Genomic DNA, 114,325 nt, shown 5'->3' with positions numbered 1-114,325 from the left:
CCAGCCGGGTCCAGAGCACGACTCCGTCGGGCAGCGGGTCGCCGGACGCGACGCCCAGCTTGAACAGGTCGGTGGGGAGCTTGCCGGTGGCCCAGGCGGGGGCCTCGGAGAGGCCCGCGACGGCCGCCGCGAGGCCGACACCGGCGGCGCCGGTCAGGCCGAGGAATCCGCGTCGATCGAGTTTCTGCATGGAGGTTCTCCTTCGGGCAGACAATCGAAGATCAACACTGATCCTTCGGAGTACGGGTGTGGCCGAGGTTGCCCCACCATGGACGACCGAAGGCCATCCCGAGGACACCACCCGACCCATCAAGTGGATCTTCGGATGGTTGCCTGCGCGCGTTCAGGCCGGCGTCTTCCACCGCTCACCGGGGCCGAGCAGCGTACCGACGTCAGCTACGACCACCCGCTTGGAGTGAAGATGGCCAACATCGGTGACCCGCCTCGCCTGGAGCGCCGTACGCTGCTGCAGGCCGCGCTCGCCGCGCCCGCGGTCGGCGCCGCCGCGACGCTGCTCAACGCCTCCACGGCCCAGGCCGCCCCCGAGGCGACGGGCAAGTCCGACCCGGACAACCCGCGGTTCACCATCGCCGTGCTGCCGGACACCCAGTACCTGTTCGACGAGGACAGTTCCGACCCGGAGCCGCTCAAGGCGACGTTCCGCTATCTCAACCAGGAGCGCAAGGACGCGAACATCGTGTTCATGACGCACCTCGGTGACGTGACCGAGCACGGCAGCGAGCACGAGATCACGTTGGCCGGCGAGACCTTCCGTACGCTCGACGGCAAGTTGCCGTACAGCGTCCTGGCCGGGAACCACGACATCCGCGGCGGTGACGACCAGCGGGGCGACAGCGTGTACCTGCGCGCCTTCGGGCCGCAGCGCTTCACCGGCATGCCGACGTTCGGCGGAGCCTCGCCGGACGGGTACAACAGCTACCACGTACTGCGGGCGGCCGGCCGGGACTGGCTGGTCCTGGCCCTGGACTGGCGGGTCTCGGACAAGGGCCTGCAGTGGGCGCAGTCGGTGATCGACGCGAACCACACGCTGCCGGTCATCCTCACCACGCACGACCTGGCCGCGGCCGACGACGCCGGCCAGGCGCAGTTGTCGGAGAACGGACGGCGCCTCTGGGACCGGCTGATCCGCGACAACGACCAGATCTTCCTCACCCTGAACGGCCACTACTGGCCGCCCGGCCGGACCACGCTGCGCAACGCCGCCGGCAACGACGTCCAGGTCCACATCACCAACTACCAGGACCGCTACTACGGTGGCGCGGCGATGATCCGCCTCTACCACTTCGACCTGGCTCGCAACGTCGTCGACGTGGAGACGATCTCGCCCTGGTTCCTCGCCCGCGACCCGGCGAAGCGCACCCCGCTGGAGGCCGAGACGATCGAGCTGACCGGGCCGGTCGACCGGTTCACCATGGAGATCGACTTCGCCGCGCGGTTCGACGGGTTCGCGCCGGTCACGCCGCCCGCGTCGCGGCCGCCGGTGACCGTACTGCCGCGCGCCACGGCGGCGTACTGGCGGTTCGACTCGTTCGGGCTGGTCCCCGGCGCTCCGGGGGCCCCGGTTCCCGCCGGCATCGTCGCCCGGGACCTCTCCGGCAACGGCAACGACCTGACCGTGCAGCGGCTGGGCGCCAGCGGCCCGGAGGCACTGACCTACTCGACCGAGCACCACGCCGGCCAGCCCGCCCACGCCAGCCTGCGCTTCGACGGCGGCAAGAGCCCGGATCGTGGCGCGATCCTGCGCGCCGGGCCCAACGCCCCGATCAACAGCATGAAGTTCACGAGTGGGTACACCATCGAGACCTTCATCAAGCTGCCCGACCCGTTCGAGGGCGACCACGCCTGGATGGGCATCCTGAGCTGGGAGGGCCGCAGCGGTGACGCCGGCAAGACCACCGGCTGGTCCCCCGACGAGTGCACGTGCAGCCTGAACATCTCCCCCGAGCGGTTCCTGCAGTACGTCGTCTACCCGGACAAGCAGGACGCCGACCCGACCTCGTGGAGCCACGCCCTGCCGGTCGGCCGCTGGACGCACATCGCGGTGGTGAACAACGGCCAGGCGACGACGATCTACGTGGACGGTTCGAAGATCGCCCGAAACCCCACCCAGCCGTCGACCGGGATCGCCACCCTCGGTCTGCCGTTCGCGATCGGCGCCACCTCGTCCAACCTCAAGTACGGCCAGGGCTTCTACGGCTGGATCGGCGACGTCCGGATCACCGCCAAGGCGCTGCGGCCCGGCGACTTCCTCACCCCGTTCGAGTGAGCCCGGCACCGCTCTCGCCGCGATGACGCGTACACCCGTTCCGGGCCGGGGCCACCTCGGCCCGGACGGGGTACGGCGACGGCGGCTGCTCAGGGGTGCAGGGTGGCGCCCTTGAGCGTCTTGTCGACGGCGTTACGCGGTCCGACGACCGCCAACCCGACGAGGTCCAGCGCGGCGCGCGGCACCGCCCGTACGGCCGCGCGGTTGTCGTCGTCGTTCCCGGTGCCGAACAGTTCGGCGGTGAACACCGACATCGCCAGCCCGCGTTCCAGCGCCCGGCCGTGTGCCGTGGTCAGCAGCGTGCCGGGGCCGGCGAAGACCAGCACCGGCTGGCCGAACATGGGCAGGTACTTGGTGCCGTCGGCGTCGACGTAGTGCTCGCCGATCGCCTCGGGCGCGGTCGCCGCGATGCCGCTGACCAGGAACGCGGTGACGTTGAGCCGTTGCCAGGTGGCGAGGTCGTCCCGGAGCAGTACGGCGATCTTGGTGGAAAAGGTGGTCATGTCCTCACCCTGCCGCCGACCGCCACCCCGGTCTTGTACGTTCTTGACGTGCGGCACGTGCCACGGCCCGAACGGGTCACCGCCTGGCACCCGGCGGTCGCCGGGATCACCGAGGTGTTCCACGCCCGCTTCCTCGGCCACGCCTACCCTGCGCACACCCACGACACCTGGACCCTGCTCATCGTCGACGACGGCGCGATCAACTACGCCCTCGACCGGCACGGCCACGACGCGGCTGAGCAGGTGGTCACGCTGCTGCCGCCGCACGTGGTCCACGACGGACGGGCGGCCACCCGGTACGGCTTCCGCAAGCGGGTGCTCTACCTCGACGAATCGGTGCTCGAAGCGCGCCTTGTCGACGCGTCCGTGGACACTCCCACCCTGCACGACCCCCTGCTGCGGCGCCGGATCGACCAACTGCACCGCGCCCTCACCACACCCGCCGACGCGTTCGAGGCGGAGAGCCGGCTGGCGTTCGTGGGTGAACGACTCCGCCGGCACCTGCGTCGGCAGCCGGCCGGGCCAGCACCGGCACCGGACCGCCGTCTCGCCACCGGCCTGCGCGAGCTGATCGACGCCCGTACGGCCGAGGGGTTGTCGCTGCGCCAGGCGGCGGACATCCTGCACGCCGACCCGAGCCACCTGGTGCGGTCGTTCACCGGCGCGTACGGGCTGCCGCCGCACCGGTATCTGACCGGGCGGCGGATCGACTCCGCTCGGCGCCGGCTGCTGGCCGGTGAGCCGCCGGCCGAGGTGGCCGTGGCGGTCGGCTTCCACGACCAGTCACACCTGAGTCGACACTTCCGCCGCTACCTCGGCGCCACACCCTCCCGCTACTCCGCGTCCGCCCCCACCGGGCTAGCAGCGTCGGGCTAGCAGCGTCGGTCCACGGATGGCTGGCAAGAATGCGACATGTCGCAACGCCGCCAGGCTGATCTTGGTGTCGATGTAACAGACCGGCCGGATGCTCTTGCAAAACATCCGATGACGACGAAGGAAATCCCTTGCCTCTCGTACCCATCCGCAGGCCGGGGCTGATCGCCCTCGGTACGGTCGCGGCCCTGGCGGTGGGCGTGACCCCGCCCGCCGCCGCCGCACCCGCCGGCCCGGTTCCGCCGCACGGCCCGGTCACCACACCCCCGCCGGGGGCCGGCAGCTCGCACAGCGTCACCCTGATCACCGGCGACAAGGTCACGGTCGGCACCGCCGCCGACGGCAGCGTGCTGCGGTCGGTCGAGGGTCCGAACGGGACCACCGCCAGCTTCCACCGGGCGGTCGTCGACGGGTCGCTCTACGTCTACCCGGACGCCGCGCTGCCGTACGTCACCGCGGGGCTGCTCGACCGGCAACTGTTCAACGTGACCGAGCTGATCGCCGACGGTTACGACGACGCGCACACCGACCGGTTGCCGCTGATCGTCCGCTACACCGACGCCGCCGCCCGGGCCCGTACCACGGCCAACGTGGCCGGCTCGACGGTCGTACGGCCGCTGACCAGCGTCCAGGGCGCGGCCGTGTCCCAGGAACGCGCGCAGGCACCGACGTTCTGGTCCTCGCTGACCGGGACAGCGACCGGTACCACGGCCGGTACCACGGCCCGGCGCGCGCCGGGCAGCCCGTCGTTCACCGGCGGCATCGCCAAGATCTGGCTCGACGGCCGGGTCACCGCCAGCCTGGCCGACTCGACCGCGCAGATCGGCGCGCAGAAGGTCTGGGCGGAGGGGAACACCGCCACCGGCGTCTCGGTCGCGGTGCTCGACACGGGTGTCGACGCCGAACACCCGGACCTGGCCGGGCAGATCGCGACCAGCACCAGCTTCGTGCCGTACGAGGAGGTGGCCGACTTCAACGGGCACGGTACGCACGTCGCGTCGACGATCGCCGGCAGCGGCGCCGCCTCCGACGGTCAGGAGAAGGGCGTCGCGCCCGGCGCGAAGCTGGTCGTCGGCAAGGTCCTCGACGGTGAGGGCCGGGGTCAGGACTCCTGGATCATCGCCGGCATGGAGTGGGCCGCCCGGCAGGAGAAGGCCAGGATCGTCAGCATGAGCCTGGGCGGGGGCGGAACCGACGGCACCGATCCGATGAGCATGGCGGTGAACGAGCTCAGCGCCGAGACCGGCGCCCTGTTCGTGGTCGCCGCCGGCAACAGCGGCCCGCAGAGCATCGGTTCCCCGGGTACGGCGGACGCCGCGCTGACCGTCGGTGCGGTCGACTCCGCCGACCAGCTCGCCGACTTCTCCAGCCAGGGGCCGCGCGCCGACGGCGGGCTGAAGCCGGAACTGACCGCGCCCGGTGTGGACATCCTCGCCGCCCGCTCCCACTACGTACGGGGCGGATCGGGTTACTACACCACGATGAGCGGCACCTCGATGGCCACACCGCACGTCGCCGGTGCCGCCGCGCTGCTCGTCGCCGCGCACCCGGACTGGACCGGACAGCAGATCAAGCAGGCGCTGGTCAGCAGCGTCAAGCCGACTCCGGCGTACACGCCGTACCAGGCGGGTGCGGGGCGGGTGGACGTTGCCTCGGCGGTGCACGCGACCGTCTTCGCCACCGCCAGCGCCTCCTCCGGCTTCCACCCGTGGCCGCCGAAGCCGGGTGACACCGACGTCAAGGAGGTGACGTACACCAACGTCGGGGACGAGGCGGTCACCCTGGACCTGGCCGTCGACTCCGCCGCTCCGGCCGGGCTGTTCACGCTCTCGGCCGGCCGGGTCACCGTGCCCGCGCACGGGACCGGGACGGTCACGCTGACCGCGAACCTGGACCTGCTCCCGATCGACCAGCAGATCAGCGGCATGGTCAACGCCACCGACAGCACCGGTACGGTCCGCGCGCACACGCTGATCGGCGCCGTACGCGAGGGTCAGCGGCAGAACCTGAAGATCGTCGCCAAGGACCGCTCGGGCAAGCCGCTCGCCGGTAAGGTCATCGTCACCGCGAAGAACCTCTTCACCGCACTGGACCTCGACGAGTCCGGTATCGGTGTGCTCCGGCTGCCGGTCGGCAACTACAGCGGCTGGCTCAGCGGCGACGTGCAGGGGGCCAACGGTCCGCACTCGCTCGGCATGGCCGTACTCCCGTTCAACGACGTCCAGCTCGACCGGGACCGGACCGTCACCCTGGACGGCTCCAAGCTCAGCCGGGTGATGGCGTACGTGCCGAAGGCCGCCACGCCGTCCGCCGTCCGGCTCGACATCCACCGCTCGTACGCCGACAGCCTGGTGGAGAGTTCGGTGCTGCCGAACGAGTCGTACGACAGCATCTGGGCGCTGCCGACCGGTAAGAAGGTGACCGACGGCGAGTTCGAGATCGGCGCCCGGTTCCGCCTTGAACAGCCGGCGCTGACCGTCGGCACGAAGTCGCGTACCTATGACGACCTGCTGGTCAAGCGGGCGGCGACGCCGCTGCCGGCCGGCACCACCGACCTGCCGGCGGTCTTCGCGGCCGACGGTACGGCGGACGACCTGGCCAAGCGTGACGTGCGCGGCAAGGCCGTGGTGGTACGCCGCAGCGACACCATCACCATCGCCGAGCAGGCCACCGGCGCGGCAACCGCCGGGGCGAAACTGCTCCTGGTCGTCAACGACGGCGTCGGCCGGCTCAACGCGTGGGACGAGAACCCGTGGAGCCCGGAGAGTCCCGCCCCGCTGACGGTGGCGACCCTCACCGCCGACGAGGGTACGGAGCTGATCGGCCAACTGCGCCGGGGCAGTGTGCCGCTGACCGTCACCTCGAACCCCACCACCGACTACCTGTACGACGTGGTGCACCACTGGACCGGATCCGCTCCGGCCAACCCGACCTGGCGTTCGACGCCGAAGGACCTGGCCCGGGTGGACGTGTCGTTCCGCAACTTCCGGCCGGGCAAGGCGATGGAGTTTCGTCCCGACATCTGGCGTGGTTGGGCGGTCGGCAACCAGCTCACCGCGCCCGCCCAGGGTGAGCGGACCGACTGGGTCACCGCCGACACGAGGTGGCTGGACGACGCCTACATCCTCGGCGAGACGGGGCAGCACCTGATCGACGTGGTCCGCTACCCGGTGGGTCCGATCAGCAAGGTGAGCTGGTTCGGTCCGATCCAGCGGCCCCGGATGGGTCCGATCGGCTACCTGCCGGTCCGGTACCTCGACGGTGTCTACATCCCGGTCCCCGGTTGGGGCGACTCCGGCTCCGGCCACGTCGGCGAGGCCGGCGGCAACTTCGACGTACGGAACTGGGCCGCGCTCTACCAGGGCGACCAGCAGCTCAAGTGGGGCAACGCCGAGTTCCTGCCGGTCACCGGGCTCGCCCCGGAGCGGCTGCCGTACCGGCTGGTGGTCGACAACGACCGGGGCGACTGGGCGAACCCGTACTCGACCCACACGTTGACCGAGTGGAACTTCAGCTCGGCGGCGACCGGGCCGGAGTTGGAGGCGGCACTGCCGCTGATCCAGCTCGACTACGCCGTCGACACCGACACCACCGGCCGGGCGGCCCGGCGCGCGGAGCTGACCGTGGCGCCGTCGCACCTGCCCGGCGTGGCGGCCGACATCCGGCAACTCACCCTGGACATCTCGTACGACGACGCGGCGACCTGGCAGCGGGCCAAGTTGACCCAGGGCCAGGGTGGCTGGACGACCAGGCTGAAGGCACCGGAGGCGGCGCAGTTCGTCACGCTCCGGACCGCCGCCGGGGACAGCGCCGGCAACACCGTCACGCAGACCCTCACCCGCGCCTTCGGCCTGCGCTGAGTGTCCGCCTGATCGACGTACGGCCGGCCTGCCGCGCCAGGCCCGCCTGACCCACGTACACCGATCCTCGGGGTGGGGCCGCGACCAGCGGTCCCACCCCGAGTTACGTATCCGGGCCGGTCAGCGGCGACGCAGGCGCTTGTCGGTCAGGGCCGGATTTGTGTAGTAGATGTCGTCCGGGTTCAGGTTGGTGCCCGGCGGCACGATCTCGTCGATCCGGTCCAGCACGTCCTGACCCAGCTCCACCTCGGCGCCGGCCAACAGGTCCTGCAACTGCTCGGGTCGGCGGGGACCGATGATGACCGAGGTGATCGCCGGGTGGGCGCGGACGAACGCCGTGGCGAGATGGGTCAGCGGCAGTCCCGCCTCGCCCGCGAGCGTGGTCAGTTGCTCGACCGCGTCCAGCTTCGCCTGGTTGCCCCTGGCCGCCAGGTCGAACTCCCCCGGCCCCAGGTTCTTGCGCCGGCCGCCGGTCGGGTCCGCCCGCCCGGACAGCCACCCGGAGCTGAGCGGCCCGAAGGTCAGCACCCCCATGCCGTACTGCTGGGCGGTCGGCAGCATCCCGGCCTCGATTCCCCGCAGCAGGATCGAGTACGGCGGCTGCTCCGTACGGAACCGCTGGTGGCCGCGTCGCTCCGCGACCCACTGCGCCTCGACGATCCGCTCCGCTGGGAAGAGCGAGGAGCCGATCGCCCGTACCTTGCCCGAGCGGACCAGGTCCGACAGCGCCGACAGGGTCTCGTCGACGTCCGTGTCCGGATCCGTACGGTGCATCTGGTAAAGATCGATGTAGTCGGTGTCGAGGCGGCGCAGGCTCTCCTCCACCGCCTTCATGATCCACCGCCGCGACCCGCCCCGGTGGTTCTCGTCCTCCCCCATCGGCAGGGAGAACTTCGTGGCCAGCACGATGTCGTCGCGCCGCCCCTTCAGGGCCTTGCCGACGATCTCCTCCGACTCGCCCTGGGAGTAGACGTCGGCCGTGTCGACGAAGTTGACACCGGCGTCGAGCGCGGTGTGGATCATCCGTACGGACTCGTCCTGCCCGGTGTCACCCAGCGCGCCGAACATCATCGTCCCGAGCGCCAACTCGCTCACCGACATGCCCGTACCGCCAAGAATCCTGCGCTTCATCCCGCCGTTCCTCTTCTCCCGTTGCCCTGACTCTCAGTGATCGCCTATCCAGCCAATCACGCCGGTACGGCTCCCGGCAGCAGGAGCGGGAGGCCCGGCTTCACCAGGGATCCGGCGTACCGGGGGTCCAGCAGGCCCCCTCAAGGGCGGTGCCGACGGCCGCCCGCCGACCTACGCTGGAGACCATGAGTGACCGCTCGGCCGCCAGCGGGGGCAACCCGGAACTCCGCGAGTTCCTGCGCTCCCGGCGGGCCCGGATCACCCCGGCGGAGGTCGGGCTGACCCCCCATCCGGGCAGCCGCCGGGTGCCGGGCCTGCGCCGTGAGGAGGTCGCCCAGCTCGCCGGGATGAGCGTGGACTACTACGTACGCCTGGAGCGTGGCCGCAACCTGAACGTCTCCGAGTCGGTGCTCGACGCCCTCGCCCGTGCCCTGCGCCTCGACGAGACCGAGCGGAGCCATCTGTTCACGCTGGCCCGACCGAGCCGCGCCCAGCGCCGGCCGATGCCGCCCCAGCGGGTACGGCCGGGGCTGCACCGGGTGCTGGAAACCCTCGGCGACACCCCCGCGATGATCACCGGGCACCGGATGGACGTGCTGGCCAGCAACCGCCTCGCCCGGGTCCTCTACACCGACTTCGACGCGCTGCCCCCGCGTGAGCGGAACATGGCCCGCTACCTCTTCCTCGACGAGAGCGCCCGCGACCTGTACGTCGACTGGGACGAAGCCGCCCGGAGCACCGTCGCCGCCCTGCACCTGTACGCCGGACGCCACCCGCACGACCCCCGGCTCGCCGAACTGGTCGGCGAACTCTCCGTACGCGACCAGGACTTCCGCCGCTGGTGGGCCGCCCATGACGTGCTGCGCCACAGCCACGGCAGCAAGCGCTACCGGCATCCCCTGGTCGGTGAGCTGACCCTGGCGTACGAGGCCCTCACCCCGAGCGGCGACGACGAGCAGATTCTCGGCGTCTACACCGCCGAGGCCGGCTCCTCTTCCGAGCAGGCCCTGCGCCTGCTGGCGAGTTGGACCAGCGAACCGGTAGCTCCGACCCACCCGGAACGGCTTAGCTGATCGACGGCCTCGATTAGCCGATCGAGCGTCTCGTCCGATGTCGACGCGAATCTCGTACGGAAATGCGATTGCCATGGTCATCGGTCGCGTTTACCTTAGAGAAGCAAGCCGAACACCTACTTAGAGAAGCAAACACCTGACCGAGGAGCGGCCGTGTTGCAGCACACCGACGCAGAAACCACGCGACTGATGTCGCGCGGCGGCGTCGTGCTGCTCGACGGAGAACGAGCCGATTACTGGCCCGCGGACGGATGTCGGCGATACCTGGGCAGGCGGCGGACGTAGCGCTATCACCAGCGCATACGCCGCCCCTCCCACCACCATCGGGAACGGGCGGCGTTCTCGTTGTACGGCCACATCTCCCTAGGGGTATAGCTCAGTTGGCCAGAGCGTCGGCCTCCAAAGCCGAATGTCGCGGGTTCGATTCCTGCTGCCCCTGCTCTCTCCCGACTCCGGTCGGCGGGGACGATAGTTGAGAACTCCACAGCGGATGGTTTTTCACATGCCCGGCCGGCAAATTTCCGCCGCTGGCCGGGCGGGGACACGCTGGCCCGAGTCCAGTTTCCCCATCCGGCTCCGGTAGCCCAACGGCAGGAGGCAGCGCCTTCAAACCGCGCACAGTGTGCGTTCGAATCGCACTCGGAGCACGCCCGGGTAGCCCAACGGTAGAGGCACTGGTCTTAGGTACCAGTCAGTGGGGGTTCGAATCCCTCGCCGGGTACGTAGTTCTCGGGCTCGTAGCTCAGTTGGTAGAGCGCCTGCCTTGCAAGCAGGAGGTGGCAGGTTCGAAACCTGTCGGGTCCACAATGCCCCTGTAGCTCAGCGGAAAGAGTGCCTGGCTACGAACCAGGAGGTCCGGCGTTCGAATCGCCGCAGGGGCGCGGTACACCTCCGCCGAACTCGCTCCGCCAGCTCGGTGGACAGAGCATCCCTTTCCTACACGTACGCCCGCCACCAAGCCCGTATAGCTCAGCGGGAGAGCATCGCTCTTACAAAGCGAGGGTCCCAGGTTCGAATCCTGGTACGGGCACTGTGACAGTAGCTCAGTGGTGAGAGCGCCGGACTGTGGCTCCGGAGGTCGCTGGGTTCGATTCCCGCCTGTCACCCCGAGCGGGCGCGCCGACGCTGGAGAGTCGGGGCCGGCTGTAGACCGGCTGCTTTGCTGAGGGGGTTCGAATCCCTCCGCCCGCACTACCCGGTCGTCCGTACCGGTGTGTTCTGTCCACGTCCACTTACCCGGCCGGCCGGTCGGGTACGAGCGTCCGTACCCGACCGGTCGACCGGAGTCAGGCCGACACGGGTGGCACGTTGGCCTCGTATTCGCCCTGCATGTTGCCGGCGGGGTAGAAGGTGGCCACGATGTACGTCTCCCACCACTCCCCGCCCTTGCCGGAGGCCCGGCCGAAGCCGACCTTGGTGGTCCCCCGCCAGACCAACTGGGTGAAGTGTCCGGTGGCTCCGGGGCCGCTCGACGAGGGGTCGCCGAAGTTGTAGTCGGTGATTTCCCCGTACCAGCCGGAGGTGGCGTCCTCGGCTCCGGCGGGGGTCTCGTCGGTCGACGCGTGCCAGGAGAGGTTCTCGCCGTACGCGTGGTCGAGGTCGGCGTGTCCCCGGCTCAGGCCCTCCTGCGTCGAGATGAGACTGGCCCGCGATTTGGCGTAGTCCACGAGGGTGTCGTCGAGTGTCACCGGCGGTACGCCGTGCTTGGCGCGGTACTGGTTGACGCTGGCTACCATGTTTTGCAGGAAGGCCTGGTCGGTCGTAACCGGGAATGCGTCGCGCATTTTTCCGAATCCCTTCGAAAACAATCGGCGGTCGCCGTTGCGGCCCAGTCACGTCGACATGCAGATGATCTGGGTCGCGTTGACGCGGATCACGACCAGCAACAGCCAGCCAGAGGCAATTACAGCAGCCATCGTTCCGACCCACTGTGAATGAATGGGGGATGAATGAGCTCCTTCCTGTATTCAATACTCCGTCACAACACCTTTGAGTGGGTTTAGTCGGCGCGGCTGGTCCCGCCGATGTCGGTGATCCGTCAAGGGTCGCCACACACGCGGGGTGGGCTTCGAAAGCCCACCCCGCGCCTTGTCTCAGGGACGTGTGCCGTCTCAGGGACGTGCGCCAGTTAGCTGGTCTGGCCCGGTGCATTAACGATTGCACCGGGCTGCCGGGTCAACATGACCTGGAGATCGCCCTTCTTCACCTGGACCGGTTCGTTGTGGATGGGGCCGGCGGGGGTGACCAGGCGGCCGACCGCCGTCGCCGTACGGCCGTCGACGTTGACCGGGAAGGTGTCCGCGGCCACGTCGTCGGCCAGGTCCCGCCCGAGCCGCCGGCTCGCGTACCCGTGGATCGTCGGGTGGTAACGGTCGAAGATCGCCTCGAACGCAGCCGGATCCCCGTGTATCCGGCTGATGATCTCGGCATCGGTGACCTGCGCGGCGGTGGCGCTTTTTGTGTCACCACACCCATACGTTCTCCAATCGCGTCACGTACCCCGGTAACGACGCGGGGGCTCGTCTCCACTCCGCCGATGGGCACGGGAGTGTTCGCGCAATCCCTGGTCGTACCTCCGTACCCCCCGCGGGACACGACGGTCAGGTACGGGTGCCCATTCGTGTCTTGCGGGCGTCGCCGTCGATGCGACAAGGTTCGATTCCGCCCTCGCACGCGAGGACGGACGTGACGGTCCTGCGACGGTTGGACGGGCATGATGTACGAGACATCGATGCACCGCGGCGACGCGGCACGCCGAGGGTGGTACGGCAGCGCGTACGGCGACCGGCCGGCCTGGAGCGACCCGTGGCTCGCGCGTGCCACGCCGAAACCGCCACCCGTCCCGGCCCAGCCGGCCAAGGGTGGCTTCTGGAGCGTACTGGGTCAGATCGGCAAAGGCCTCGTGGAACTCGGCAGTGCCTGGGTCAGCATGAACAACCCGAGCGCACCGAGTCCGGTGGTGGCGGGTTCGCGGGTCGTCGGGTGGAACAACCGCAACGTCCTGTGTTGCTGGGACGCGCTGACCGGCGGCCTGCGCTGGCAGGCGGGTGATGACACCGGTGGGCCGCAGGTGCTGGCGACCCCGTCGGTCGCGGACGGCCACGTTGTCGTCGCCGACCTCGCGAAGCTTTCCGGCTTGGACCTGGAGACGGGCGCTTCCCGGTGGTCACGCACCCTGCCCGGCACCGGCTCGACTCCGCTGTTGCAGGGCGGTGCCGCGTACGTCGTGGACGACACGGGAGGCTTCGGCGCGTACCGGATCCAGGACGGGCAGCACCTGTGGAGCGCCCAACTCGCGAACTTCGACGGTCAGCGGACCAGTACGGCGGCGGCCCCGTCGTCCGACGGCAGCACGGTGTTCGTGGCCGGCGAGTTCGGCCTGTCGGCGATCGACCCGATCGCCCGTCGACTGCTGTGGACTCAGGGCGACGACGACCTCTCCTTCACCACACCGGCCGTGTTCGGCGGCTGTGTCTACGTGGTCAGCAACGGCGGTGTGGTGGAGCTGAGCGGGTTTCGGACGAGCGACTACCAGACCGGATTCGTCTCCGCCGTACGGGCCGACAACGGTCGGGAGTTGTGGAGCCGGGAGCTTTCCGCCGAGGCCACCGTGTCGTCCGTCGCGGTCTCGTCGGGCCTGGTCGTCCTCGGCGACGACCGTGGTGTGGTGCACGCGTTCGACACCACGAACGGCCGTCCCCGTTGGACGTACACCACCGGTGGTGCGGTCTGGTCGGCCCCGTCGGTCGCCGGCAACACCGTCTTCGTCGGCTCCAAGGACGGGCACCTGTACGCGCTGGACATCGGCACCGGGCGCCTGCGCTGGCGGTACGGAGCGGCGGACGCGATCGTGGCGGCACCCGCCATCGGTCACGGCTTCGTGTTCGTCTACGACGTCACCGGTTCGCTCTACGCGGTCGACGCGGCCACCGGTCGTGGACCGGCGCTCTCGAATGGTTGACCCGGCCGGGCGGCGAGGCGACCCCGCCGCCCGCGTACGCGTGTGCGCCGAGGAAGGGGCGCAGGTGTTGGAGTCCGTCGGCGACTTCGCGGCGGTCCGTACGCTTCGTTTCCTGCTGGCGACATCGGCCACCGACCCGCTCGAGCTGGCCCGGACCACCCGGCGGCTGCTCGACGCCCGGCTCGACGACCCGAGCCTCGGTGCGGTGCACGCGACCGTCGACCCGGCGGCGGCGCTCGGGAGCCTGCGGTCCGCGGCAGCGCGGGCGTTCCACGCGGTGAACACCCGGCTGGCCCGCGAGTTCGACGCCCGCCTCGCCGACGTACGCGCCCAGGCCGAGCAGCAGCTTGCCGCCGGGATAGGCGACGTCGACGGCGTGCTGGCCCAGTTCGACACCGGGATCGCCCAGCTCGCGTACGACCTGGAGATGCGGCTCTGGAGCGAGATCGGCTGGTTGGCGGCGGGCCTCGCCCATGACGCGGACGAGCGGGGCCTGGCCCACCTTGCCGCCAGGCTGCCCGCTCCCCTGCGCCGGATCCCGGTGACGCTGCGCATCGTCGAGCAGGGAGGTCCCGCACCGACCACGGGCGAGGCGCTCGAGGGGATGGTCAAGGCGGCACGGCTGCTCGGCGGCCTGCACCAGCTGTCTGGCCTGGCGATAGACCCGACCGGTCTGCTGCCCGCGGCGGCGGCGATCGCCGCGGTCTCGGCCCGTCAGCGGTGGGTCGCGCAGCAGCGCGCCGCCCGCAACGCCGCCCTGGCCCGGGTGGCCGAGTCGTGCGAGAAGGCGCGGACGTACCTGCTCGATCCGGTGTACCGAGCGGCGACGCAGGCGCAGTTCGTCCTGCTCGACCAGGCGATGGCCGCTGTCGCGCAGGCGGAGCTTCGACCGGAGGCGGTCGCCGCCTACCACCCGACCGGGTCCGCGATCCGGTCGATCCGGGACCGGGCGGCCGGACTGGAGCGGGAACTGACCGGCTCCTGATCGCGCGTCGAACCGCGTACGTCGAGTTTGGTTTCTTCCGGCGCGGACGCGGCGTCCCGCCCGCCGAGGGCCGGCGGACGGGACGAGGACTTTTCCTAGGCGTCGCGGTTGGCCGGGGCCGGCTGGTCGGCCGGCTCGTCCCCGGTGAGCGGTTCCTCGTCGAGGATGGCCGGATCCGGCTCGGGGGTTTCCCGCAGGTGGCGGTTGTGGCGGGGCTCCTGGCGCGTCTTCGCGTCGTTGAGCCGCCGACGGAGGTCGTCCCGTACGTCGTTGAGCGCGGTGTGCAGGTCCTCCTCCGAGGAGGTGGTGACGATCTTCTGCCGACCGGCGACCCAGCATTCCAGGGTGACCTTCTGCCCCCGGGCGGCCCGGTCCTTCACCGACACTTCCAGCTCGGTCCGGTCGAGCGCGAACGAGGCGAGCCGCGCGTCCAGGGTGGCGAACTGTTCGACGATCCAGTTCCTGTCCCCCTGGGAGAAGCCGGTTCCGACGCGCAGGCAGTCGTCGACGGTCGCCGGGCTTGCCTGGGCGCTCATCGCCGTACCCCGCTCTCAGACAACACAGAGCCAGCCGTACGGGAAAGCATGTTATTCGGCATATGCGCTGATCCTCCGATTCGGCCACGTGTGCCGTAGCTTGCGGCTGATCAACTCATACCCACCCCGGGTCCCCCGGCAAACGGATGTACCGCCCCGACCATCAACGTAGACGGCACATTGACAGGCTTCCATGAGAGGGTTTACGGTCCGCAGGAAAGCGCTTTCTCCAGCACCGTCGACCTCCTCACTCCGTCCGTCCCCGGAGGTTCATCCACCATGCCCGGAACACGACGCCGAATCCTGCTCACCGTCGCCACCGCCGCCATCACCGCCGCCCTGCTCGCCCTGACCCAACTCGGCGGCGCGCAGTACGCGTTCGCCGCCACCCTGTTCACCGACGACTTCGCCGACGGGAACACCGCCGGCTGGTCGAAGTCCGGTGGCACCTGGTCCGTGGTCAGCGACGACAGCCAGGCACTACAGCAGGCCAAGGGGGACACGGACAACGCCCGGCTCTTCGCCGGGACCACGTCCTGGACCGACTACACCGTCCAGGCACGGGTCAAGCCGCTGACCCTGCCGACCAACGGCGCGGTGGCCCTGCTCGCCCGTGCCTCCGGCGCCACGACCTACCTCCGGCTCGCCCTGCTCCCCGGCAACCAGGTCCGGCTGGAGGCGGTACGCAGCGGCGCGGCGACCGTACTGGGCTCGGCGTCCCGACCGGTCGCGCTCGGCACCTGGTACACCCTGAGGATCGAGATCGCCGGCTCGGCGGTACGCGGCTACGTCGACGGCACCCTGGTCGCCGCCGGCACCAGCACGATCGCCGGGACCGGCCGGATCGGCGTGCAGACCCTCTACGCCACCGCCCGGTACGACGACGTCACCGTGACCAGCGGCGGCACCACACCCACCACCCCGCCCACCACGCCCCCGACCGCCACTCCCACCCCCACACCGACCATCACGCCGACACCGCCGCCCACCACCGGTCCCCCACCGACCGGGCAGTCCTCGGTGGTCGCCAAGGACGGCAGCGGCAACTTCACCAGCGTGCAGGCGGCGGTGAACGCGGTACCGACGGGCAACTCCAGCCGGTACACCATCACCATCAAGCCCGGCACCTACCGGGAACTGGTCTCCGTCCCGGCCAACAAGCCGTACATCTCGTTCGTCGGATCGACCGGCAACGCCGACGACGTGGTGATCACGTACGACAACGCCTCCGGTACGCCCGCGCCGGGCGGCGGAACCTACGGCACCTCGGGCAGCGCCTCGGTCACCATCGACGGCAACGACTTCACGGCCCGGAACCTCACCTTCTCCAACAGCTTCGACGAGTCGGCGTACGACTACAGCGCCGAGCAGGCGGTGGCGGTGCTCACCCGGGCCGACCGGCTGGTCTTCGACAACGTCCGGTTCCTCGGCAACCAGGACACGCTCTATCCCAACAGCGCGAACGCCTCCACCATCGGTCGGGCGTACTTCCGCAACTGCTATGTCGAGGGCGACGTCGACTTCATCTTCGGCCGGGGCACCGCGGTCTTCGACCGCTGCGAGATCAAGGCGCTGAGCCGGGGGTCGTCGAGCAACAACGGGTACGTCACCGCCCCGTCGACCATGATCAGCAACACGTACGGTTTCCTCTTCGTCCAGTGCACGCTGACCACCGACTCGGCCGCGGCGCAGAGTGTGCACCTCGGCCGGCCGTGGCACCCGAGCGGTGACGTCAACGCGATCGGCCAGGTGGTCTTCCGCGACAGCGTGCTGGGGGCGCACATCAAGAACTCCCCGTGGACCGACATGTCCGGCTTCTCCTGGCGGGACGCCCGATTCTTCGAATACCGCAACAGCGGGCCGGGTGCGACGGTCACCGCCGACCGTCCGCAGCTCACCGACGCGCAGGCGCCGAACTACACCGCGCCGAAGTACCTGGCCGGACCGGACGGCTGGAACCCGGTCTACTGAACGGGTCCCCGACCGCGGGGCGGCAGCAGCGTGGCTGCCGCCCCGTACCGGGCCGCGCGTTCGAGCCGATGCCGCGTACCTGTCCGACCCGGGCCTGGGCCGTCCTGGTAATGTTCGAGTGCAGCCGTCGAGACGTGCCGACGGCGTGAAATGCGGACGTAGCGCAGTTGGTAGCGCATCACCTTGCCAAGGTGAGGGTCGCGGGTTCGAGTCCCGTCGTCCGCTCTTCATCCCCGCCGCTCAGGCCGGATGCTCGGCACAGAAGCAGCCGACTCCCTTTTCTATCCATTCCCGCCCGGCCCACTCCGGATGCCGTTCGAGCATCAGTGCCGAGACCTCCGCGACGATCGTCTGCTCGCTCATCGCCGAGTCCCGGCGTACCCAGGTCTCGTCGCGCAGCAGCCGAAGGTAGTCGCCGAGGTCGGCCAGCAGTTGCGGTCCGCCGATGTCGCCGTGCCCGGGTACCACCACCCGTGGTCCTTCGGCGGCGAGCCGCTGCATCACCTCGATCCAGCGGGTGCCCGACACGTCGGTGTCGTACGGCGGGAACCACGGGAAGATCGCGAACTGGCCAGCCTCCACCAGGTCACCGGTGAACATCACCCCGGCGTCCGGCACGGTGACCACCTGGTCGCCCCGGCTGTGTGCCCGACCGGTTGCCCGCAACCGCACCACCCGACCACCCAGGTCCAGGTCGTACGCCTGGTCGTAGACCTCGTCGGGGGTGGCGAGTTCGACGCCCACCAACTGCCGGGCGACCGCTTCACCGAGTCCCCGGAACATCCCGAGGTAACCGGTTCCCTTCTCCCTCAGGTCCTCGGCCTGCGCCCGGTTCACCAGGTACGTCGCCTCCCTGGAGAACGTCTGCGCACCGAAGGCGTGCTCGGGGTGGAAGTGTGTCGTGGTCAGGTACAGCCTGCGTCCGTTGGCATACTCGGCCGCGAATTTCAGGACCTTTTCGGCGTTGCCCGGCCCCATACCGGTCTCGACGACCAGCACGGAATGCGTACCGCCGACGATGCCGATATTCGGCACGAGCTGCACGCGCCGATTCGGGATCACCACGAGATCGCGGGCGAGTTCCCGTATGTCCGAGATCTGCACGACGGGATCGGACAACACATGTTCGGCCATTACACCCAGTCCTTGGAGTCATGATCGCCGCGCCCGTTCATGGGTCATGTCGCGGCGGATCAGGTCCCCACCAGTCCATCGCCGAGGCATGCACAGCGTCCAACACCGATCCCGCAACCCCGATGCCGTACGGGTATCGTTGCCGGTGATGGAGCTACGCTCGCTGCGCTACTTCGTAGCGGTCGCCGAGGAACTTCACTTCAGCCGGGCCGCCGCACGGTTGCACATGACCCAGCCGCCGCTGAGCCGGGCGATCAAGCAGCTTGAGGCCGATCTCGGCGCGATACTGCTGCACCGCTCCTCGGCCGGGGTCGCGCTCACTCCCGCCGGAACAGCGCTCTACGACGAGGCGCGTACCGTGCTGGCCCAGGCCGACCAGCTCCGGGCCCGGGTAGCCGCTGCCGCCGGCACCGCGACCATCACCATCGGCGTCCTCGCCGAGAGCGCCGACCAGGCCGGGACGCGACTCGCCTCCGCCTACCGCAAGCGCCATCCCGACGTGCACATCCGCATCCGCGAGGCCGACCTGACCGACCCGACCACCGGGCTACGCGCCGGCCTGGTCGACGTCGCGCTCACCCGTGCGCCGTTCGACGACACCGGCATCACCACCCACGTCCTGCGCACCGACCCGATCGGAGTGGTCCTGCGCACCGACGACCCACTCGCTGACCGTGAGGTCCTGCACCTGCACGAACTCGCCGACCGCCAGTGGTTCCAACTCCCCGAAGGCACCGACCCCGTCTGGCGCGCCTACTGGAACGGCATCACCCCCGGCGGCCGGCACCGCGACGGCCCCGTCGTACGCACCGTCCACGAGTGCGTGCAAGGCGTCCTGTGGAACGGCACCATCGGGCTGACTCCGCTGGTGCACGCCCTGCCCGACGGCCTCACCTCCGTCGCCCTGGCCGACATGGCACCCAGCCACCTCGTCGTCGCGTGGAACAGCGGCAACCCCGACCCGCTCATCCGCTCGTTCACCCAGCTCGCCGCGGCCACCTACCGCCCGCGTACGTCCGGCCGTCCGCAGCCGGCTTCCAGCCGCGACGGTACGCATTCGTCGTAGCCTCCAACCGACCCGACCCGACCCGGCCAGCGAAACGGCCGGCCCGGCCGACCGTCCTCCAACCCGTCTCCGACCATCAGACGGTGGGGGTCGCCGGCCGGCGTGGGTGCTGCAGTACAACAGCCCCGACCGATCCACCATCAACGCCAGCCGCGCTGAACCACTGCGGTAGCCGACCAGCCGACACGAGGCTGCCCGGCGCCCCGTCCCCACGCTACGCGTCGCTGACCACGGCATATTTTCAAACCCGACACGCGCAGGCACTTCCTGTCAGAGTGACATTAAGTCTATGGTACATCCATGTCCGACGATCACTGGATTACTCCGACGGTGCTGCTCGCGGTGGACCTCGCCATCCTCACCCTGCGCGAGTCCTGCCTCCAGGTGCTGCTCGTCGAGCGCGGTGTCGAGCCGTACCGGGGCACCCACGCGCTTCCCGGGGGCTTCCTGAGCCATCCAGAGGAGGACCTACTTGCGGCAGCCCACCGGGAACTGGCCGAGGAGGCGGGCCTGACGGCCGACCACGTGCACCTCGAAGAGTTGGGCGTGTACGGCACGCCAGGGCGCGACCCGAGGGGGCGCATCATCTCCGTGGCCTACCTTGCGATCGCACCACGACTGCCAGAGCCGGTTGCCGGCAGCGACGCCGCCGACGCGTGCTGGACGCCCACCGACGTGGCGCTGTCACCGGCATTCCGACTCGCCTTCGACCATCGACGGATCGTCGCGGACGCTCTCGACCGGGCGCGCGGCAAGTTGGAGCAGTCGGCGCTGGCGACCGCCTTCTGCGGCCCGACATTCACCATCGCCGAACTGCAAGCCGTCTACGAAGCGGTGTGGGGCGTCCGCCTCGATCCCCGGAACTTCTACCGCAAGGTCCAGAGCGTGGACGGCTTCATCCTCCCCGCCGGCCCGGCGAGGAAAGCCGAGACCGGACGTCCCGCACGGCTATTTCGACCAGGCCCCCGCAAGGTGCTGCACCCCTCCATGACCCGACCATCCGATCCGACAGACATGGAGAAGGCAGAAACATGAACAGTAATCTCGTCGTGATTCTCACGGCCCTCAACCTCGAGTACGAGGCAGTCCGGAAGAGGTTGACCGACCCGCAGACGCACCGGCACTCGGCCGGAACCCGCTTCGAGGTCGGCCGGCTCGGCACCAAGGGATGCCGGGTAGCTCTGGGATTGGTGGGCAAGGGCAACCATCCGGCGGCGGTGCTGGCCGAACGCGCGATGGCCGAGTTCTCCCCCGCTGCCGTGCTCTTTGTCGGAGTCGCCGGAGCCCTGTGGCCGAAAATCCAGCTCGGGGATGTGGTCGTCGCCTCCCAGATCTACGCCTACCACGGTGGGACGAGCGAGGACGACGGCCTGAAGGCCCGGCCGAGAGCATGGGAGATCCCACACACCGCGGGCCAGATCGCGCAACACCTGGCCCGTCGCGGCGAATGGGTCCGCTCCCTTCCCGGGGGCACTACACCCAAGGTCCACTTCGGGCCGATTGCCGCAGGCGAGATCGTGCAGGACTCGGCGGTCTCCGCACAGGCCCGATGGGTGCGACAGCACTACAACGACGCGCTGGCGATCGAGATGGAGGCTGCTGGCGTCGCGCAGGCGGGACATCTCAACCGTGCGCTGCCGGTGGTGGTGGTCCGCGGCATCAGCGACCGGGCCGACGGCAGCAAGACGGTCACCGACGGGGAGAACTGGCAGCCAAGAGCGGTCATGAATGCAGCCGCGTTCGCAGCGGCCTTGGCAGAGGAACTGGTCGCCGACGGTGCGGTCGACCAAGCGGACACGGCACGGAAGGACGGGCGGCCGCAGATGGACGCGACGATCAGGAACATCGCCTCCGGTAACGCACGAGTGGGCTTTCAGGCCGGACAGGTCTACGGCAACGTCACGGTCGGCACCGAATCGGAGCGGCCGATCGACCTCACAGCCGAGCTTGCGGATCTTCGTGGCCTACTCAAACAGGCACACCGGGACGGGCAACTGGACGAGACCACCTATGCGGCCGCCGAAACGGAACTGGACATCGCGAGTGGCTGCCTCAAAGAGGACACGGCGCGGAGTAGGGGCAAGCTGGTGGTGACGCTCAAGCGGCTGCGCGGCCTGGTAGCCGACGTGGCGGACCTGGCCGCGAGGCTGGCCGCGATAATAGCGGTCGCGAAGGGGCTGTCATGACAACGCCGACCGTGACCAACGTCGCCCAGGGCGATGCCAATGTCGGAATTCAGGCACAGGCGATCCACGGCGACGTCTATTACCAGGTACCGCCGAATGCCTCCCCGAGGCAGAAGTTCGAAACCGGCGTCCACTATCTCGACGCCGGCATGCCGGACAAGGCGCGCGAGCTTATCGAGGACGCCGTGGCTCGGGGGTACGAAACCGATAAGGTACGGTTCCACCGGCTGCTTGCCCTGTTGAGCGGACGAACCCTACGGCAGTTGGGAAACGAGGACCTCAACAGCCTCTCCGCAATCTGCGACCGCCTTTCGCATCTCGACGGTGGCGACGAGTGGACCGCCGGTCTGAGATCCGTCCTCAGGCTGCTCGCCTCCGTGAACGCCTCCGAAACCGAGCTGGTCCTCAAGGAACTTGACGAACTCAAGCCGCCACAGCGCGACAAGATCCTCAATCATCTCGGGGTGCTACTCGAAGGTCCGATGGTGGACCAGATGTGGCGACGCTCGGTCGAGCGGGCCAGAGCGGAGCAGATGGCCGGCGGCCGGGGCGAGCGGATCTGGATGTTCTTCCAACCCTCCCCCGCGCCACCTCGGATCCGTCCCGTCCAGCCGATCGCGATCCCCATGGGTGAATGGCTACGTGCCGTCATCGGTACGGCCGCGTTCGTACTCGCCCTCGGCAATATCGGCGGGTTGTTGGTGAAACGCGGTGAGCTGTCCCCGATGCTCGCCTTCCTCGCAACCGCTGTAGGAGTTGCCGCTCTCATGGTCGGTGGGGCGGAGTGGCATTTCCGGCGGGAACGGGCACGGGCGAAGGATGCGGAGTTCACCCCGCCCCGGCAGCGAAACACCGAGGCACCGAGCGGCGGATTCGCCCGAAAGGTGGACCGGCATTTCGACACCTACTTCGCGCGGTACGTGCCCAGGGACACCGACCGTTCCTACTGGCTGGCCCAGACCGCCGGCATCCGGAGGCACCTGCGCGACGAGCTCGTCGAGATCTATCGCGAGGACAGGGTCGAGGCCGACAGGATCGCCTGGCTGATCCGGCACCTGGTGGGCGACGTGAAGCAACGGTGGGAGAAAGGCACCCTGACGGCGTACCGAGGTGAGCTCCGTACACCGTTCAGGACCAAGGCCCTGTACGCGGCCGGGCTGGCCGTCGCCGTCGTGGGAAGTCTCTGGGTGGCGCCCGCCGCCGTGCTGACCGCACCGGTACGCGGCACGGCGTGGGTGCTGCTCGCCGTGACATCCGCTGTGATCGGCACCCGGGCCTGGTTCCGCATCACGACTGAACGGCGACGGGTGACAGCCGACGAAGTGGAGCACGCTCAACAGCGGGCGGCGCGAGAGGCGGCGTTCGACCGCTGGACGCAAAAACTGTCACACAAACCGTCGGACGCGGAGATGGCCTCCTGGCTGGAATGCGACCGCAAGATCCTCGTTGATGACGCCATGCGGCATCACCGGCTCAAGCCCAGTCAGGTTATCGCGCACGCCTTCATCGAGGCGCCCGCGAAATCATACAAACGGGCGAGGGTCCCCCGGGGGCCGTGGCGCTACTCGAAGTACCGGCTCCTGCTCTTCCTGTTGACCGACGACGGCGTGCGACAGGTCAATTTCGATCTCGACTTCGAAGACGGCAGCTCCCGCCGCACACAACGGCTGAACTACCGCTTCGACGCAGTTGCCGCCGTACGCATCGACGGGGTGACGACCCAGCGACAGACGTTCGAGCTGACGCTGGTGAACGGAGATCCGATCAGCGTACCGGTGACTGAATCGGGCAACGACGAGCTTCAACCGGGCGAGGACCCGTGGATCCTCTCCCAGGTCGCGCTGGATGCGTCCGGGCTCAACCACACCCTCATCGTGCTGGAGGGAATTGCGGCGGAGGGAAAGGAGTGGATCAGGCACCAGCGTCGACGGGCCGACGACCGGCTCGCTGATCTGACGGTGGCCGTCCGCGACCTGATCGACTGACGCCACGACCGCAGCGAGGCCTTGGTAGGACTGCTTGCCTACCTACCAGGCGAAAGTGATCGGTACGGGTGGTGGTGCGGGTTCCCGCACCACCACCCGTGGAGAAGGAGGTATGGGTCGATCCAGCCGACGCCGACGAACACCTGTCGCACCGCAACCGCGTCCACGGCGGTCGTACGGGGCTCAGCGCACGTCGAGTTCGAGCAGGGAGTAGCCGTAGTCGGTGGAACGCTTGGTGCCGTACACGCGCACGAACCGGGCGGGAAGCTGGGCGACCTCGACGACAACGTTGCCGCCCCGGCCATTGCTGGTGCTGTAGACCGACTTCCACGTCGTACCGTCGGTGGACAGCTCCACCCGGTACGCCGTGGCGTGCGCGTTCTCCCAGGTCAGCCGGATTTCGCTGACCTGCCACCGGGCGCCGAGATCCACCCGCAGCCACTGTGGGTCGCTGAAACCGCTGCTCCAGCGGGTCGTCGGGTCTCCGTCTACCGCGTACGGCGCCGCCCAGCCTGAGCGCTCGACGCTGGATGCGGTGACCGCGCCGTTGAGCGCCAGGTTGCGGCCGGAGGTGTTCGCGGCGGCCTTCGACGGGGCCGGCGACGCGGACGGGGACGTCGGCGGGGACGTTCCGTCGGCCGGTAGCGGCGACGGAGTCGGTGACGAAGCGACCGGATCCGTCGGGCCGGCGAAGGGCCCCGCGCCCGTGGTCCCCGGGTCGGCCGAAGCGTCCTCGGTGACGGGTGTCGTGATCGGCGTCGTCGCCGTACCGGCCTCCGGTGCTGTCGCCGACGTGGTGTCGATGGCGACGCGGGTGTCCCACCACCAGGCTGACCCGGCGACGAGAAGTGCGGCGACGGCGGCGCTGGACAGTATCCGTACCCGGAATTTTCGGTTCCGCCCGGTTGTCACCGGGCCCTGCGGCCGCGGCGCCGCCGGAGGGTCGGGCTCGGCCCGCAATGTGCCGGCGCCGCCGAAGGCAGCGTCGGCAACGGGTACGTCACCAGCCGCCCCCGGTTCACGAGGCACGAATGCACCCCGCAGGTGCCAGGCGGCCGCGCTCTTCCGGCGTGGCGCGAGCTGCCTGCGGGGCGGTAGGTCGGACTGCGGCCAGTCCGGGTTCGCGGTGCCGGGATGCGGCCCGGAGAAGGGGACCCTGGTCGGCAGCCGGGGGGCGGAGTCCGGCCGGCCCGACCCGGTGGCCTGCGTCGAAGCGCCCGCCGCATCACGTCCGTCGGGAATGTCGCCGGACGGGGGACGCCCGTCCGGGCTGTCGGGCCGCTGCTCGACAGGGTTCGCCATCGTGGCCATTCCTCTGCGTAGGGCGAGTACGGAAGCGGACCGGGCCGGTGAGCCCGCACCACCCTAGTCGAGAGCACCGATATCCGGTGTAGACGCCATGGATCGTCGCGAACCTGACTACGGCAGTGCGGCTCCGCCGTGCGCCATGGGCGGCAGAGCCGCGCCCTGCCGAACGCCGGTGTGGCGGAGCGGTGCCAGAAGGCGGACTTCCTGTTCCTCGATGGCCTCGCCGGCCCGACGGGGTCGGCGAACGCGTCGTGGACGCGCGCATGCGACTTGCCGGCGCATGACGGTCGCTGCGTCGTGACCCGGACCCCTCGTAGGCATAGGCGAATCTTCCAGGGCGGGCCGCCGCAGACCGCGGGGTGTTCTCGGGAAGCCCGACCATGTTCATCCAGCGAGTCGTGCAGCTACGACAGCTCGCCGTACCGACGCAGCAGGCTGTTGAGCTTGCGTAGCTTGTCAATCGTGTCCGGGGGCGGTGGATCTGGATTGAAGTGCATGATGTCGTTGCGGATCTGGCGAATCTCGTCAAGCCGCTCGATGAACGTGGCACGGTCGAGTGGCCAACCAAGGATGGTCCAGGTGCTCAAGTCGCTCAGCACGCGCTGGTATTCACCCATCGACAGTTCGTCGAAGGAGCGGACCGGGCGGGAGCAGAGCCTGGCGACCTGATCGAGATCCAGGTTACGTGCGATGACACGACGCAGGCTGCGATCCAACTCCCCGATTTGGAAGAAGGGTAGCGCCATTTCGCCGTACGCCTGGACGACGTCGGCGGTGGTGACGATGCCCGCCACGACGTTGTCCTGGTTCCGGACGAACACGAAACCAATGCGCTGCAGATCGGGCAGCACGTCGATGAGCTCTCTGTCGTAGCGCACCGCTACCGCCTCCGAGTCGATCGCCTCGGAGAGCTTGGCGTGCGGATCGGCGTGCCGGGCATGCGCGATGGATCGCCAGGTGACGACACCACGGAGGTTGCGCGGTCCATTGAGCACGGCCAGTTGCGAGAAGTCGTTGAGGAGCATCTTGGTGATCGCCTCGTCGATCGTGGCGTTGGGCGCGACGGACTTCAGGCCTCCCAACGCCGACGGCAGGTTGCCGACGGTGAGCCCGATCGGGCCACTGTTCCCATCGTCCCCGTCGACCGGTGTCGGATCCGGACCGACGAGTACCGCCGATACTTCGTCCGAGTCACGCGGAGCCACGACCAGCCGTACGGTGGCGTCAAGAGTTACCTTGCGGAATTCCGGCGATGTCACGAGCCCGTGATTAGCGAGGTCGGCCTCGATCCGACTGATCTGGTCACCACGCCCCTTTGCCCCCCACAGGGACAGCAGGTCGCGGACCGAAAATTCTTCCGGATGCTGTCCGTCTGCGCGGATACGGGCGTCCCGGAGCCGTTCGTGGATCCGCCGATCGAGCGTCTCTTCGCCGGGTTCGTCGGCAGCGCTGGCGACGGCTCGGTCGAGTAGTTCCTGACGTAGCACGTCAAGCGGGTATCCGGTTTCCTCGACCGTCCAGACCAGCCAGCCGTCCACCGCCCGCATACCGGCGGCGACCATCGCCGCCCCCGAGGGCGAACGGAACTCCTGACCGTCGGGGAGCAGCCGGACCCGCCCGGTGTCGGTCACCTCGGCCTGGTAAGTCTCGCCGACTCGCCGCCGGACGAACCGCAGCCTCGCACCGGGCCGTAACAATCCGGCTTCGACCAGATCACCTACCCGTACCCGACGGCCACCCAGCAGGTACCTCGACCGCTGGACGGGAGCGATCCGAGCGGCCAATACGTCCTCAGTCATGACGTGACGTCCCGCTAACCCTGCCGCAGCCCGGCGTGCTTGCTTCGGGCGCCGACGATCAAGCTGAGGATGCGCTTGGCTACATCATCCTTGCGACCGCTTACCGGGATTCCCAGCGACCGGGCGATGTCCTTCAACTCATTCACGCCGAGGCTGAGGGCTGCCAGCCGTGCGGTGGCCTCGTCGACCGTTGTGCAGGCACGAAGCCGTGCGATGACGGTGTCGACATCGACCACCCGGACGCCCTTTGTCGCCGCCGTACGGGCACGAGGCGATGCGTGCGACCCGACAACCGGCGACCGGACCGCGGATGCGGCTGGGAGATACTCAGCGGATGCGGCCGGCCGCGTGCTGGTGATGGGCGCGGTCGCCTGATCGCCGACGTCGAGCAGTGCCAGCGAGGCTCGGCCCTCGGCCAGGGCTACCAGCCGGTCCGCGGGCAGCTCGGCGAGAAATGTCGAGACCTGCGCCTGCAGCCGGACCAGCAGCACGATGTCGCTGTCGCTCATCGGGTGGCGCCCTTCGTGACGGCGTCGAGGATCTCGGTGGCCAGGCTACGGAACTCGACCACCACGTCGTCGGTGACCGGGGCACGTAGCACCGCTGGCACGCCGTTCTCGCCGGCGTCGCCGAAATGTCGCGGGCTGTCCCGGATCACGCCCGTGAGGACGGGAATGTCACCGTTGAGTCGCACTTCCTCTATGTAGTAGCGCTGCGTGCCGATCGGCTTCTTCGCATGAAACCGCACCATCGTGAAGACCACTCCGACGAATCGCGTGCTGATGGCGCGATCGACGTCACTCCCCGCAGCACTGTAATTCACAAAGTCGTTGTACTCGGCAACCAGCTCGTCACAGTTGTGGGCTAGGTACTGGATACCCAGTGTCGACAGGTAATCGGCCTTGGCCGGCACCAGAACGTGATCGCTGGCGACAATCGCGGTTTTTGTTACCAGGCCGAAGTTTGGCGCGCAGTCGATCAGAATTAGGTCATACTCCTGGAAAGCCTCGTGCCGCAGTGCGCGCGCCAGGCAGCCGTGCAGGTCGAGAAACTTCCGCTTGGATTCGGCGAGAGTCGTGCCGGCACCGAGCCGGGCCGCCAACCGTAGGTCGATGTCGATGAGCTTGAGGTGTGAAGGAATCAGGTCGAGACGCCCGCCCGACTCCGCGAACTCCTGGTTGACCAGTTGTGGGGTGACAATCAGCTGATGAAGATCGACATCTCGGCCGGGCATCTCGCCCTCGTACCAGCGCATGATCGTAGAATCTTTGCGCAGGTCCTCGCGCCACTGATCGACGCTGTAGAACGAGAAAGTCAGGTTTGCCTGGGGATCGAGATCGATCAGCAGCACACGGTGCCCCCGACTGGCAACCTCGGCACCGAGGTTGGCCGTTAGTGTCGTCTTGCCGACACCACCCTTGTAGTTCATGACCGCGACGACCTGCATGGCGCGCTCCCAACAATCGGCAAGCGGACTCCCGCGAGAGTACAGGAGCGCCGATGGCAACGAATGCCCCGCGACCGCGACAACAATCAATCTCGTCCTCCGGATTCATCACCCCGAGTACTGCAGATGAAGTGCCCCAACCACTTGCACCATCGCTGAACAGCAAATTCAAACACCTGTCGGAACGTCGACAAGATGTCCGGGTAGCCGACTACCGTCAAATCACCGACACCAGAGGGTCAGCCGAGGGACAGTCGGTCATAATCCTCAGATTTGACGCGCCGAGTTCTTCGACCGATCGGGATATTTGAGCAGCTGACGAACGCAGTACTCGGGGGAGCACGGCGATAGCCGGCCACCCGGTCATGGCACCGCCACCCATCCGACACAAAGCCCTCGCAAGCGATCCGTCCGGAGATCGTTCGCCCGCTGAACGTCCCCGCACAATGGACGGATCTTGTGGGAAGGTGAACGCGTGTTTGAACCTGGATGTGAGCCGATCTGGTACGCGCTAGCGCAGGCGCCGATCCTGAGTGAACCGCAGTGGCGATCGGCAGTGGAACACGCCTATACCAGCACCGACGGGCATCTGTTACGGCTGCTGTTCGAGCGCCCGGACCGGTCGGAAGCCGACCGGCAGTGGCTGCTGGACACGGTGTGGCCGTTCCTGTTCGATCAGGTGCTGTGCTCGCCAGTAACCACGGTGGAGCATGCCCAGCGACCGCTGGCGCGCCGCCACGAGCCGCAGGCGCCTCTCGGCGCGGCCGATGACCGCGCGATCCAGAAGGTCGCCGCCGGGTTGAGCTGGAACCCACATCTCGGCGAGGATGCGCAGCTGCTGGAGTTCGCCGTCGACCTGGTCGGCCAGCTCGCTCCCGACGACGTGGTCGGGATCGTCGTGCGGTGGCCAGGGCACCACCCAGCCGAGCCGCTGTTGTGGGGGCTGTTGGGCCGAGTGGTGCACCTGCCCGCGCCGTGGCTTAACTCGTGGGAAAAGACGGTGGACGAGCCGGTCGGCGGCCAGTTCGTGCATCTGTGGAAGCTGCTGCAGGTGCTGCCGGCTGCGCTGCAGGCGGAGGTGGCCCACCGCTGGCTGCGGCTGCAGGCGGTGCTGCTCGAGTACGGCGAGGACCTCGAACCGGCAGTGCTCGACGCGTGCGTGCCGGTGCTGACCGATCCGAACCTGGGCGGCCCCGGGCCTTTGAGTGTGGCGGGCCGGCTGACCGCGCTGCGGCGCTGGACCGACCGCCACCCCGGCCTCGCCAGCCTGGCGGGGCCCGCACGCAGGGTGGCAGCGCGCGACGCTGCCCGAGCCCTCGCAGACCATGAACTGTGGGAGGACCTGGTGGAGGAACTGGTCCTGTTCACCACCGATCCGCAGGTCTTGGCCAGCGCTGTCCGGCAGGTCATCGCCCGGGTCGAGATGGTGGCAGGCCTGCGCGGCTTGCCGGGCGCTTCCGAGACGCGGCATATGGCCCACGATGTTGAGGGGCGCGGCCGTTCGGCCCTAGCGAGCCTTGCCCGCTCGCCGCACACCCCCGACGACGTGCTACTCGCAGTCCTACCGTCGGCGCCCAGCTACACCGCGCAGGACCTACTCGAGATCCGGCCGCACCTGTCCGACGGACTCAGGCTGGAGATCCTGGCCCGTACCGGCGTGTACTCCTACTACAGGGAAAATGCCGAGCCGTTGGCACCGGTTCCCGGCGACGAAGAACTCGCGGCCACCGGCAACCCAGCCGGTGTGCTCACCGGCTACCTGATACAGCTACCCGGCGTGAGCCGCGCCCAAGCCTCCCGGCTCGCGGCGCAGCTGCTGTATTCCCAGTACGCCGACACGACCGTGCTGGCCGCACTGCCCGCCGAGGTGGTGTTGAAATCAGCGTGGCACGCCGGACTGGCCGCGCAGTTGCTCGCCGAGGCCTGCGGCGACGACCCCGCCCGGTGGACCCTCGCCCACGAGATGTCCGGGCGCGGGCTGACCTACGCCGGATACCTCGCCCAGCTACGGGAGTACACCCCGATCCCACCGGGCACCGGCCTCGCCGGCTACCGCCACTGCCACGACTGCCAGCTGATCAGCCCGCACCGCTGGCCGGACAAGGACAAGTCCCAGCGGTTCCCGCACGAGCGCGACGGCTGGATGACCTGCACCCTCTGCCACAGCAACATGCCGCCGACAGAGCCGTTGGCCGCCGACACGGCCGAGCCCTGCCCGGACTGTGCCACCCAGATCCATTACCCGGCCGCAGCGGCCGTGCTGCAGTGCCCCGCCTGCCGGCAGCAGTACACCGCCCCGGACCTGGCCGAGGACCTGCGCCCGCGACTGGACGCCGTGGTGGCCGACCAGCAGCGCATTACCAGCGTAGTGAACACCTTCGGCGCCCGGATCGACGAGTATCTCGCTGAGCACCACGACCTCTCGCCATACGACATACCGGACGGTACGGGGCTGGCGCCGCTCGATCCCGACGGCGTCCCCAGCACTGCCTGGCGCGAGCGACCTGCGCGCCGGTTCCCCGGGATGTTCGAGCTGACCGCACCACCCGAGCAATGGCTGAGTGACGATGCCCCGGCCCGGCAGTTTCGTACCGCCCTGCGTACGGCGTTCCGCCATCACGACAAACAGAAGCCGCGTAAGGCTGCTTTGCAGCACTACGGCCTCGGCCCCGGCCGGCGCCCGGTCCCAGTCGCTGATATCGCCCATACCGCAGGCGTTACCATCGCCACCGCCAGGCGATGGGTCAGAGACTGCGTGGGAAGCGTGCACGCCAACGCGGCCATGCCGGTGCTGCAACCCAAGAGCCCCGGCGATCGCGCCTGCATCATCGTCGCCCACCTCGCCGATCAAACCCTCGGCAACCTCGACCCCGCGGATCCCGCCACCAGCCACCAGATCGCCGCCCTGATCACCGCCGCGCTCCCCGGCGTTGACCTCGACGCTGGAGTGCGCCTGCTGCTGTACCTGGCCGGCTGGTACAACGAACTGGACCCGGCGCACACCAACGCACTGATCAGGAGCGTCACGCACATCACCCGTCGACAATGAGCCGCCGGCGCAGAAGCGGAACCACCTCATTCGCAGTCGCCATGCACGAATGCGAACCCCGCCCTGCCCGCGATCCTGCTGCCCTGGACACTCGCCCCAGCCCACTCCGCCCTGCCGCTGCCCGACGCCGTCTACCTCGTACCACAGCCGGGTGCTGACCGGTCCACGATCACGGCCGCCGCCGATGTCCTGGGCGCGAAGCTGGAGTCGACGGACGACCACCTGCGTACGCTGGACGCCGAGTTCGACCGACTGTCCCGCCTCGCGCTGCTCGCCATCATCGGCGCAGCCCTCGTCTACACCGGCATCTCCGTGGCGAACACGCAGCTCATGGCGGGCGCCAGCCGGGCCACCGACCGCCGCACCCTCCGCTTCGCCGGAGCCACACCGCGGCAGATGCGCCGAATCGTCGCGGGCGAAGCGCTGCTCACCAGCGTCATGGGCGTAACCCTCGGCACCGCGGTGCCCGCCGGCACCCTGGCGCTGATCGGCGTCGCCCTTCAAGCAACCGTCGTGGCAACGGAAATCGTCGTACCGTGGCTGCCGATGCTGGTCGTCGCCGCCGTCTGCATCCTGCTCTCCGTCCTGGCCAGGGCCCTCACCGCGCGAGCTCGCACCTGACGCGTGCCTACTTGCGGGCTGACAACCTTGCCCACTTGCGGGCTGACAACCGTGCCTGCTCTCGTGCGGGTGCCCGGTCGACCACCGGTCGCAGGGCGCGGGTCACGGCGTCGGCGGGGCGATCGCGAGTGGACCCCGACGTCCAAACCCCCACACGATGAGGGCGAAGCAGCAGAGTGCCGCCCCCGCGAGGGTGACCGCTGTCCAGCCGCCCAGGGACCACAGCGCGGTCGCGGCGGCAGAGCCGATCGCGCCGCCGATGAAGTTTCCGGTGCTCAGCGCCGTGTTCAGCCGGCTGCGGGCCTCGTCGGACATGGCGAGCAGCCGCGCCCGGTTGAGCAGGGCCTGCCCCTGCAGGGCAACGTCGATCACGACGATCACGATGACGACCCCTACCACCGACCGGCCGGCGAACGCCGCGAACACGAAGGCGCCGAGGGCCAGCACCCAGGCCACGCCGGTGGCCGGAAGCGACCGACCGCGGTCGTGCAGGCGCCCGGCGTACGGGACCGCGAGGACAGCGGCGAAGCCGGCCAACCCGAACAGCCCGATCACCGAAACCGAGTACCGGAACGGCGGACCGCTGAGCAGGAACGTCAGCGCCGTCCAGAGCAGACTGAAGGCGGCGAACCCGGTGGCGGCGAGGACCAGCGTCCAGCGGACCGCCCGCTCCCGTACCACCACCGCGAAGACCGAGCCGATGAGCGCCGGGTACGGCATACGCGCCCGCGACGCCAGCGGCGGGATCGCGCGGTACAACACGATCGCGAGCAGGACCGCGACGACCGAGGCGAGGGCGAAGATCGCTCGCCACCCGGCGGCGCCGGCAACAAACCCGCTGACCGTACGGGCGAACAGGATGCCGATGAGCGTTCCGGACCCGACGGTGCCGACGACCCGACCGCGCTGGGTGTCGCCGGCCAGGTCCCCCGCTAGCGGGGTGAGGACCTGCCCGGAAATCGTCGTCAGACCGAGCAGCCCGAAGGCGAACATGAGTACGCCGATCGACGGCGCCAGCGCGCACAGCAGCAGCGCGACGGCCGAGGTCAGGAGCATCACCGGGACGAACCGGCGGCGGTCCAGGACGTCACCGAGCGGCACCAGCAGCAGGATGCCGAGGGCGTACCCGATCTGGGTGACGGTGACGAGCAGCCCGGCCGTCGCGGTCGCGGCGTGCAGGTCGTCCGCGATGAAGCCGAGCAGCGGCTGCGCCCAGTACAGGTTGCCGACGGCCACTCCCGCCGCCACCGCGAGCAGGAACGTCAGCCGTCGGCTGATCTCCGGCTGCGGTGGCACTCGGGGTGGTGTCACGCTGCCACGGTAGACGTGAAGCCTTTTTGACGTTATGCCTTGCGCCCGACCGCGACGTGCAGCCCGGACCGCTCAGGACGCTCGAACGGCGGCCCCGCCGGAGCCAACTCGGGTCGCCACTCGCTCACGAACACCACGCCCGGCGGCACCAGCTCGAAGTCGCCGAGGTACGCGGCGACCTGGCCTCGGGTCCGCGCGGTCGAGCGCGTCGCGGCCGTTTTCGCGTACGCCGCCCGCAGCTTCTCCACCTCCTCCGCGGTGAACGACTCCGCCGCCCCGTGTGAGACCGCCAGGTAACTGCCCGACGGCAGCCACTGCCGCGTCGCCGCGAGCGCCCGATCGGCTACCTCGTCGTCGGACACGAAGTGCAGCACCGCGGCGAGCAGCAGGCCGACCGGCTTGTTCGGGTCGATCAGACCGGTCCCCTCGACCCGGCGCAGCAGCTCTTCCGTCTGCGTCAGATCCGCCTCCAGGGCCGCCGCCCGCTCGTCGCCGCGCAACGCGTCTGCCAGCTGTGCCACTGCGTCGGGGTTGATGTCCGCGTAAACCACCCGGGCGTCCGGCACGATCGACCGGGCGATCGCGTGGAGACTGCCCTCGCCCACGATCGCGGCGGACCCGACGTCCACGAACTGCCGTACGCCCTGCGCGATCAGGTATCGAACCGTCCGCTCCAGCCATGCGCGGTTCGCCTGTGCGAGGTCCCGGGTCCGGTCGTTCGTCGCCACGATCTTGCCCGCGGCCCCGCTCGGCTGCCCTCCGGACGCGAGGTCCGCGTAGATCTCCGACACACTCGCCGTTTGATCGGTCACGACATGCCCTTCCGTCAGGGGTGGATGGAAGCCGACCCGTACGGTGGAGCACCGCCCCGCGCCCCGCCGCGTTTCGAGCGGCCTCCATCATGGCCCGGCGCAGGGTGTGGCAGCGAGGCTCGTCATGGTTTGCGTACGCGGGCTACGGTCTGATCCGATGACGTCGATGATTCTCCAACGCACTCTTGCCGTGCTCCTGCTGCTGCTCGCGTTCCTGGCCCTCGCCGCCTCGCGCGCCTTCCCGTTCCTGGACGACCTGCCCGGCGTGGCGGAGTCGGCGATCGTGGTCGTCGGTGCGGCATGCGGACTGACCGGTGTCTGGCTGTGGTTGCGCAAGACCCCGGACCAGTCGTAGGAGTGCCCGCGGCGCTAACATCGGGTTCCATGATCGTGTGGATCAACGGCACCCACGGTGCGGGCAAGACGACAACCAGCGCACTCGTGCAGCAACTGATCCCCGACTCACGGGTTTTCGACGCCGAGAAGGTCGGCGAGACACTCATGGACATCACGCCGGGGCTGCCCGCGACGGACAACTTCCAACACTGGCCGCCGTGGCGACAACTCGTCGTCGAAACCGCGCGCTGCGTGCTCGACTACACCGGCGGCGTACTGGTGATGCCCATGACGGTCCTGGTCGAGCAGTACTGGCGTGAGATCAGCACCGGCCTCGCCCGACATGGCATCCCGGTAAGGCACTTCGTCCTCCACGCCGACCAAGACACCCTTCGCGGACGTATCGAGGGGGAACATTCGATCCCCTCGCCGTTTCGCCTCAAATATCTTGAGCCCTACGCCGAGGCGGCCCGCACGTGGCTACACGAAGAGGCCGAGGTTGTCGACACCACGCACCTCACGCCCGCCCAGGCCGCGCTACAGATCGCAGAGGCCGTGAAGAGTTGAGGTCCCGACCGCCCTGGACGAACGGGTCACGGACATGGGGGATGCCCGAGTGTCACCGAGGCCACGCCGGACGTCGCCAGCGACTCAGGCCGCAGCGTCACGAGGCCCGAAACTGACATTGAGGCCGACGTCCAACGCCGCCGCCAATCGCTCCAGCACCGGCAAGGTCGGCACGGTCCCGCCCGCCTCGAACCGAGCGACAGCCGACTGTGTCATCCCCGACGCCTGTGCGAGCTGCGACTGACTCCAACCCCGTCGCTCACGAAGATCCCGAACCGCACGGCCAAGCTCGAACGCCAGCCGCGTCGCGTCGTACGCCTCCGCAGCCCCCGGCTCGGCCATCCGCCGGTCCCGCATGCCAGCCCAGTCTCCCCGTTCACCCATGACCTAGCCCCTTTTCCTCTTCGACCCGGTGCGCCTCTTCGACGCACCGGGCAAATGCCCGGCGCGCGCGTTCGACCTCCCGCTCATCTCGCATACGCGTCTTGTAGAACACCGTCAGCAGGATGATGCGCCGGTCGGGCGCCACCCAGTAAGTGATCCGCACTGCCTGTCGCTCCAGGTAGAACCGCAGCTCACGTAACTTCCCATCGAGCTGCTTCGTGTACGGCTCACCCAGCAGTGGACCCTGCTCTGCCAACAGGTCCACGTAGAACGCCGCCCTGGCGAACAGCCCGGTCGGAAGATCCGCCAGCCACTTTTCAACCTCCGGCTCCAACTCGACAATACCCCAGGCCATAGCAAGAATGCTATAACAACGGTGATGGCGGCGACTGTCGTAACAGCGAGTCGACCCGGTTTCATGTCGATCGGCAGGAAGGGGCTGGCAGGTCAGTGGCCTAGGTGGGGCGGGCGGGACTCGAACCCGCGACCGAGGGATTATGAGTCCCCTGCTCTAACCTGCTGAGCTACCACCCCTTGTGGTGCGGGAATGGTAACCCGCGTGCCTGCGCGTCCGCCGACCGCTGACGGGTACGGAGCAACTACCCGTCGCGACCCCCGAACAGGCCGGCACCGCGAGAATAACAGCGCGGACCGACACCGTACGGACGGCTCAGACCGCCAGCGTCAGGTGGCGCACGATGGCGGCACCGGCCCGCCAGCCGCTGGCCAGCGCGCCCTGGATCGACGGGCTGTCCCGGTGGTCGCCGGCCACGTACACACCTGCGCCGAGGTCGACCGGCTGGCGCAGCCGGCCCCGGTGCGGTGGTGCCGCCGGCAGTGCGGCCGGCAGGGTGATCGTGGTCAGGTGTTCCCAGTCGTCGGTCGCGCAGCCGTAGAGGCGGCCGAGTTCGGCCCGGACCAGGGATTCGGGCGGCGGGTTCGGTCCGGCCACGGAGCTGGCCACCAGGTGCCGGCCGGGTGGGGCGTACGTGGGTGCGGCGCGGCTGATCACGACGGTGTTGGCCACGAGTTCGCGCCGGTCGCCGTCGAGCAGCAGGATCGGTTCGTCCAGTGGTGCCCGGTCCACGGCGTGGTAGTAGGTGGTGAGAGCGCGGGTGCGTACGGGGCCGAGGGCGGGTAGCAGCGTGGTCGCCGTACCCGGATCGACGGCGACCAGGACGGCCCGGCAGCGGATGTCGCCGCCGGGGGTACGGACCCGGCCGGGGCCGACCTCGGTGACCGGGGTGGCGAGTTGCAGCAGGGTACGGGGCAGCGGTGCGGCGATCGCCGTCGGCAGCTCCCCCATCCCGCCGGCCGGTACGCCGATTCTGCCGCGCACGAAGGAGCGGGCGATCAGTGCGCTGACGTGGCTTGAGGTTTCCAGGGCCGGGTCGGCGAGTACGCCGGACAGGAACGGCCGGAGCAGTTCCTCGATGATCCGGTCGGAGAGGCCGGCGCGGCGCAGGGCCTGTTCGGTGCTGACCTCGGGGGCGTCGAGCAGCCGGTGTACGGACGTGGCGGCGCAGGTGGTGGCGAGTGCGGCCAGTCGGAGCCGGTCGGTGAAGGTGCCGACGTCGGCCGACGCGGACAGCGGTGCCGCGATCGGGTCACGGAGCGGGTTGGCGAGCCGGTGCAGGTGTCCGTTGCGGCGGACCAGCACACCGGAGCTGAAGTAGCCGAGTTGCAGGGTGTCGACGTCGAGCAGGGTGCCGAGCCGTGGGTAGGCGGTGTTGAGCACCTGGAAGCCGCGGTCGAGCAGGAAGCCGTCGACGCGGTCGGTGGCGACCCGGCCGCCGAGCCGGTCGGCGGCCTCGACGAGCAGCCAGGGTACGCCGGAGCGGTGCAGGCGGCGGGCGGCGGCGAGTCCGGCGAGGCCTCCTCCGACGATCACCACGTCGGTTTCAGCGGGCATGGCGGGCATGGTACTCAGGGTCCTCGGGTGGCTCGCCCGGGTCCACCCGTTGCAGTTTGCTGGGCCACCAGATCGCCGGTCCGATGTGGTAGGCCAGCGCCGGGACCAGCAGGGATCGGACCACTATGGTGTCGATGAGGACGCCGAGGGCGACCGCCAGGCCGAGTTCCACCAGGATCACCAACGGGAGTACGGCGAGCGCCGAGAACGTGGCCGCGAGTACGAACCCGGCCGACGTGATCACCCCGCCGGTGACGCAGAGTCCACGCAGTACGCCGGGGCGGGTGCCGTGCTTGGCGGACTCCTCGCGTACGCGGCTCATCAGGAAGATGTTGTAGTCGACGCCGAGGGCGACCAGGAAGACGAAGGCGAACAGCGGGAACGAGGCGTCCACGCCGGGGAAGTCGAAGCCGTGGGTGAACAGCACCGCGCAGAGTCCCAGGGTGGCCGCGAACGACAGCACCACGGTGATGATGAGCAGCAGCGGGGCGAGCAGGGAGCGCAGCAGCAGGGCCAGGATGACGGCGATCACGCCGAGCACGGTGGGGATGATGACGTTCTGGTCCCGGTCGGCGGCGTCGCTGGTGTCGATGTTGATCGCGGTGAAGCCGCCGACGACCGCCCCCGCACCGGGAACCGCGTGTACGGCGACCCGCAGCCGCCGTACGGTGTCCCGGGCGGCCAGGCTGTCGGCTTCTTCGGCCAGGGTCGCCTCTAGTTGGATCCGGCCGTCGACGACCCGGGGTGGGGCCGACGCACCGGCGGACGGGTCGGCCTGGCCACCGGCGCCGGGCGCGATCGTCAGCGGCTGCACCGCGGCCACGCCGGGGACGGCTCGGGCGACCTCGGTCACCCGGTCGGCGGTGTCGGCGGCCACGAAGATGATCACGGGGCTGCCCAGCCCGCCGGGGAAGTGGCGGTCGATGATGCGCTGCCCGTCGACGGAGTCGGTCTGTTCGGTGAACAGGTCGGCCTGGCCGAGGGTGGTGCCGCCGAGCTGGGTCAGGCCGGCGGCGAGGGCGATCAGCCCGGCGGCGGTGATCGGCCAGACCCAGCGGGCGCGGCGGCCGACGAACCGTCCGATGGCCCGCCAGATGCCGCCGGAGCGGTCGGTGGTGCCGGCGTGCGGGACCCGGGGCCAGAACGCCCACCTGCCGCCGAGCAGCAGCATCGCCGGGAGGAAGGTGAGCATGACCACGAGGGTGACGCCGACGCCGACGGCGGTGACCGGGCCGAGCGCCCGGTTGGAGTTGAGGTCGGACAGGAGCAGGCAGAGCAGGCCGGCGATGACCGTGCTCCCGGAGGCGAAGATGGCCGGTCCGGCGCCGCGCCAGGCGGCGATCATGGCGTCGATCGTACGGGGGTGGTGGTGCAGTTCCTCCCGGTAGCGGGCGATGAGCAGCAGTGCGTAGTCGGTGCCGGCGCCGAAGACGAGCACGGTGAGGATGCCCTGCGCCTGCCCGTTGAGTTTGATCACGTCGTTGTCGGCGAGCACGTACACGAGCAGGGTGGCGACGATGTACGAGATGCCGGCGGCCAGCAGCGGGATGATCCAGAGCACCGGGCTGCGGTAGACGATGAGCAGGATCACCAGCACCACGACGAGGGTGACCAGCAGCAGCGGCCCGTCGATCGAGGAGAAGACGGCGACCAGGTCGGCGAGGAGTCCGGCCGGTCCGGCGACCTCGACGAGCAGTCCGTCGGCGCCCGGTCCGGTGATCTCCCGCATGGCGTCGACGGCCCGGTGGATCCGGTCGCCGCCGTTGCCGCTGGCGTCGATCGGCACGATGAGCTGGACCGCCTGGCCGTCCTCGCTGGGCACCGGGGGCGGCAGCGGCGTGATGACGCCGTCGACCTGGGCGAACCGGGCCGCGTCGGCGGCGACCCGCTGCCGGTCGGCGTCGGTGATGCCACTGGTCCGTTCGTATACGACCAGTGCCGGTGTGGTCTGCCGGTCGATGAAGCCGATGGCCAGCCGGTCGGCGTGGGTCGCCTCCGCGTCCGCCGGCAGGAACGCGGCGTTGTCGTTGGTGGCGACGTCGTCGAGCCGTCCGCTGAACGGGGCGGCGAACCCGGTGATCGCCAGCCAGCCGAGCACCACCGCGACGGCGACCAGCGTGCCGACGGTCCGGTTGCGGATTCCCCTCATCTTCACCCCCGCCGCATCTCCCCGGATACGACGATGCCCGTCGGCGAGGGCCGACGGGCGGGATTGTGGGGAAAGCTCCCCCGTTTGGACTCGAACCAAAAACCTGCCGGTTAACAGCCGGCTGCTCTGCCAATTGAGCTACGGGGGATCGTTAGGTTGCCGGTTCTGGATCTCCCCGGCGCCTCGCGACGGCATAAGAGTACAGGACTTCCCGGGGGTCCGCGCTACGGGGTTATCGGCGAAACAGCCCACCCCCGACATCCAGGCAAAATGTCGTGCCTGCCACGGACAGGCATGACCTTCGAGGAGGATGGGTAGGTACTTGAGCACAGACGACGCAAGCGCGACGCAGTTGCCCATCCGGACCTCGGAGGGCGCAACGGCGCGTCAGGCACGAAAGGAGCCGCCATGCGCGGAAAGCTGTGGTTCATCGGCGGGCTGGCTGCGGGTTTCGTCCTAGGCGCCCGCGCCGGCCGGGAGAAGTACGAAGAGCTGGTCATCAAGGGCCGTAAGGTTCTCGACCACCCGACGGTGCAGGAAGCTGCGGGAGTTGCCCAGGCCCAGGCCAACCGGCTCTACGCCGAGGGCAAGGACCGGCTCAGCCACACCCGGCTGGGCGAGAAGCTGAGCCCGGGTACGACCACCAACGGCAGCACCACCGAGTTGACGTCGACCGGTGTCGGGGCGACCCCGACCACCGGGATCAAGCCGTCCGGGACCGGAACGGGCAGCGCCTCGTTCTGACCCGGACAGGGCAGGGCCTCGTACCGCAGGGGTCCCACCCGAACACCCCTCTACAGGTACGGCACGGGCCGGCCGCCGTCAGGCGACCGGCCCACTGCCGTGGCCGTACGGTCAGTCCTTGCTGGCGAAGGCGGCGTCGAAGGCCGCCTCGGGTGCGTCGAAGGCGAGCCGGCGGACGAACTGGAGCGCCTCCGGGGCGCCGACGAGGCGGTCCATGCCGGCGTCCTCCCACTCGATCGAGATCGGGCCGTCGTAGCCGATCGCGTTCAGCGCGCGGAAGCAGTCCTCCCAGGGCACGTCGCCGTGGCCGGTGGAGACGAAGTCCCAGCCCCGACGCATGTCGGCCCAGGGCAGGTGGGACGCGAGCCGGCCGCGGCGACCGTCGCCGGTACGTACCTTGGCGTCCTTGCAGTCGACGTGGTAGATCCGGTCGGCGAAGTCGAAGATGAAGTTCACCGGGTCGAGTTCCTGCCAGACGAAGTGCGACGGGTCCCAGTTGAGCCCGAACGCCTCGCGGTGGCCGATCGCTTCCAGGGTCCGCTTGGTCGTGTAGTAGTCGTACGCGATCTCGCTGGGGTGGACCTCGTGCGCGAACCGTACGCCGACCTCGTCGAAGACGTCGAGGATCGGGTTGAACCGGTTGGCGAAGTCCTCGTACCCCTTCTCGATCATCGACGGCGGGACCGGCGGGAACATGGCCAGGGTGTGCCAGATCGACGAGCCGGTGAAGCCGACGACGGTCTTCACGCCGAGCTTCGCGGCCGCCCGTGCGGTGTCCTTGAGCTCCTCGGCGGCCCGCTGGCGTACGCCCTCGGGTTCGCCGTCGCCCCAGATCCTGGCCGGCAGGATGCCCTGGTGCCGCTCGTCGATCGGGTGGTCGCAGACCGCCTGGCTGAGCAGGTGGTTGGAGATCGTGAAGACCTGGAGGTTGTGCTTGGCCAGGGTCTCCTTCTTGCGCTCGATGTACGACTCGTCGGCGAGCGCCTTGTCGACCTCGAAGTGATCGCCCCAGCAGGCGATCTCCAGGCCGTCGTAGCCCCACTCGGAGGCGAGCCGGCAGACCTCCTCGAACGGAAGGTCGGCCCACTGGCCGGTGAAGAGCGTGATGGGTCGCGCCATTGTCCTTCTCCCCTGTTGGATACCTGGGATTCCCGACGGGCACCGCGGCGGCGGTGTCCGTGGACGGGCGCGAGGGGGGCCGGTCCGGCCGTACGGCATACCGGTGGAGGCGGGACCGGTGCGTGCGTACGCACCCTGGGCGAGCGGGTTGCGCCTCCCGCTGCTCACCGGTGGTCTCCAAAGGTCGCCAAGAGCCACTCTAGGCCCCGCCCCCGGATGCAAGGAAGGGCCCCTCGACAACGAGGAGCCCTTCCTGACTCACTCAGGCCGGAAGGTCCGGCGTCACTCAGGCCGGAAGCGTCCAGCGCTGGTTGGCCGCGCCGAGGCAGTCCCACAGGTGGACGTCCTGGCCGTCGGCGGAGCTGTTGTTCGACACGTCCAGGCACTTGCCCGACGCCGGGCTGCGCAGCGAGCTGTCAGCGGTGTTGGGGGCCCAGTTCTGCGCCCCGGTGCCGTTGCAGGTCCAGAGCTGGATCTTGGTGCCGTTCGCGGTGCCGCTGCCGGAGACGTCCAGGCACTTGCCCAGCGCCCGCAGCGTCTGCCCCTGCTTGGTCCAGGTCTGCCGGGGCGTACCGGTGCAGGTGTTGATCTGGACCTGGGTGCCGTCGGCGGTACCGCCGCCGTCGACCTCCAGGCACTTGTTCGCCAGGCCGACGATCGGTCCGGTGCCCGTGCCGCCGCCACCGCCGCGGACCAGGGTGAAGTCGTCCACGTCGAACAGCCCGGTACCGCCGCCGGTGAAGGTCAGGTACAGGTTCTGGGTGCCGCTGGGCACGTTCGACAGCGTCGTGGTTACGTCCGCGTACGTCTCCCAGCCGCCGGTGTTCGGCACCGCCACCGAGCCGAGCACCGGGCCGGTGGTCGAGCCGGTACGGACCTGGATGGTGCCGCCCGCGCCGCCGGAGACGACCCGGGACCGGAACGAGGTGACGCCGGTCAGGCTCTGCCCGTTGTACGCGGCCCAGTCGCCGTTGTCGATGTAGCCGATGGTCGAGCCGCCGTTGGCGCCGGCCTTGCCGACCACCTGCACGCCACCGGTCGAGGTGAACGACTCCGCCTGGACCGTGGTGTTGCCACCCGGCGGCGGGTCCGTCGGCGGGGTGCCCAGTTCCTTGATCCGTACGTTGCGGAACGACGCGTCGTCGCCGGTCCCGTGGTTCTGCAGGCCGATGTAGCCGGCCAGCGAGCGGACCGGGTTGGTGTTGGTGAAGTCGTTGATCAGTACGCCGTTGAGGTAGATCCGCAGCCGCTCGCCCTCGACCAGCAGCTCGTAGTTGTTCCACTCCCCCGCCGGGTTCAGCGCCGCGTCACGGGCGGCGATGTCGGCCGACTTGAAGGTGTAAACGGCGCCGGTGGTGCGGTCGGCCGCGTCGGTGGCGTCGATCTGGATCTCGTAGCCGTTGTCCACGGCCGACCACGGGTCGGTCGAGGCCGGGAAGCCGATGAAGACACCGGAGTTGTCGTCACCGGCGAGTCGCCAGTCCAGCTTCAGCGAGTACGACGAGAACTGCTTGGCGCTGTACCAGTACAGCCCCATGCCGCCGACCGAGGTGAGGGTGGCGTCGGTGTTGGTGAAGTTGCCCGGACCGGCCTGCGACCAGCCGGTGGTGGAGCCGTTGTAGAGGGTGGTGTAGCCGGTCTCGGGCCGGCAGTCGGCCTTGGAGGTGCCGGCCGCGTACCGGATGCCGCCGAGCAGGTGCGCCCGGAACGCCGGCTCCGCGTACGTCGACTGGGTGTGCCCGGCCCCGGTGTAGAACGACCGGCCGCCCTCGTACGTCTTGCACCAGGAGTGCGGGTGGTCCGCGCCCATGCCGCCGCCGGAGTACGACGACTCGTCGAGCGTGGCCAGTACGCGGGCGGTGGACCGGACGTTGGTCCGGTAGTTGTACCACTCGTCGGTGCGGGTCCAGGTCTGCGGCAGGGTGGCGGTGGCCGCGGTGGCCCGGTTCTCCACCTTGACGTTGGCCTGCTGGATTGCCGGGTGCGAGGCGAACCAGGCGCCGACCAGGTTGCCGTAGAACGGCCAGTCGTATTCGGTGTCGGCGGCGGCGTGTACACCGACGTAGCCCTTGCCGCTGCGGATGTAGGACTCGAACGCGGTCTGCTGGGCGGCGTTGAGGGCGTCACCGGTGGTGTTGAGGAAGATCACCGCCTCGTACTGGGCGAGGTTGGCGGTGGTGAACGCGTTGGCGTCCTCGGTGGCGGCGACGGTGAAGTTGTTCGCCGCGCCGAGTTCGCGGATGGCCTGGGTGCCGACCGCGATCGAGTCGTGCCGGAAACCGGCGGTCTTGGAGAAGACCAGCACGTCGTACGGGGCGTCGGCGGCACTGGCCGGGGTGGCTGGCGTGGTACAGGCCAGGACGGCGAGCGCCGCCATGGCCGTACCGAGGGCGGGTCGCAGGAGTCTGCGCATCGGTGCTCTCCCTAGGGCGAGTCAGGAAGGGCCCTTCTACCGGGGTACGAGAGAAGGGCCCTTCCTTACATCAGGGGTGGGGGTGGGGTGCGGTTACGGGAGGGTCCACTTCTGGTTGGCGGCAGTGGTGATGCAGTCCCAGAGGTGGACGTCCTGGCCGTCGGCGGAGCTGTTGTTCGACACGTCCAGGCACTTGGCGGTGGTCGGGTTGCGCAGGGAGCCGTCAGCCTGGGGGACCCAGTTCTGCGCGCCGGTGGCGTTGCAGGTCCAGAGCTGGATCTTGGTGCCGTTGGCGGTGCCGCCACCGGAGATGTCCAGGCACTTGCCCAGCGCCCGCAGGGTCTGGCCCTGCACGGTCCAGGTCTGGCGCGGCGTACCGGCGCAGGTGTTGATCTGGATCTGGGTGCCGTCGGCGGTGCCGCCGCCGTCGACCTCCAGGCACTTGCCGGCCAGGCCCTTGATCGGGCCGGTGCCGCCGCCACCACCGCCGGTGCCGGTGGTGAAGGTGAAGGCGTCCAGGTCGTAGAGCGCCCCGGTGCCGGTGCCGGCGAAGGTCAGGTAGAGCGTGGTGGTGCCGGCCGGCGGGTTGCTGATGGTGCCGGTGACGTTGACGAAGGTCTCCCAGCCGCCGGTGACCGGTACGGTCGCCGAGCCGAGCACGGTGCCGGTCGCGGAGCCGGCCCGCACCTGGAGGGTGCCGCCGGTGCCGCCGGAGGAGACGCGGGCGCTGAACGAGGTGGCGTTGGCGAGCCGGTACGGCTCGAACGCGATCCAGTCACCGTTGTTGATGTCACCGACGGTCCGGCCACCCTCGGCCGGGGTCTTGGTGTACGTGGCGATCCCGGACGAGGTCTTGTAGTGCTCGGCCTGCCGGTGCTTGGGCTGGAGGATGTGCTGGGTGTGCGTGGTCAGCCCGCCGTTGTCGGTGTACTCGGCGTCGAAGATCGGGAAGATGTTCGCCGCGTCGTCGTGCTCACCGTCGGTCGGGATGGTGATGGTGCCGGTGCAGCCGTTGGCCGAGGTGATCTGGTGGCCGTGGGTGTCGTGGCCGAGCACGTACGTCATCTTGACCCGGGAGCAGGCGACCGTGCCGTCCTCGGGGTCGGTGACCGTGATCTGGAACGGGACCGCGTCACCGAAGGCGACCAGTTGGCCGTTGGCCGGGGCGGTGATGGTCACCGTCGGGGCGGTGTTGCCGACACTGATGATCACGCTGGCACTGCCGGTGGCGCCGGCGGTGTCCCGTACGGTCAGGGTCGCGTTGTACGTGCCGTTGGCGGTGTACGTCTTGGTCGGGTTCGCCGCCGTCGACGTGGTGCCGTCACCGAACGCCCAGGAGTACGTCAGCGCGCTGCCCTCGGGGTCGGACGAGCCGGCCGAGGAGAACGTCACCGCGAGCGGCGCCGCGCCGGAGGTCCGGTTTGCCGAGGCGACCGCGGTCGGGGCCCGGTTCCCGCCGGCGATGTAGTCGAACCGGTACAGGGCCGAGTTCGCGTCGCCGTTGAAGTAGCCGGTGCCGTAGTCGAGCACGTAGAGCGCACCGTCGGGGCCGAACGCCATGTCCATGATCTGCTTGCCGACCCAGGGGAAGCTGTCGATCGTGCCGACCGAGCCGTCGGTGTTGACGTGGATCGGCTTGATCCAGCCCCGGCCCAGCTCACCGGCGAAGAACTGCCCCTCGAAGGACTGCGGGAACTTGGTGGTGGACGGGTTCGACGCGTTGTAGCGGTAGACCGGGCCGCCCATCGGGGACTCGGAGCCGCCGCCGAACTCCGGCGGGGTGCCGGCGTCACCGGCGTACCGGATCCAGGCCGGGCGGGCCGCCGGCAGGGTGGTCTGGCCGGTGTTGCGGAACGAGTTGTTGGTCGGGCCGCCGGTGCAGTTGAACTTGGCGTTGCCGGGCCCGTCCGGGAAGGTCCACTCGTTGTACGTCTCGCTGGTGGTGTTCGTACCGGTGCAGTACGGCCAGCCGTAGTTGCCGGGCGAGGTGACCCGGTTGAACTCGACCTGTCCGCTCGGTCCCCGGTTGGCGTTGGTGGAGCCGGCGTCCGGGCCGTAGTCACCGACGTAGACGTAACCGGTGGTCTTGTCGACGCTCATCCGGAACGGGTTGCGGAAGCCCATCGCGTAGATCTCGGGGCGGGTGTTCGCCGTACCGGGGGCGAACAGGTTGCCGGCCGGGATGGAGTACGTCCCGTTGGCGTTCACCTTGATCCGCAGGATCTTGCCGCGCAGGTCGTTGGTGTTGCCGGCGGAGCGCTGGGCGTCGTACACCGGGTTGCGGTTGGTCCGCTCGTCGATCGGCGAGTAACCGGCCGAGTCGAACGGGTTGGAGTCGTCCCCGGTGGACAGGTAGAGGTTGCCGGCCGCGTCGAAGTCGATGTCGCCACCGACGTGGCAGCACATGCCCCGGTCGGCGGCGACGTCGAGGACGTTGACCTGGCTGGCCATGTTCAGCGTCCAGTTGGCGTTGACGGTGAACCGGGACAGCCGGTTCACGCCCTGCCAGGCGGTCCAGCTCGTGCCGGTCGCGGGGGCGTCACCGGCCGGGGTGGACAGCGGCGGGGCGTAGTAGAGGTAGATGAACCGGTTGGTGGCGAAGCCCGGGTCGACCCCGACGCCCTGCAACCCTTCCTCGTCGTGGGTGTAGACGGGCAGGGTGCCGACGACGGCCGTGGTCCCGTTCGCGTCGGTACGCCGCAGCGTGCCGTTGCGGGCGGTGTGCAGGACCGAGCGGTCGGGCAGTACCGCGATGGTCATCGGCTCGCCCACCTCGGCCTCGCCGCGGGCCAGGGTGACCTGCTGGAAGTCGGCCGCGTTGATCGCGTGGGCCTGGGCGGGGGCCGCGGTGGTGGTGACCACGGTGGTGAGGGTCGCGGCGACGAGCAGCAGGGCTGATCCCGCTGTCTGCCAGCGCCCGGGTCGGATTCTTGGTGCGTCCAATGTGGACATAAGGATGTTTCCCCTCCTGAGCAGTTGACTGCCAGGCAGGGCGCGCGCCGTCGCGCCGGAGCCGTAGCCGGTTGAACCCGACCCGAGGGGATGTCACTCCCGCCGGGTGGCGCCCCCGCCGGTGCAGAGCACCTGGGGTCGCCGGTCGATGGGTTAACCGCGCCGCCGGTTACATCGACGTAACAACTTCGTGTTCAGAGTGACACTAATTTCTATAGATAGATGTGTCCATAGCTTCTGGGTTCCGGAACTAAACTTTTGCTCAGTTAGAAAAAAGTTACTGTCAGTGGCGCCGATCGGTCGCCTCCGCGGCCAGCGCCGCAAGCTGCGCCTTTGCCTGCGCCGACACCGGAGCGTCGACCAACGCCGCCAGCGCGGCGTCCGTACGGACCCTGATCATCTGCTCGATCCGGTCCAGGGTCCCGGTGTCGAGGATGATCCCGCGCAGCTCGGCGGCACCCTCCGGGTCCAGGTCCGGGTTGCCGAACAGGTCCTTCAACCGCAGCGCCTGCTCCCGGTCCGCACTGCCCCGCGCCAAAGCCATCATCACCGTAGGCTTGCCCTCCCGCAAATCGTCGAGCACCGACTTGCCGGTGACCGCCGGATCGCCGAAGACCCCGAGCACGTCGTCACGGAGCTGGAACGCGTCCCCGAGCGGGTCACCGAAGGCGGCGAACGCCGACAGCAGCTCCGGACCGGCACCGGCCAGCGCCGCCCCGATCTGCAACGGCCGGGTCACCGTGTAGCGGGCGCCCTTCATCCTTATCACCGTCAGCGCGCTCGCCACCGAACCGTCGCCGACCCCGGAGACCAGGTCCAGGTACTGCCCGGCGATCACCTCGGTACGCATGTTCGCGAACACGCCGTACCCCTGGTGCACCTGGTCGGCGGAGAGCCCGCACTCGTGGAACATCTGGTCCGCCCACGCGGCGCAGAGGTCACCGCAGAGCAGGGCGGTGCTGCGCCCGTACGACGCCGGGTCGCCCCGCCACGACGAACGGGTGTGCAGGTCGGCGAAGAGCCGGTGCACCGACGGCTCGCCCCGGCGGCGGTCGCTGCCGTCCATGATGTCGTCGTGGATCAGGGCGAAGGCGTGGAACAGTTCCAACGCCGCCGACGCGACCACGATCGGGGTGTCGTCCAAGCCGCCGGCCCCGCGCCAACCCCAGTAGCAGAACATCGGCCGCAACCGCTTGCCGCCGGCCAGCACGAACCGGTGCAGGGTGGTGAAGACACCGCGCGGCGCCCCGTCCGGCCAGTCCGGGTCCTGCCGCTCCAGGAACGCCGACAACTGCGCGTCGAACCGCTTCCGCAACTCCGCCGCGTCGGTCAGCGGCGCGGTCGCGGTCATGACCGCTCCCGCTCGCCGAATCCGGCCAGCTCCAGCAACAGCCCCTTCACGTCGGTCGCCGCGATCTTGTCGCCGGCCCCGGCCGGCACGGAGCAGAGCAGTACCGGCGCGTCGGCCGGATCCTCGGGCAGCCGGCCGTGCGAGCCCTTCACCGCACGCGCACCCGCGTCCAGCCCGACCACGCTCATCATGTACCGCATGCCGAGCTTCTTGCGGGCCAGCGCCACCCCCGCCCGCCGCTTCGCCGCACCGGGCGCCTCCGGGTCGAAGAACAGCTCGGCCGGGTCGTAGCCGGGCTTGCGGTGGATCTCGACCAGCCGGGCGAAGTCCGGTGCCTTCGCGTCGTCCTGCCAGTAGTAGTACGTGAACCAGGCGTCCGGCTCGGCCACCAGCACCAACTCACCGGCCCGCTCGTGGTCCAGGCCGTATCGGGCCTTGCCTTCGGCGTCGAGCACCTCGGCCACCCCGGGCAGGGCGGCGCAGAGCTTCGCCACCGCACCGACGTCGGCCGGGTCCTTCACGTACACGTGGGCGATCTGGTGGTCGGCGACCGCGAACGCCTTCGACGTCCACGGGTCCAGGTATTCCATCCCGTCCTGGGTGTAGACGTGCAGCAGCCCCTCGTCGCGCAGCAGCCGGTTGACGTCAACCGGCCGGGACACGTCGGTGATGCCGTACTCGGACAGCGCCACCACCGTGGCGTTACGGGCCTTAGCCGCGTCCAGCAGCGGGCCGAGCACCCCGTCCAGCTTGGCCGCGGCAGCCGCCGCCTCCGCCGAACCCGGCCCGAAGCGTTGCAGGTCGTAGTCGAGGTGCGGCACGTAGACCAGGGTCAGGTCCGGGTTGTGGGTGGCCATCACCTGCTGCGCCGCCTGGCAGATCCAGCGTGACGACGGCAGCCCCGCCCCCGGCCCCCAGTACGTGAACAGCGGGAAGCCGCCGAGCTTCGAGGTCAGCTCGTCGTGCAGCTCCGGCGGGTCGGTGTAGCAGTCCGGTTCCTTGCGCCCGTCGGCGTAGTAGATCGGCCGGGGCGTGACCGTCCAGTTGACGTCCGCGCCCATCGCGTACCACCAGCAGATGTTCGCCACCGTGTAGTCGGGGCGCTGCTGCCGGGCCGCCTGCCACACCTTCTCCCCGCCCATCAGGGCGTGGTGCTGGCGCCACAGGAACACCTCGCCCAGGTCGCGGAAGTACCACCCGTTGCCGACGATGCCGTGCTCGGTCGGCGGCACACCGGTCAGGAACGTGGCCTGCGCCGAGCAGGTGACCGCCGGCAGCACCGTACCCAGTTCCGCCTCGAACCCGGTCTCGGCCATCGCCCGCAACCGGGGCATGTGGGCGAGCAGTCGCGGGGTCAACCCCACCACGTCGATCACGACCAGCGGTGCCATCTTCTCTCCTTGAGTCATGCCGTCACCGGGGCGGGCACGGGGGTCAGGCCGAGGTCGACCAACTCGTCCCGGGCGAACGCCAGCTCGGCCGCGATGCCGCCGACGAGTTCGGCGTCCGAGTTCGGCCGCCGGGCCGCCGGCAACACCCCCCAGGTGTACGTCTCCACGTCGAAGTGGTCACACCCGGCGCTGTCGCCACCGAGCAGTTCCCGTAGCGCGCCGCGCAGCACCGGGGTGGTCGACCGCAGCGGCGGCTCCGGGTCGGCGTGCAGCGGCACGTGGTAGTGCACCCGCCACGCCCCCGGCAGCCCGTCGGCGAGGGCCTGGTCCAGGTCGTCGGTGGCATACGCGGGATCGGCCGGATCGGCCGCACCGGCACAGCCGGCGCCCCGGGTCTGGTGCAGGAAACGCGGCTCGACGTACCCGCTTAGCTGCTCGGCGGCGGCGACCGGGTCGTCCGCCTGCAACGCCGCCGACACCTGCACCTTCACCACCGGCAGCCCGGCCCGGCGCAACTGCGCCAGCGCGTCGGCCGGCTCCTCCCAGGCGCAGGCGAGGTGGGCCAGGTCCAGGCAGATGCCGAGCCGGTCGGTGTCCACCCGGGCGAGCTGGGCGGCGGCCTGCGCGGTGCTCTCCACCACGCAACCGGGCTCGGGTTCGAAACCGACCCGGACCGCCCGCCCGGTCTGCCAGGCGATCGAGGCCAGGCCGGCGGCGAGCTGTTCGAGCGTACGGGCGGCGGCACCGGACTGCGCCGGGGTCCACGGCGTACGCCAGGCCAGCGGCAGGGTGGAGATGGAGCCTCGGGCGGCGTCGTCGGGCAGCAGGTCGACCAGCACCCGGGCCAGGTCGAGGGTGTACTCCAGCCGTTCCGGCGAGGTCCAGTCCGGGTGGTAGACGCCCAGCTTCACCACCGGGGCCTGGAACGACCGGTACGGGAAACCGTTGAGCGTCACCACCTCCAGCCCCCGCGCGTCGAGTTCCGTACGCAGCCGGCGCCGCAACGCCGGGTCGGCGGCCAGCCCGGCGGCCACCGGGGCGGCCAGCCACAGCCCCAACCCGAGTACGTCGGCGTCGAGCCGGCGACGGATCGGTTCGGCGAACGTGTCGAGCTGGCTGATCACCCCGGCCAGGTCCTCGGCCGGGTGCACGTTGGTGCAGTAGCTCAGGTGGACGGTCTGCCCGTCCGGATGTCGCAGCCGCATCAGCTACCACCTCGCAGGATCGAGTTGCCCTCGAAGGTCGGTTCGGGTCCGGCCGCCGCACCCTCCAGTTCGGCGAGGTCGAGCCGGCCGGACTGGCCGTAGAACTCGATCGGGTTGCGCCAGAGCACCCGGTCCACGTCGTCGTCGCTGAAGCCGGCTTCGAGCATCGCCTCCCCGGTGGTCCGGGTCAGCAGCGGATCGGACCGGCCCCAGTCGGCAGCCGAGTTGACCAGCATCCGTTCGGTGCCGTACTTGCGCAGGATCTCCACCATCCGGGGCGGGGACATCTTGGTGTCCGGGTAGATGGAGAAGCCGGCCCAGCAGCCGGAGTCGCGTACCTGCTCGACGGTGACCTCGTTCAGGTGGTCGATCACCACCCGGCCGGGTTCGATGCCGGATTCGGTCACCACGGCGATGCTCCGGGCCGTACCCCGCGCCTTGTCCCGGTGCGGGGTGTGCACGAGCGCCGGCAGGTCGTACGCGATCGCCAGGGCGAGCTGGGCGGCGAAGACCTCGTCCTCCTCCGGCGTGGTCGAGTCGTACCCGATCTCGCCGACCGCGACCACGTTGTCCTTGTCGAGGTAGCGCGGCAGCAGTTCGAGCACCTCCCGGCAGCGCGGGTCGTTCGCCTCCTTCGGGTTGAGCGCGATGGTGGCGAAGTGCCTGATGCCGAACTGGCTGGCCCGGAACGGCTCCCAGCCGACCAACGAGTCGAAGTAGTCGGCGAACGACCCGACGCTGGTACGCGGCTGGCCCAGCCAGAACGCCGGCTCGACCAGGGCGCGGACCCCGGCGGCGGCCATCCGCTCGTAGTCGTCGGTGGTGCGCGAGGTCATGTGGATGTGCGGGTCGAAGATGCGCATGTCACGCCTCTTTCGTCGTCAGTCGGAGCCGGTCGAGCAGGGCGGTGGCGTCGGCCGGGATGGTGCGGCCGGCGGCGCGACGTTCCTCGTCCAGCCCGGCGAGCATGATCTCCAGCTCACCGTCGGCGCGCTCGTCGAGCCGGTCCACCACGGCCAGCGGCACCTCCATGAACACGCACTTGAGCACCGCCTGGCGCCAGGTGGCGGCGTCGAGGTGCCCGGCGTACGGGCCGAGGGCGGCGGCGACCAGTCGGGTGTCGTTGGTCCGGATCGCGTCGTGCAGCAGCGGGACGGCGGCGGCACCGATCGGCAGCCACGGCAGGGCCCGCAGGACGGCCCGTTTCTCGGCCGCGTCGCCGTACCGGTAGAGGGTTTCCACCTGGCCGACCACCCGGTCGGCCGGCAGCATGGTCAGCAGCAGCACCCGGGCCGCGTCGTCGGCGGTCCAGCCGGGCGCGTCCGGCAGCGGGGCCCGGCCGCACCGCCGGCCGGCGGCGGCGAAGAGCCGACCGACCGCCTCCGGTTCGGTCGCGACCCGCCGCACCGCCTGGTCCAGCCAGTCCGGCTCCGGTACGGCCGAGAGCGCCGCCCGCAGTTGGTCCGGTTCCATTACGCCTCCCCTTCCAAACCGGCCGGGCGCGCCACGGTGGTGGCCGCGCCGGCCCGCTCGCTGTGTTCGTCGCCCCGCGGCCGGACGGGCCCGGTCGCACCGGCCCGCCCGACGGTGCTGCCGATCTGCTCCACCGCCACCTCGGCCTGCCAGGCGGCGGTGTGCAGGAAGTCGACCGAGCGGGCCGCCACGGCCGGTGCGGCGTGCGAGTCGCGGGGCAACTCGACCGCGACCAGACCGGTGTAGCCGGCGTCGGCCAGGGCCCGCAGCACCGGCGGGAAGTCGATCTCGCCGGTGCCGAATTCGAGGTGTTCGTGCACTCCCCGCCGCATGTCGTCGATCTGTACGTTGACCAGGTGCGCGGCGACCTCGGCGACGCAGTCCGGCACCGGCTGCGGCTCCAGGCACCGGCAGTGTCCGATGTCGAGGGTGATGCCGAACCCGGGCGGTGCGCCGAGCGCGTGCCGCAGCCGCCACCAGGCGGCGATGTCCGGCACCAACATGCCCGGTTCGGGTTCGAAGCCGAGCGTGACGCCGGCCGTGAACGCCGCGTCGACCACCTCGGCGCAGCCGGCGACGAGCCGGTCCCAGGCGCTGCTCTCGTCGAGCGCGGTCGGGCGTACCCCGGCCCAGAACGAGACCGCCTCGGCACCGAGGTCGGCGCCGACCGCGATGGCCCGGCGCAGGAACTCGATCCGCAGCGCCGGGTCGTCGTCGAGCAGCGTCGGCGCGTGCTTGCGCCACGGGTCCAGCAGGTACCGGGCCCCTGTCTCGATCACCAGCCCCAGGTCCAGTTCGGCCAGCCGGTTGCCGAGCGCGCCCACCCGGGCCGCCAGGCCGGGCGCGAACGGGTCCAGGTGGTCGTGGTCCAGGGTCAGCGCGACGCCCTGGTAGCCCAGGTCGGCGATGACCCGCAGGGCGTCGTCGAGCCGGTGGTTGGCGAACCCGTTGGTGCCGTAGCCGAACCGCAGGCCGGTCATCGTCGGGTCCCCCGTCGAGCCGGGCCCGCCGGCCCGTGCCGAGCGGCGGTGCTCATGTCGGGGACAGCTTCCGGGCCAGGCGGCGGCCGAGCGGTGCCGCCGCGGCGACCGCCATTCCCAGCACGCCATTGCCGGTCCGGGCGACGAGCGCGCCCTGCAACGCCGGCAGGCCGGTGATGCCCGCCCCGACGGCGGCACGTACCCGTTCGGCGGCCGGGTCGGCGGCGACCCGGGCCTGGGCGGTGCCGTACTGGCCGACGTACCAGGCGGTCAGCGCCGCCGGGATCCACGCCCGCCAGCCCGTGCGGCGGGGGCCGGTCACGGCGGCGGCGGCCACCACTGCGGTGCCGGCCAAAGTAACCCGGGGCAGGGTACGGTCGGCGCCGCTGACCTCCCGCCGGGACAGCTCGGTCACCGTGTACGTGTGCGCGGCCACGGTCACCGCCGCCGGTACGGCCCGCAGCGGCTTGCCGCCGGTCGCGCCGAGCAGCACGTCCAGCCCCCGACAGGCGGCCATCACAGCCGGGCCCGCGGCGGTGTTCTTGGCCTTCACGTCGTACGCCCAGATCGCGCCGGCCAGCGGCACCGCCACGGCCAGCGCCCTGCGCCCACCGGTCAGACCGGCCAGGGCGAGCCCGGCGGCGGTCAGCCCGGCGGAGACCCCGAACGCGGTGCCGGGTGAGATCCGGCCGCTCGGGATCGGCCGCTCGGGGCGTTCGACCGCGTCGAGATGGCGGTCGGCCCAGTCGTTGGCCGCCATCCCGGCCCAGTAGAGCAGCACCGAGGCACCGGCCAATCCCGGCACCCGCCGGTCCAACGCGCCCGCGGCGGCGGCACCGGCCACCACGTCTCCGGGTACGGAGAGCGCGGCCGGTGCCCGGACCAGTTCGGCGAAGTCACCCAGGGAGGGCATGTCGCCGCACCTCAGCCCTGTGCCGGGTCGGACCGGCCGGCGTCGCCGGCCCCGCCCTGCTGTGCCGCGTCGGCGTCGAGCTGGCGGACGAAGGCGCAGAGGGTGGCCCACTGCTCCGGCAGCGAGTGCGGGCCCTCACCGAGCGGGTCCTTGAAGAAGAACGCCAGCTCACCGAGGGGGCCGCCGCGGCCGGTCCGGTGCGCGGTGGCGGTCAGCCGGGCCAGGTCCAGCACCAGCGGAGCGGCGAGCGCCGAGTCGCACCCGTGCCAGGTGAACTCCATCCGCATCGCGGTGCCGAGGAAGCCGGAGAAGGTGACCAGGTCCCACGCGGTCTTGAAGTCGCCGATGTCGTCGACGTACTCGATCCGGGTGTTGCCCTGCGGCACGTAGCCGAGGGTTTCGCCGAGGACCCGCTGCTTGCTGGCGGCCTTGGCGGCGTTCGCGGCCGGTTCGGCCAGGTTCGCGCCGTCGCCGCCACCGAGCAGGTTCACCCCGGACCAGGTACGGACCCGCAGGTTGCGCATCGCGAACATCGGTGCGAGCACCGACTTGACCAGCGTCTCGCCGGTCTTGCCGTCGTGCCCGGCGTACGGCAGCCCTTCGCGGGCGGCCAACTCGGCCAGGGCGGGCAGCCGGGCTCCGGTCGACGGGGTGAAGTCCACATAGGAGCAGCCCGCGGTGAACGCCGCGTACGCGTACGCGGAGCTGTTCGGCAGCACGGTGGCCTCGGTGGACAGTGCCTGTTCCAGCGCGGCCAGGTCGGCGTACGCGGGATGCGGTTCCGGGGCGGGTTCGGTGGCGGAGACGTTCACCATCACCACCCGGTCCAGCCGGTTGCGCTGTTTGAAGTTGGTCAGGTCGGCGACCAGGGCGGCGATCACGTCGGCCTGTCGCTCGGCGGTGGGGACGGGACGGATCTCGTTCTCGACCGCGGCCAGCTCGTCCGGAAGCGCGGTCACCAGCCGGGCCGGCAGTACGCCGGCGGCGGCGAGCGCCTCCGCTTTCTTCACCACCGGGGTGGGGACGAGATCGTGACCGCCGAAGACGAGGTCGGCGTAGGCCGGCAGGGCCGGGCTGCGCAGTGCGGGGAGTTCGGTGACGCAGCCGGTCGGCTCGACGAGCCCGGCTCGCAGGGCCAGGGCCCCGACCACGCTGGTGACGGCGACCGAGCCGCGTGCGCCCACCAGCCAGATTCCCGTACGCATGTTGTGCTCCTTCCTCGCGCGGGGAACTGCACGGCGGCATCCGTGGGGGTTGGACGGATGCGCCGGTATCAATACTGGCGTGCTGGAAAGTCAACGGCGTGGTGGAAGAGCACCCCGCCCGCCCGACCTGCTCGGATGGCGTCCCTCGAACAGCGCCGGAGTCGGCGGCAACGGCGTTGTTCGTGGAACCCGGCAGGTACGGGCGGACGGGGCTGGCAGGCAAGGTCGGTCGGCGTCGCGACCTTGCCTCCCCCGCGTCGTGCCGGCTGGTACGGCGGCGATTTCGCAAGCGCCGTGCCAGCCGGAGTCCTTCCCTGATGTAGTTGTCATCGGATGCGGTCCGGGACGGGGGCCCCGGGCCGAACCCGCGGCTACGGCGTAGCCATCGGGAATGTCGTCCGGTTCGTGCGCCCCGGGGGTCGGGGCAGGTGGTGGTAGTGGGTGGGGCGGCCCCGGGGGTCGGGGCCGGTCGGGCTACTACTGGGCGTCCGGTACGACCGGGGAATCCCGGTCCGGCCGTACCGGACGACCGCGTTACTTCCGTACGCCGCCGTGGTCCTTGCGGACTCGGCGGTGCGTACGCCCTCCGGGTGACCCTGCTCCGGCCGCGGGGCGCAACCGCGACCGGACCCTCGCTGATCGACCCGGAAAGCTCGTCGGGTGGGGGTGTTGGCGCACCGCCACGGGTGGATGTGACTGGGTATCGGGGTGGTGCCGGGTCAGGCGGCGACCGTGACGAGCGTCGGCTCGACCTCGGTCCACGACGAACCCAGCTCCGCCGAGCGCACCACCGCGTCCAGCACGAGCTGGACCTGGAGGGCGTCGGCGAACGACGGGGTCGGGTCGGTCCCGGTGGCGATCGCCTCCAGGAAGTCGCGCATCTCGTGCGTGAACGAGTGCTCGTAACCGATGATGTGTCCCGGCGGCCACCACGCGGACATGTACGGGTGGTCGCCCTCGGTCACCAGGATCCGGTTGAAGCCCTGCTCGGCGGTCGGGCCGCTGGCCTCGTAGAACTCCAGCTCGTTGAGGCGTTCGAGGTCGAACACCACCGAGCCGAGCGATCCGTTGATCTCGACCCGCAGCGCGTTCTTGCGCCCGGTCGCGAAGCGGCTCGCCTCGTACGTGGCCAGGGCCCCGCCGTCGAGCCGCGCCACGAAGACGGCGGCGTCGTCGACGGTCACCTCGCCGGTGGCGATGGCTTCGACGGATCCGTTGCCGGTGGAGGCGGCCAACCCGCTGGACTCCGCCGGCAGCGGCCGCTCCTTGACGAACGTCTCGGTGATCGCACTGACCCCGGTGATCCGTTGTCCGGTCACGTACTGGGTCAGGTCGATGATGTGCGCGCCGATGTCACCCAGCGCCCCGGAACCCGCCCTGTCCCGCTGCAACCGCCAGACCAGCGGGAACTGCGGGTCGACAATCCAGTCCTGCAGGTAGACCGCACGTACGTGCCGGATGACGCCGAGCCGGCCGGATTCGACCAGTTGACGCATGAGGGTGACCGCGGGGACCCGGCGGTAGTTGAACCCGCACATGGACCGTACGCCCAACGCCTGTGCCTTGGCCGCGGCGGCGACCATGGCGCGAGCCTCGTCCACGGAGTTGGCCAGCGGCTTCTCGCACAGTACGTGCTTGCCCGCCGCCAACGCCGCGATCGTGATCTCGGCGTGGCTGTCGCCCGGGGTGCAGACGTCGACCACGTCGATGTCGTCCCGGTTGATCAGGTCACGCCAGTCGGTGGTGTACCCGTCCCAGCCGAGCCGATCGGCGGCCGTGGCCACCTTCGACTCGTCCCGGCCGCAGATCAGGGCCATCCGGGCTCGTGTCGGCAGGTCGAATACGCGGTTCACGGTGCGCCACGCCTGTGAGTGCGCGGCGCCCATGAACGCGTAGCCGACCATGCCGACCCGCAGCTCGCTATCTACAGTGGACAAGGTGGGCCTCCCCTTAGATCAGAACCCGAGCTTGCTGTAAGTGCTCGCGTTCTCCTTGGTGATGGTCTCCGAAGTGAGAGTGATCTCCTTCGGGACCTGCAGCTCGACCAGGTCGGACATGCCCTTGCCCTGTCCGATCAGGCGAGCCAGCGTGATCGCCGAGGATGCCATCGAGGGGCTGTAGGTGACGGTCGCCTTGAGCACGCCGCTGTCGGCCGCGATCGCGTCGATCGCCGCCTTGGAGCCGGCGCCGCCGACCATGAAGAACTCCTTGCGCCCGGCCTGCGTGATCGCGGCGAGCACCCCGATGCCCTGGTCGTCGTCGTGGTTCCAGACCGCGTCGATCTTCGGCTGGGCCTGGAGGAGCTGCGACGCCGCCTTCTGGCCGCTGTCCGCGGTGAACTCGGCCGGGATCCGGCTGGCCACGGTGAAGCCGAAGGTGGCGAGCTCGGCCTTGAAGCCGGCCGAGCGCTCCTGGGTCAGCTCCAGCGAGTCGATGCCCGGGATCTCGGCGATGATCGGGTTGGTGACGCCCTTGGCCTTCATCTGCTCGCCGATGTACTTGCCGGCGGAGACGCCCATGCCGTAGTTGTCGCCCTTGATCTGGAGCCGGTAGGCCAGCGCGTCCGGGAACGCCCGGTCGAGGTTGACCACCGGGATGCCGGCCTTCATGGCCTCCAGGCCGAAGGCGTTGAGCTCCTTGCCGTCGTGCGGGAGCAGGACGATGACGTCCGGCTTCTGCCCGATCAGCGCGCGGAGCGCGGCGAGCTGTGCCGGGGCGTCCGCGCCGGCCTCGACCGTCTTGAAGGTGACGTCCGAGTAGAGCCCCGCCTGGGCCTTGGCGTTGTTGGTGATTGCCGCCATCCAGCCGTGGTCGGCGGCCGGGGCGGAGAAGCCGATGGTGACCGGCTTGCCCGGTGCGGCGGCCGACGCGTCGGCAACCTTGGTCTGGCCCTCGGGTGCCGAAGCCTCGTTACTGGTGCAGGCGGTGAGCAGGGCACCGGCGCCGAGCGCGGCCCCGCCGAACATCAGCCGGCGGCGCGACAGGTCGCGCGCTTGCTGGGTCATAACGACCTCCTGTTTTCTTTGAAGGGTGGGGGTGTGCGGATATGTTGGGTCCGGCGAGCGCCCACGTGCGGCGTCACCTGGAGGGTTGCGGTGCCTCAGGTCGTGGTGACCTTGTTCCGCGCGAAGAACTGGGTGATCGACTGGAACCGGAACTGTTGGATCAGTACGGCGACGACGATGATTCCGCCCTTGACCATGTTCTGGACCTCGACCGGGAGGTTGTTGATCGCGAACAGGTTGGTGATCGTGGCGAAGATGATCACGCCGAGCAGGGAGCCGACGATCGTGCCCCGACCACCGCTGAGCAGCGTGCCGCCGATGATCGCGGCGGCGATCGCGTCGAGTTCGTAAAGGTTGCCCATGGCCGCCTGGGCCGAGTTGGCCTGGGCGGTCAGCATGATCGCGGCGATGCCGCAGCAGAGGCCGGAGAGCCCGTAGAGCATGAGGGTGTGCCACTTGACGTTGATTCCGGCGAGCCGGGCCGCCTCGGGGTTCCCGCCGACGGCGACCGTACGGCGACCGAAGGTGGTGCGGTTGAGCAGCACCCAGCCGACGATCACCACCCCGGCGAAGATGTAGACCAGGATCGGAATGCCGAGCAGCTTGTTGCCGGCGATCCCGTTGATGGTGGCGTTGCCGGAGACCTGGGTCTGCTTGCCCGAGATCTGGGCGGCCAGACCGCGGGCGGCAACCAGCATCGCCAGGGTGGCGATGAACGGCACCAACTTGCCGTACGAGATCAATACACCGTTCACCAGGCCGACGATCGTACCGACGATGATCGCGGTGAAGATCATGCCGGCGGCGCCGTAGCTCTGGGTGGCGACCGTGGTGGCCCACACCCCGGCCAGCGCCACGATCGCGCCGGCCGAGAGGTCGATGCCGCCGCCGATGATCACGAAGGTCATCCCGACGGTGACCACACCGACCACGGAGGCGAGCTGGAGGATCGACAGGACGTTGTTGCGGACCCAGGTGGAGTCGCCGTACAGGTCGGGCTGGGTGACCGCGCCGATGATGATCAGCAGCGCCAGCACGCCCAGCAGACCCAGGTTGCGGGTCATCGCCTCGCCCAGGTCGCCACGCCACTTGCCGCCCTTGGCCGGGGGCGTGGCGCCGCCGTGCTGCGGGGTCTCGGCCACCGCGGTCGCGGTCGCGTCACTCATGCTGGCGCACCTTCCATCAGCGACCCCGACATGACGAGGTCGAGCACAGTGTCTTCGTCAAGTTCGCCGGCCGGCGCTTCGCGCACGACCCGCCCCTCCCGCATGACCAGCACACGGTCGGCCAGGCCGAGCACCTCGGGCACCTCGCTGGAGACCAGCAGGACGCCCACCCCACGCTCGGCGAGCGCACGGATCACCTGGTAGAGCTCGGCGCGGGCGCCGACGTCGACACCCCGGGTCGGCTCGTCCAGCAGCAGCAGCCGGGTGTCGCCGAGCAGCCAGCGCCCGACCACCACCTTCTGCTGGTTACCGCCGGAGAGCGTGCGTACGGCCCGGCGTACGTCGCGCGGGCGCAGTTCCAGTGAGTCGGCGATCTGCTCCGCCTCGGCGCGTTCCTTGCCGGCGTTGGTGAAGCCGAAGCTCGCGTACCGGCCGAACGTGGCCAGGGTGACGTTGCGGTAGATCGGCTCGCCGAGCAGCAGCGCCTGGCTCTTGCGCTCCTCCGGTGCCATGCCCATGCCGGCCTTGACGGCCGCGCCCACGCTGCCCGGACGCAGCTTGCGCCCGTTCATCGTGACGGTGCCGAACTGTGCCCGGCGGGCACCGTAGATGCATTCCAGCAGCTCCGAGCGGCCGGATCCGACCAGCCCGGCGATGCCGACGATCTCACCTGCGTGGACGTTGAGCGAGACGTTCTGGAACTCGCCGTCGCGGCAGAGCCCGTCGACCCGGAGCAGTTCGGTGGCCTCGGTGACGGCGGTCGCCGCGGCCGGACGCTCGGGGAAGACGTACTCGATGTTGCGGCCGGTCATCCGGCTGACCAGGTCCTTGGTCGGGGTGGTGCGGGCGGGCAGGTTCGCCGCCGTGGTCCGGCCGTCCTTCAGTACGGTGACCCGGTCGCCGATCTCGCGCAGCTCGTCCATCCGGTGCGAGATGTAGATGACCGCGATGCCCTGTGCGGTCAGTTCGCGGATGATCCGGAAGAGGTTGCCGACCTCGTCGTGGGCCAGCACCGCGCTCGGCTCGTCCATGATGATCAGCCGGGCGTCGTGCGAGAGCGCGCGGGCCATGCTGACGATCTGCTTGCCGGCGGCCGGCAGGGACCGGACCATCCGGCTAGACGGGATCTCGCCGTGGCCGAGCCGGCCGAGGATGCCGTTGGCCTGACGTTCCATCCTGGCCCGCCGGACGAAGCCGAGGGTGCGCGGCTCGTGGCCGAGGAAGGCGTTCTCCGCCACCGACAGGTCGTCGACCAGGTCGAGTTCCTGGTAGATGGTGGCGATCCCGGCCTTCATCGCGGCCTGCGGGTTGGCGAAGTTGACCGGTTCGCCGAGCCACTCGACCTGCCCGGAGTCGGGCTGGTGCGCGCCGGACAGGACCTTGATCAGGGTGGACTTGCCGGCGCCGTTCTGGCCCAGCAGGCAGTGCACCTCGCCGGCCCGCACCTCGAGCTGTACGCCGTCGAGCGCGCGTACGCCGGGGAACGTCTTCACCACGTCGGTGAGCCGCAGGACGATATTGGGTTGTGCGGAATCTGTCTGTTCGGTGCTGACTTGCTCGCTCACAATGCCTCCCCGAAGGCGACGTCGCTGGCGAGTACCGCGGCGCCGGTGACCCCGGCCCGCGGGCCGAGTTCGGAAAGCACCACCGGCAGGTTGCCGGTGGCCAGCGGAAGCGACCGCCGGTAGACCACGCTGCGAATTTCCGCGAGCAGGATGTGACCCAACTGGGCCAGCCCCCCTCCGATGACAATCATCGATGGATTGGCGAAGCTGACCAGGCCGGCGAGAACTCCGCCCACCCGGCGCCCGCCGTCACGAATGAGCCGGATGCAGGTCACGTCCCCCTCGACGGCGCCCTCGGCGACGTCCAGGGCGGTGACCGCACCGCTCGCCGCGAGCCGCTCGGCCAGCACCGGTGATGCGCCACTGCGAGCCGCGACCGTGGCGTCCTTTGCCATGGCCGCGCCGCTGAACAGCGCTTCCAGGCAGCCGACGTTGCCACATGAACACATCGGACCGTGCGAGTCGACCTGGATGTGGCCGATGTCGCCGGCACATCCGTCGGTGCCCCGGTAGACCTCGCCGGTCAGGTAGATCCCGCACCCGATACCGGTGCCAATCTTGACAAAGAGGAAGTCGTCCACCGAGTGGGCGACGCCTCCGTGCCGTTCTCCGATCGCCATGATGTTGACGTCGTTGTCCACCACCGCGGGGCAGTTGTGCTCGCGGGTGAGCAGCTCGCGTACGGGGAAACGGTCCCAGCCCGGCATGATCGGCGGGGATACCGGCACACCGTCGCGGAAACTCACCGGTCCGGGTACGCCGATGCCGACCGCGTCGAGCCGCTCGTACGCGCCCTCCACCTTGGCCTTGTGCAGCAGCTCGTTGACCCGCTGCAGGACGACCTTGGGACCGGAGCGGATGTCGCTCGCCTCGGTGTACGCGATCACCGGTTCGAGGCGGCCGTTGACCACCTCGACGTCGATCGAACTCGCACCCAGGTCCACCGCGGCGAACCGCAGGGCGGGGTTGAGTTCGACCAGTGTGGACCGGCGACCGCCCCGCGACGCGGCAAGCCCCGCCTCGGCGACGTAGCCGGCGTTCACCAACCGGTCCAGCTCGGCGAGCAGGCGCGGCCGGGGCATCTCCAACCGGTCGGCGAGTTCGGCGCGGGAGACGGCTCCCTGGTCACGGAGCAGTCGCAACAACCGGAGGTGGAGTGGCTCCGCCGTACGCACGTGGACTCACCTCCCGGTCGGGTCTGTTCACATCGACGCAACGTCGAGGTGTTGTGCCCGACACAGTAGGAGCCTTCCGGCGTACCTGTCTAGAGCTTCAGGAGATCTGGAACGAACTTTTGTCTTCTCCAGCAAAAGCAGCGTCCTGATCAAGAAAACTCATTCGTTCGGCGGACGCGTAGCCTTGCGTAGTGTGCGATCGTCGCGGAGCTCCAGGTACGGCTCCTTGTCCGCCGGGTAGCCGGCCGCGATCGCCCTCCCGCGCTCCAGTTCGGCGTTCAGCTCGGCGCCGATCAGGATCGCCACGTTGGTCAGCCAGAGCCAGACCAGGAACACGATCACCGCAGCCAGCGTGCCGTACGTCTTGTTGTACGAGTTGAAGTTGACCACGTAGAGGGCGAGTCCACCCGAGGCGAGCAGCCAGACCACCACGGCGACCACCCCGCCCGGCGTGATCCAGCGGAACCCGCCCTGCCGGGCGTTCGGCGATGCCCAGTAGAGGATCGCGAACATCAGGCTGACCAGCAGCAACAGCACCGGCCACTTGGCGATGTCCCAGACCGTCACCGCCGCCCCGCCGATGCCCAGCACGTTGCCGGCAACCTCGGCCAGCCGGCCGGTGAACACCACGATCAGGGCACTGGCCAGCAGCATCACCCCGATCACGGCGGTCACGGCGAGCCGGATCGGCAGCGTCTTCCAGATCGGCCGCCCCTCGGGGACGTCGTAGATCGCGTTCGACGCGCGCATGAACGCGCCGATGTACCCGGACGCGGACCAGAACGCGGTCAGCAGACCGAGGATCGCCGCCAGGCTGGCCGTGCCACTGTTCTCGCGTACCTGGTTGATCGCCCCGTCCAGGATCTGCTGGATCTCCGGCTGCGGCACCACGTCCCGAATGGTGCCCTGCACGTCGTCGGTGGTCTGCTTACCGAGCAGCCCGAGCAGGGAGACCAGCACCAGCACGCCGGGGAAGATCGAGAGCACGCTGTAGTAGGTCAGCGCCGCCGCCAGGTCGGTCAGGTTGTCCTTCTGGAACTCGGCGACGGTACGCCGCAGCGCCGCCCACCAGGAGGTGCCGGAGAGCCGGACCGGACTCGACGGCCCGTCGTCCGGTGCCGGTGGCCCGTCCGTCGCCGTCGGTGAGCCGTCCCCCGCCGTCGGTGAGCCGTCCTCCGGCGCGGTGCGGTCGGAAGGCTGGTCCGAGGCCATGGCGGCTCTCCTGTCTGCGGGGCGTGGTCACCACCTGTTGCCCCACCGGCAGCCGCGGTAATCCATCCGATCAGGTCACTTGTACAACATCCGGCCCATCCGGCGGGACGCGATCAGCAGGCCCACGAGGGTGGCGACGAGCAGGTACGACACGTCCACCATCCGCAGCCAGCCGCCGGTACCGGTGGTGATGCCCCGGATCAGGTCCACCGCCCGGTAGAGCGGGCTCGCCTCCACGATCCAGCGCAGCACCGTCGGGTAGCCCTGGGCCGGCACGAAGGTGCCGGAGAAGAGGAAGAGGGCGAACTGGGCCGACCCCATCAGGTCGAAGTCCTGCCAACTCCGCATGAAGGTGGACAGGGCCATGCCGAGCGCACCGAAGGCGAAGCCGACCAGCACCGCGGCCGGGAACGCGGCGAGTGCCCGTACGGGGGTGGTCAGGTCCATCGCGACCATCACGGCGAGGAACGCGGCCGAGTAGAGGCTGCCGCGCAGCATCGCCCAGCCCAGCTCACCGAGGGCGATCTCGAACGGCCGTACGGGGGTCGCGAGGATCCCGTCGTACAGCTTCTGGTACTTCATCTTGCCGAAGAAGTTGAAGGTGGTCTCCGACAGTGCTCCGCTCATCGCCGACGAGGCGAGCATCGCCGGGGCGACGAACGCCGCGTACGTCACCACCTGCCCGCCGGGCAGGGTGAGGTCGCCGATCAGGGCGCCGACGCCGACGCCGATCGAGAGCAGGTAGAGCAGCGGCTCGAAGAAGCCGGAGACCAGCACCACCCAGTAGGCGGACTTGAGCGCGGCGACGTTGCGTTCGGCCACCGAGACCGAACGGCGTGCGCCCTCGAAGCCGATCAACCGGGGCAGGACGAGGCTGACCACTGGTGTCCCTTTCCTAGATCACGAGCCGACGGCGGAACGCGGCCCTGGCCAGCAGCCAGCCGCCGACCACCCAGGCGCCGAGGTAGAGCAGGTGACCGGCGACCGACCACTGCGGCGCGACGCCGAGGGTCGCGGCCCGGCACAGGTCGACGCCGTGCCAGAGCGGCGACACGTACGCCGCCCAGCGCAGGCCGACCGGCAGCGAGTCGACCGGGAAGAAGACCCCGGCGAACAGCGTCATCGGGATGACCGCGAACCGGAACAGGATCGCCAGGTAGCTGTCGGTGGGCACCCAGGCGGCGTAGGCGAAGACGGGGGTGGCCATGGCCAGCCCGATCAGCACCACCAGCGGCAGGGTGGCCAGCGCCCAGACCGAGTGCAGCGCGCCGAAGACCGTCGCCACCAGCAGGAACACCGCACTGCTGGTGAGCACCCGGAACGCGACGAAGGCCAGGTGCCCGCCGACGATGTCGGCGACCCGTAGCGGCGCGGCGGCCTGCGCGAAGTAGGTCCGGATCCAGTTGAAGTTGCTCAGCACCGGCCAGGTCGACTCGCCGACCGCGACCTGGAGCGCGGTGGAGGCGATCAGGCCGGGGACGAGGAAGTCGAGGTAGTCGACGCCGCCCACACCCTGGGTGACGTAGGCGCCGACCCCGAGGCCGAAGCCGACCATGGTCAGCAGCGGCAGGACGAACGACGACACCGCGCTGGACCGCCAGGTCCGCCGGGAGTTGACCAGGTGATATTCGAGTACGGCCAGCGTCGGCGCGAGCCCGCCCGCAGGGCGGACCGGCGCACGTGTCGGGGTGGACCCGTCGACGGCCACCATCAGCGCGTCCCGGTCCGGCCGGTTTCCGCCACCCACCGCATCACGTCAGCCTCCGCACAGTTCGGCGGTACGACCAGGGCGTCGTACCGCCGGAACTGTACGGGGAGCGGCTGACGTTTTCGCCGCATTATTCCGCTGGCACCTCGGCTTCGGCGGTGGGCTCCGGTGCTCCGGTGTAAAACGCGGTCGTACGCCCGGCGGCTGCCTTGGCGGCGGCCGGGTCGTCGCCGTCCTCGATCGCCGCGTCGGCCCACCCCTGGCTGCTCAGGGTGATGAACTGCCGGCCCTCGTCGGAGGTGGACCAGGTTTCGACCTCGGCCGGGTCGACCGAGGCGCCGCCGGAGGCGAGGTGCAGGCCCAGGCCGATAAGTCCCAGGTCCCAGCCGACCCCGGTCGCGCCCGGCCCGAACTGCGCCCACCGCTCGTCGTCGACGTGCGCGATGTGGTCCAGTTCGAAGCGGGTCCCGCCGGTCGGCTCGGGGGTCAGCCGGACCTCGATCCAGCTCACCTCGGTGCCGTACTCCCAGGTGGCGGCGAAGCTCTTGGGCGGGTCGCAGCGCTCGACGGTGCCGCCGGCATTGCCCTGCAACTGGTAACGGCCGCCGACGTGTACGTCACCGGTGACGGGCAGGAACCACCGGGCGATGCGCTCGGGCTTGGTGCACGCCTCCCAGAGGTCTTCGAGGGTGGTGTCGTACACCCGGCTGATCGTCTGTACGCGCGCCTCCCCCGCCTCCAGTACGCGCTTGCCGACCCGTCGCCGTACGGCGTTGATCTGCTGGTTCACATCGATCATGGATCTGTCCTCTGCTCTGTCGGGTTGTCGGTCGGGTCTGTCTGCGTCTCGGGTGGGTTCAGGCGGCGCTCCCGCTTGCCCCGGGCGATCTCGGTCGCCAGCGCGTCCAGGTGCGGGGTCCAGAACCGGCGGAAGCGGTCCAGCCACACGTCCACGTCCCGCAGGGGTTCGGAGTTCACCGCGTAGAGCCGGCGGGCGCCCTGTGGTCGTACGGTCGCGAAGCCGTTCTCGCGCAGCACCCGCAGGTGTTGCGACACCGCAGGCTGGCTGATCCCGAACTCCTCGGAGATCACCGTGGTGACCGCACCGGAGGTCAGCTCGCCCTCGGCGAGCAGTTCGAGGATCCGCCGCCGCACCGGGTCCCCGAGTACGTCGAACGCGTGCACGAGCAGGAAGTTATCAGCGCACGCTTATATAAGTCAAAGGTGGCGCACTGTGTGTCGATCGTCAGAGTGCGTCGCCACCGGGCGGCGGGGGTATCCGACCCTGCCGGACGGAGCGTCGAAGCAGGTAGACGTCCACGGCCACGGCCCCGAACAGCGCGATGTTGGTGACCAGTGAGACCACGATCGGACGAAGCAGAAGCAGTACGGGGCTCAGCAGCCCGAGAATCGCCAGACCGACCAATCCCGGCCACGGCAGGCGGCGGAACACCGACACGTGGAACATGAACCGACCGAACAGGAAAAGCGCGGCCCCACCCACGATGAGCATCACCCACGCGTCCCGGGGATCACTGAGCGGCTCGATGATCAGCACCTCGTTGCCGACCGCGGTGAGCAGGGTTCCGGCGATCACCAGCGCGTGGCACAGGGCGACCGAAACCGCCATCCTCGGCCGGTTCTGATCGAGAATGCCGCCGATCCGCAGACCGCCGGGAATCAGATAACCGCGCCAGAGCAGCACCACGTTGAGGAACGACAACCCGAAGGCGAGCGTACGCAGCGGGGTGATTCCCGCGGTGGCGTAGGTGAGACCGTTGACCAGGATCACCTCGCCCAGCGCGATGATGAACACCTGCTGGTACCGCTCCGACAGGTGCTCGCCGACGTTGCGGAGATTCTCGTCCGGCACCCGGCCGAGCCCCGGCGTCGGCCAGCCGAGCCAGGCGATCCCGTAGTCGATCACCAAGGCGACCAGCCAGAGCGCCACCCGTCCGGGCTCCGGCAGAAAGGCACCGACCAACCAGGGCACCGCCGAGATCGAGAACCAGATCAGGACCAGCAACGAACGGCGTTGCAGCGGATGACCACGCAGCAACGACAGCAGCAACACGCCCCGGCCGAAGTGGATGAGGACGTACGCCCCGGCGAAGATGAGCCCGTGCGGCCCGAACGCGCTCGGTATGGCGGACACCATCACCAGGCCGACGAACATGATGCCGAGAACGAGCCCCCGGATTATCGGCTCGTTGGGGTTGTACCAGTCGGTCGACCAGGCGGTGGCGATCCAGATCCAGTACGTACCCGCGAACAGGATCAGCGTCTGGAGCAGATTGCCCCAGCTCAGATCGTCGAAGAGACGCCTCGACAGCAGGGTGAGTCCGAAGATGACGGCCAGGTCGAAGAAGAGTTCGAGGGCCGACGCCTGGCGCGGATGCTCACGCTTACGCAGCAGCCTCGCCGCCAGGTTCCCCGCCACTAATTCGTCCGCCTCACCTCATCCACCGCCGATATTCGTACCACGCGGTGAGGGGTCGGCAGGTCGATATGGCTGGTGCTAGGGCATAGCCAGCAGGGCAGCGATCACGGATCGCAACTCCGGGGGCTCCAGCCGGTCCGGAAGTGAATCCAATTCGGCATCCGTGAACCAGCCGGTCGAATCGAGGTTGTGCTGTTCGTCCACGAGCAGTCCGGCGCGGGTCAGCGCGGGTCGCTCGTCGGGAAAGCGAGCTAGGAAGAACTGTTCGGGGCCGACGAACCGCTTGCCGTTCCACCGGACGTCCCGCTGTACCGGCACAGAGTGATCGAGGATTGCCGCCGGGTCGAGCCCGGTCTCCTCGAACAGTTCACGCCGGGCCGCCTCGTACGGCGTCTCGCCCGGTTCGATCCCACCGCCGGGCGGCTCCCAGAGCAACGCACCGTCGAACGGGTCCCGCCACCGCAGCAGCAGCACCCGTTCGACGGCATCGAGGCAGATCACCCGCGTCGCGGGCCGGTACGTCGCTTCCACGCCCCCCAGGCTAGTCGAGAAGCACCAACACGAACCGGATCAGCGATTGAGCGTGAGGTAGATCGCCAGGGTGAAGTTGGCGATCAGCATGACCGCGCCGAGGACGGCGAACAGCCGCTGCAATGCCGTCCACCGCTGGGTCTTTTCCTCGCGTACGTTGGTCGCCTTCTCCACCAGGGCGGCGGCGACCGTCACCGCGATCTTCTCCCGTTCTCCGGCGTCACGACGATCGGATGTCACGTCCGCGCTGAACTTGCTGACGTTCGAGCGCAGTTCGTCGGTGAGGTTCTGCAACGCCTGGGTCATCTCGTCGATCGAACCGTTTATCTTCTCGAAGTGGTCGTCATGACCCTGGAGTCGCTGCTCGATCCGCCCGGCATCCAGCCCACGGGTGTAGGCGTCATTCTCACCCGACGAACGCTGCGGCGAGGTCATGTCAAGACTCGTGCTCGTCGAGCCTGCCGTACGACGATCGTCATGTGCTCGCTCATGGTGATCCCTGTCTTCCGTTCCGTGTCGCGTCGGATGGGTCCGGAAGGGGGTGGCCCGCCACTACCCGCCGGAGCGGGTGTCGGGCGGGGCCAGAACGTGCCTGTGTCGATACTTCGGTGATCGACCGTGGAGGCACCCGGTGACCGGGTACGACACCTCTACATCTCCACAATCGCAGGTCAACGGGCATTTGCCCAGTCCGAAACCCGTCCTTTTCGGCCCGGCCCGCAAGACAGGCCCGCACCACCCTCCGAAGACTACGGAAAGTAGCACCCAACGATCATCAACCAATGTGGCACAGCTCTGACCTGGACTTATGTCCATCAAGGTGGTAGCCAGTGACCCCGCTCCGCCACCCGACGAGGTTGACGTCGACGTACTCCTATCGCGATCGCCCCGCCCCGATTGATCACGAACGGCGTCCGCACCTTCAAGGCCGGCATCGAGGAGCGATGAAATGTTATCCATTCGGAGTGTGCGACCTCGGCCAACTCTCGTCCGCCTCGGATCACTCTGATGGCGTCGCACGGGGAGGGGCCACGCGAAATCGTGATCGGGATGCAGTGGACCGCGGATATCGTCTACGAGTTGATGAAAGCGAACCATCAACGCTACGAGCAACGGTTCGCCGCACACGAAGAGAGCATGAAAGCGGCGCTCACGGCTCGCGACCAGTGGATTACGGTAGCCCTGGCGGCACACGAGAAGTTGGAGGCGGCAGCGCTGGCGGCACAGGACAAGGCCGTCCTGGCGGCAGCCCTGCGCCGGTCGAGGCAGTCGAGCGGGCCGAGCACGGCAACGTCGCGTATTTCACACGCCATGGCCAACGTTTCGCCGCAGTAGTTCCACCACGTCACATGGACTTGGACGAAAAGGTAGTCGCTGTCGTCGCTTCGGTAATCAGCATCTTGGCCAAGACAGACCCCGCAGGTGCTCGTCAGGCCGTGGTGAGCCTGCTTCACGAGGTTGACCCGACTCGGAGCGAGGGTCATCGGCGCGCACACGAAGACCTTGAAGATCTCCTTGACGACCTGGACAACAGCGGGTTGGCCGAGGAGCGGTTAGCTGAGCACCAAGCCGGGGAGCCGGCGGTGTCATGGGAGCAAGCAAAGCGGGAGCTTGACCTGTGACATGGAAGGTTGAGATCAACGCCGCCGCGCTGAAGCAACTCGTCAACCTCGACAAACCCGTTCGCCGACGACGTAGCCCGCGCTCCCTCCAGGGGCAGCGCGGGCGCCGGTCGTAGCGTCATGGGGTTACGGGCGGCGGGCGACGTCCGCGACAAACGCGCGCCAGGCCGCCGGACCGAAGGCCAAGGTGCCACCGTCACGGTCCTTGGTGTCCCGCACGAACACCCTGCCCGTCAGGTTGTCCGCCACCTCGACACAGTTGCCGCCCTGGGCGCCGCTTCGGGTGGACTTACGCCAGCGGGTGCCGGTCAGATCCATGGCTCAACTATCTCCTTGATCAGGTCTAGCGACTGTCGGCTTGGCAAAGCGTCGATACACACTCTCCCACCTGACCAGCACGGTTTCCACGCTCTTGATCCGTCCGACCTCGAACCCAACGAGGCTGGTCCTCCGGGCGGCCCAGGCCGGCACAGTTGACCCCGAGAAACGACAGCGCCCGCTCTGCATCCGAGAACGCAGTGCGGGCGCCGGTGCGGCTGAAGGGTTACGGGCGGCGGGCGACGTCCGCGACAAACGCGCGCCAGGCCGCCGGTCCGAAGGCCAGGGTGCCACCGTCACGGTCCTTGGTGTCCCGCACGAACACCCTGCCCGGCAGGTTGTCCGCCACCTCGACACAGTTGCCGCCGCTGGCGTTGCTCCGGGTGGACTTACGCCAGCGGGTGCCGGTCAGATCCATGGCTCAACTATCTCCTTGATCAGGTCTAGCGACTGCTGCCGTGGGAGGGCGTCGTTACGCACACTCTCCCACCTCGACAGCAGGGTTTCCACGTCCTCGGTGCGGTCCGCCACATCCCCACCGAGCTGACTATCCAGATATCCGACCCATCCGCCGTCTGCCGAACGGGCGAGGATGAGCGGGCCGCCCAGCCCGATGTGCAGGCCAACGGTGGCGGGCATGACGTGCACGCTGATGTTCGGGCGTTCGGCGCAGGCGATCAGGTGCATGAGCTGCTCGGCCATAATCTTCTCGAACCCGCCCCCGAAGCGTTGTAGGGCCGACTGGTCGACCACGACGGTGAGCTGGGGTGGGTGCTCCTGGTCCAGGATGGCCTGCCGTTCGATCCGAGCGGCCACCAACTTGTCCACCTCCTCCTCGCTGAGGCGGACATCCCCCCGGATGACCGCGCGGGCGTAGTCCGGCGTTTGGAGCAGTCCGGGGATCAGATTCGCTTCGAAGCACCGCAGTTGGAGGGCGCTGCGTTCGGCATCCAGCCAGGGGCGGAACCAGGTGGGTTCGCCGTCGCGTTTGGCCAGTTCCAGCATGGCGACGAACAGGCCCTCGGTCTGGAGGATCTCGTCGGCTCGGGCCAGGTAGGTCTCGTCCAGGGGGCGGTGACCGACCTCCACCGAGGACACCAGCGAGGCCGAATAATGGGCTCGCTTACCGAAGTCCTCCTGACTCATCCCGGCGGCGATACGCATTCGCCGTAACTGTGCCCGAATCAGGTCCGCCGTGGGTACGGGTTTGGTCGCCACACTTCCTCCATAGTTTTGTGATCATCACTGTTGATCCACATACGAGATAAGCCAGGATCTACGCTTCCGCCAGGTGCGCCCCAAGGACCTTCCCATAAATAAATGGTTGCGGGCAAGGTGTCTTCAGCGGAACCGTTCGGATTCGGTCGGCAAAGGACCGGGCGGGACTGCGGGGCCGCCCCGGCTTCCCCACCCGCCCGCCCGGGGCGGCCCCTTCCATTCCCGACGGCGAATAGGAGACGTTATGAGTCGGCGCGGCCGGATCCGGCACGCGATGCGGCTGCACCTGCCCATGCGCCCCTCGTGGCGGTGTCGCCGCTGCGCAGGCAGGTGGCCCTGTCCACCAGCGAAGCTCGGCCTGCTCGCCGACTTCGGGCGCAACCGGATCGCCCTGTGCCACTACCTCTCCGGCCAGTACGTCCGCGCCCTCGACGACCTGGCCGAGTTCAGCCCGAACGCCCCCCGCGAGGACCTCTACACCCGGTTCATGGGCTGGCCGATGACGCTGGGCCGATGACGGATTCGGGTGGTTCGCGGCTGGTGAAGGTGACGGTGAACCTGAATCCGACGGCAGCCGACGCGCTTACCGGGCTCGCCGCCGGGCAGCGGTTGAGTCGTACCGATGCGTTGAACCGGGCGTTGCGGGTCGCGTACCTGATGCACGACCTGGCGCCCGACGGCCATTTCCGGATCGTCAAACCGGACGGAGTCCCGGTCGACGTCTACCTCGTCTAGACCGCATGACTCGAAAAACCTCTACATCAAATTCGATGTACGCCCCGACGGGGCTACCGCTTCCATTCCCGACACGCCCGAACACGAAAGCAGGAATGTGGCGGAAGAAGGGAGTTGCCGGAATTGCGGAGCACCGTGACCAATGATGATCCACGCGCACTGAGCTGTCGAAAGCCCCGCCCGGAGAACAGCTCAGCGCGCGTGGATCATCCCGACACCACAAGCGGCAGGGTGGACGGGGTGGAGGCGGGGCGGGGCGGGCCGCGTAACCTGCGGGCTGTGACCAGTACCAGTAGTCGTAGTTATGGAGATCCGTCCGGTGTCGCCCGGAGTCTCGACGTCGTGGGTGAACGCTGGGGACTGCTGGTGGTACGCGACCTGCTGCCCGGCCCGAAGGAGTTCCCCGCGCTGCTCGCCGGCCTGCCCGGGATCAGCCCGAACGTGCTGAGCAAGCGCCTGCGCGAGTTGGTCGAGTTCGAGGTGGTCCGCTTCCGCGACCTGGGCGCCCCCGACCGCGTACGCATCTACGAGCTGACCGACTGGGGACGCGAGCTGGAGCCGGCGCTGCGCGCCCTCGAACAGTGGGGGCAGCGAGCCCCGATGCCGCCGACCACCGAACGCTGGTGAGCCGCGCGCCCTCAGTCGATGAGGGTGCGGCCGGTCAGGTGCAGGAAGACGTCTTCGAGGCTGCTGCGGCGGACCAGGGAGCTGGACGGGAGCAGCGCGCGGTTGTGCACCTCGGTCAGGGCGGCGTCGCCGTTGTCGACGTAGAGCAGGATGCGGTCGGGTAGGACCTCGGTGCGCTCGGCGATGCCGGAGAGCTTGCCGGCGAACTCCTCCTGCGACTGGGTCGGGAAACGCAGCTCCACCACCTCGCGGGTCGAGTAGCGCTCGATCAGGTCGCGGGGCGAGCCCTCGGCGACGATCTTGCCGCCGTCCATCACCACCAGGCGGTCGCAGAGCTGCTCGGCCTCGTCCATGTAGTGGGTGGTGAGCACCAGCGTGACGCCCTGCTGCTTGAGCCGGAACAGCCGCTCCCAGACCAGGTGCCGGGCCTGCGGGTCGAGCCCGGTGGTCGGCTCGTCGAGCAGCACGATCTCGGGCTCGTTGACCAGTGCGCGGGCGATGGTGAGCCGGCGCTTCATGCCGCCGGAGAGCGGCTCGACCTTGCTGTTGGCCCGCTCGGTCAACTGCACGAAGTCGAGCAGCTCGGCGGAGCGCTCGCGGGCCACCTTGCGCGGGATGCCGAAATAACGGGCGTACGTGGTCAGGTTTTCCCGCACGGTCAGCTCGGGGTCGAGGTTGTCCGTCTGGGGGCAGACGCCGAGCCGGGCCCGAATCGCGGGGCCGTCGCGTCTCGGGTCCATGCCGAGGATGCGCAACTCGCCGTCGGTGGGCGGGGAGACGCAGCCGACCATGCGCATGGTCGAACTCTTGCCGGCGCCGTTGGGGCCGAGGAAGCCGAACGCCTCCCCGGGACGCACCTCGACGTCGATTCCATCGACGGCGGTGAAGTTGCCGAACCGCTTGACCAGTCCGCGAGCTTGAATGAGAGGTTGTTCCGTGGCCACGGCGACGACCCTAGCCCGGACGTACGACACCTCCCACCGAGTTTCCGGCAGGTTACGGTTTTCGTTTTCATAAGCGCAACTTTGTCACCTGCGGGAAGAGAGTTTCCCGTCAGATGACTCTTTCTTTTTGACCTTGATCGCGGGTACGGTCCGCAACAGGAGATCGACCCGTCCGGAATCCCGACCCTGTTGGCGCAGGGTCTCCCCCGGCTCTGTTGGCGCAGAGCCCTCGGCTCTGGTGGCACAGGGCCCCGGGTCGGCTCCGCACTTCGGCGAATCGGCGCACGCCAGCACCACACCTGCCCACCGAGAGCTGAAAGGGAAGCCAACACATGGCCTCACCAGACACCACCAACCCCGCCTGGAGCCGTCGCGGGTTCCTCGGGCTGTCCGCCTGCGCCGCGGCCAGCGCGATCACCGTCGCCGGCCCGTTCAGCGGGATGGCCCAGGCCGCCGACGGCGGCGCCGTACGCGACAGCCAGGGTCACCGGCTGCCCGTCGGCAAGATCGGCATCCAGCTCTACTCGATCCGCAGCGACCCGGCTCCGTTCGCCGACAAACTGCCGAAGCTCGCCCAGCTCGGCTTCAAGGAGATCGAGTTCGCCGGCTACGGGACCAACCCGACCGACGCCGACATCCTGGCGATCCGCAAGCTGCTCGACGACAACGGCCTCAAGGCCGTCGGCTCCCACGTCGGCTTCGGCTCGTTCCAGACCGACCTGACCCGGCAGCTCGACATCGCGCAGATGCTCGGCATGAAGTTCGTCGGCACCGCGAACGCGCCGACCGGCAGCCGGTACAAGTCCGACTGGCGGGCCGCGGCCGACGCGTACAACGCCGTCGGTGGGGCCGCCAAGGCCCGCGGGCTGAAGTTCTACCAGCACAACCACGACGGGGAGTACAACTTCCTGCTCGACACCGGCCCGCTGGACGCCAACGGCAAGCCGACCCGCTCCACCGGTCAGCGCGGCCTGGAGTACTTCTTCGGGCTCACCGACCCCGAGCTGGTCTACTTCGAAATGGACATCTACTGGGCGTACCAGGCCCAGGTGCGGTTCAAGACCTACGTGGACGAGTTCGGCGCCACTCGGCGCAAGAACCTCGACCCGATCAAGACGATCGCCAAGCAGCAGGAGCGCTTCCCGCTGTTCCACGTCAAGGACGGCGTACTCAACGCCGAGGGCACCAGCCTCTCGATGACCGAGTTCGGCGTACCGGGCGGGTACGTGCCGTTCGAGGACTTCTTCAAGAGCCTGAAGTCGCTCGACGAGCACCACTACATCTGGGAGCAGGACAACGCCGGCTCGACCCCGGTCGAGCAGGGCGGCGTCTGGGGCGCCACCGAGCGCAGCGTCAACGCCATCAAGGCAACGCGCTTCTGAGTCACATCAGAGCGACCCGCTGCTGAGTAACAGAGCCACCACCGCAGGATCCGTCGGCCGGGGAGTCCCTTCCCCGGCCGGCGGGCCGCTCGGACAGGTCGCCGGCAACAGCTCCCGCGTGCTCGGTCAGTCCGGCAGGGCGCCCGGGTCACCGGTGTCACGGGCCGCCGCCACCAGCGCGCCGGTCTGCTCCACCACGGCCTCGTCGTCGGTCGGCGTACCGGGGTCGTAGCGGACCGTCCACCGCAGGCCGTCGACCCCGCTGACCCGCCGGGCCACCACCCGTACCGCACCGCCCGCGGGCAGCTTGTAGTGCGCGGTGTACGAGACAGAGCTGGTCACCCGCGCGCGTACCTGGTGCGGCACGTCGCCCGGCTCCAACAGCAGGTACGTCTCCACCGGCAGGTCCGCCACCACCAGGTAACCGCCGTCCCGCTCCGCCACCACCTCAGCCGGGGTGATCGCGAGTTCGCGGCCGGACCAGACCGCCTTGTTGATGTCGTGCCAGCCCAGCCGGTGCGCCCGACCGGGCAGCCAGAGCCCGCGGTTGCTGACCACCACCACGCCGTCGCCGTTGGCCGTGTCCGCCCAGGAGAGCATCCGCTCGTCCCGCTCCAGCGGTGGCCGCCTGTCCGCCGCCAGCTTCGGCTTCCGGTTGAACAGTCCCACTCAGAAACCTCCCGCAGCCTGCTCGCGCAACGCCCGCGCGTGCTGCTCCAACGAGAGCAGCTCACCGAAGAGCGCGAAGTACTCGTCCTTGTTGGCCACCGGATTGATCCGCTGCACCTTCGACTTCAGGTCCCGGATCCGGGTGGTGACCGCACCCCACTCCAACCGGGCCAGGGTGATCGACACGTAACGCGGGTCCGGGTCACCGTCGATCCGCAGCGGCTCCACCGCCAACTCGCCGACCAGGGCGCGACCGCCGAGATCGGTGCAGGCGTCGCGTACGCGTTCGATCCAGACCGCGCCGCTGGCCGCGCTCGCCGCGCCGCCGGCCTCGGTGATCGCCTCGCGGACACCGTGGTGCATCGGGTGCAGGTAGACCTCCGGGCCGAGCGCGTCGAACATCGGCCCGGCCAGCACCGGCTCCTGTAGCGCCAGCTTCAGCGCCTCCCGCTCCACCATCACCTGCGGGTTGTCCACTGCCGGTGGGGCGGGCGCGGCGGGCCGGGGCGGGGCGGTCGACGTACCGCCGGGGGTTGGCTTGGTGGGCGCGGACGCCGCGTTCAGCACGGCCCGCTGCACCGGCTCGATCTCCATGCCGAGGTCACCGGCGAGCTTGCGGACGTATTCCGGCCGCTTCTCCCGGTCCTTGAGCTTGGCGACCAGCGGCGCGGCCTGGCGCATCGCCTCCACCCGGCCGTCGACGGTGTCCAGGTCGAACCGGTTGAGCACGTGCCGCAGCGCGAAGTCGACCAGCGGCTCCCGGCGGGCGATCAGGTCACGCACGGCCATGTCGCCCTTTGCCAGGCGCAGGTCGCACGGGTCCATGCTGTCGGGGCTGACCGCGATGAAGGTACGCCCGACGAACCGCTGGTCGTCCTCGAACGCCCGCAGCGCCGCCTTCTGCCCGGCGGCATCCCCGTCGAAGGTGAAGATGATTTCGCCGGCCACCGCGTCGGTGTCCAGCAGCAGTCGCCGCAGTACGCCGATGTGGTCCGCGCCGAAGGCCGTCCCGCAGGTCGCCACCGCCGTCGGTACGCCCGCCAGGTGACAGGCCATCACGTCGGTGTAACCCTCGACGATCACCGCCCGGCCCTGCTTGGCGATCTCCCGCTTGGCCTGGTCGATGCCGTAGAGCACGTGCGACTTCTTGTAGATCGGCGTCTCGGGCGTGTTCAGGTACTTCGGGCCGTCGTCGTCGTCGAACAGCTTGCGCGCGCCGAAGCCGATCACGTCCCCGGTCAACTCCCGGATCGGCCAGAGCAGCCGGCGCCGGAAACGGTCGATCAGCGAACCGGACCGGGCCTCCCGGGCCAGCCCGGCGGTGATCAGCTCCTGCGGGCTGAAACCCCGCTGCCGCAGGTGTTTGGTGAGCAGGTCCCAGCCGTCGGGGGCGAAGCCGCAGCCATAGCGTTCGGCGGCCGCCCGGTCGAAACCGCGCTGGGCCAGGAACTCACGCGCCGGACGGGCCCCGGCGGCACCGAGCTGACCGGCGTAGAACTCGACCGCGGCGGCGTGCGCGGCGACCAGCCGCTGCTTCTGGCCCTGCTGCTGGCGTACGGGCGCCGGCCCGGCCTCCAGGTAGCGCAACTGGATGCCGGCCCGGCCAGCGAGCCGCTCGACCGACTCCAGGAACGACAGGTGCTCGGCGTCCATCAGGAACTTGATCGCGTCGCCACCGGCACCGCAGCCGTGGCAGAAGTAGACGTTCCGCGCGGGTGAGACGGTGAACGAGGGTGTCTTCTCGTCGTGGAACGGGCAGAGGCCCTTGAGGTTGCCGCCGCCAGCCGACTTCAGGGTGACCGTTTCGGAGATCACGTCGGCGATCGAGGTGCGCTCACGGACCAGCGTGATGTCCTCGTCCCTGATCCGCCCCGCCATGCGCCACCCCCTCCGGGCTACATCCTGCCCTGCCGCACCGATCCGACCCCCTCCGGGTGGCACCGCCGACGCTCGCCGGCCACCAGCTCCGGCCGGAGGGCCGAATCATTCGGACCGCCTATAACGGGATCAATGCCATGGCATCGTCATCATCATGCGCATTCTGCTCACCGGCGCGACCGGATACATCGGTTCCGCCGTACTGCCCGGTCTGCTGCTCGACGGTCACGAGGTCACCGCGATCGCCCGCAGCGACGACGCGGTCGCCACCATCACCGCCACCGGAGCGACCGCGCTGAGCGGCGACGTCACCGACAGCGACCTGCTCAGCCAGGCCGCGCGCGAGGCCGACGGTGTGATCCACGTCGTCACACCGGGCGGGCAGATCACCGACGCGCTGGACAACGCCGTGGTGACCGGGGTCCTGGCCGGGATCGAGGGCAGCGGAAAGCCGTACATCCACAGCTCCGGCATCTGGGTGCACGGCAACACCCACGGGGTGGCCGACGAGAACACGCCCCTCGACCCGCCGAAACTCACCGCCTGGCGACCGAAGATCATCGAACGGATGCGGGCCGCCAAGGGCATCCGCAACATCATCATCTCCCCCGCCGTCGTCTACGGCCACGGCTCCGGGCTGGTACGGATGATCGTCGACGGGCCGCAGACCTCGGATCCCGAACCGGCCCTGCTCTTCCCCGGCACCGGCGACCAGCACTGGACCAGCATCTACATCGACGACGTGGCCACCTTCTACTCCGCCGCCCTGATGCGGGCCCCCGCCGGGTCGTACTACATCGTGGCCAGCGGTCAGAACCCGACCATGCGCGAGATCGCCACCGCCGCCAGCCGCTCCCGAGGGCTCGGCGGCCGGATCGCCCCCGAACCACCGGAGGACAGCCGCCGCCGGCTCGGCCCGATCGCCGAGGCGTTCTCCCTGGACCAGCAGGCCAGCGGCGCCAAGGCCCGCGAACTCGGTTGGAAGCCGATCGGCCCGTCCCTGCTCGACGAGATCGAAACCGGCTCGTACGCCCGCCGGATCTGACCGGGCGCAGACGCGGTGAGCTGGTGGAACCTCGGAAACGTACGCCGCCGCGGCATCGGGTGGCTGCGGCTCGGGCTGCACGAGTCCGAACTTCCGCTCGACCAGGACGAACGGCACGCCACCTGGTTGGAACTCTTCTTCGACCTGGTCTTCGTGCTCGCCCTGGCCACCGTGCAGAACCGGCTGGACGTGCCGACCCCGCACCTCGGCGACCTCGCCGCCACCCTCGGCCTGTTCTCGGTGGTCTGGCTGGCCTGGATCGGTCAGGCCTTCTACGACACCCGGTTCGATCCCGACGACATCCTGCACCGGCTCGCCGTACTCGTCGGCATGGTCGGCGCCGGGGCGATGGCGGTCGGCGCCGCCAGCGCCCCGCACACCCTGCTGCTACCGATCGGCTACATCGTCGTACGGATCATGCTGATCGTGCTCTACCTGCGCGTACGCAACAGCAGCCCGGCCAGCCACCTGCTCACCACGGTGTACCTGATCGGCTTCGGTGCCGGCGTACTGGTCTGGATCGTCTCGCTGGGCGTACCCGAGCGCATCCGGCCGCTGCTGTGGGCGATCGCGCTCACGATCGAGTTCCTCACCCCGTGGCTGGGCCGGTCCCGGGTGACCCGGATCCCGGTGGACACCTCACACCTGCCCGAGCGGATCGGCCAGTTCACCATCATCCTGCTCGGCACCACCCTCACCGACCTGCGGGACGCCATCGCCCCCCGCCCCGAGGTCGACGTGGTCGTGGCCGCCGGGGTCGCGCTGGTGATCCCGGCGGCGGTGTGGTGGGTCTACACCACCTTCGTCACCACCGGGCTGGCCCTGCCCCGGCTGAGCGCGGGACTCGCCTACTCGTACGTGCACTCGTTCCTCGGCGCCGCGCTGCTGCTGCTCGGCTGGGCACTCGGGGAGGTCGTCGGGCAGGTCAGCGTGCACGCGGACGCACTGCCGAACCGGCTGCGCCTGCTGCTCGCGGTGGCGCTGATCACCTGGATGCTCTGCGGCCTCGGCCTGCAGTGGGTGTCGCTGGGCTACATACCGCGCCGCCGGGCGTTGATCGGGGTGTGCGGCATCGCCCCGATCATCCTCATCACGATCCTGGTGACCGACCCGTTCACGCTGCTCTGCCTGCTCGCCGTCGTGCTGGTCGGCTACGCCATCGTGGTCAGCCGGCACATCGTGCACCTCGGCAACGCCCGCGCCACCACCACGTGACCCGTCAGCCGGCCTGATCGGGCACCACGGGTCAGGCGAGTTCCAGGGCTTCCTGCTCCTCGATCCGGCGGTTCCACTCGGGCTTGACCGCACGCCAGCCCTCGTCGTCGGCGCCGAGCCGCCAGTAGCCGGAAATGGAAAGCCGGTCCCGGCTCAGGCCACGCTCCACCCTGAGCAGGTGCCGCAGTTCCTTGACGAAGGCGGCCTCGCCGTGCACGAACGCGTGCGGCGTACCCGGGGGAAGTTCCGCCTCCCGGACGGCGGCGACCAGGGCCTCGCCGACGGTGCCGGCGCCCCGGTGCAGCCAGACGACCTCGGCGTGCGCCTCGGTGCTCAGCTTCTGCTCCTCCTCGGGGCCGGCGACCTCGAGGAAGACCCGGACGGTGGCGTCCATCGGCAGCCGCTCCAGGGTGGCGGCGATGGCCGGCAGGGCGCTCTCGTCGCCGACGAGCAGGTGCCAGTCGGCCTCCGGATCCGGCGCGTAGCCGCCGCCGGGTCCGACGAACATCACGGGGTCGCCGGGGCGGGCCCGGACCGCCCACGGACCGGCCAGCCCCTCGTCGCCGTGGTAGACGAAGTCGATGGTCAGCTCCAGCGCTACCGGATCGAAGGCCCGGACGGTGTACGCGCGCAGCCTCGGCCACTGCTCGGCCGGCAGGTCGCGGCGGACCGATTCCAGGTCGAACGGCACCGGATAGTCGACGTCCGGTCGGGGGAAGAGCAGCTTCACGTAGTGGTCGGTGCAGCCGCCGATGTCGAGTCCGGCCAGCTCCGGACCACCGAGCACGACCCGGATCATGTGCGGCGTGAGCTGCTCGGTGCGGCTCACGGTAGCGTTGGTGACCTGGGCACGCGCTTTACGGTCCGTCATGAGGTTAGGTTAGCCTCACTTCCTGGTCCGTGCCGGACGGGTATCCGATCGAGGCGCAAATCACGCCGCTCAGCGGGCCAGCCGGTGCGCGAGCCAGGACAGGGCCAGCGGATAGCGGTAGTCGATGCCGCCGTGACCCGCATCGAAGAGTTCGAACCGTACCCGCTCGTCGGGCAGCCCGACCCGGCCGAGTTCGGCCCGGAACGCCTCCGCGCCGAGATCGAGGAACCACTCGTCGCGGGTGCCGGCGTCGAGCCACACCGCGCGCAGCGAACCGACCGCGTCCCGGTAGCGCTCGACCATCCGGACCGGATCCCAGTCCAGCCAGCGCTGCCACACCTCCGGCCGCAACACCCCCGTACGCGGGTCGAACGGCAGTTCCGGCGTACCGTCCGGGCCGGCGGAGAAACACGCCGTGCAGCCGAGCAGCATCAGCAGGTTCTGGTCGCCCGGTTTGGTGAACGACGGCCGCGACCGGAAGTCCTCCCACCAGCGGAAGATGTCCTGGTCGTAGTCGCGCAGATAGCGCACCGCGTGGCCGAACTCGGGCACGTAACACAGCTCGTAGAGGGTGTCACCGGCGTGGCTGGCGAGCGCACCGAACAGGTCCGGCCGGAGCATCGGCGTGATCATCGCCCCGAAGCCGCCGGACGACTTGCCCGAGATGGCCCGCGACTCCCGGTCGTCGATGGTCCGGTACCGCGCGTCCACCCACGGCACCACCTCGTCACACAGGTACGAGTGGTACGCCCCGGTGCCGGGCGAGTCGACGAACTGCGAACCGCCGTACGCGGTCCAGGCGTCGACGTACACCACTATGCAGCCGGGTGCCTCACCGGAGGCGAACACCTGGTCCGCGGTCTCCACGAACGGCTGCCGGTACGGCATCCGGTTCGCCCACATCGACACGTGCCCGGTGTAGCCCTGGATCACGTACACGCTGGGGTAACGCACCTGCGGGTCGTCGTCGTAGCCCGGCGGCACGTACACCCAGATCGGCCGCTCGTGCGGGTCACCGAGCGGGTTACCGCGCAGCAGTTCGGAGGAGATGACGTCGCGGTCGAGCCGGCCGGCCAGCTCGTGGTCCCAGGGCAGCATGCCCCCGAGTGAACCACGCCGCAGCGGTCCGGATCACCCCGCCACGGACGCGGTCGGTCGGTCAGCCGGCGGCGAGGCGGTGGTGCCAGGCGATCGCCGCCGGGTCGGTCAGCGAGGCGACCTGGTCGATCACCACCCGCAGCCGGGCCGCGTCGGTGCCGGCGGCCCGCCACAGTGGTGCGAAGACCGGATCGAGCGCGTCCGGCGCGCGCAGGGTCAGCGCGTGCACCAGTTCGGTGATCACCTCGCGTTGGCGGGCGTACCAGCGGTCGGCTCCGGGGCGGCGCATCACGTACCGCAGTGCCATGCCCTTGAGCAGCGCGCACTGGGCCCTGACCGGACGGGGCACCACCAGGTCGGCGGCGTAGCGGCGCAACGGGCCGGGGCCGTACGCGGCTCGGGTGGCCTCGACCGCGGTGGAGACGAACCGACCGGTCAGCGCGCTGGTCGTCTGCTTCAGCGCGACCTGGGCCCGGTGGCTGCCGTCGTAACCGGCCAGCGGCGCCAGCACCGGGTCGGCGAGCAGTTCGACCAGCACCACGGAAAGGTCGTCGGCGGACTCGCCGGAGTAGTTGGCGGCCACGTCGGCGCAGAGCGCGGCCCGCTCCTGCACGTCGGCGAGCAGGTCCGGCAGCCGCAGGTAGCCCCGGTAGACGCCGTCCTCCACGTCGTGCACCGAGTAGGCCACGTCGTCGGCCCAGTCCATCACCTGCGCCTCCAGGCAGACCGCCCGCTCCGGTGCGCCCCGGCGCAGCCAGGCGAAAACCTCGGCGTCGTCGGCGTACACGCCGAACTTGCGCTGACCGGGCCGGCGCGGCCAGGGATACTTGCCGGCCGCGTCGAGCGAGGCGCGGGTCAGGTTGAGGCCCGCGGAGGCGCCGTCGGGCCGCAGCACCTTGGCCTCCAACCTGGACAGTACGCGCAGCGTCTGCGCGTTGCCCTCGAAGCCGCCGCAGGACTGGGAGAGGCTGTCGAGCACCGCCTCGCCGTGGTGACCGAACGGCGGGTGCCCGAGGTCGTGCGCCAGCCCGGCGACGTCGACCACATCCGGGTCGGCGCCGAGCCGCTCGCCCATCTCCCGGCCGATCTGCGCCACCTCCAGCGAGTGGGTCAGCCGGGTACGCAGGAAGTCGTCGGTGCCCGCGGTGTGCACCTGGGTCTTGGCCGCCAACCGGCGGAAGGCGGCCGAGTGCAGCACCCGGGCCCGGTCGCGCTGGTACGGCCCGCGCCCCTGGCCGGTTCCCTTGGGTGGCTCGGCGACCAGGCGCTCGGCGTCGCCGTCGTGGTTCACCCGTTCACCCTGTCACCCGTTCACGGTGCGGTCGACGGCGCCTGCAACACGCAGAACTCGTTCCCCTCCGGGTCGGCCAGCACGGTCCACCGGTCGGTCCGCCGCTGCCCGACGTCGACGTGCCGGGCGCCCATGTTGACCAGGCGTTCCACCTCGGCCTCCCGGTCGGTCGGGCGCAGGTCGATGTGCAGCCGGTTCTTCGTCGACTTGCCCTCGGGTACGGGCACGAAGATGAGGCCGGGCAGTTCGTCGGCGGATCGCCGGATTTCCACCTCGTCGGGCTTCTCGTAGGTGATCCGGTAGCCGAGTGCCTCGGCCCACCAGCGCGCGAGGCGTGCCGGGTCCTGGGCGTCGACCACCAGGTTCTCCCAGAGACTGCCCATGGCAGAGACCTCCGTTGTGATCAGGCGACGAAACTTGAGTGACGCCCAGGTTACGCCCGCCCGTACGGGTCGGCGCACCGCCGAGCGGACGGCACCGAACGCAGCCATTTGGTGATCCCCCGCAACCACCGATCAGGCCAGAGTTGCTGTCCAATTGCCGACCGTCACGGGATGACACCGGCCAATGGCCAGGTGTAGCGTGCCGTAAACAGAAGGTCACCAGCCGGCGGCGATACCGGCCGGGCCCAGTGCGGCCGACCGGCCCACTGTCCCACCCGCGACCATCCGCGTTGCCGGCCGGCGTCGACCCGACAGGGCACGCCCAGGTGCTGCCCGCCCGCGCCACCGCTCACCCGTGCCACTGCCCAGCCGCGCCACCGCTCCGCTCACCCGCGCCACCGCTCACCCGTGCCACTGCCCAGCCGCGCCACCGACATCGCCCGGACATGCCGGCCGTCCGGAGCCCTCAGCAGGACAGTTAAAGGAGACTTTCCCGTGGATGCTGACGCCGCCATCCGGGCCGAGCTGTACCGGCTGCGCCGCCGGCTACCCGATCTCTCCGGCGCGGTGCTCGGCGGAGTGGACGGCCTCATGGTCGCCTGCGACCTGACCGCCGGTGACCCGCACCACCTCGCCGCGCTCTCCGCCGCGACGCTCGGCATCGGTCACCGCTTCGCCCAGTCGGCCGGTCACGGCGCCCTGCACGAGTCGGTCGTACGCAGCGCCGGTGGCTGCGTCATCACCTACCCGGCCGGCGCGTACGGGCTGCTGACGCTGGTGACCTATCCGGACAGCAACGTGGAACGGATCCACCCCGAGGCGCGGGCGACCGCGCAGCGGCTCGGCACGATGGTCGACTCGCTGCGGCACGCGGCGGCGATGGCCAACGGACCCAGCCCCGACCCGACCGCCCCGCTCGCCGTACGCACTCCGATGGCGACGCTGCCGGCCGACCTCTGGGCCGAGACGGGCGGCCTGCGCCCACCGGGGCTGCACTGACGCGTACGCCCGCACAGTCCCCGGTGGACGGTGGCTCAGCGGCTGTCCGAACCGGTGGTCTCGATCGCGGCGCGACCCGCCTCCAGCCGGGCGACCGGCACCCGGAACGGCGAGCAGGAGACGTAGTCCAGCCCGACCTCGTGGAAGAAGTGCACCGACTCCGGGTCGCCGCCGTGCTCACCGCAGACCCCGATCTTGAGTCCGGGCCGGGCGGCCCGACCCTCCTCCGTCGCGATCCGGACCAGCCGGCCCACCCCGTCCCGGTCGATCGACTCGAACGGGGAGATGCCGAAGATGCCCAACTCCAGGTAACGCCAGAAGAAGGCGCCCTCCACGTCGTCGCGGGAGAATCCCCAGCCCATCTGGGTCAGGTCGTTGGTGCCGAAGGAGAAGAACTCGGCCGCCTCGGCGATCTGCCCGGCGGTCAGCGCCGCCCGGGGCACCTCGATCATGGTGCCCACCAGCACCTTCACCCCGCTGTCCCCGACCACCTCGGTGATGATCTTCTCGGCCTCCGCGCGTACGGTCTCCAACTCCTGCACCGCGCCGACCAGCGGGACCATGATCTCCGGCTCGGCCACCAGTCCCTCGCGGGCGCAGGCGACCGCCGCCTCCACGATCGCCCGTACCTGCATCGCGAACAGGCCGGGGATGACCAGGCCGAGGCGGACACCGCGCAGCCCGAGCATCGGGTTCTGCTCGTGCATCCGGCGTACCGCCGACAGCAGCGCCTCCTGCTTGGCCACGTCCTGACCGCGTTCCTGGGCGACCGCCACGTTCACCGCCAACTCCTCCAGCGGCGGCAGGAACTCGTGCAACGGCGGGTCGATCAGGCGTACGGTCACCGGCTGGCCGTCCATCTCGCGGAAGATCTCCACGAAGTCGGCCCGTTGCAGCGGCAGCAGTGCAGCCAGCGCCTCCTGCCGTTCGGTCTCGGTCCGGGCCAGGATCAGCCGTTCGACCAGCTCCCGCCGGTCGCCGAGGAACATGTGCTCGGTCCGGCACAGGCCGATCCCCTCGGCACCGAAGCGCCGCGCCCGGGCCGCGTCCTCGCCGGTGTCGGCGTTCGTGCGTACCCGCAGCACCCGCCGCTGGTCGGCGTGCGTCATGATCCGGTGTACGGCCTGCACCAGCGGATCGTCCGACTCCGCCGGCTCCAGGCTGCCCTCGAAGTAGCGCACCACCTCGGACGGCGACACCGGCACCTCGCCCAGGTAGACCCGGCCGGTGGTGCCGTCGATGGAGACGACGTCACCCTCCTTCACCACCTGCCCGTGCGCGGTGAACTGCTTCGCGCGTACGTTCACGTCCAGTGCGTCGGCGCCGCAGACGCAGGTCTTGCCCATCCCCCGGGCGACCACGGCGGCGTGACTGGTCTTGCCGCCGCGCGAGGTGAGGATGCCCTGGGCGGCGATCATGCCGGGCAGGTCGTCCGGGCTGGTCTCCCGGCGGACCAGGATGACCGACTCCCCCTCGCCGGCCAGTTCCACCGCGCGGGCGGCGTCGAAGACCACCTTGCCCACCGCCGCACCCGGTGACGCCCCGATCCCGTCGGCCAGCGGGGCGATGTCGTGCTCCAGCCGGAACCTCGGGAACATGAGCTGGGCGAGCTGCGCGCCGTTGACCCGGTGCAGCGCCTCGTCCAGGTCAATCAGCCCCTCGTCGACGAGCTGCCCGGCGATCACGAACGCCGCCGCCGCGGTCCGCTTGCCGACCCGGGTCTGGAGCATCCACAGCTTGCCGCGCTCGATGGTGAACTCGATGTCGCACAGGTCGCGGTAGTGCTCCTCCAGCCGGGCCATGATGCCGAGCAGTTCCCCGTACGAGCGGGGGTCGAGCTTTTCGAGTTGTTGCAGCGGGACGGTGCTGCGGATGCCGGCGACCACGTCCTCGCCCTGGGCGTTGGCCAGGTAGTCGCCGTAGATGCCCTGGGCGCCGCTGGCCGGGTCGCGGGTGAACGCGACCCCGGTGCCGGAGTCCGGCCCGAGGTTGCCGAAGACCATCGCGACCACGTTGACCGCGGTGCCGAGGTCGGCCGGGATCCGCTCCTGCCGGCGGTAGAGCACCGCCCGGTCGGCGTTCCACGAGCCGAAGACGGCGAAGATGGCCAGGTCGAGCTGTTCGCGCGGGGTCTGCGGGAAGTCCCGCCCGGTGTGCTTACGGAAGATCGTCTTGTACGTGTCGACCAGCGCCCGCAGGTCGGCCGCGTCGAGATCGAGGTCGTTCGTGGTGTCCTTGGCCCGCTTCGCCTCGTCCAGTGCGTGCTCGAACTCCTCGCCCGGCACCTCGCAGACGGTCTTGCCGAACATCTGGATCAGGCGCCGGTACGAGTCCCAGGCGAACCGCTCGTTGCCGCCGGACTGGGCGGCGAGCCCGGCCACGCTGTCGTCGTTGAGCCCGACGTTGAGGACGGTCTCCATCATGCCCGGCATGGAGAACTTCGCCCCGGAGCGGACCGAGACCAGCAGCGGGTCGCCCGGGTCGCCGAGCCGCTTGCCCATTGCCCGCTCCAGTGCGGTCAGGTGCGCGGTGATCTGCTCGGCGAGTTCGTCGGGGGCGGTTCCGGTGGCCAGGTACGCCTGGCAGGCCTCGGTGGTGATGGTGAAGCCGGGTGGCACCGGCAGGCCGAGGTTGGTCATCTCGGCCAGGTTGGCGCCCTTGCCGCCGAGCAGATCCTTGAGATCCATGTTGCCCTCGGCGAAGTTGTAGACGAACTTGCGCGTTTCGCTCGGCGCGCTGTCTCTCGGCGCGCTGTCCCTCGGCGCGCTGTCCCTCGCTGCGGTTTCGCTCGATGCCACCAGAAGCCTCCCACGTACGACGCTGAACGAAGGTTTAGTTGGTCTGTTACCCCGGCGGCGGAAGTCCGTACCGGGGAGAACCAATGGCCATTGGTCCGCGAAGGTTAAGCCAGCCTAAGGCGACCCGTCAGCATTGGGTGACAATAGGCACAGGCGTCGTCCCTGTCCGTGTTCGCACCAGTTTATGGGAGCGTTTCCACGCGCACGAGCAAGCATTTGAGCAGCGCTAACCTTGGTGGTCACACCCGTACGGCATCCACCCCCGCTCTGGCCGCGAGGAAGCTGACTGACGATGAGCAGTGCACCCCTGGAGCAGTCCCGCACGCACCCGCCCGTACCCCGGCCCCGCACCGGCTCCCCCGCGGCCGATGGCGTCGGGAGCCGGTTGACCGAGGTGGTCCCCGCTCCGGTGAGCACGCGACCCAACCCCGGCGTGCGTTACCTGCTCACCGCCGACACCGCGATCCGGACCAGCGACGACCCGGCCGCGCTCGCCGTCGGCGAACAGCTCGCCGACCTGCTCCGCCCGGCCACCGGCCACCCGCTACCGGTCACCCCGCTCACCGCCGCCGAAACTCCCCCGGCCGACACCGTCACCCTGCTGCTCGACGCGACCGCCGTCGCGGCCGAGGAGCCGGAGGGCGGCTACCGGCTCGACGTGACCACCGAACACGTCGTCGTACGGGCAGCCACCGCCGACGGCCTCTTCTACGGCGTGCAGACCCTGCGGCAGCTACTGCCGGTGGCGATCGAGAGCGCGACCGTCCAACCCGGCCCATGGGAGGTGCCCGGCGGACAGATCCTCGACGCACCCCGGTTCGCCTACCGGGGCGCGATGCTCGACGTCTCCCGGCACTTCTTCGAGGTGCCCGACGTGCTCCGCCTCGTCGACCAACTCGCCCGCTACAAGCTCAACCACCTGCACCTGCACCTCACCGACGACCAGGGCTGGCGGATCGCCATCGACTCCTGGCCCCGGCTGGCCGAGATCGGCGGCGCCACCGAGGTCGACGGCGGGACCGGCGGCTACTACACCCAGGCCGACTACCAGACCATCGTCGAGTACGCCGCCGCCCGCCGGATCACCGTCGTACCCGAGATCGACCTGCCCGGCCACACCAACGCCGCACTCAGCGCGTACGGGGAACTCGCGCCGGACGGGGTCGCCCCGGCGCCGTACACGGGCACCGAGGTCGGGTTCAGCTCGGTTGCCGTGACGAGCGAACGGACGTACGACTTCGTCGACGACGTACTCGGCGAGTTGGCCGCCCTCACCCCCGGCCCGTACCTGCACGTCGGAGGCGACGAGGCGTTCAAGCTCGACGCGACCGCCTACAGCACCGTGATGAACCGGGTGCAGCGGATCGTCGTCGCCAAGAACAAGACCGTGGTCGGCTGGCACCAGCTCGCACCGGCCGAGCACGTACCGGGCCGGGTGCTGCAGTACTGGGGCACCACCACCAGCGACCAGAACGTGGCGGCCGCCGTACGGCAGGGCGCGCGGGTGATCATGTCGCCGGGCAACCGCACCTACCTGGACATGAAGTACACCGACGCGACCACGCTGGGGCAGGACTGGGCCGGCCTGATCGACGTGCGGACCGCGTACGACTGGGATCCGGGGACGTACCTCGACGGGGTGCCGGCGGAGTCCGTACTCGGCGTCGAAGCACCACTGTGGACGGAGACGATCCGTACGGTCGCCGACATCGAGTTCATGACGTACCCCCGACTGGTGGCAATCGCCGAACTGGCCTGGTCACCGACAGCCGCACGGGACTGGACCTCCTTCCGACTCCGCCTGGCCGCCCACTCCCCCCGCTGGACCCGAGCCAACATCAACTTCCACCCCTCCCCCGAAATCCCCTGGCCCCCCACGGAGTAACGCGTCGATCTTGCACTTGTGGTTGTTCACAAACCCGACCTAGCACCCCAAACCCAGGCACCACAACTGCAAGATCGTCGGGGTGGGGGGGTGGGGGGGGAGGGGGGTTAGCCGCCGGAGTGGGATAGTTCGGCGTCGGCGGGGACTTGGTCGCTGTCGCGGTCGGTTAGCCAGCCGTCGGGGAGGTGGACTTTGCCGGGGGAGTTGGTGCGGCCACGGGGCTGGCCCAGGGTGCCGACCGGGAACGGCTCGGCCGGGTCGAGCTTGCCCAGCAGGTCGTCCAGTTCGGCCAGGCTGTTGATCATCGCCATCGCCCGGCGCAGCTCGCCGCCGACCGGGAAACCCTTGAGATACCAGGCCACGTGCTTGCGGAAGTCGGTGCAGCCGTCCCGCTCGCTGCCCAACCACTCGGCCAGCAACTCCGCGTGCCGGCGCATCGTGCCGGCCACCTGACCGAGATCGGGCAGCCGCCGCTCGGACCGCCCCTCGAACGCCGCCGCCAGGTCGGCGAAAAGCCACGGCCGCCCCAGGCAGCCCCGGCCGACCACCACCCCGTCCGCCCCGGTCTCGGCCACCATCCGGAGCGCGTCGTCCGCCTCCCAGATGTCGCCGTTACCCAGCACCGGTACGTCCAGCGCCTGCTTCAGGGTGGCGATCGCGTCCCAGTCCGCGCTGCCCGAGTAGCGCTGTTCGGCCGTACGCGCGTGCAGCGCCACCGCCGCCACCCCGGCCTCCTGCGCGGCAAGACCGGCCTCGACGTACGTCAGGTGGTTGTCGTCTATGCCCTTGCGCATCTTCACCGTGACCGGCACCCCGGCCGGTGCCGCCGCCTGCACCGCGGCCCGGACCAACCGGGCGAAGAGCCGGCGCCGCCACGGCAACGCCGCGCCGCCGCCCTTGCGGGTGACCTTCGGCACCGGGCAGCCGAAGTTGAGGTCGATGTGGTCGGCCAGGTCCTCCTCGACCACCATCCGCACCGCCGCCGCGGTGGTCTCCGGGTCCACGCCGTAGAGCTGGAGGCTGCGCGGGCGCTCGTCACCACCGAACGCGATCATGCGCATGGTGCGCGGGTTCCGCTCCACCAACGCCCGGGTGGTGACCATTTCGCAGACGTAGAGCCCGCCGCCCTGTTCCCGACAAAGCTGACGGAAGGCAACATTGGTGATGCCGGCCATCGGCGCGAGCACCACCGGTGGCCACACCTGGTGCCCGCCGAGGGCCAGCGAACCCGGCACGGCCGGGGCGGCGGTCGACGTCATCCTCCGAGCATCCCACCTCACTGCGCACGATCGGTAAGGACCCCCGCTCGCCGATGCAATCTATATTTACGCCCGTGCTCACCTTCGCCGCACTCGTGCTCGGCTTGGGGTTCTGTCTGCTGATCGTCAGCGGGATCGCGATCCTGCTCCGCTGGGGTGAGGCCCGCCAGCGGCGGATCCTGGAACGGACCCCGCTGGTGCCGTGCGCCCACTGGCGTCCCGGCCGGCAGCGGATGGCCGCCACCGGCATGATCACCGCCGGGCCGGCGGGGCTGGTGGTCGCCCCGGTCACCGGCACCACCTGCGCCTGGTACGCCGTCGAACTGGTCCGCGACCCCTCCCGCCGGTACGACGACAGCGTGACGAGCGTCGACCACCTGTGGGCGCAGGAGGCACCGGGGCCACCCGCGCTCCAGGACCCCACCGGACGCCTGCTCGTCGACCCCCGACTGCTGCGCCGACCGTCGACCGACGGGGACCCGCCGATCACCACCACCACGGTCCGCCGCTACCGCCGCGACGACGAGCACCTGGTACCGGCGTTCATTCCCCGGGAGACGTTCACCGGCACCAGGAAGCACGAGACCCTGGTGCTGACCGAGCTGATCGTGCCCGCCGGGCAGCTCGTCCACGCGGTCGGCAGCGCGCGGTCGGACGGCGTCTACACCGTGCTGACCGCGTCCCGGCGTGGGCCGGTGACCGTCCTCACCACCGACAGCGCCGAGCAGGTGCACCACCGCCGGATCACGGCGATGGCCGACTCCCGGATGGTGGCCCGGTCGTTCAGCCTCATCGGCGTGGCCGTGATCGCGGTGGCGAGCCTGCTCATGTGGCTGAGCTGGCCCGACGGCTGACCGGCCCGGCAGCCGAGCTGGCCCGACGGCTGACCGCCGCGAAGCCCGAGCTGGGCCGGCGGGTCAGCAGCCGGGGAGGCGCTCGATCAGGTAGTTCTCCACCTGGTCGAGGGAGACGCGTTCCTGGAGCATGGTGTCCCGGTTCCGTACGGTGACCGCGTTGTCGTTCAGGGTGTCGAAGTCGACCGTGACGCAGAACGGCGTGCCGATCTCGTCCTGCCGGCGGTACCGCCGACCGATCGCCTGCGAGTCGTCGAACTCGACCACCCAGCGCTTGCGCAGCGCCGTACTCAGGTCGCGGGCCTTCGGGGACAGTTCCGGGTTACGCGACAGCGGCAGCACGGCGACCTTCACCGGGGACAGCCGGGGGTCGAACCGCAGCACGGTCCGCTTGTCCACGCCACCCTTGGTGTTCGGCGCCTCGTCCTCGTCGTACGCCTCCAGCAGGAACGCCAGCACCGCGCGGGTCAGGCCGGCGGCCGGCTCGATCACGTACGGCATCCAGCGCTCGCCCTTCTCCTGGTCGAAGTAGGAGAGGTCGACACCGGAGTGCTTGCTGTGCGTGGTGAGATCGAAGTCGGTCCGGTTGGCGATGCCCTCCAGCTCGGAGAACTCGGTGCCGCCGAACATGAACCTGTACTCGATGTCCACGGTGCGCTTCGAGTAGTGCGAGAGCTTCTCCTTCGGGTGCTCGAACATCCGCAGGTTCGACTCGCTCAGCCCGAGGTCGATGTACCAGTTCCAGCGCTCGCGCAGCCAGTATTCGTGCCACTGCTCGTCCGAGCCCGGCTCGACGAAGAATTCCATCTCCATCTGCTCGAACTCACGCGTACGGAAGATGAAGTTGCCCGGCGTGATCTCGTTGCGGAACGACTTGCCGACCTGGGCGATGCCGAACGGCGGCTTCTTGCGCGCCGAGGTCATCACGTTGGCGAAGTTGACGAAGATCCCCTGCGCCGTCTCCGGCCGCAGGTAGTGCAGGCCCTCGTCGCTCTCCACCGGGCCGAGGTAGGTCTTCATCAGCCCGTTGAACATCCGCGGCTCGGTGAAGGTGCCCTTGTTGCCGCAGTTCGCGCAGTTCAGCTCGGCCAGCGAGGTCGGCGGGCGGCCGTTGCGGGCCTCGAACGCCTCTTCCAGGTGGTCCGCCCGGTACCGCTTGTGGCAGGACTGGCACTCGGTCAGCGGGTCGACGAACGCCTCCAGGTGCCCGGAGGCGGCCCAGACGTCCCGGGCCAGGATGACGGCCGAGTCGAGACCGACCACGTCGTCGCGCTGCTGCACCATGTTGCGCCACCACTGGCGGCGGACGTTCTCCTTCAGCTCGACGCCGAGGGGGCCGTAGTCCCAGGCCGACCGGGTGCCTCCGTAGATCTCGCTGGAGGGGAAGACGAAGCCTCGACGCTTGGCGAGACTGACCACGGCATCGATACGGTCGGCTGGCATTGGTTCTCCTCCTACGCCGACTGGCGGTCGGCGGGGACCTGTTCAGGGACGGGACGGACAGCGCGGAACCCGGCAGACCTCACCGAGGGTCCAAGCCCAGCAGGTTACTCCGCCGCTCGGCACCATCGCCTACTCCCCCACCGGCCCCGCCGGCTCCCGTCGGCTCCCCGTCGGCCGGTGCCGAGGCTCCCCGTCGGCTGATGCCGGAGATCCCCTGTCGGCTGATGCCGGAGATCCCCCGTCAGCTGATGCCGCAGATCTCCAGGGCGCCGGTACGGCCGTCCTGCGCCAACCGCACCCGCAGGTCGTCGCGCCCACCACCGGCGTACGTGACCCCGACCGGCACGATCAGGTCGTTGACCGCCGTCACGTCGCCGACCTGGAACGAGTCGATCTCCGGCTCCTCGGAGACCCGTTCCTCGAACTCCCGCGGCGACTCCCGGCGCTGGGCGGCGTCGCAGAGGAAGTCGTACGCCTCGTTGTACTCCTCGTTGCTGACCGCCTCGAAGTAGTCACCGGCGACCGCGCGGGCCTGCTCGTTGACCGCCTCGGTGCCGGCGACGGTCAGGCCGACCACCGCCGCGACCCCGCCGCCGCAGCAGAGCAGGACGGCCAGGCCGGCGACCCCGAGCCCGAGCCACATCCGCATGGTCCGGCCCTCGGTCGGCGGGGCAGCGAACGGGGGTGTCACACCCGGCCCCGGCGGCGGTACGGGCACACCGTAGGACCCCGGCCCGGGTGTCACCGGGTACGCGGGCGGCGCACCCTCCGATCCTGGCGTCACCGGGTACGGCAGCGGCGGGCCGGCCGGCCCCGGAGTGCTCATGGACGCAAGGGTAGTGCCCTCGGCGCCACCGGCTCCGACCGCAACCTCGTCGCCCCCGGCCGCGATCCCATCGATACCGACCGCAACCTCGTCGCCCCCGGCCGCGAGCCCATCGATACCGACCTCAGCTCATCGGCTCGGGTCGGTGGCCCGGTCGCTGACGGCGACCTCTACCTGACCGCCGGGCTCGGCGGTGGCGAGGGCCTCGAACGCGGACGGCTCGTCCAGTGACTCGGCGAGCAGCGGGGTGGCGTAGATCTTGACGTCGAACGCGCCGAGCGCCCGCCGGTAGGTCCCGACCGACTCCCACTCGGTGACCAGCGACCACTGCCGGGGGTCCTCCAGCGCACGGACGAGTTGCCCGCGCTGGTAGCCGGGTCGGGCGGCCAATGCCGCCAGCGCGGCATGGGCCCGTTCCGTGAAGGACGCGGCGGCGTCCTCGTCGACCACGAACCGGTTCGTCACCAGCACCCGGTGCCTCCTCGTAGAGTCTGTGCCATGCAGCGTACGCAGAGCGTCTTGCTGGCCCGTCTCGCCCGGGCGAACCCGACCGCCGTGTTCCTCGCCACGGTCGCGGTGGTGCTGGTGGGACTCTTCGCACCGGGAATCGTCGGCGGGGCGGTGCTGCTGGCGCTCGCCGCCGGCCTGGTGGCCCTGCTGCGGATCACCTGGCCGGTGCAGCCGCCGGCCACCCGCACCATCCGCCTGCTGATGCTGACCCTGCTGGTGGCGGTCGCCCTGGTGAAGATCCTCTAGTTGCCTTCCTTACATGCACTCATGCGTTTTTGACAATCATTGTCGCCTGCGCGGACAGTGGGTGACATGGTGATCCGCTCGGCTCCGCGTACCCTGGCCGCCGTGGCCAGCGCCCTGCTCATGCTGGGCGGCCTCGCCGCCTGCGGGCAGGATGCCGCCGGGGGCGATGCCGGAGGCCGGGTCCAGGTGGTCGCCGCGTTCTACCCCCTGCAGTACGTCGCCGAGCGGGTCGGCGGTGACGCCGTACGGGTCACCAACCTGGCCAAGCCGGGTGCCGAACCACACGACCTGGAGCTGAACCCGAGCCAGGTCGGCCAGGTCAGCGAGGCGGACGTGATCGTCTTCCTCAAGGGCTTCCAGCCGGCCGTCGACGACGCGGTGGAGCAGGTCGGCGGCGACCGTACCTTCGACGTCGCCGGGGTGGAGCCGCTGCGCGACGCCGCCGAGGGTGGCCACGAGCACGACGAGGGTGCCGGTGCCGGTGGGCGGTCCGAGGTCAAGGACCCGCACGTCTGGCTCGACCCGACCCGGCTCGCCACCATCGGCGACCGGCTCGCCGAGCGGCTCGCCAGGACCGACCCGAACCGGGCGGCCGACTACACCGCGCGGGCACAGGCGCTGCGTACGGACCTGAGCGCGCTGGACCAGGAGTACACCCAGGGGCTGCGCACCTGCCAGCGCCGGGAACTCGTGACCGCGCACACCGCCTTCGGTTACCTCGCCGCCCGCTACCAGCTCGAACAGGTCGGCATCTCCGGTGTCACGCCGGAGGACGAGCCGTCGCCGAAGCGGCTGGCCGAGGTGGCCGACGAGGCCAGGGAGCACGGCGCCACCACGATCTTCTTCGAGACCCTGGTCAGTCCGAAGGTCGCCGAGACCATCGCCCGGGAGGTCGGGGCGAAGACCGCCGTCCTTGATCCAATCGAGGGACTGCCGGCGGGCGGCAACGCGGACTACCTTTCGGTGATGCGTACCAACCTCGGCGCCCTCAAGACCGCCCTGAACTGCCCATGAGCGAGCATCCACGGGTGGGCGGAGAGCAGCGCGGGCAGTCCCGGACGGTGATCAACGTCGACCGGGCGATCGTCGCGTACGACGAACGCCCCATCCTGCGGGGCGTCTCGCTGAAGGTGACCGCCGGTGAGGTGGTCGCCGTACTCGGGGCGAACGGCTCGGGCAAGTCGACCCTGATCCGTGCCGTACTCGGGCTGGTCCCGCTGAGCCGGGGGTCGGTCGAGCTGTTCGGCACCCCGCTGCGGCGGTTCCGGCAGTGGGCCCGGCTCGGTTACGTACCGCAGCGGCTCGGCGCGGGCGGCGGCGTACCGGCGACGGTGGCCGAGGTGGTCGGGTCCGGCCGGCTGGCCCGGCGCGGCTTCCTGCGCCCGCCCGGCGCGGCCGACCGTACGGCGGTGGCCAGCGCCCTGCGCGCGGTCGGTCTCGCCGACCGTGCCGGCGACCCGGTCGCCACCCTCTCCGGCGGCCAACAGCAGCGCACCCTGATCGCCCGCGCCCTGGCCGGGCAGCCGGAGCTGCTGATCCTGGACGAGCCGACCGCGGGTGTCGACGCGGCCAGCCAGGAGGCTTTCGCCGGCGCGCTGCGCCACTTCGTCGCCGACGGCGGCACGGTCCTGCTCGTCGCCCACGAACTCGGCCCGCTGGCCCCACTGATCAGCCGGGCGGTGGTCGTCGCACAGGGAGAGATCGTGCACAACGGCGCGGTGCCGGAGCCGGCGGGTCATCACGCCGGTGCCGGGCACGACCACGTCCACCCGCACGGTCCGGAGGAACTACCAGGGTTGTGCATCGAATGAGCCTCTTCCAGTACGAATTCATGCTCCGCGCGCTGGTCGGCGCGCTGGTCATCGGGTTGGCCGCCCCGGCGCTCGGCATCTACCTGGTACAGCGCCGGATGTCGCTGATCGGTGACGGGGTCGGGCACGTCGCCCTCACCGGGGTCGGGGTGGGCCTGCTGCTGAACGCCTCCCCGGTGCTCACCGCCGTGATCGTCGCGGCGGTCGGCGCGGTCGTCATCGAGCTGGTACGGGAACGGGGCCGGACGTCCGGGGACCTGGCATTGGCGCTGCTGTTCTACGGCGGGATCGCCGGTGGGGTGATGCTGGTCGGCCTCTCCGACAACCGCAGCAACGCGAACCTGATGTCGTACCTGTTCGGCGCGTTGACCACGACGGCGCCGCGGGACCTGGTGGTGATCGTGGTGATCGCGGCGGTGGTGCTGGTCACGATGATCGGCCTGCGCCCGGTGCTGTTCGCGATCTCACACGACGAGGAGTACGCCCGGGTTTCCGGGGTGCCGGTACGCGCGCTGAACCTGCTGCTCGCCGCGACCACGGCGGTGACCGTGACGATCGCCATGCGGACCGTCGGGCTGCTGCTGATCAGCGCCCTGATGGTGATCCCGGTCGCCACCGCACAGCAGTTCACCAGGGGCTTCCGCAGCACGATGGCGGCGGCGATGACCCTTGGCCTGCTCGCCGCCGCGGTCGGGGTGTGGCTGGCCGGGACCGCCGACACCGCACCGGGGGCGACGATCGTGGTGGTTTCGATCGCCGGTTTCCTGCTCATCGCGGCCGGTGGTGCCGGCTGGCGGGCGGCCCGTCGACGGGTGGTTCCGGTCACGACGGGCATTTCGCCGGTCGAGGCACCGGAATCGGTACTGGAGCCCGCCGCCCCGTTGGTCGGACCGGGACGATAGTGGTTACCGTTACGGGGTGACGAGCGGAAGCGGATACGAAGTGTACGAGAGCGCGGGTGAACTGCTGCGCGCCTTGTCCGCCCCGATCCGGGTCGCGATCGTCACGGAGCTGGCCGACGGCGAGCGCTGCGTGCACGAGTTGGTGGAGAAGCTCGGGGCGGCGCAACCACTGGTTTCCCAGCACCTGCGGGTGCTGCGCGGGGCGGGCGTGGTGCGCGGCTCCCGCCGTGGCCGGGAGATCGCGTACGCGCTGGTCGACGAGCACATCGCGCACATCGTCGCGGACGCCGTCAGCCATGCCGGCGAGGCGGCACCGGCCCGTCTGACGGCGAGCTGAGCGACCCGCCGGCGAGCTGGGCACTTGGAGGGGATCATGACGGACGCGGAGGCGGAGACCGGCACCGCCGTACGCAACACCCGGCAGCGCAGCGCGGTCAGCGCCCTGCTGGGCGAGGTTGCGGGCTTCCACAGCGCCCAGGACCTGCACGGGATGCTGCGCGACCGGGGCGAACGGGTCGGCCTGACCACCGTCTACCGGACCTTGCAGGGGCTCGCCGACGCCGGTGAGATCGACGTGATGCGCCCGGCCGGTGGCGAGCACCTCTACCGGCGGTGCAGCAACGGGCACCATCACCACCTGGTCTGCCGGGGCTGTGGCCGTACGGTCGAGATCGAGGGGCCGGCGGTGGAGACCTGGGCGGACCGGGTCGCCGCCAAACACGGGTACGCCGACGTCAGCCACACCCTGGAGATCTTCGGCACCTGCCCGGACTGCGCCGCCTGAAGCCATTCACGTCCGCAAATCTGAGCACTCTCGAAGTAGCCGCTGCGGCGATCCCGATTCGATACTCGGTCGGCATATTTGCCGTCGCCTGGGCAACGGCTGCGAATCGGGAGGACCGCCATGAGTCAGACGCGCGATCCGGATCTCATCCACATCCCCTCCACCGCAGTTCCCGACTCCGCTCCAACCTCGACCCTGGTCAATGGGTATTTTCCCCGTCGTCGAGGACTCATCATCCTGCTCAGCGTGCTCGGCGGTTTCCTGCTGACCGTGGTCTGGTCCGCGGAGTTCGTCGACTCCACCATCGGGGACAACGTCGCCAACACCCTGCTGGGTCACGACGCCAAGGAGACCCCGATCGCCGGCATCGCCGCCGGCATCGCGTTCGCCTTCGTGTCCGGGCTGGCCGGCACGTTCACCGCGTGCAACATCGCCGCGTTCGGAGCGGTGGCACCCCTGCTCGGCGGGACCGGGGGCCGGTGGCAACGGCTCGGCCAGGCACTGAAGCCACTGGGCTGGCTGGCTGTCGGCATGCTCGCCGTCTCCATCCCGTACGGGGTGGTGGTCGGACTCGTCGGCACCGACATGCCGCAGTTCTCGACCGCACCGAATCCGGTCGGTGAACTGTCGCCGCGCAGCATCCAGTCGATGGTGGTGTTCGGACTGGTCGGACTCGCGATGACCTATCTCGGGTTGGCTGCACTCGGAGTCGTACGCGACCCGTTCGCCCGGATCGCCCGGCGCTTCCCGAACGCGCCGATGGTGTTCATGGGAGTGCTGATCGGCGCATTCCTGATCGGACGCCCGTTCCCGCTGTTCCGGCAGATGTTCCGGGACGCCGCCGAGAGCGGAAACCCGCTGTACGGCGCCGCCGCATTCACCCTCCAGTCGCTGGGCAACATCGTGGTGATGGCGGTGCTGTTCCTGATCCTCACGTACGTGGTCGGCGGGCGGTTGCAGCGGTGGATCGCGGTCAACCCGCGCCGGATCACCGTCGTCACCGCGGTAGCCCTGCTGGTGGCCGGGGTCTTCACCTTCCTCTACTGGGACGTACGGCTGCTCGACCGGCGGGAAATCATCCCCTGGTACCCCACCGCCCCCTGGGCGTAGCGCAGGTGCGTCCGTCGGGACCTCGTGCGCTCCGCCCGAACGTGGCACCCTGGCCGGCGTGAAGATTTACGCTGACCGTTTTCCCAAAGCCGCCCGGCAGGTCCTCACCGATCTGCTCGTGATCGCCTGGGTGTACCTGTCGATCCGGTTCTCGATGTGGCTCCACGACCTGATCCAGAAGCTCGCCGTTCCGGGCCAGAAGTTGGAGGGCGCCGGCACCGACCTGGCCCGGAACTTCAGCGAGACAAGCGACAAGATCGGTCGTACGCCGCTGGTCGGTGACGACCTGACCGGCCCGTTCGACCGGGCGGCCGACGCCGCCCGGTCGCTCGCCGAAGCCGGCCACAACCAGCAGGAGCAGGTCGCCGACCTGGCTCTCACGCTGGCCCTGCTCGCCCTCGTCTTCCCGCTCGCCCTGGTGCTGCTGGGCTGGTTGCCGCTGCGGCTGCGGTGGATCCGCCGGGCCAACGCGGCGACCTCGTTGCGCAACGCACCGGCCGGGCGGGACCTGCTGGCGCTGCGGGCGTTGACCAACCAGCCGCTGCGCCGGCTCACCAAAATCGATCCGGACGTCGCCGAGGCGTGGCGGCGCGGCGACGAATCCACCGTCGATGCGCTGGCCGCCCTGGAACTTAGGCGCCTCGGCCTGCGTGTCGGTCGATAGAGTCGACAACTGTGCGTATCCTGCTGGGCCTACTGAGCGTCCTCCTGCTGCTCTACGCGGCCGCCCTGCTCTGGGCCGCCCAGCGAGGTCGGGGCATCCCCCGGATCGGTTACCTGCTCCTGATCCCGCTCAACCTGGCCGTGGTCGCCCTGGTCATCCTGGTCGTCTGGTAACAGCTCCCGGGTCTCCGGCTGGGCGGTGGTGGACGGGTCCGGCGGGATGCGGCGGCGTACGTCCGGCACGGTGGCCGGGCCCGGCTCCCAGGCGGCGACCCATTCCCGCTCGGCGGGCGGGGTGATCACCCCGTCCTCGACGAACGCGTACCGGCCGGCGAGGATCCGCCTGGCCGCCGCCACGTCGACCGAGTCGGTGTTCTCCCACAAGGTATGGAACAGGATCTCGACCCTGGACCGGGCCTGGCGGCAGAACAGGTCGGCCAGTTCCACGCCCTCGGGGCGCTGCTCGGATTCGGCGCGGGCCCGTACGGCGACCGCCGACATCGCGAACAACTCCGCGCCGATGTCCACGATCCGGCCGAGGAACGCCTGCTTGCGTTCGAGTTTGCCCTGCCAGCGGGACATCGCGTAGAAGGTCGAGCGGGCGAGTTTGCGGGAGGAGCGCTCGACGTAACGCAGGTGCTGGGCCGACGGGCCGAACTCGGCGTACGAGTTGGGTTGCTGGCCTCGACCGACCGCGAGCGTCGGCAGCCATTTCGCGTAGAAGGCACCGGCGGTGGCGGCGGCGCGGGCCTTGCGGCCGAGTCCGGCATCGGGATCGATGATGTCGCCGGCCACGGCGAGGTGGGCGTCGACCGCCTCGCGGGCGATCAGCAGGTGCATGATCTCGGTGGAGCCCTCGAAGATCCGGTTGATCCGCAGGTCGCGCAGGAGCTGTTCGACCGCGGCGGCGCGTTCACCTCGGGCGGCGATCGAGTCCGCGGTCTCGTAGCCCCGCCCGCCCCGGATCTGGACCAGTTCGTCGCCGATCTGCCAGGCGATCTCGCTGGCGTAGAGCTTGACCAGGGCCGCTTCGATCCGGATGTCGTTGCGGTCGTCGTCGGCGAGCAGGCAGCAGAGGTCGAGCATGGTCTCCAGGCCGTACGTGCTGGCGGCGATGAAGGCGAGCTTCTTGGCCACCGCCTCGTGCTGGCCGACGGGCCGACCCCACTGGACCCGCTCGGCGGACCATCCGCGGGCCACGTTGAGTGACCACTTGGCGGCGCCGACGCACATCGCGGGCAGCGACAGCCGCCCGGTGTTGAGCGTGGTCAGGGCGATCTTGAGGCCCTTGCCCTCGCCGCCGATGACGTTCTCCTTCGGCACCACCACGTCGTGGAACCGGGTGACGCTGTTCTCCAGCCCGCGCAGGCCGAGGAACTCGTTGCGCCGTTCCACGGTGATGCCCGGCGAGTCGCCCTCGACCACGAACGCGGTGATCCCGCCGCGCCGACCCTCGGCGGCCGGCACCCGCGCCATGACCACGAGCAGGGTGGCGACGGTGCCGTTGGTAGCCCAGAGCTTGACCCCGTTGAGCCGGTAGCCGGTGCCGTCCTGCGTGGGTTCGGCGGTGGTGCCCAGCCGGGCCGGGTCGGAGCCGACGTCGGGCTCGGTGAGCAGGAACGCGGAGACCTCACCGGCGGCGAGCCGGGGCAGGAAACGCTGTTTCTGCTCGTCGGAGCCGAACATCTTCAGCGGCTGCGGCACACCGATCGACTGGTGGGCGGAGAGCAGCGCGCCGATCGCCGGGCTGGCCGAGCCGGCGAGGGTCAGCGCCCGGCAGTAGTGCAGGTTCGACAGCCCGAGGCCGCCGTACTTCTCGTCGATCTTCATGCCGAAGGCGCCGAGCCGGGCCAGCCCGTGGAACACCTCGTCGGGGATCCGTGCGTCGCGTTCGATCCGGGCGCCGTCGACCTCGGTGCGCACGTAGGTGTCGAGCCGGCCGAGGAACTCCTCGGCCTTGCCGGCGCGGTCCGGGTCGGTCCGCGGCCACGGGTCGATCAGGTCGAGCCGGAACCGGCCGAGGAAGAGTTCCTTGGCGAAGCTCGGTTTGCCCCAGTCGGTCTGCCGGGCCGCCTCGGCGACCAGACGAGCCTCCTTTTCGGAGACCTGACCGGCCTCCTTGGGCAGTGGCCCGGCTCCGTCGTTCGAGCTGGTCGGCGCCGGTTCGTCGGTGCCGTCCGCCGCCGGCCGGTCATTCTGCGTGGTGGTCATGGCAACCCCCTAGCGAGGTACGGTGCAAGCCCGCGTTGCCCTGCACGGACAACGCTACTGCGCCCCTGTTACCCAGCGGTAGGTTCGTGCACTCCCCAGGATTTCCGGCAACGAACGGCACCTGTGCCGGTACGCCGAACGGTCGGCGTACCGGGGTCGGTCACTCGCGTCCGCGCAGTTCCTCGTTGATCCGCAGCGCTTCCTCTAGTTGGTCTTCGAGGATGATGATCCGGCAGGCCGCGTCGAGGGCGGTGCCCCGGTCGACCAGTTCCCGCGCCCGCGCGGCGAGGCGCAGCTGGTAGCGGGAGTATCGGCGGTGGCCGCCGGCCGAGCGCTGGGGTTCGATCAGTTTCGCCTCGTCCAGGCTGCGCAGGAATCCCGGGGTGATCCCGAGCATCTCCGCGGCCCGGCCCATCGTGTAGGCGGGGTAATGCTCGTCGTCGAACGTCGTGTTCGGGTCTTGACCCATTGCACCTCCGCGTCACGAGGGCCCCGGTGCCGAAGCACCGGGGCCCAGGGTTTTGGGTTGAACACCATTCACCGGCGCTGACGCCGGTCCAACGTGTGCGTACCGGCCGTCTGAAGCGGCTGGCGGTACGCGGATCGCATAATCGTGACCGGAGACCACCCTTCTTCCGATGGGGCTACGGTGTCCGTCCGGCGGGCATCAGCGCCGCCGACGGGCGATCCAACGGTGTTGTTTCCCTCCCCTTTCCTCTGATTCCTCTACTTACCTTGCTGATCCTTCAACTTGCCTTGCTGATACCTCAACTGCCTTGCCGTGCTTTCTACTGCGACCTTGCCGTGCTTTCTACTGCGACCTTGCCGTGCTTTCTACTGCGGTGTTTCCCGTCGCTGCCGGAGCCCCCAGTCGACTGCTTGGCCCCATGCACTTCCGACGGTGTCACGAGCCGGAGCCCTGGTAGGTGCCTGGCCCCAACCCCTCTGCCGGTCGTGTCCTCACGCCCCGGTCAGTACGTCCGCGTCTTTGTTGATCGTGCTCTCTCGACACCAGGAACGTTACCCGCCTCGACGGCAAATATCTACCCCAACCGCGATAGTTTTTATAGTGAATCCAGCTCAACTCTGAGACATCGACCGGTGACTCTCCGACACCACCACGTCAGCTCCGGTCAGCTCCCCGGCAGCACCCGCGGGCTCTCGTCCTCCGCCGCGTCCTCGTCCTCGTCGTCGTCCTCGCCCCACTTGCGACGCAGGTACGGCAACCCGGCCCAGAAGGTCAGGAACCAGGCCGCGGTCAACCCACTCAGCACGAACGCGATCGGGCGGGGCAGCACGAAGTCGGTGATCAGCAGCACCGAGCTGACCATCGCGATCAGCATGAAGCCCAGCCCGCCGGTCGCCATGCTGTGCGCGAAGAGCACCAGCTCAGGCTTGCGACCCTGGCGGAACAGCGCCCGGTGGAACGCGACCGGCGAGATGATCAGCGCGGTCGCCGCGGCGGCGGCGAGCAGCGCCACCACGTACACGTCCTTCTGGAACTGGCTGGTGTCCGGAAAGCCGTTGCTGAACGGGAGCGTGAGCAGGAACGCGAACAGGATCTGCACACCGGTCTGTGCGACCCGCAACTCCTGGAGCAGATCGGCGAAGTTGCGCTGCCAGCGCTGCTTCTCGGTCTCCTTGGACACCCTCGGGCCACCTCTCGTTCATGTTTCGGATGCGGCCAGGTTTGCCCGGCGGGAGTTTGCACCAAACATGACCAGGACTCACGGACGAGCAGCCAACCGACCCCCGCCCACTTCGTACCGATTCCACAACCACGCCACACATTGCCACCGCGCTGCCACCGTCCTGCCGCAACAAAGGACTTCATCTGGACAACCAGCTTCACGCCCGGGTCGTGAGCCACCACGAGGACGTTGCGACTCTCCAGGAGGCATGGGAGCGTATTCGGAGCGAGGCACTGACCCATCGGCAGTCCATCAACCTGATCAAGGAAGTGGCGCAGACATGGAGCTGACCGGCGCGGCCTGGCGCACGTCCACCCGCTCGTCGAACGGTGGCGACACATGCGTCGAGGTGGCCGACAACCTGCCCGGCATCGTCGGCGTACGCGACAGCAAGGACCGCCAAGGCCCCGTCCTCACCTTCGACCCCACGGCATGGCAGGCGTTCGTCACCACGGTCCAGGGCCGCTGACCGCACTCGTCTCCCCGCTCGCAGTGCTGGCCCCCGGCGAATTCGGCGGCCCTTGTCGATCGATCCGATTCCATAGACTTCCGGGATGTCCCACTCCCCACGGCTGCGCAAATACGCGTCCGTATCCACCGCCCTGGCACTGCTCGATGATCGGCAACTCGGCAGGCTGGTGGACGAGGCGCCGCCGGTAGCTTCCGGCATCGGGGGCGCGGCCGTCGCGTTGGAGGTCGAGGGCGTACCGGTCTTCGCGAAGCGCGTACCCCTGACCGACCTGGAACGGGAGCCCGGCAACGTCAGGTCGACCGCCAACATGTTCCAACTTCCCACCGCCTGCCAGTACGGCGTCGGCGGGCCGAGCTTCGGCGTGTGGCGGGAACTGGCCGCGAACGTCATGACGACGAACTGGGTACTGACCGGGCAGAGCGGGAGCTTCCCGCTGATGTACCACTGGCGGGTACTGCCAGGGTCGCTGCCGACGCCCGACGAACACGTCGACGTGGAGGCCACAGTCGCGTACTGGGGCGGTTCGTCGGCCGTACGGGAACGGCTCCTGGCGACCGCCCGGTCCACCGCCACCGTGGTGCTGTTCCTCGAACGCCTGCCGCAGACGCTGGACGCCTGGCTGACCGAGCAGGTCGCCCTCGGCACCGACGCGATCGAGGCCGCCTGCGTGATGGTGGAACGGAACCTGATCGCCGACGTCGCCTTCATGAACGACAACGGCATGGTGCACTTCGACCCGCATTTCCGGAACATCCTCACCGACGGCCGGAGGCTCTACCTCGCCGATCTCGGCCTGGCCACCTCACCCCGGTTCGACCTCTCCCCCGCCGAGCGCGACTTCCTCGTCACGAACGCGAGCCACGACGCCGCGTACGCGGTGACGACGCTGGTCAACTGGCTGGTCAGCGCCCTGGTCGGCCCGACCCTCCCGGGGCGGTTCACCGCCGCCGAGCGCAACCGACTGGTCCGCCGCTACGCCGAAGGCGAGCGCCCCGCGAACCTCCCCCCGGCCGCCGCCGCGATCATCCACCGCCACGCCCCCGTCAGCGCGGCCCTGAACGACTTCTACTGGCACCTCCACGGCACCACCCGCACCACCCCCTACCCCACCAACCCCCTCAACCACCTCCTCCCCCACCCCCACCCCCACCCCCTCTCCCTCCCCCACCCCCCGCCCCGTTGATCTTGCAGTTGTGGCGCCCAGGATGTCGGATTGACCACTTTTGTGAGGCACCACAACTGCAAGATCGCCGGGGAAGGCGGGGGCGGGCGGGGAACGCGGGGGGCGGGCGGGGAAGGCGGGGAGGAGGGCGGGGGGTGGGGTTAGCCGGGGGTGTTGGTGCGGTCGGTGTGTAGGAGGGTTGTGTAGTTGGTGATTTGGATTGGGTCTAGCAGCACGAGTTCGTGGGCGGTGAGTTCTCCGGTCTTCGGGTTGAAGATCAGGAGGTGCTGCTGGTCGTGTACCTGGTCGTCGAAGGTGATGGCCAGTCCCGCCCGTCCGACCCGGTCGGTCACCTCACCCCGCCACCGGAAACCGGGTACGTCGGCCAGCACCCGCAGGATCTCCGCCCGGGTTCGGCGCGGGACGACGTAGCGCCCGTACACCGTCATGGTTTCCTTGCTCACGGCGCCGGCGCCGTGCTCGACCTTGAGCAGGTCGGCCAGGCCCGCGCGGTCCGTCGGGAGCGGCCGGATGGCGGTCGGCGGCAATTGGTCCGCCCCGCCGACCTGCGGGAACTTCTTGGTCGTCTGCGGAGGGTTGCGGGTCCAGTAGTCGCGGGACGCCTCGTCCGGGTACTCCGGATCCAGTTCGGTCCGGATCTGCTGCCCGCTTCCGTCGGCGGCCTGCCAGATCCTGAGTTCGCTGACCATCCCCATCACGTAGGGGCCGTTGCCCATCAGCGGATCACCCCACGACTTCGAGGAGTGGTAGGCGTATTTGCCGGTGCTGTTCTCGTACGGCGCGTCTTCCAGCCGTCCGGCGAGGGCGCGCAGTTCCTCGGCGGCCGGCGCGGTGTTCTCGCCGAACTGGTAGGCGATCGGCAGCAACACGCGGTTCGCCGGGTCGCCGTCTCCGGGCCGGTCGACGATGTTCGGCACCTTCACTATTCGGTCGTCGGAGGTGTAGACGACGGTTCCGGCGGCGGCCAGGGCGACCGCCGCGCCCGCGGCCAGGACGAGTCGGCGGGTCGGGCGGGCGGGACGACGGCCACCGACGGGCGCGGGCGCGGCCTCGGCGAGGACGATCAGGTCGTGCGCCGACAGCCGGGGCGGCGCGACGGCGCCGGGTCGGACCGGGTCGGCCGGCCCGAGCAGGGTACGGGTTTGCCGTTCTCCGAACATCACGGTTCCTCTCAGGACGTGGTGGGCGCCGGCTGGGGCGCGGGCCGGGCCGTCCGGGTGGTTATCGCGGCGGTCAGTCGTCTGCGGGCGCGATGCAAGCGCACCGCGGCGGTCGTACGGGTGCAGCCGAGCACCTGGGCGGCCTCGGAAACGGTCAGCTCCTCCCAGCCGACCAACCGGAGGATCTCCTGTTCGAGGTCGGTGAGCGTGGCCAGTGCGGTACGGATGTCAGCGACCGCGACACTCGCCTCGGGTCCGGACGGGACCCGTTCCCAGAGCCGTTCCGGGTCACCGATCGGCAGTACGTCGGGCGCGGACCGGCGGGCCCGCCAGTGGTTCGCCAGCAGTCGCCGGGCCACCCCGTACAGCCATGGCAGGGTGCGGTCGGGCACCTCGGCGCGGCGCCGCCAGGCGATCACGAAGACCTCCTGGGCGAGTTCGGCCGACGACTCGGGATCGCCGAGCCGGCGCTGCCCGTAGCTGACGATCTGGGCGTAGTGCTCGGTGTAGATCCCGGTGAACCAGCTCTCGTCGCGTCTGTGCGGTGGACCCATCCGAACTCCCAACTCGTCGGCGATCTTCACCCTGTCCTGTGTCGCCGCCGACGCGATGATTACCGGTACGCCCGGCCCTGGGCTTAAGTCCAGCTTTGGTGGGTTGACCCGGATCGACGGGAGTGGTTCCCTACCAGATGTAAACAGTCTTAACAGTTTTCTTGGGGAGATCAGGTGAAAAGTCCACGTAGAACGGCTGGTTTCGCCGCCGCCACGGTAACGGTGGCGGTGACCGCCACGCTGCCGCTGGCCTGGGGCAACTCCGCCAGCGCCGCCGAAACCGTGCTCTCCCAGGGTCGCCCCACCACGAGTTCGTCGGTGGAGAACTCGACGCTCGGGCCGGGCAACGCGGTCGACGGCTCCACCGGCACGCGGTGGGCCAGTGCCGAGGGCGTCGACCCGCAGTGGCTCCGGGTGGACCTCGGCGGCACCCGTACGATCACGCACGTCAAGCTGGACTGGGAGGCCGCGTACGGCAGCGCGTACCAGATCCAGACCTCGGCCGACGGGACGAACTGGACCACCATCTACTCCACGAGCAGCGGCAACGGCGGGGTGGACGACCTGACCGGGCTCACCGGCAGCGGACGTTACGTCCGGATGTACGGCACCAGCCGAGGCACCGCGTACGGCTACTCGCTCTGGGAACTGACCGTCTACGGCGCCGGCTCCGGCGGCGGTACGCCCACGCCCACCCCCAGCACGCCGGGCGGGGTGGACCTGACCGACCCGCACAAGAAGGACATCGCCATGCAACTGGTGTCCAGCGCGGAGAACTCCTCACTGGACTGGCGGGCGCAGTACCGCTACATCGAGGACATCCGGGACGGGCGCGGTTACACCGCCGGCATCATCGGTTTCTGCTCCGGCACCGGGGACATGCTCCAGGTCGTGCAGCGTTACACCAACCAGTCCCCGAACAACGTGCTGGCCAGGTACCTGCCGGCGCTGCGCAGCGTGAACGGCTCCGACTCGCACGCCGGGCTCGACCCGAACTTCCCCGCCGACTGGCGCACGGCCGCCCAGGACCCGGTGTTCCAGGCGGCGCAGGACGCCGAACGGGACGGTACCTACTTCAACCCGTCGGTGAACCAGGCCAAGCAGGACGGGCTGCGCGCGCTCGGGCAGTTCGCCTACTACGACGCGATCGTCATGCACGGACCCGGCAACAGCGCGGTCAGCTTCGGCGGCATCCGCGCCGCCGCGATGCGGGTCGCCCGTACGCCGGCACAGGGCGGCAGCGAGGTCGACTACCTCAACGCGTTCCTCGACGCGCGGGTGGCCGCGATGAAGACCGAGGAGGCGCACAGCGACACCAGCCGCGTCGACACCGCGCAACGGGTTTTCTTGCGCAACGGCAACCTCGACCTGAACACGCCGCTGACCTGGCAGGTCTACGGCGACACCTTCACCATCAACAGCTAGCGCCCTGCTGACCACCAACGTGACGGGGGCCGAGGCTTTCGCCTCGACCCCCCATCCGTAGCCGAACACCCACCGAGCTACCGGAGGTAGCACACCTCGGGGATCTCCCCCGTCGACCAGGTACATCGTCGAGTCATGCCAGTCGGCGCCCGGCCTCAGGCCTACTCCGCGAATACGACACGCAATCTCTGCCGGCCGACATCATCGACCCAGGGCTCCACTCCCACGACAGCGGCCTCGTCGGGCGCCGACACCACCGCCGTGTAGATGTCGCCTCCATAAATCATCGCAGTATAGCTCTCGATCTTCACCATGTTCGAAACATCCTCGTACCCGCCCAGCAAGAGGGAAGGAGTAAGGACGACGTTCTCGTTAGGGGACAAGCGGCCGAATTTTCCGATGCAGGCCAACGCCACCGGATGAGAGGGGCTCAGTGCATTCTGGACAATTTCTTGATCCAAGAAGTGTGCAAACGAGTCGAAGATGGGTCGCACACTCAAGAGATTCACATCCAGGAGGTAGACAACGTCTTCGTAGGAACTTCCGGTCCAACGCAGGGCGTACTGATCTCCGAACGCAGTCTCGCCGAACATGAGGAAGGAGGGATCCGCCTTTCCATCCCAGGCGAATCGCCATCCTTCTTCCTCGTTCCATGACCGGAGATCCATGTGCCGGTCCTCACGGATCCCGAACACGCGGTTCATGCCGCTGTGAACCGTGAATCCGTTTGCGATGCGGAGAGCTGCCGCGTAAACGCTTGGCAGCTCTCCCAAGAGCGTCTCCGTTCGATCAGAATCGTCTAGAGCCTGTCCCACATCTGCAAGTTCCAACCCTTGCAGACGTCGGAGAACGTCTCCGCTCATCGCATCCCCTCACCGCATCACGTGATGTACACGCCGTCAACGAGGAAGCCTCGCAGAGTCTTCCCGATCCGGGAACTGAGGCCGCCGCCCGCGATGCTATTTGCCCTTGATGGGGAGGGCAACCACGACGGCGGATTCGCCATACCAGTCACTCCCGTGTCCGGCATGTGGCCCGGCACCCATCCCGCCGGATAGTTGCCGGGGTTGGTCCTCCGCTCCGCTTCGATGGCAGCACGCATATCCGCCTGGAGCAACCTGGTCGACTGCACGACCTGCGGGCCGTTCGCCTCTAGCCACTTATTCGAACCTCGCGCGTAGTCGTGCAGGTTCTGCACCTCGTCCGGCGTCAGGGCGGGCTTTCCCTTTTTCGTGGCCGTACTCATGTTGTAGTACTCACCGCGGGTCGACAGCGGGCAGGACGGCCCACTCACGCCCACGTCGATGAGCCCTGGCGCGGACGGCAGGCCCCCGACGTTGTGCACAAGGACCGGCGTGTCGCCTGCGACCACATAGTACGTGTGGATGCCATCGACGGTCAGGTTGTAGGTGACCTGCTCTGCCTGGTAGTGCCGGATCGCACCGACCTGCGCGTAGGTGCCCGCAGAGGTACGCAAGAGTTCCCCGGGCTGGAGATCTCCGGCCTCCACCCAGCGGCCCTGTGTCACCGACCAGAACGGATGGTGGTCGGTGGTGGTGAGCGCCTGCCCCTTGCCGTCCTCGCCCTTGACGGTGACCTCGACGTACGCCTTGTCGTCGTCGGTACGGATGGTGTGGGTCACCTGCCGCGCCTCGGTCCGGCCGGTCTCCGGGTCGGTGGCGAGCACGGTGTCGCCAGGCCGCACCTGCTCGATCGGCACGCGGCTGCCGTCGGCGAGCACGACGGGTGTGCCGGCGACGAAGCTGTCCTTGCAGTCCGGCTTCTTCTTCGTCGCGGCCTTGGCCTTCGCCGCCGCTGCCTTCGCCTTGGCCGCAGCGGCTGCGGCGGCTCGTCTCGCTGCCGTCTCAGCGGCGGCCTTGGCCGCTGCCGCCTTCGCCGCAGCCTCTGCCGCCGCTCTCGCCGCAGCCGCCTTCGCGGCCTGAGCCGCCTGCTCCGCGCCCTGGAGAATGGCGCGGGCCCACTTGATTTCCTGGAAGAAGGTGACGACGGCCTTGCCGGCCCGGAAGATCGCCTCGGCGATCTTCTTCGCCTTGAAGATCTTGCCCCAGGGCAACGCGCCGATCACCATCGATACACAGGCGCCCAGGTCACCCTTGATGCAGTTGAGAATGTCGTTGATCCCGAGGAACTCCATCAGGATCTGGCCACCGGCCTCCAGGACGATGTCCAACACACTCTTGCTTTGCAACTGCTGGGCCTTGGCCACGTCCTCCGGACTCGGCCCGGTGTCCCCCGCCCCGGTGGCAGCCGCTTCCGGGGTCGCCCCGGTTGGATCGGTGTACGAGGTCGGGTTGTTGTCCCCGTAGGTGTAGGCCGAGGTCGCCGCACCCCCCTGCGGCATCGGGTCGGCCGAGGAGAATCTGCCTGTCTCCGGGTTGTAGTTCCGGGCCCGCAGGTAATAGTTGCCATTGCCGGAGCTGGAATCCTGGTAGGCCCCGGCGAACTGCATCGGGTTGTCCGGGGCGCTCTCCTGGGTGCCCGGCCCCTGCCCACCCCAGCCGCTGGGCGAGTGCTCCTGACCGCCCTGTCCGGCCAGGGTCGGGCCGGCACGCGGGTTGCCGAACGGGTCGTAGTCGTAACCGACCAGCGGCGTTCCGGACGGCGAGAGCATGTTCGCCACACCACCGAGCGAGTCGTGGGTGTAGGAATGCGCTCCGGCCGCCCCGTCCAGCAGCGCCAGCGGTTCGTCATCCGGGCCGTAGGCGAAGTCCCGCTTCTCGATAGTCTGGCCGGTGGAGTTGGTCACCGTGTCGACCGCGATCTGCGGCAGCGTTCCGTTGACGTCCCACGACCAGCGTTGCGTCTGTGCCTGCGCACCGGGATCGGTGGTGGTGGTCAACCTCAATCCGGTGGCGTCGTACGCGAACGTCGCCACCCGGCCGTCGACCGTCGCCTTGGCCAGCGAGTTGTCGAGGTTGTACTCGAACTTGTCGGTGCCGGAACGAATCTGGTTGCCGTTCAGGTCGTACGCGTACTCGGTGGTGGTGACGTGCTTCGGCTCCCGGATCACCCGCTTGGTGAGCTGGTCCGCGTCGTCGTACTGGTAGGTGGTGGTGTCGTCACCGGCGTTCCCGGTGCGTTTCTGGCTGGTCCGGTTGCCGACCAGGTCGTACTCGTAGTCGATCCGCCCGACCGGCTTGGTCCTGCCGCCGCACGAGTCGACCGCGTAACAGGCCGAGGTGAGCCGGTCGACCTTGTCGTAGGCGTAGGCGACCGTTTCCGAGACCCCGCCCCGGGTGGTCACCACCTTCGTCGGGTTGCCCAACTCGTCCAGGTCGAGCTGGTAGGCCGAGATCGGGTCCTGGGGCAGCGCCACCGGCACCACCGGGTCCGAGGCGACGGACGGCGCACCGGCGCCGTACCGGTCGTGGGCGGTGACGGTGAAGGTGTACGCGACACCCGCGTCCAGCCCGTTGACGATCGCGCTGCTCGCGGTCGGGCCGACCGTGACCGACTTGCCGCCGGGCTGGGCGGTGACGGTGTAACCGGCGACGTCGTCGTGCCCGTGGTCCTTCGACGGCTTCCAGGAGACCACCGCCAGTCCGGCGCCGGGCTGCGCGGTCACGTCGGTCGGCGGCTTCGGCCGGTCGTCACCGGCGACAGTGTTGGGAGAGTCGGCGGTCGGCAGCGTGAACTGCTCGGGTGCCGGGGCGCGGGTGGTGCCGATGCTGGTCAGGCGGCCGGCGTCGTCGTACCCGCGTTGCTCGATCAACCCGGTCGGCGTCGGCAGCGTGGTGCTGGTCCGGCGGCCGGCGACGTCGTAGCCGAACCGCCAGGTGGAGGCGACCGCGCCGGCCGAGCCACCGGAGGCGGTCAACGAGGTGATCCGGCTGTCCCCGTCGTAGTCGGCGGTGATCCGGGTGCCGTCCGGGTAGGCGCGCAGGGTGATGTTGCCCCGCACGTCGTAGTCGTAGTCGAACTCCTCCACCAGGTTGGTGGCGGGTTCGTTACGGGTCACCTTGTCGATCTGGTCCTCGTCGTCGTAGACGACGGTGCGTACGCCGGTCGGGTCGCCGAACGTGGTGGTCCGGTCCTTGGCGTCGTAGCCCCAGGTGTACCTGGGGCCCTCGCTGCCGAGCGCCCGCGCCTCCCGGCGGCCGACGATGTCGTAGGTGTCCACCGCGGTCCGGCGGGCCCGCTCCTGCGGCGACAGGCGCTCGCGCTCGTCCAGGGTGATGGTGGAGACCGGATTGCCCTCGGCGTCGTAACTGACCTCGGTGACCCGGCCGAGCGGGTCCGTGCTGCTGATCGCCCTTCCGGCTTCGTCGTACTTCACCGAGGTCCGGTGGCCGTTCGGGTCCCGCACGGACGAGGGCAGGCCGTCCTCGTAGTAGTCGTAGACGGTGGAACGGTCGGCCGGCTCGCGCGGGTCATACGGGCTGTCCGGGGTGTGCACCGTACGCGGAAGGTCGTCCTCCCGGTACGTGTAGTGCGTGGTGCGGTCCTTCGCGTCGGTGACCGAGAGCAGCCGGTTGTTCGCGTCGTAGCGGTAGGACGTGACGTGGTCCAGCGGGTCGATGCTCTTGACCCGGTTACCGGCCAGGTCGTACTCGTGGTGGCTGGTGAACCGCTCCTTGTCCGCACCCTCGACGTTGCCGCGCGGCTCGGTGGCGGCGACGAGCAGACCGTCGCCGTCGTACTCCCAGGTGCTGATGCCACCGGTGGCGGCGATCTGCTTGATCTTGTTGCCGGCCTCGTCGTACTCGAATCGCGAGGTGTTCGTGCCCGCGTCCCGGATCGAGGTCTGGCGCCCGTTCCGGTCGTACTCCATCCGGGAGGTGCGGCCCAGGTTGTCGCTGACGGCGGTGACGTTGCCGGTGTTGTCCCGGTCGAACTGCGAGGTCTTGTTGTGCTCGTCGGTCCTGGTCCTGGTCCGGTCCAACTCGTCGACGCCGATGTCCCGGCTGACCGTACGGCCCCCGGGGTACGGGCGCTCGACCCGGAGCGGGTTGTCGTTGGCGTCGTAGTAGTAGGTGGTGGTGAAGTCCGCCGGGTTCGCCCCGGGTACGTTGCCGCGCGGCGAGGTGACCTTGTTCAGCAACCCCTTCGCGTTGTACGCGTACGTGGTGACCAGGTCGGGCTCGTGCTTCATCTCCACCCGGGCCGAGGCGCGTCGCCCCGCGTCGGTGTAGGTGTACGAGGTGGTACGCCGGGAGTCGCTGACCGAGCGGAGCAGCCCGTTGTCGAAGTAGCGGTACTCGGTGCGCGCGTCGAGCTGGGTCGTCTGCGTCCTGGTCCGGCCGACCTCGTCGTAGCTGGTCCGAACCACCCCGCGCTTGCCCGGCTGGTGCACGACGGTGGGCCGGTCCTGGGCGTCGAACTCGTACCGGGTGGTGTAGTCGTCGCGGTCGGCGTGCCGGACCGTGCCGCGCGGGTCGACGGTCGACGTCGCCCGCCCGGTGCGGTCGTAGCCGACCTCCGAACGGCGTCCCTCCGGCGAGATGACCGCCTTGAGCAGGCCCGAGTTGTGGTCCCCGACCGGCAGGTTCTCGTACCGGGTCACCTTGCCCCGCTGGTCGGTCTGGCTGACCAGCAGGCCGCGCTCGTCGTACGCGTAGGTGATTTTGTTCTTCTCCGCGTCGACGCTCTCGACCAGCTCGTCGAACTCGTTGTAGGTGTCCTGCCAGACGTTGCCGTTGGCGTCGGTGTGCTCGGTCGGGTTGTTCCGGGCGTCGTACTTCGTCTTCGTGCCGAAGTTGAGCGATCTCGGCGCGGTCTGCGAGATGCGGTTGCCGGCGTCGTCGAAGGTCGCCTCGTGCTGGCTGTGTTTGCCGTTGACCACCAGCGGGCGGTTGAGCGAGCCGTCGTAGCGGTGGTTCTCGGTGTCGCCGTTGCCGCGCTGGGTGTAGATCAGCACGTTGCCCCGGTAGCCGTCGTAGACCTTCACCGCGTCCGGGTCGACGGTCAGCGCCTCCTGCTCCGCCGCCTTCCACTCGAACGTGGTCGCCTTGCCGAGCGCGTCGCTCTGGCGCACCACCCGGTTGTCGGCGCCGTACTCGTTGCGCAGTTCGACGATCCGCTGCGGGTTCATGACCTCGGTCAGCAGCCCGTTGGCACCGTAGGTGTACTTCCAGTGGTAACCGCGCGCGTCCTTGACCGCGGTCAGCACCGTGCCGGTGTAGTAGTACTGCGTCTGGCGGCCGTCCGGCAGCCGGATCTCCCGGATCAGGCCGGCGTCCACCTTGACCTTCACCTCGCGCCCGGAGGCGTCCGTGACGGTCACCCCGGTCGCGGTGTACGCGAGCCGCGTCCCCATGCCACGCGCGTTCGCGACCGAGACCAGCCGGCCCTGCGCGTCGAAGCGGTGGGTGATCTGCGAGAGTGTGACCAGTTCCCAGCCGTCCGCGATCCGGCGCAGGTTCGACCGGACACCCGGCGGGCGCCGGTAGCTCTCGCCGTCGAGCCGGTAGATCGCCTCGGCACCGTCC

At 69.6% G+C, this 114,325-nt stretch carries 100 protein-coding genes, 11 tRNA genes and 1 pseudogene (2 of these 112 only partly in view); 47 read left to right on the top strand and 65 right to left on the bottom strand.

Annotated features, from left to right (window positions below; translation table 11 throughout):
* A protein-coding gene (locus AB0J90_RS03600) for an alkaline phosphatase D family protein (RefSeq protein ID WP_363591763.1) crosses the window boundary here: on the bottom strand, positions 1–190 show its start. 1,385 nt of this gene lie to the left of the window's left edge; the window shows 190 of its 1,575 coding nt (coding positions 1–190); its start codon is at positions 188–190; its stop codon lies beyond the left edge, outside the window.
* 231 nt (positions 191–421) lie between these two features.
* On the opposite strand from AB0J90_RS03600, the gene AB0J90_RS03595 reads away from it, so the two are divergent.
* Positions 422–2,287: a LamG-like jellyroll fold domain-containing protein gene (locus tag AB0J90_RS03595; RefSeq protein WP_363591761.1), complete on the top strand. Its 1,866-nt coding sequence runs from the start codon at positions 422–424 to the stop codon at positions 2,285–2,287.
* Between the two features lie 89 nt (positions 2,288–2,376).
* Here AB0J90_RS03595 and AB0J90_RS03590 read toward each other — a convergent pair whose 3' ends face one another.
* Positions 2,377–2,790, bottom strand: a complete 414-nt coding sequence (locus AB0J90_RS03590; RefSeq protein ID WP_363591759.1) for a DUF2000 domain-containing protein — start codon at positions 2,788–2,790, stop codon at positions 2,377–2,379.
* Positions 2,791–2,838: 48 nt separating this feature from the next.
* Between AB0J90_RS03590 and AB0J90_RS03585 the strand changes: the two genes are divergently transcribed.
* Positions 2,839–3,666, top strand: coding sequence for an AraC family transcriptional regulator (locus AB0J90_RS03585; RefSeq protein WP_363591757.1), 828 nt, complete (start codon positions 2,839–2,841; stop codon positions 3,664–3,666).
* 128 nt (positions 3,667–3,794) lie between these two features.
* Complete coding sequence (locus AB0J90_RS03580; RefSeq protein WP_363591755.1) at positions 3,795–7,523, top strand: S8 family serine peptidase; 3,729 nt, start codon at positions 3,795–3,797, stop codon at positions 7,521–7,523.
* A 120-nt stretch (positions 7,524–7,643) separates the two neighbouring features.
* Here AB0J90_RS03580 and AB0J90_RS03575 read toward each other — a convergent pair whose 3' ends face one another.
* On the bottom strand, positions 7,644–8,654 hold the full coding sequence (locus tag AB0J90_RS03575; RefSeq protein WP_363591753.1) for an aldo/keto reductase: 1,011 nt from the start codon (positions 8,652–8,654) through the stop codon (positions 7,644–7,646).
* 185 nt (positions 8,655–8,839) lie between these two features.
* On the opposite strand from AB0J90_RS03575, the gene AB0J90_RS03570 reads away from it, so the two are divergent.
* From AB0J90_RS03570 to AB0J90_RS03530, 9 genes are all read left to right on the top strand, one after another.
* On the top strand, positions 8,840–9,727 hold the full coding sequence (locus AB0J90_RS03570; protein WP_363591751.1) for a helix-turn-helix transcriptional regulator: 888 nt from the start codon (positions 8,840–8,842) through the stop codon (positions 9,725–9,727).
* Positions 9,728–10,092: 365 nt separating this feature from the next.
* Positions 10,093–10,166, top strand: a tRNA-Trp gene (locus tag AB0J90_RS03565).
* A 134-nt stretch (positions 10,167–10,300) separates the two neighbouring features.
* A tRNA-Leu gene (locus tag AB0J90_RS03560) sits at positions 10,301–10,374 on the top strand.
* A 1-nt stretch (position 10,375) separates the two neighbouring features.
* Positions 10,376–10,448 (top strand) — tRNA-Leu (locus AB0J90_RS03555).
* A 10-nt stretch (positions 10,449–10,458) separates the two neighbouring features.
* Positions 10,459–10,531, top strand: a tRNA-Ala gene (locus tag AB0J90_RS03550).
* 4 nt (positions 10,532–10,535) lie between these two features.
* Positions 10,536–10,608 (top strand) — tRNA-Arg (locus AB0J90_RS03545).
* Positions 10,609–10,685: 77 nt separating this feature from the next.
* Positions 10,686–10,757, top strand: a tRNA-Val gene (locus AB0J90_RS03540).
* Between the two features lie 2 nt (positions 10,758–10,759).
* A tRNA-His gene (locus AB0J90_RS03535) sits at positions 10,760–10,833 on the top strand.
* Between the two features lie 4 nt (positions 10,834–10,837).
* A tRNA-Tyr gene (locus tag AB0J90_RS03530) sits at positions 10,838–10,918 on the top strand.
* Positions 10,919–11,013: 95 nt separating this feature from the next.
* Here AB0J90_RS03530 and AB0J90_RS03525 read toward each other — a convergent pair.
* Together AB0J90_RS03525 and AB0J90_RS03520 are read right to left on the bottom strand one after the other, a co-directional pair.
* Entirely contained in the window at positions 11,014–11,511 is a 498-nt protein-coding gene (locus AB0J90_RS03525) for a CAP family protein (RefSeq protein ID WP_363591749.1), read from the bottom strand.
* Between the two features lie 344 nt (positions 11,512–11,855).
* Positions 11,856–12,035 carry a hypothetical protein gene (locus AB0J90_RS03520; protein WP_363591747.1) on the bottom strand — a complete coding sequence of 60 codons (180 nt, stop codon included), beginning with the start codon at positions 12,033–12,035 and terminating at the stop codon, positions 11,856–11,858.
* A 405-nt stretch (positions 12,036–12,440) separates the two neighbouring features.
* On the opposite strand from AB0J90_RS03520, the gene AB0J90_RS03515 reads away from it, so the two are divergent.
* Positions 12,441–13,688, top strand: a complete 1,248-nt coding sequence (locus tag AB0J90_RS03515; RefSeq protein ID WP_363591745.1) for a PQQ-binding-like beta-propeller repeat protein — start codon at positions 12,441–12,443, stop codon at positions 13,686–13,688.
* A 64-nt stretch (positions 13,689–13,752) separates the two neighbouring features.
* A complete protein-coding gene (locus AB0J90_RS03510) occupies positions 13,753–14,673 on the top strand; it encodes a hypothetical protein (protein WP_363591743.1) in 921 nt (306 codons plus the stop codon).
* A gap of 95 nt (positions 14,674–14,768) precedes the next feature.
* On the opposite strand, the gene AB0J90_RS03505 is transcribed toward AB0J90_RS03510, so the two are convergent.
* A complete protein-coding gene (locus tag AB0J90_RS03505) occupies positions 14,769–15,209 on the bottom strand; it encodes an HPF/RaiA family ribosome-associated protein (protein WP_363591741.1) in 441 nt (146 codons plus the stop codon).
* A gap of 279 nt (positions 15,210–15,488) precedes the next feature.
* Here AB0J90_RS03505 and AB0J90_RS03500 point away from each other — a divergent pair, with 279 nt between their 5' ends.
* Positions 15,489–17,180, top strand: a complete 1,692-nt coding sequence (locus tag AB0J90_RS03500) for a pectinesterase family protein (RefSeq protein WP_363591739.1) — start codon at positions 15,489–15,491, stop codon at positions 17,178–17,180.
* Between the two features lie 152 nt (positions 17,181–17,332).
* A tRNA-Gly gene (locus tag AB0J90_RS03495) sits at positions 17,333–17,405 on the top strand.
* Between the two features lie 15 nt (positions 17,406–17,420).
* On the opposite strand, the gene AB0J90_RS03490 is transcribed toward AB0J90_RS03495, so the two are convergent.
* The gene (locus AB0J90_RS03490) at positions 17,421–18,284 is read right to left on the bottom strand and encodes an MBL fold metallo-hydrolase (protein WP_363591737.1); all 864 of its coding nucleotides are present in this window, start codon (positions 18,282–18,284) and stop codon (positions 17,421–17,423) included.
* A gap of 178 nt (positions 18,285–18,462) precedes the next feature.
* Here AB0J90_RS03490 and AB0J90_RS03485 point away from each other — a divergent pair, with 178 nt between their 5' ends.
* The 4 genes from AB0J90_RS03485 (at position 18,463) to AB0J90_RS03470 (ending at position 23,551) form a co-directional block, all read left to right on the top strand.
* A complete protein-coding gene (locus AB0J90_RS03485) occupies positions 18,463–19,380 on the top strand; it encodes a LysR substrate-binding domain-containing protein (RefSeq protein WP_363591735.1) in 918 nt (305 codons plus the stop codon).
* A 300-nt stretch (positions 19,381–19,680) separates the two neighbouring features.
* Positions 19,681–20,415, top strand: coding sequence for an NUDIX domain-containing protein (locus tag AB0J90_RS03480; protein ID WP_363591733.1), 735 nt, complete (start codon positions 19,681–19,683; stop codon positions 20,413–20,415).
* Entirely contained in the window at positions 20,412–21,566 is a 1,155-nt protein-coding gene (locus AB0J90_RS03475) for a 5'-methylthioadenosine/S-adenosylhomocysteine nucleosidase (protein ID WP_363591731.1), read from the top strand. The genes AB0J90_RS03480 and AB0J90_RS03475 overlap by 4 nt, the downstream gene beginning before the upstream one ends.
* Positions 21,563–23,551, top strand: coding sequence for a hypothetical protein (locus AB0J90_RS03470; RefSeq protein ID WP_363591729.1), 1,989 nt, complete (start codon positions 21,563–21,565; stop codon positions 23,549–23,551). The genes AB0J90_RS03475 and AB0J90_RS03470 overlap by 4 nt, the downstream gene beginning before the upstream one ends.
* Before the next feature lie 183 nt (positions 23,552–23,734).
* Here AB0J90_RS03470 and AB0J90_RS03465 read toward each other — a convergent pair whose 3' ends face one another.
* From AB0J90_RS03465 to AB0J90_RS03450, 4 genes are all read right to left on the bottom strand, one after another.
* The gene (locus AB0J90_RS03465; protein ID WP_363591727.1) at positions 23,735–24,853 is read right to left on the bottom strand and encodes a discoidin domain-containing protein; all 1,119 of its coding nucleotides are present in this window, start codon (positions 24,851–24,853) and stop codon (positions 23,735–23,737) included.
* 410 nt (positions 24,854–25,263) lie between these two features.
* Complete coding sequence (locus AB0J90_RS03460) at positions 25,264–26,658, bottom strand: CBS domain-containing protein (protein WP_363591725.1); 1,395 nt, start codon at positions 26,656–26,658, stop codon at positions 25,264–25,266.
* Positions 26,659–26,672: 14 nt separating this feature from the next.
* Positions 26,673–27,167, bottom strand: coding sequence for a hypothetical protein (locus AB0J90_RS03455; RefSeq protein WP_363591723.1), 495 nt, complete (start codon positions 27,165–27,167; stop codon positions 26,673–26,675).
* Positions 27,164–28,105, bottom strand: a complete 942-nt coding sequence (locus tag AB0J90_RS03450; protein WP_363591721.1) for an AAA family ATPase — start codon at positions 28,103–28,105, stop codon at positions 27,164–27,166. The genes AB0J90_RS03455 and AB0J90_RS03450 overlap by 4 nt, the downstream gene beginning before the upstream one ends.
* Before the next feature lie 475 nt (positions 28,106–28,580).
* Here AB0J90_RS03450 and AB0J90_RS03445 point away from each other — a divergent pair, with 475 nt between their 5' ends.
* Both AB0J90_RS03445 and AB0J90_RS03440 read left to right on the top strand, forming a co-directional pair.
* Entirely contained in the window at positions 28,581–31,154 is a 2,574-nt protein-coding gene (locus AB0J90_RS03445) for a hypothetical protein (RefSeq protein WP_363591719.1), read from the top strand.
* Positions 31,155–31,466: 312 nt separating this feature from the next.
* Positions 31,467–31,775, top strand: a complete 309-nt coding sequence (locus tag AB0J90_RS03440) for an ABC transporter permease (protein WP_363591717.1) — start codon at positions 31,467–31,469, stop codon at positions 31,773–31,775.
* A 102-nt stretch (positions 31,776–31,877) separates the two neighbouring features.
* On the opposite strand, the gene AB0J90_RS03435 is transcribed toward AB0J90_RS03440, so the two are convergent.
* Together AB0J90_RS03435 and AB0J90_RS03430 are read right to left on the bottom strand one after the other, a co-directional pair.
* Positions 31,878–33,086 (bottom strand): MFS transporter, encoded by a 1,209-nt coding sequence (locus AB0J90_RS03435; RefSeq protein WP_363591715.1) that lies wholly within the window; start codon positions 33,084–33,086, stop codon positions 31,878–31,880.
* Between the two features lie 32 nt (positions 33,087–33,118).
* On the bottom strand, positions 33,119–33,898 hold the full coding sequence (locus AB0J90_RS03430; RefSeq protein WP_363591713.1) for an SAM-dependent methyltransferase: 780 nt from the start codon (positions 33,896–33,898) through the stop codon (positions 33,119–33,121).
* 157 nt (positions 33,899–34,055) lie between these two features.
* Here AB0J90_RS03430 and AB0J90_RS03425 point away from each other — a divergent pair, with 157 nt between their 5' ends.
* On the top strand, positions 34,056–34,253 hold the full coding sequence (locus AB0J90_RS03425) for a hypothetical protein (protein WP_363591711.1): 198 nt from the start codon (positions 34,056–34,058) through the stop codon (positions 34,251–34,253).
* A 29-nt stretch (positions 34,254–34,282) separates the two neighbouring features.
* Positions 34,283–34,801, top strand: a complete 519-nt coding sequence (locus tag AB0J90_RS03420) for an ATP-binding protein (RefSeq protein ID WP_363591709.1) — start codon at positions 34,283–34,285, stop codon at positions 34,799–34,801.
* Between the two features lie 84 nt (positions 34,802–34,885).
* Here the strand turns inward: AB0J90_RS03420 and AB0J90_RS03415 are convergent, their stop codons facing one another.
* From AB0J90_RS03415 to AB0J90_RS03390, 6 genes are all read right to left on the bottom strand, one after another.
* Positions 34,886–35,143, bottom strand: coding sequence for a helix-turn-helix transcriptional regulator (locus AB0J90_RS03415; protein WP_363592177.1), 258 nt, complete (start codon positions 35,141–35,143; stop codon positions 34,886–34,888).
* Between the two features lie 34 nt (positions 35,144–35,177).
* Positions 35,178–35,540 carry a type II toxin-antitoxin system RelE/ParE family toxin gene (locus AB0J90_RS03410; protein WP_363591707.1) on the bottom strand — a complete coding sequence of 121 codons (363 nt, stop codon included), beginning with the start codon at positions 35,538–35,540 and terminating at the stop codon, positions 35,178–35,180.
* Between the two features lie 105 nt (positions 35,541–35,645).
* Positions 35,646–35,719: transfer RNA gene (locus AB0J90_RS03405), tRNA-Ile, on the bottom strand.
* Between the two features lie 136 nt (positions 35,720–35,855).
* Positions 35,856–37,097 carry an NAD(P)/FAD-dependent oxidoreductase gene (locus AB0J90_RS03400; RefSeq protein WP_363591705.1) on the bottom strand — a complete coding sequence of 414 codons (1,242 nt, stop codon included), beginning with the start codon at positions 37,095–37,097 and terminating at the stop codon, positions 35,856–35,858.
* Entirely contained in the window at positions 37,087–39,246 is a 2,160-nt protein-coding gene (locus tag AB0J90_RS03395; RefSeq protein ID WP_363592175.1) for an MMPL family transporter, read from the bottom strand. Before AB0J90_RS03395 ends, AB0J90_RS03400 begins: the two co-directional genes overlap by 11 nt.
* 75 nt (positions 39,247–39,321) lie before the next feature.
* A tRNA-Asn gene (locus tag AB0J90_RS03390) sits at positions 39,322–39,394 on the bottom strand.
* A 260-nt stretch (positions 39,395–39,654) separates the two neighbouring features.
* Here AB0J90_RS03390 and AB0J90_RS03385 point away from each other — a divergent pair.
* The gene (locus tag AB0J90_RS03385; protein WP_363591703.1) at positions 39,655–39,990 is read left to right on the top strand and encodes a hypothetical protein; all 336 of its coding nucleotides are present in this window, start codon (positions 39,655–39,657) and stop codon (positions 39,988–39,990) included.
* Positions 39,991–40,101: 111 nt separating this feature from the next.
* Here AB0J90_RS03385 and AB0J90_RS03380 read toward each other — a convergent pair whose 3' ends face one another.
* From AB0J90_RS03380 to AB0J90_RS03265, 24 genes are all read right to left on the bottom strand, one after another.
* Positions 40,102–41,109: a sugar phosphate isomerase/epimerase family protein gene (locus tag AB0J90_RS03380; protein WP_363591701.1), complete on the bottom strand. Its 1,008-nt coding sequence runs from the start codon at positions 41,107–41,109 to the stop codon at positions 40,102–40,104.
* A gap of 286 nt (positions 41,110–41,395) precedes the next feature.
* The gene (locus tag AB0J90_RS03375; protein WP_363591698.1) at positions 41,396–43,522 is read right to left on the bottom strand and encodes a ThuA domain-containing protein; all 2,127 of its coding nucleotides are present in this window, start codon (positions 43,520–43,522) and stop codon (positions 41,396–41,398) included.
* A 93-nt stretch (positions 43,523–43,615) separates the two neighbouring features.
* Positions 43,616–46,474, bottom strand: coding sequence for a PQQ-dependent sugar dehydrogenase (locus AB0J90_RS03370; protein ID WP_363591696.1), 2,859 nt, complete (start codon positions 46,472–46,474; stop codon positions 43,616–43,618).
* Positions 46,475–46,757: 283 nt separating this feature from the next.
* On the bottom strand, positions 46,758–47,825 hold the full coding sequence (locus tag AB0J90_RS03365) for a polyprenyl synthetase family protein (protein ID WP_363591694.1): 1,068 nt from the start codon (positions 47,823–47,825) through the stop codon (positions 46,758–46,760).
* A complete protein-coding gene (locus tag AB0J90_RS03360; RefSeq protein WP_363591692.1) occupies positions 47,822–49,216 on the bottom strand; it encodes a nucleotide pyrophosphatase/phosphodiesterase family protein in 1,395 nt (464 codons plus the stop codon). The genes AB0J90_RS03365 and AB0J90_RS03360 overlap by 4 nt, the downstream gene beginning before the upstream one ends.
* A gap of 14 nt (positions 49,217–49,230) precedes the next feature.
* A complete protein-coding gene (gene eboE / locus AB0J90_RS03355) occupies positions 49,231–50,421 on the bottom strand; it encodes a metabolite traffic protein EboE (protein ID WP_363591690.1) in 1,191 nt (396 codons plus the stop codon).
* The gene (locus AB0J90_RS03350; protein ID WP_363591688.1) at positions 50,421–51,284 is read right to left on the bottom strand and encodes a TatD family hydrolase; all 864 of its coding nucleotides are present in this window, start codon (positions 51,282–51,284) and stop codon (positions 50,421–50,423) included. The genes eboE and AB0J90_RS03350 overlap by 1 nt, the downstream gene beginning before the upstream one ends.
* 1 nt (position 51,285) lies before the next feature.
* On the bottom strand, positions 51,286–51,894 hold the full coding sequence (locus AB0J90_RS03345; protein ID WP_326556369.1) for an EboA domain-containing protein: 609 nt from the start codon (positions 51,892–51,894) through the stop codon (positions 51,286–51,288).
* Positions 51,894–52,874, bottom strand: coding sequence for a sugar phosphate isomerase/epimerase family protein (locus AB0J90_RS03340; RefSeq protein WP_363591685.1), 981 nt, complete (start codon positions 52,872–52,874; stop codon positions 51,894–51,896). The genes AB0J90_RS03345 and AB0J90_RS03340 overlap by 1 nt, the downstream gene beginning before the upstream one ends.
* A 52-nt stretch (positions 52,875–52,926) precedes the next feature.
* Positions 52,927–53,787 (bottom strand): SCO3242 family prenyltransferase, encoded by an 861-nt coding sequence (locus tag AB0J90_RS03335; protein ID WP_363591683.1) that lies wholly within the window; start codon positions 53,785–53,787, stop codon positions 52,927–52,929.
* An 11-nt stretch (positions 53,788–53,798) separates the two neighbouring features.
* Positions 53,799–54,992 (bottom strand): inositol-3-phosphate synthase, encoded by a 1,194-nt coding sequence (locus AB0J90_RS03330; RefSeq protein WP_363591681.1) that lies wholly within the window; start codon positions 54,990–54,992, stop codon positions 53,799–53,801.
* A 719-nt stretch (positions 54,993–55,711) separates the two neighbouring features.
* The gene (locus tag AB0J90_RS03325; RefSeq protein WP_363591679.1) at positions 55,712–56,929 is read right to left on the bottom strand and encodes a Gfo/Idh/MocA family oxidoreductase; all 1,218 of its coding nucleotides are present in this window, start codon (positions 56,927–56,929) and stop codon (positions 55,712–55,714) included.
* An 18-nt stretch (positions 56,930–56,947) separates the two neighbouring features.
* Positions 56,948–57,997, bottom strand: a complete 1,050-nt coding sequence (locus AB0J90_RS03320) for a substrate-binding domain-containing protein (protein WP_363591677.1) — start codon at positions 57,995–57,997, stop codon at positions 56,948–56,950.
* 95 nt (positions 57,998–58,092) lie between these two features.
* The gene (locus tag AB0J90_RS03315; RefSeq protein WP_363591675.1) at positions 58,093–59,163 is read right to left on the bottom strand and encodes an ABC transporter permease; all 1,071 of its coding nucleotides are present in this window, start codon (positions 59,161–59,163) and stop codon (positions 58,093–58,095) included.
* A complete protein-coding gene (locus AB0J90_RS03310; protein WP_363591673.1) occupies positions 59,160–60,728 on the bottom strand; it encodes a sugar ABC transporter ATP-binding protein in 1,569 nt (522 codons plus the stop codon). The genes AB0J90_RS03315 and AB0J90_RS03310 overlap by 4 nt, the downstream gene beginning before the upstream one ends.
* Complete coding sequence (locus AB0J90_RS03305) at positions 60,725–61,903, bottom strand: ROK family protein (protein WP_326556361.1); 1,179 nt, start codon at positions 61,901–61,903, stop codon at positions 60,725–60,727. The genes AB0J90_RS03310 and AB0J90_RS03305 overlap by 4 nt, the downstream gene beginning before the upstream one ends.
* Positions 61,904–62,062: 159 nt before the next feature.
* Entirely contained in the window at positions 62,063–63,115 is a 1,053-nt protein-coding gene (locus AB0J90_RS03300; RefSeq protein WP_363591671.1) for a YihY/virulence factor BrkB family protein, read from the bottom strand.
* 75 nt (positions 63,116–63,190) lie between these two features.
* Positions 63,191–63,997, bottom strand: coding sequence for an ABC transporter permease (locus tag AB0J90_RS03295; RefSeq protein ID WP_363591669.1), 807 nt, complete (start codon positions 63,995–63,997; stop codon positions 63,191–63,193).
* Between the two features lie 13 nt (positions 63,998–64,010).
* Entirely contained in the window at positions 64,011–64,826 is an 816-nt protein-coding gene (locus tag AB0J90_RS03290; RefSeq protein WP_363592173.1) for an ABC transporter permease, read from the bottom strand.
* A 127-nt stretch (positions 64,827–64,953) separates the two neighbouring features.
* Entirely contained in the window at positions 64,954–65,622 is a 669-nt protein-coding gene (locus AB0J90_RS03285) for an SRPBCC family protein (RefSeq protein ID WP_363591667.1), read from the bottom strand.
* Positions 65,619–66,008, bottom strand: a complete 390-nt coding sequence (locus AB0J90_RS03280; RefSeq protein ID WP_363591665.1) for a metalloregulator ArsR/SmtB family transcription factor — start codon at positions 66,006–66,008, stop codon at positions 65,619–65,621. The genes AB0J90_RS03285 and AB0J90_RS03280 overlap by 4 nt, the downstream gene beginning before the upstream one ends.
* Positions 66,009–66,069: 61 nt before the next feature.
* The gene (locus AB0J90_RS03275) at positions 66,070–67,263 is read right to left on the bottom strand and encodes a low temperature requirement protein A (RefSeq protein ID WP_363591663.1); all 1,194 of its coding nucleotides are present in this window, start codon (positions 67,261–67,263) and stop codon (positions 66,070–66,072) included.
* Positions 67,264–67,341: 78 nt separating this feature from the next.
* Positions 67,342–67,794, bottom strand: a complete 453-nt coding sequence (locus AB0J90_RS03270; RefSeq protein WP_363591661.1) for an NUDIX domain-containing protein — start codon at positions 67,792–67,794, stop codon at positions 67,342–67,344.
* 39 nt (positions 67,795–67,833) lie between these two features.
* The gene (locus AB0J90_RS03265) at positions 67,834–68,229 is read right to left on the bottom strand and encodes a hypothetical protein (protein ID WP_363591659.1); all 396 of its coding nucleotides are present in this window, start codon (positions 68,227–68,229) and stop codon (positions 67,834–67,836) included.
* Positions 68,230–68,802: 573 nt separating this feature from the next.
* Here AB0J90_RS03265 and AB0J90_RS03260 point away from each other — a divergent pair.
* Positions 68,803–69,129 (top strand): hypothetical protein, encoded by a 327-nt coding sequence (locus AB0J90_RS03260; RefSeq protein WP_363591657.1) that lies wholly within the window; start codon positions 68,803–68,805, stop codon positions 69,127–69,129.
* Between the two features lie 413 nt (positions 69,130–69,542).
* Here AB0J90_RS03260 and AB0J90_RS03255 read toward each other — a convergent pair whose 3' ends face one another.
* The 3 genes from AB0J90_RS03255 to AB0J90_RS03245 form a co-directional block, all read right to left on the bottom strand.
* Entirely contained in the window at positions 69,543–69,734 is a 192-nt protein-coding gene (locus tag AB0J90_RS03255) for a DUF397 domain-containing protein (RefSeq protein WP_363591655.1), read from the bottom strand.
* Positions 69,735–69,960: 226 nt separating this feature from the next.
* Positions 69,961–70,152, bottom strand: a complete 192-nt coding sequence (locus AB0J90_RS03250) for a DUF397 domain-containing protein (RefSeq protein ID WP_363591653.1) — start codon at positions 70,150–70,152, stop codon at positions 69,961–69,963.
* Positions 70,143–70,952: a helix-turn-helix transcriptional regulator gene (locus AB0J90_RS03245; RefSeq protein ID WP_363591651.1), complete on the bottom strand. Its 810-nt coding sequence runs from the start codon at positions 70,950–70,952 to the stop codon at positions 70,143–70,145. Before AB0J90_RS03245 ends, AB0J90_RS03250 begins: the two co-directional genes overlap by 10 nt.
* Before the next feature lie 244 nt (positions 70,953–71,196).
* Between AB0J90_RS03245 and AB0J90_RS03240 the strand changes: the two genes are divergently transcribed.
* The 3 genes from AB0J90_RS03240 to AB0J90_RS03230 all read left to right on the top strand — a co-directional run bounded on the left by AB0J90_RS03240 (position 71,197) and on the right by AB0J90_RS03230 (position 72,314).
* On the top strand, positions 71,197–71,469 hold the full coding sequence (locus AB0J90_RS03240; RefSeq protein ID WP_363591649.1) for a hypothetical protein: 273 nt from the start codon (positions 71,197–71,199) through the stop codon (positions 71,467–71,469).
* Positions 71,466–71,687: a hypothetical protein gene (locus AB0J90_RS03235; protein ID WP_363591647.1), complete on the top strand. Its 222-nt coding sequence runs from the start codon at positions 71,466–71,468 to the stop codon at positions 71,685–71,687. The genes AB0J90_RS03240 and AB0J90_RS03235 overlap by 4 nt, the downstream gene beginning before the upstream one ends.
* Positions 71,688–71,966: 279 nt before the next feature.
* Positions 71,967–72,314, top strand: coding sequence for a helix-turn-helix domain-containing protein (locus AB0J90_RS03230; protein ID WP_326556347.1), 348 nt, complete (start codon positions 71,967–71,969; stop codon positions 72,312–72,314).
* Positions 72,315–72,325: 11 nt separating this feature from the next.
* Here AB0J90_RS03230 and AB0J90_RS03225 read toward each other — a convergent pair whose 3' ends face one another.
* The gene (locus AB0J90_RS03225) at positions 72,326–73,258 is read right to left on the bottom strand and encodes an ABC transporter ATP-binding protein (RefSeq protein WP_363591645.1); all 933 of its coding nucleotides are present in this window, start codon (positions 73,256–73,258) and stop codon (positions 72,326–72,328) included.
* 332 nt (positions 73,259–73,590) lie between these two features.
* Here AB0J90_RS03225 and AB0J90_RS03220 point away from each other — a divergent pair, with 332 nt between their 5' ends.
* Positions 73,591–74,640 carry a sugar phosphate isomerase/epimerase gene (locus tag AB0J90_RS03220; RefSeq protein ID WP_363591643.1) on the top strand — a complete coding sequence of 350 codons (1,050 nt, stop codon included), beginning with the start codon at positions 73,591–73,593 and terminating at the stop codon, positions 74,638–74,640.
* A gap of 126 nt (positions 74,641–74,766) precedes the next feature.
* Here the strand turns inward: AB0J90_RS03220 and AB0J90_RS03215 are convergent, their stop codons facing one another.
* Positions 74,767–75,309, bottom strand: coding sequence for a hypothetical protein (locus AB0J90_RS03215; protein WP_363591641.1), 543 nt, complete (start codon positions 75,307–75,309; stop codon positions 74,767–74,769).
* Positions 75,310–77,187: a DNA primase gene (dnaG, locus tag AB0J90_RS03210; protein WP_363591639.1), complete on the bottom strand. Its 1,878-nt coding sequence runs from the start codon at positions 77,185–77,187 to the stop codon at positions 75,310–75,312. It abuts the gene before it with no gap.
* Positions 77,188–77,341: 154 nt separating this feature from the next.
* On the opposite strand from dnaG, the gene AB0J90_RS03205 reads away from it, so the two are divergent.
* The gene (locus tag AB0J90_RS03205; protein WP_363591637.1) at positions 77,342–78,232 is read left to right on the top strand and encodes an NAD-dependent epimerase/dehydratase family protein; all 891 of its coding nucleotides are present in this window, start codon (positions 77,342–77,344) and stop codon (positions 78,230–78,232) included.
* A 15-nt stretch (positions 78,233–78,247) separates the two neighbouring features.
* Entirely contained in the window at positions 78,248–79,447 is a 1,200-nt protein-coding gene (locus tag AB0J90_RS03200; RefSeq protein WP_363591635.1) for a low temperature requirement protein A, read from the top strand.
* 31 nt (positions 79,448–79,478) lie between these two features.
* On the opposite strand, the gene AB0J90_RS03195 is transcribed toward AB0J90_RS03200, so the two are convergent.
* The 4 genes from AB0J90_RS03195 to AB0J90_RS03180 form a co-directional block, all read right to left on the bottom strand.
* A complete protein-coding gene (locus AB0J90_RS03195) occupies positions 79,479–80,318 on the bottom strand; it encodes a siderophore-interacting protein (RefSeq protein ID WP_363591633.1) in 840 nt (279 codons plus the stop codon).
* Between the two features lie 69 nt (positions 80,319–80,387).
* Positions 80,388–81,416, bottom strand: a complete 1,029-nt coding sequence (locus tag AB0J90_RS03190; protein WP_363591631.1) for an alpha/beta hydrolase-fold protein — start codon at positions 81,414–81,416, stop codon at positions 80,388–80,390.
* A 61-nt stretch (positions 81,417–81,477) separates the two neighbouring features.
* Entirely contained in the window at positions 81,478–82,707 is a 1,230-nt protein-coding gene (locus tag AB0J90_RS03185) for a deoxyguanosinetriphosphate triphosphohydrolase (protein WP_363591629.1), read from the bottom strand.
* A gap of 20 nt (positions 82,708–82,727) precedes the next feature.
* Positions 82,728–83,090, bottom strand: coding sequence for a VOC family protein (locus tag AB0J90_RS03180; RefSeq protein WP_326556337.1), 363 nt, complete (start codon positions 83,088–83,090; stop codon positions 82,728–82,730).
* A gap of 495 nt (positions 83,091–83,585) precedes the next feature.
* Here AB0J90_RS03180 and AB0J90_RS03175 point away from each other — a divergent pair, with 495 nt between their 5' ends.
* Positions 83,586–84,089: a roadblock/LC7 domain-containing protein gene (locus AB0J90_RS03175; protein WP_363591627.1), complete on the top strand. Its 504-nt coding sequence runs from the start codon at positions 83,586–83,588 to the stop codon at positions 84,087–84,089.
* Positions 84,090–84,124: 35 nt separating this feature from the next.
* Here the strand turns inward: AB0J90_RS03175 and ppdK are convergent, their stop codons facing one another.
* Positions 84,125–86,887, bottom strand: coding sequence for a pyruvate, phosphate dikinase (gene ppdK / locus AB0J90_RS03170; RefSeq protein WP_363591625.1), 2,763 nt, complete (start codon positions 86,885–86,887; stop codon positions 84,125–84,127).
* Positions 86,888–87,179: 292 nt separating this feature from the next.
* Between ppdK and AB0J90_RS03165 the strand changes: the two genes are divergently transcribed.
* Entirely contained in the window at positions 87,180–88,772 is a 1,593-nt protein-coding gene (locus AB0J90_RS03165) for a beta-N-acetylhexosaminidase (protein WP_363591623.1), read from the top strand.
* A gap of 107 nt (positions 88,773–88,879) precedes the next feature.
* On the opposite strand, the gene dusB is transcribed toward AB0J90_RS03165, so the two are convergent.
* Entirely contained in the window at positions 88,880–90,031 is a 1,152-nt protein-coding gene (dusB, locus tag AB0J90_RS03160) for a tRNA dihydrouridine synthase DusB (RefSeq protein WP_363591621.1), read from the bottom strand.
* A 74-nt stretch (positions 90,032–90,105) separates the two neighbouring features.
* Between dusB and AB0J90_RS03155 the strand changes: the two genes are divergently transcribed.
* Positions 90,106–90,885 (top strand): hypothetical protein, encoded by a 780-nt coding sequence (locus AB0J90_RS03155; RefSeq protein WP_363591619.1) that lies wholly within the window; start codon positions 90,106–90,108, stop codon positions 90,883–90,885.
* 63 nt (positions 90,886–90,948) lie between these two features.
* On the opposite strand, the gene AB0J90_RS03150 is transcribed toward AB0J90_RS03155, so the two are convergent.
* The 3 genes from AB0J90_RS03150 to AB0J90_RS03140 all read right to left on the bottom strand — a co-directional run bounded on the left by AB0J90_RS03150 (position 90,949) and on the right by AB0J90_RS03140 (position 93,625).
* Positions 90,949–92,328: a glycine--tRNA ligase gene (locus tag AB0J90_RS03150; RefSeq protein ID WP_363591617.1), complete on the bottom strand. Its 1,380-nt coding sequence runs from the start codon at positions 92,326–92,328 to the stop codon at positions 90,949–90,951.
* A 241-nt stretch (positions 92,329–92,569) separates the two neighbouring features.
* Positions 92,570–93,046 carry a hypothetical protein gene (locus AB0J90_RS03145; RefSeq protein ID WP_363592171.1) on the bottom strand — a complete coding sequence of 159 codons (477 nt, stop codon included), beginning with the start codon at positions 93,044–93,046 and terminating at the stop codon, positions 92,570–92,572.
* A 237-nt stretch (positions 93,047–93,283) separates the two neighbouring features.
* Complete coding sequence (locus AB0J90_RS03140; protein ID WP_363591615.1) at positions 93,284–93,625, bottom strand: antibiotic biosynthesis monooxygenase; 342 nt, start codon at positions 93,623–93,625, stop codon at positions 93,284–93,286.
* A gap of 27 nt (positions 93,626–93,652) precedes the next feature.
* Here AB0J90_RS03140 and AB0J90_RS03135 point away from each other — a divergent pair, with 27 nt between their 5' ends.
* The 8 genes from AB0J90_RS03135 to AB0J90_RS03100 all read left to right on the top strand — a co-directional run bounded on the left by AB0J90_RS03135 (position 93,653) and on the right by AB0J90_RS03100 (position 99,181).
* A complete protein-coding gene (locus AB0J90_RS03135) occupies positions 93,653–93,910 on the top strand; it encodes a DUF6703 family protein (protein ID WP_363591613.1) in 258 nt (85 codons plus the stop codon).
* A gap of 66 nt (positions 93,911–93,976) precedes the next feature.
* On the top strand, positions 93,977–94,924 hold the full coding sequence (locus tag AB0J90_RS03130) for a metal ABC transporter substrate-binding protein (protein WP_363591611.1): 948 nt from the start codon (positions 93,977–93,979) through the stop codon (positions 94,922–94,924).
* Entirely contained in the window at positions 94,921–95,721 is an 801-nt protein-coding gene (locus AB0J90_RS03125; protein WP_363591609.1) for an ABC transporter ATP-binding protein, read from the top strand. The genes AB0J90_RS03130 and AB0J90_RS03125 overlap by 4 nt, the downstream gene beginning before the upstream one ends.
* The gene (locus AB0J90_RS03120; RefSeq protein WP_363591607.1) at positions 95,718–96,623 is read left to right on the top strand and encodes a metal ABC transporter permease; all 906 of its coding nucleotides are present in this window, start codon (positions 95,718–95,720) and stop codon (positions 96,621–96,623) included. Before AB0J90_RS03125 ends, AB0J90_RS03120 begins: the two co-directional genes overlap by 4 nt.
* A 16-nt stretch (positions 96,624–96,639) precedes the next feature.
* Positions 96,640–96,960, top strand: coding sequence for a metalloregulator ArsR/SmtB family transcription factor (locus tag AB0J90_RS03115; RefSeq protein ID WP_326556325.1), 321 nt, complete (start codon positions 96,640–96,642; stop codon positions 96,958–96,960).
* 36 nt (positions 96,961–96,996) lie between these two features.
* A complete protein-coding gene (locus AB0J90_RS03110; RefSeq protein WP_363591605.1) occupies positions 96,997–97,407 on the top strand; it encodes a Fur family transcriptional regulator in 411 nt (136 codons plus the stop codon).
* A gap of 120 nt (positions 97,408–97,527) precedes the next feature.
* Positions 97,528–98,517: a hypothetical protein gene (locus tag AB0J90_RS03105; RefSeq protein WP_363591603.1), complete on the top strand. Its 990-nt coding sequence runs from the start codon at positions 97,528–97,530 to the stop codon at positions 98,515–98,517.
* A 58-nt stretch (positions 98,518–98,575) separates the two neighbouring features.
* Positions 98,576–99,181, top strand: a complete 606-nt coding sequence (locus AB0J90_RS03100; RefSeq protein WP_363591601.1) for a hypothetical protein — start codon at positions 98,576–98,578, stop codon at positions 99,179–99,181.
* A gap of 212 nt (positions 99,182–99,393) precedes the next feature.
* Here the strand turns inward: AB0J90_RS03100 and AB0J90_RS03095 are convergent.
* The 3 genes and pseudogenes from AB0J90_RS03095 to AB0J90_RS03085 form a co-directional block, all read right to left on the bottom strand.
* Positions 99,394–101,391: pseudogene (locus AB0J90_RS03095) on the bottom strand (acyl-CoA dehydrogenase family protein); the annotation flags it as partial.
* A 160-nt stretch (positions 101,392–101,551) separates the two neighbouring features.
* Complete coding sequence (locus AB0J90_RS03090; RefSeq protein WP_363591599.1) at positions 101,552–101,860, bottom strand: MerR family transcriptional regulator; 309 nt, start codon at positions 101,858–101,860, stop codon at positions 101,552–101,554.
* A 664-nt stretch (positions 101,861–102,524) separates the two neighbouring features.
* Entirely contained in the window at positions 102,525–103,040 is a 516-nt protein-coding gene (locus tag AB0J90_RS03085; RefSeq protein ID WP_363591597.1) for a DUF6328 family protein, read from the bottom strand.
* 140 nt (positions 103,041–103,180) lie between these two features.
* On the opposite strand from AB0J90_RS03085, the gene AB0J90_RS03080 reads away from it, so the two are divergent.
* The 3 genes from AB0J90_RS03080 (at position 103,181) to AB0J90_RS03070 (ending at position 104,737) form a co-directional block, all read left to right on the top strand.
* On the top strand, positions 103,181–103,372 hold the full coding sequence (locus tag AB0J90_RS03080) for a Scr1 family TA system antitoxin-like transcriptional regulator (protein WP_363592169.1): 192 nt from the start codon (positions 103,181–103,183) through the stop codon (positions 103,370–103,372).
* Positions 103,363–103,551, top strand: coding sequence for a DUF397 domain-containing protein (locus AB0J90_RS03075; protein ID WP_363591595.1), 189 nt, complete (start codon positions 103,363–103,365; stop codon positions 103,549–103,551). Before AB0J90_RS03080 ends, AB0J90_RS03075 begins: the two co-directional genes overlap by 10 nt.
* A gap of 85 nt (positions 103,552–103,636) precedes the next feature.
* Positions 103,637–104,737: a serine/threonine protein phosphatase gene (locus tag AB0J90_RS03070; RefSeq protein WP_363591593.1), complete on the top strand. Its 1,101-nt coding sequence runs from the start codon at positions 103,637–103,639 to the stop codon at positions 104,735–104,737.
* 140 nt (positions 104,738–104,877) lie between these two features.
* Here the strand turns inward: AB0J90_RS03070 and AB0J90_RS03065 are convergent, their stop codons facing one another.
* Together AB0J90_RS03065 and AB0J90_RS03060 are read right to left on the bottom strand one after the other, a co-directional pair.
* Entirely contained in the window at positions 104,878–105,897 is a 1,020-nt protein-coding gene (locus AB0J90_RS03065) for a CU044_5270 family protein (RefSeq protein ID WP_363591591.1), read from the bottom strand.
* A gap of 11 nt (positions 105,898–105,908) precedes the next feature.
* Positions 105,909–106,451, bottom strand: a complete 543-nt coding sequence (locus AB0J90_RS03060) for a sigma-70 family RNA polymerase sigma factor (protein WP_363591589.1) — start codon at positions 106,449–106,451, stop codon at positions 105,909–105,911.
* 174 nt (positions 106,452–106,625) lie between these two features.
* On the opposite strand from AB0J90_RS03060, the gene AB0J90_RS03055 reads away from it, so the two are divergent.
* Positions 106,626–107,876, top strand: a complete 1,251-nt coding sequence (locus AB0J90_RS03055; protein ID WP_363591587.1) for a chitosanase — start codon at positions 106,626–106,628, stop codon at positions 107,874–107,876.
* A gap of 161 nt (positions 107,877–108,037) precedes the next feature.
* On the opposite strand, the gene AB0J90_RS03050 is transcribed toward AB0J90_RS03055, so the two are convergent.
* The gene (locus AB0J90_RS03050; RefSeq protein WP_363591585.1) at positions 108,038–108,739 is read right to left on the bottom strand and encodes an SMI1/KNR4 family protein; all 702 of its coding nucleotides are present in this window, start codon (positions 108,737–108,739) and stop codon (positions 108,038–108,040) included.
* 17 nt (positions 108,740–108,756) lie between these two features.
* Positions 108,757–114,325 carry the 3' portion of a polymorphic toxin-type HINT domain-containing protein gene (locus AB0J90_RS03045; protein WP_363591583.1) on the bottom strand. The gene runs 953 nt beyond the window's last position, so 5,569 of the gene's 6,522 nt are visible here — the last part of the coding sequence; the start codon falls outside the window, past its right edge — the gene reads right to left on this strand; the stop codon is at positions 108,757–108,759.

The sequence above is a fragment of the Micromonospora sp. NPDC049523 genome (assembly GCF_040676775.1).
Taxonomy (GTDB): Bacteria; Actinomycetota; Actinomycetes; order Mycobacteriales; family Micromonosporaceae; genus Micromonospora_G.
Note: the sequence above shows the minus strand (reverse complement) of the source record. Positions and strands in the feature narration are given on the sequence as shown.

Excerpts from the sequence above, each read along its gene's own strand:
- AB0J90_RS03595 (WP_363591761.1), top strand. The coding sequence starts at position 422 with ATGGCCAACATCGGTGACCCGCCTCGCCTGGAGCGCCGTACGCTGCTG.
- AB0J90_RS03590 (WP_363591759.1), bottom strand. The coding sequence starts at position 2,790 with ATGACCACCTTTTCCACCAAGATCGCCGTACTGCTCCGGGACGACCTC.
- AB0J90_RS03575 (WP_363591753.1), bottom strand. The coding sequence starts at position 8,654 with ATGAAGCGCAGGATTCTTGGCGGTACGGGCATGTCGGTGAGCGAGTTG.
- AB0J90_RS03570 (WP_363591751.1), top strand. The coding sequence starts at position 8,840 with ATGAGTGACCGCTCGGCCGCCAGCGGGGGCAACCCGGAACTCCGCGAG.
- AB0J90_RS03525 (WP_363591749.1), bottom strand. The coding sequence starts at position 11,511 with ATGCGCGACGCATTCCCGGTTACGACCGACCAGGCCTTCCTGCAAAAC.
- AB0J90_RS03515 (WP_363591745.1), top strand. The coding sequence starts at position 12,441 with ATGATGTACGAGACATCGATGCACCGCGGCGACGCGGCACGCCGAGGG.
- AB0J90_RS03505 (WP_363591741.1), bottom strand. The coding sequence starts at position 15,209 with ATGAGCGCCCAGGCAAGCCCGGCGACCGTCGACGACTGCCTGCGCGTC.
- AB0J90_RS03500 (WP_363591739.1), top strand. The coding sequence starts at position 15,489 with ATGCCCGGAACACGACGCCGAATCCTGCTCACCGTCGCCACCGCCGCC.
- AB0J90_RS03485 (WP_363591735.1), top strand. The coding sequence starts at position 18,463 with ATGGAGCTACGCTCGCTGCGCTACTTCGTAGCGGTCGCCGAGGAACTT.
- AB0J90_RS03480 (WP_363591733.1), top strand. The coding sequence starts at position 19,681 with ATGTCCGACGATCACTGGATTACTCCGACGGTGCTGCTCGCGGTGGAC.
- AB0J90_RS03475 (WP_363591731.1), top strand. The coding sequence starts at position 20,412 with ATGAACAGTAATCTCGTCGTGATTCTCACGGCCCTCAACCTCGAGTAC.
- AB0J90_RS03470 (WP_363591729.1), top strand. The coding sequence starts at position 21,563 with ATGACAACGCCGACCGTGACCAACGTCGCCCAGGGCGATGCCAATGTC.
- AB0J90_RS03465 (WP_363591727.1), bottom strand. The coding sequence starts at position 24,853 with ATGGCGAACCCTGTCGAGCAGCGGCCCGACAGCCCGGACGGGCGTCCC.
- AB0J90_RS03460 (WP_363591725.1), bottom strand. The coding sequence starts at position 26,658 with ATGACTGAGGACGTATTGGCCGCTCGGATCGCTCCCGTCCAGCGGTCG.
- AB0J90_RS03455 (WP_363591723.1), bottom strand. The coding sequence starts at position 27,167 with ATGAGCGACAGCGACATCGTGCTGCTGGTCCGGCTGCAGGCGCAGGTC.
- AB0J90_RS03450 (WP_363591721.1), bottom strand. The coding sequence starts at position 28,105 with ATGCAGGTCGTCGCGGTCATGAACTACAAGGGTGGTGTCGGCAAGACG.
- AB0J90_RS03425 (WP_363591711.1), top strand. The coding sequence starts at position 34,056 with ATGACGTCGATGATTCTCCAACGCACTCTTGCCGTGCTCCTGCTGCTG.
- AB0J90_RS03420 (WP_363591709.1), top strand. The coding sequence starts at position 34,283 with ATGATCGTGTGGATCAACGGCACCCACGGTGCGGGCAAGACGACAACC.
- AB0J90_RS03415 (WP_363592177.1), bottom strand. The coding sequence starts at position 35,143 with ATGGCCGAGCCGGGGGCTGCGGAGGCGTACGACGCGACGCGGCTGGCG.
- AB0J90_RS03410 (WP_363591707.1), bottom strand. The coding sequence starts at position 35,540 with ATGGCCTGGGGTATTGTCGAGTTGGAGCCGGAGGTTGAAAAGTGGCTG.
- AB0J90_RS03400 (WP_363591705.1), bottom strand. The coding sequence starts at position 37,097 with ATGCCCGCTGAAACCGACGTGGTGATCGTCGGAGGAGGCCTCGCCGGA.
- AB0J90_RS03395 (WP_363592175.1), bottom strand. The coding sequence starts at position 39,246 with ATGAGGGGAATCCGCAACCGGACCGTCGGCACGCTGGTCGCCGTCGCG.
- AB0J90_RS03385 (WP_363591703.1), top strand. The coding sequence starts at position 39,655 with ATGCGCGGAAAGCTGTGGTTCATCGGCGGGCTGGCTGCGGGTTTCGTC.
- AB0J90_RS03380 (WP_363591701.1), bottom strand. The coding sequence starts at position 41,109 with ATGGCGCGACCCATCACGCTCTTCACCGGCCAGTGGGCCGACCTTCCG.
- AB0J90_RS03375 (WP_363591698.1), bottom strand. The coding sequence starts at position 43,522 with ATGCGCAGACTCCTGCGACCCGCCCTCGGTACGGCCATGGCGGCGCTC.
- AB0J90_RS03370 (WP_363591696.1), bottom strand. The coding sequence starts at position 46,474 with ATGTCCACATTGGACGCACCAAGAATCCGACCCGGGCGCTGGCAGACA.
- AB0J90_RS03365 (WP_363591694.1), bottom strand. The coding sequence starts at position 47,825 with ATGACCGCGACCGCGCCGCTGACCGACGCGGCGGAGTTGCGGAAGCGG.
- AB0J90_RS03360 (WP_363591692.1), bottom strand. The coding sequence starts at position 49,216 with ATGGCACCGCTGGTCGTGATCGACGTGGTGGGGTTGACCCCGCGACTG.
- eboE (WP_363591690.1), bottom strand. The coding sequence starts at position 50,421 with ATGCGGCTGCGACATCCGGACGGGCAGACCGTCCACCTGAGCTACTGC.
- AB0J90_RS03350 (WP_363591688.1), bottom strand. The coding sequence starts at position 51,284 with ATGCGCATCTTCGACCCGCACATCCACATGACCTCGCGCACCACCGAC.
- AB0J90_RS03345 (WP_326556369.1), bottom strand. The coding sequence starts at position 51,894 with ATGGAACCGGACCAACTGCGGGCGGCGCTCTCGGCCGTACCGGAGCCG.
- AB0J90_RS03340 (WP_363591685.1), bottom strand. The coding sequence starts at position 52,874 with ATGACCGGCCTGCGGTTCGGCTACGGCACCAACGGGTTCGCCAACCAC.
- AB0J90_RS03335 (WP_363591683.1), bottom strand. The coding sequence starts at position 53,787 with ATGCCCTCCCTGGGTGACTTCGCCGAACTGGTCCGGGCACCGGCCGCG.
- AB0J90_RS03330 (WP_363591681.1), bottom strand. The coding sequence starts at position 54,992 with ATGCGTACGGGAATCTGGCTGGTGGGCGCACGCGGCTCGGTCGCCGTC.
- AB0J90_RS03320 (WP_363591677.1), bottom strand. The coding sequence starts at position 57,997 with ATGACCCAGCAAGCGCGCGACCTGTCGCGCCGCCGGCTGATGTTCGGC.
- AB0J90_RS03315 (WP_363591675.1), bottom strand. The coding sequence starts at position 59,163 with ATGAGTGACGCGACCGCGACCGCGGTGGCCGAGACCCCGCAGCACGGC.
- AB0J90_RS03300 (WP_363591671.1), bottom strand. The coding sequence starts at position 63,115 with ATGGCCTCGGACCAGCCTTCCGACCGCACCGCGCCGGAGGACGGCTCA.
- AB0J90_RS03290 (WP_363592173.1), bottom strand. The coding sequence starts at position 64,826 with ATGGTGGCCGTCGACGGGTCCACCCCGACACGTGCGCCGGTCCGCCCT.
- AB0J90_RS03285 (WP_363591667.1), bottom strand. The coding sequence starts at position 65,622 with ATGATCGATGTGAACCAGCAGATCAACGCCGTACGGCGACGGGTCGGC.
- AB0J90_RS03265 (WP_363591659.1), bottom strand. The coding sequence starts at position 68,229 with ATGACCTCGCCGCAGCGTTCGTCGGGTGAGAATGACGCCTACACCCGT.
- AB0J90_RS03260 (WP_363591657.1), top strand. The coding sequence starts at position 68,803 with ATGGCGTCGCACGGGGAGGGGCCACGCGAAATCGTGATCGGGATGCAG.
- AB0J90_RS03255 (WP_363591655.1), bottom strand. The coding sequence starts at position 69,734 with ATGGATCTGACCGGCACCCGCTGGCGTAAGTCCACCCGAAGCGGCGCC.
- AB0J90_RS03250 (WP_363591653.1), bottom strand. The coding sequence starts at position 70,152 with ATGGATCTGACCGGCACCCGCTGGCGTAAGTCCACCCGGAGCAACGCC.
- AB0J90_RS03240 (WP_363591649.1), top strand. The coding sequence starts at position 71,197 with ATGAGTCGGCGCGGCCGGATCCGGCACGCGATGCGGCTGCACCTGCCC.
- AB0J90_RS03235 (WP_363591647.1), top strand. The coding sequence starts at position 71,466 with ATGACGGATTCGGGTGGTTCGCGGCTGGTGAAGGTGACGGTGAACCTG.
- AB0J90_RS03220 (WP_363591643.1), top strand. The coding sequence starts at position 73,591 with ATGGCCTCACCAGACACCACCAACCCCGCCTGGAGCCGTCGCGGGTTC.
- dnaG (WP_363591639.1), bottom strand. The coding sequence starts at position 77,187 with ATGGCGGGGCGGATCAGGGACGAGGACATCACGCTGGTCCGTGAGCGC.
- AB0J90_RS03205 (WP_363591637.1), top strand. The coding sequence starts at position 77,342 with ATGCGCATTCTGCTCACCGGCGCGACCGGATACATCGGTTCCGCCGTA.
- AB0J90_RS03195 (WP_363591633.1), bottom strand. The coding sequence starts at position 80,318 with ATGACGGACCGTAAAGCGCGTGCCCAGGTCACCAACGCTACCGTGAGC.
- AB0J90_RS03190 (WP_363591631.1), bottom strand. The coding sequence starts at position 81,416 with ATGCTGCCCTGGGACCACGAGCTGGCCGGCCGGCTCGACCGCGACGTC.
- AB0J90_RS03180 (WP_326556337.1), bottom strand. The coding sequence starts at position 83,090 with ATGGGCAGTCTCTGGGAGAACCTGGTGGTCGACGCCCAGGACCCGGCA.
- AB0J90_RS03165 (WP_363591623.1), top strand. The coding sequence starts at position 87,180 with ATGAGCAGTGCACCCCTGGAGCAGTCCCGCACGCACCCGCCCGTACCC.
- dusB (WP_363591621.1), bottom strand. The coding sequence starts at position 90,031 with ATGACGTCGACCGCCGCCCCGGCCGTGCCGGGTTCGCTGGCCCTCGGC.
- AB0J90_RS03150 (WP_363591617.1), bottom strand. The coding sequence starts at position 92,328 with ATGCCAGCCGACCGTATCGATGCCGTGGTCAGTCTCGCCAAGCGTCGA.
- AB0J90_RS03135 (WP_363591613.1), top strand. The coding sequence starts at position 93,653 with ATGCAGCGTACGCAGAGCGTCTTGCTGGCCCGTCTCGCCCGGGCGAAC.
- AB0J90_RS03130 (WP_363591611.1), top strand. The coding sequence starts at position 93,977 with ATGGTGATCCGCTCGGCTCCGCGTACCCTGGCCGCCGTGGCCAGCGCC.
- AB0J90_RS03125 (WP_363591609.1), top strand. The coding sequence starts at position 94,921 with ATGAGCGAGCATCCACGGGTGGGCGGAGAGCAGCGCGGGCAGTCCCGG.
- AB0J90_RS03120 (WP_363591607.1), top strand. The coding sequence starts at position 95,718 with ATGAGCCTCTTCCAGTACGAATTCATGCTCCGCGCGCTGGTCGGCGCG.
- AB0J90_RS03110 (WP_363591605.1), top strand. The coding sequence starts at position 96,997 with ATGACGGACGCGGAGGCGGAGACCGGCACCGCCGTACGCAACACCCGG.
- AB0J90_RS03105 (WP_363591603.1), top strand. The coding sequence starts at position 97,528 with ATGAGTCAGACGCGCGATCCGGATCTCATCCACATCCCCTCCACCGCA.
- AB0J90_RS03090 (WP_363591599.1), bottom strand. The coding sequence starts at position 101,860 with ATGGGTCAAGACCCGAACACGACGTTCGACGACGAGCATTACCCCGCC.
- AB0J90_RS03075 (WP_363591595.1), top strand. The coding sequence starts at position 103,363 with ATGGAGCTGACCGGCGCGGCCTGGCGCACGTCCACCCGCTCGTCGAAC.
- AB0J90_RS03070 (WP_363591593.1), top strand. The coding sequence starts at position 103,637 with ATGTCCCACTCCCCACGGCTGCGCAAATACGCGTCCGTATCCACCGCC.
- AB0J90_RS03065 (WP_363591591.1), bottom strand. The coding sequence starts at position 105,897 with ATGTTCGGAGAACGGCAAACCCGTACCCTGCTCGGGCCGGCCGACCCG.
- AB0J90_RS03060 (WP_363591589.1), bottom strand. The coding sequence starts at position 106,451 with ATGGGTCCACCGCACAGACGCGACGAGAGCTGGTTCACCGGGATCTAC.
- AB0J90_RS03050 (WP_363591585.1), bottom strand. The coding sequence starts at position 108,739 with ATGAGCGGAGACGTTCTCCGACGTCTGCAAGGGTTGGAACTTGCAGAT.